This is a genomic window from Lysobacter sp. Root667 (assembly GCF_001427715.1).
GTDB lineage: Bacteria > Pseudomonadota > Gammaproteobacteria > Xanthomonadales > Xanthomonadaceae > Lysobacter.
The window spans coordinates 1-115,343 of record NZ_LMHF01000011.1; the positions used below are offsets into that span (position 1 = coordinate 1).

The window sequence follows — 115,343 nt, forward strand, 5'->3', positions numbered from 1 at the left end:
AGCCGCGCATCTTACAGCAGATTTCGCGACCGTCAACACCCTGCGAAACCTTTTTTCTTACCGCTTCCCGACTTCCGTTCAGGCCGTTCGGCCGTCCCGTCTAGTGGGCCGCGCATCTTACAGCAGGCTTCGAATTCGTCAACCGATTTCGTCACCGCTTTCGCTGCGCCCCGCGTCGATCAGTAAAGCGTCTCAGCGGGGCGCGCATTGTGCACATGCACAACGGATTTGGGAAGAGCGTTTTCGCGATTTCCTTAAAGTTTTTCGCGAAATCTTTTGCGCAAGCGTCAGCCGGCGAGCAAACGCACGCGCACGACGCGCTTGCCCACCGCGAGCAGGCCGTCGAAACCGGCGATGAAGGAGCGCTGCGGGTCTTCGATCAACTCGTTGTCGACGCGCACGGCGCGCTCCTTGAGCTTGCGGTTCGCCTCGGAGTTGCTGGGCGTGAGTCCGGCCGCGGTAAGCAGGGCGGCGATGCGCAGCCCTTCGACGGAAACAGCTATTTCCCGCGCTTCCAGCAGGTCCCGATCGACGCCGGCGCCGCGCGAGGCATTGATGTTCTGCCACGCCAGTACGGCGCGCCGGGCCGCGTCGCTGCCGTCGAAACGCGCGGCGAGCTCTTCGGCCAGGCGCAGCTTGATGCCGGTCGCGAACGCGCCCTGGCGGTCGTCGCCCTCCATCGCGTCGTACTCCGCCCGCAGCGCGCGCGCGTCGGCCGGACCGATGTCGAAGCTGAGCAGTTCGATCCAGCGCCACATCAGGGCGTTGTCGATGCGCATGGTCTTCTGGACGATATCGATCGCCGGTTCGTTGATGCCGATGTAGTTGCCCAGCGATTTGGACATCTTGGCCACGCCGTCAAGGCCTTCCAGCAGGGGCATGGTCAACACGACCTGGGCCGGCTGGCCGTGGTGCTCCTGCAGGCCGCGGCCCATCAGCAGATTGAACTTCTGATCGGTGCCGCCGAGCTCGACGTCGCACTCCAGCGCGACCGAGTCGTAGCCCTGCACCAGGGGATACAGGAATTCGTGGATCGCGATCGACTGCTGGGCGGCGTAGCGCTTGGCGAAATCGTCGCGTTCGAGCATGCGCGCGACCGTGTGCTGGCCGGCCAGCTTGATCATGTCGGCCGCGCTCATCCTGCCGAACCACTCGGAGTTGAAGCGGACCTCGGTCTTGTCGCGGTCCAGGACCTTGAACACCTGGTCGGAGTAGGTCTGGGCGTTGGCCAGCACGTCCTCGCGGGTCAGCGGCTTGCGGGTGACGTTCTTGCCGGTCGGGTCGCCGATCATTCCGGTGAAGTCGCCGATCAGGAAGATCACCTGATGCCCCAGGTCCTGGAACTGCCGCATCTTGTTGAGCAGGACGGTATGGCCCAGGTGCAGGTCGGGGGCGGTCGGGTCGAAGCCGGCCTTGATCCGCAGGGGGCGGCCGAGCTTGAGACGGGCCTCGAGCTCGTCGAGCTTGAGGATCTCGTCGGTGCCGCGGCGGATCAGGTCTAGGGCGTCTTGGACGGAGGCGGGGCTGGAAGCGGACAAAGGGAGGGCTCGCGTGGCGGACGCGGACGCCGAATTGCGACCGCGGTCTATGAATGGAGTTAACAGGGAGTTAAAACTTACCGCAATGACCTGCGGACAAAAACCCTATTCAGGTCAAGGGTTTGACGCACGTTGCTCGCATGTCTATGGTAACGCCGCTACGCAGCCTTCACACCTTTTGCAGGGGATTCCATCGATGACCGCACCCGATTCCGGTTCGGACCGGCGCGAACGCCTGAAGGCACTGCGTGAGGCCGCTCTGCACCGACCGGTGCTGGCACGTCATCTTTCCGATGGATTCACCGGCCGCTGGTCGCGCCGCCAATGGGTGCAGGCCAGCCTGTTCGCGACCATGGGCATGCTGGTGCTGGCGATCGTGCCGGGCTTCAGCCCGGGCAACGCCAAGCCGCTGCACGCCGCGCGCCAGTCGCTGGCCTTGGCGCTGCCGCCGCTTCCGCTGGCGCGCGCCAAGGGCCAGACCGGCGACAGCTGGCAGCTGGTGCGGGTCGACCGCGGCCAGACCCTGGGCTCGGTGTTCAAGCAATTGGACATCCCGACCGCGACCATGCAGCAGATCCTCGAGCAGCCGGGCGCCAAGCAGGCGCTGACCCGGATGAAGCCGGGCACCGAACTGGCCTTCGACATGCCGGTCAACGGCACGCTGCGCAGCTTCCGCTACGACCGCGACGACAGCCATCAGATCGAACTGAGCCTGGACGGCGGCAAGATCTACCAGAAGGTGATCGCGCGCCCGAGCGAAACCCGCACCGTGGTGCTCAGCGGCAAGGTCGGTTCTTCGTTGTTCCGCTCGGCGCGCAAGGTCGGCCTGAGCCCCAACAACATCCGCACGCTGACCGACGACATCTTCAAGTACGACATCGACTTCAACGAAGACGTCGGCGCCAACGACCGCTTCAGCGTGGTGGTCGAGCAGACCTGGCGCGAAGGCGAGCTGGTCAGCACCGGCCCGGTGCTGGCGGCGACCTTCACCAGCGACGGCAAGCTGCACACCGGCTTCCGTTTCGAGCGCAACGGCAAATCCGAGTACTTCACCGGCGACGGCCGTCCGCTGAAGAAGAGCTTCATCCGCATGCCGATCCCGTACGCGCGCCTGAGCTCGGGCTTCGGCGCACGCCGCCACCCGGTGCTGGGCCGCATGCGCATGCACAAGGGCGTGGACTACGCGGCCGGCAGCGGCACCCCGATCATGGCCGCCGGCGACGCGCGGGTGCAGACGGCCGGCTGGATGGGCGGCTACGGCAACGCGGTGGTCCTGGACCACGGCCGCGGCTACACCACGCTGTACGGGCACATGTCGCGGATCGGCAAGATCCGTCCGGGCCAGCGCATCGCCCAGGGCACGGTGATCGGCTACGTCGGCAGCACCGGCATGTCGACCGGCCCGCACCTGCATTACGAATTCCGGGTCAACGGCGTGCACCGCAATCCGCTGTCGATCACCATGCCGCCGCCGGAGCCGCTGAGCGGTGCGGCGCTGGCGCAGTTCCGCTCGCAGACCGGTGTCGCGCTGGCGCGCATCCGTCAGGTCGAGAACATCATCTACGCCGACGCCACGCCGACCCCGAACCCGATGTCGCGCGCGCTGGCCACCAAGAAGAAGACCAAGGCCTGAGGCCTGACCTGAGGCCTGAAGTGCCCGCAAACACGCAGGCCCCCGCCGCGGGGCTGTTCGTCGGCCTGATTTCCGGCACCAGCGCAGACGGCATCGACGCCGCGCTGGTGCGTTTCGACTCCGCGCAGCATTGCGAACTGGTCCTGGGCCGCACCTACCCGTGGCAGGACGCGCTGCGCGCGCGCCTGGTCGCGCTGGGCCAGGGCGGCGACGCGCAGTCGCTGGAAGAACTGGGCACGCTCGACGTGCAGATCGCCGACGCCTTCGCCGAGGCCGCGCTGGCCTTGCTGGACGAAGCCGGGGCCGGCGCCGCCGACGTCAATGCGATCGGCTCCCACGGCCAGACCGTGCGCCACCGCCCCGAGGGCGCGTTCTACGACGGCCGCCATCCCTTCACCTGGCAGCTTGGCGACGGTCACCGCATCGCCGAGCGCTGCGGCATCGCCACGGTCGCCGACTTCCGCCGCCGCGACGTCGCCGCCGGCGGTCACGGCGCGCCGCTGGTGCCTGCCTTCCACGCCGCCCAGCTGCACGCGGCCGACGAGGACCGCGCGGTGCTGAACCTGGGCGGGATCGCCAACTACACCCTGCTGCCGACCAGCGGCGCGGTGCGCGGCTTCGACACCGGCCCGGCCAACTGCCTGATGGACGCCTGGCACCTGCTGCACCGCGGCGGCGCCTACGATGCCGACGGCGAGTTCGCTGCACAGGGCGAGTCCGATCCGGAGCTGCTGGCGCGCCTGCTCGACGAGCCCTGGTTCGCGCTGCCGCCGCCCAAGAGCACCGGCCGCGAGCACTTCCACCTCGACTGGGTGCGCTCGCGCCTGAGCGGCGACGAGCGCGTCGAGGACGTGCAGGCGACCCTGCTGGAGCTGAGCGCGATCACCATCGCCGACGCCCTGCGCGCGCAGCAGCCCGGCACGCGCCGGGTGCTGGCCTGCGGCGGCGGCGTGCGCAATGCGCAGCTGCTGGGGGCGATCGCCGCGCAATTGCCGGACGTCGTATTGGAGTCCACCGCGGCCTACGGCCTGGATCCGGATTTCGTCGAAGCCATGGCCTTCGCCTGGCTGGCGCGGCAGACCCTGGCCGGCTTGCCCGGCAACCTGCCCAGCGTGACCGGCGCGCGCGGTCCGCGCGTGCTCGGCGTGGTTTATCCGGCCTGATTCTTACCGGAAGGCACTTCGTCGATCAGTTTTTGCAGGTCGGCGTCGATCTGGCTCACGCCCGCATGGCCCCACTCGCCCTCGTCGACCGGACGCGGCGCGCGCCCGATCAGGGAATAGCCCGGATCGCTGGGCACGCTTTCCAGGGCCATGATCGCGGCCTTCAGGGCACTGGCATCGGTATCGCTGAAGCGTGCGGCCATTTCGGTCTCGCAGGCGAACAGGCCGTGCTCCAGCAGGTGCATCAGCGCTTCGTCCGGGGACCAGTTGCGGGCCTCGGCGACCCGGCGGATGCGTTCGGCCAGCACCGGGTCGATGTCGTGCAGGACAATATCGGTCATCGCCGCACTTTACCTCAGCAAACCGTGGGTTTTGTGCATGAACGTCGGTGAATCGTGAGCGCGGTCGCGGGCGTTCAGGCGACGGTGGCCGGCGCCGCCACCGGACGCCGCATCACCAGCAGCAGGCATAGCAACAGCGCCGGAATGCCGATCAAGGCGGTGCCGATGAAGAACAGCGAATACGCCTCCAGCAAGGTGCGGCCGGTTTCCAGGTGCTCCACCGCGACCCCCGACAAGCCCTTGAGGAACTTGCCGGGCATGGCATAGAACGAACTCAGCAGGGCGTACTGGGTGGCGGTATAGCCCACGCTGGTCAGGCTGGACATGTAGCCGACCAGGGCCACGCCGGCGTAGCCGTTGCTGAAGTTGTCGATCGCCATGACGATCGCGAACACGGTCGGGTCGCCGCCGTGCAGGGCCAGGTAAGCGAAGGCCAGGTTGGAGCCCGGGCCCAGCACCGCGCCCACCAGCAGGGTCGGGACGAAGCCGAAGCGGATCGCGCTCAGGCCGGCCGCGGCGATGCCGACGATGGTCGCGATGGTACCGATCGAGCCGCGCACCGCGCCCACGGTCTCCTTGCCCACCCCCAGGTCGGCGTAGAACGGGTTGGCCATCGGCCCGAGCACGAAGTCGGGCAGCCGGTACAGGCTGATCGCCAGCAGCATCAGCAGCGCCCATTGGCCGTGGGTGCGCAGGAACATCAGCAGCGGGCCGAGCACCGCGTCGAAGAAGCGCAGCAGCGGCCGCACCAGCGGCCGCGACCAGGTCGCCTCGGGCACCGGCTGGCCGCTCTGGGGTCGGCGCATCAGCAGCCACAGCACCAGCGCCACGCCCCCGGCGAACACGGCGTCGAGGTAGCTCCAGTCGGCGTCCCAGAAATTGTGCTTGGCGACCTGGTAGGCCACCGCGAGCACGCCGATCGCCAGGGCCGCGAGCCAGCGCACCACCATCGCGTCGGACACGCCGAGCTTTTCGTCGGCCGCATCGACGATCTCGATCACCGGTTCGGCCGCCGCCACGCGCGCCTCGCGCGCCAGAAACACCGCCGCCATGCCCACGCCCAGCAGCAGCGCCATGACCTCGTAGGACACCGCCCAGCCCACGCGCGCGGCCATGATCAGGATCAGCGAATCGGTGACCAGCAGCGCGCTGCGGTAGCCCAGCGCGCCGCTCGCGGTCAGCAGGCCCTGCTGCTCGTTGCTGTCGGCGCTTTCGATGCGCCAGGCGTCGATCACGATGTCCTGGGTCGCCGAGGCGAACGCGACCACCAACGCCAGCGCGCCGAATACCAGCAGGTGGTTCAGCGCCACCCCGCCCAGCACCAGCTCGCCCTTGTGCGGTTCGACCAGGGCCATGCCCAGCAGCGCGGCGCTGGCGACGATCTGCGACAGCAGCATCCAGCCGCGGCGGCGCCCGAGCCAGCGCCCGAACAGCGGCGCATAGGCCTTGTCGACCAGCGGCGCCCACAGGAATTTCAGCGAGTACGCCAGCCCGACCCAGGACAGGAAGCCGATCGTCGACAGCTCGATCGCGTTCTCGCGCATCCAGAAGCCGAGCGTGTTGCCGACCAGGTAGATCGGGATGCCCGAGCTGAAGCCCAGCAGCAGCATCGCCAGCACCTTGGGCTCGCGCAGGCTCTTGAGCACCTGCCGCCAGCCCGGGCGCGGCTTCGCCGCGGCGGCGTCAGAGCTCATAGTCGACGATGAACGGGGCGTGGTCGGAGAAACGCGGTTCCTTCTGGATCGCCCAGCCGCGCAGGCGATCGCGCAGGCCCGGGGTCACCAGCTGGTAGTCGATGCGCCAACCCACGTCGTTGCCGCGCGAGCCGCCGCGGTTGCTCCACCAGGTGTAGTCCTGGCCTTCGGTATTGAGCGCGCGGTAGGCATCGACCCAGCACTCGTCGCCGTCGCACAGGCCGTTCAACCACTCGCGCTCGGGCGGCAGGCAGCCGGAATTCTTCTGGTTGCTGGTCCAGTTCTTGATGTCCAGGCGGCTACGCACGATGTTCCAGTCGCCGCACAGCACGTACTCGCGGCCGCTGCGCAGCCACTCGTCCAGCTTGGGCTTGAGCCAGTCCATGACCTCGAACTTGAAACCCTGGCGCAGCTCGCCCGAGGAACCGGACGGGATGTAGAACGAAACGACGCTGAGATTGCCGAAACGTGCCTCGATGTAGCGGCCTTCGTCGTCGAACGGCGCCCAACCCATCGCGGTGCGGACCTCGTCCGGTTCGCGCTTGCTGTAGATCGCGACGCCGCTGTAGCCCTTCTTGGTGATCGCGTCGCGGAAGTAGGCGCGGTAGCCCTCGGGCAGAAACGCCGGGCCGGTGAGCTGGTGTTCCTGGGCCTTGGTTTCCTGGATGCACAGCACGTCGGCGTTCTGGGTGCGGAACCAGTCGAAGAAGCCCTTGGTGGCCGCCGAACGCAGGCCGTTGGCATTGAAGCTGATGATGCGCATGCGCACTCCGGAGCGTAATGCGGCCGATCATAGCAATGGCCCGGGCGCCGGTGGCCTATCATGCCGGGCATGTCAGTAGTCCCCGCCGCGACCGCGACCGTCCGCGTCGTCCCCGTCGACGACGCGCTCGCCGACGCGGTGCGCGCGCTGCGGGTCGCGCCCGAGCAGCTGCAGTTCGTCGGCGAGACCGCGTTCAACCTCGACGACACCCGCCGCGATCCGTCCAGCGAGGCGATGGCGGTGTTGGCCGGCGACCAGGTGATCGGTTTCTACCGGCTCGACTTCCATCCCGAGGCGGTCGGCGGCCGCGCCTTCGATGAGCTCAGCGTGGGCCTGCGCGCGGTGGTGATCGACCGCGAGCGCCAGGGCCGCGGCTACGGCGCCCAGGCCATGGACGCCTGTTGCGACGACCTGCGCCGGCGCCACCCGCAGCTTCGGCTGCTGGCATTGACGGTCAACTGCCGCAATCTCGCCGCGATCGCCGCCTATCGGCGCTCCGGTTTCGTCGACACCGGCGAACTGTTCCTGGGCGGCGCCGCCGGCCCGCAGCACCTGATGCTGCGCCGACTGCAGCCGCCCGCCACCGATCGATCAACCGCCCCCAGCACGCCCCCATGACCGACCACCGCACCCGCTTCCTCCAGCTCGCCCTGCGCGCCGACGCCTTGCGCTTCGGCGAGTTCACCCTCAAGTCCGGCCGCAGCAGCCCGTATTTCTTCAACGCCGGCCGCTTCGACACCGGCGCCGCGCTGGCCGAACTGGCCGGCTGCTACGCCGACGCCATCGACGCCCACGGCCTGGGCTTCGATCTGCTGTTCGGGCCGGCCTACAAGGGCATTCCGTTGGCGACCGCGCTGGCCTGCGAGTACGCGCGCCGCGGCCGCGACCTGCCGCTGGCGTTCAACCGCAAGGAAGCCAAGACCCACGGCGAGGGCGGCAGCCTGATCGGCGCGCCGCTGGCCGGCCGCCGCGTGCTGATCGTCGACGACGTGATCACCGCCGGCACCGCGATCCGCGAAGCGCTGGCGATCATCGCCGATGCCGGCGGTAGCGCGGCCGGCATCGTGATCGCGCTGGACCGTCAGGAAGCCGTCGACCCGGCCACATCGCGACGCTCGGCGGCAGAAACTGTCGCAATCGAACAAGGCCTGCCGGTGATCGCCGTCGCCAGCCTCGCCGACCTGCTCGCCTTCACCGGCGAAAGCGCCGAGTTCGGCGCCCAGCGCGAGCGCCTGCTCGACTACCGGGAGCGCTACGGCAGCCGCGCCGAGGCTTGAATCCTGCCGCCGCGCGTCCGGCAGATCGGCTCAGCCGGGCGCGTGGATGGAATCGTGACGGCGGTTGCACGCGCGAGGTGCTTGTATGGCCCGACTCTTGCGTCAGTTCTGTCCCATGACCCATGCATCGCGATGGCAGGGAGCCGACATGAACCCGAAGCCCCAGACGTTTAAGACCCGGACCCTGCTGACGGGCGCCGTGCTGCTGGCCCTGGCCGCGACCGCCGCGGTCGCGCAGGACGCCCCGAAGAAGAAGCTCTACTGCTGGAACGAGAACGGCCGCAAGGTCTGCGGCGACGCCCTGCCGGCCAGCGCGGTCGACAGCGCGCGCACCGAGTTCAGCGCCAAGAGCGGCCTGGCCACCGCCCAGGTCGCCCGCGCGCTGACCGCCGAGGAGCGCGCCGCCGCCGCCGCCCAGGCCGAAGTCGTGCGCATCGCCGCCATGGCCGAAGAAGCCAAAGTCCGTCGCGACATCGCCATGGCCCAGTCCTACGCCACCGAGGCCGATCTGCGGCGCGCGTTCCAGGAACGCATCGCGGTGATGGACGAAACCGTGAAGGCCTCGCAGCTGGGCGTCCAGGGCCGCCGCCAGAGCCTGCTCAGCCTGCTGCGCAAGGCCGGCGAAGAAGAACTCAACGGCAAGCCGGTGCGCGGCAGCCTGTCCGACAACATCCGCAACCAGCACGCCGAACTGTTGCGCCAGCAGAGCATCCTGGCCCAGCAGAAAGCCGAACGCGCCACCATCGACGAAGACCTGACCGCGGCGCTGCAGCGCTACACCACGATGAAGGCCGCCGAGGCGGCGCGCGCGGGCGGTTGATGCGGCCCGCATCGCGTGAGCGGATGCGGATGCGGCTTGAGTAAGTCGACCGACCGAAGGCGCCCGCGGATTCCTCGGCGCCGAAAGCAAAACGCCCGGCCTAGGCCGGGCGTTTGCGTTTTTAGCGGTGCCGGCGCGGCCGGCCCCACGATCAGAAGGGCAGGTTGAGCGTCGGGTCCACCGCCAGCAGCTGGCTGCGGAACGCGGCCTGGATGCGGCCCAGCGATTCGCGCGAGTCGGCGTCGAAGCGCAGCACCAGGATCGGCGTGGTGTTGGACGCGCGCACCAGGCCCCAGCCGTCGGCGTAATCCACGCGCAGGCCGTCGATGGTCGACAGGCGCGCGCCCTCGAACTGGGCCTGCTTGAGGAAGCGCTCGACGAAGGCATGCGGGTCGCCGTCCGGCGCTTCGACCTTGATCTCGGCCGTGGACACGCCGTCGGGCAGCGCGTTCAGGGTTTCGCTGGCGTTCTGCGGGCGGGCGGCGAGGATTTCGAGCAGGCGCGCGGCGGCATAGATGCCGTCGTCGAAGCCGTACCAGCGCTCCTTGAAGAAGAAGTGGCCGCTCATCTCGCCGGCCAGTTCGGCGTCGGTCTCGCGCATCTTGGCCTTGATCAGCGAGTGGCCGGTCTTCCACATCAGCGGGCTGCCGCCATGGCGCAGGATGTGGCCGGGCAGACGGCCGGCGCACTTCACGTCGTAGATGATCATCGCGCCGGGGTTGCGTTCGAGCACGTCGGCGGCGAACAGCATCAGCAGGCGGTCGGGGAAGATGTTCTGGCCGTCGCGGGTCACCACGCCCAGGCGGTCGCCGTCGCCGTCGAAGGCCACGCCCAGGTCGGCGTCCAGTCGCTGCACCATCTTGATCAGGTCGGCGAGGTTGTGCGGCTCGCTCGGGTCCGGATGGTGATTGGGGAAGTGGCCGTCGATGTCGCAGTACAGCGGCGTGACTTCGGCGCCGATCGCGCTCAGCACGCGCGGGCCGATGTCGCCGGCGACGCCGTTGCCGGCGTCGACCACGACCTTGAGCGGGCGGTCGATCTGGACGTCGGACGCGATGCGCTGGACGTAGTCCTCGCCGATCTCGCGCTCCGACAGCGAGCCCAGGTCGCCCAGGTGCAGGCGGTCGTCGGCGATGCGGGCGTAGAGGTCGGTGATGGCGTCGCCGGACAGGGTCTCGCCGCCGATCACGATCTTGAAGCCGTTGTAGTCGGGCGGATTGTGGCTGCCGGTGACCGAGACGCAGGACCCGGCACGCAGGTGGTAGGCGCCGAAGTAGATCACCGGCGTCGGCGCCATGCCGATGTCGATGACGTTGCGCCCGGCCTTGCGCAGGCCGGCGATCAGGCCTTCGACCATGGCCGGACCGGACAGGCGGCCGTCGCGGCCGACGACGATGTCGCTCAGGCCCTGGTCGTGCATCAGCGAACCGATGGCATGGCCGATCAGCTCGGCGACGCCGGTGTCGAGGGTCTTACCGACCACGCCGCGGATGTCGTAAGCGCGGAAGATGCTGCGGTCGATCGCGACCGCCTTGACCGGCAGCGGCGCCTTGACGTCGATCGGCAGCTCGATCGGCGGCGGTACCGGCTGCTGCTCCATCGCCTCGGTCAGGGTCTGGTCGGGGCCTTCCTCTTCCACCACGACCGCCGCGCCGCGCCGCATCTTGGGCGCGCGCCAGGCCAGCAGGCCCAGCAGCGCCAGGATGCCGGCGGCGCCGAAGCAGCCGACCGCGCCCAGGCCCAGCGGGCCGCCGGCGACGTCGGGGATGGCGGCGGCGATGCGCAGATCGCTGTCGGGAATCTTGGCCGCGAGCGCTTCGGCGCCGTCGGCGAGCGCGGCGTCGCCGCGTTCGACCACGCTGTAGCCGCCCTGGCGCAGCGCCAGATAGGTATCGCCGGACACCGAGGCGCCCTCGATGCCCTGGCTCACGCGCTGCAGCGGCAGGCGCAGGAAGGCCACGCCCACCGTCTGCTGGCCGGCGCGCGCCGGCGCGGCCAAGGCCAGCGAGGGCTGGGCGCCGTCGCGGGCGATCCAGGCCACCGGCTTGTCGTTGGCGATCGCCGCTTCCATCGCGGCGAGGCGGCCGTAACCGCCCTTGGGCAGGGCGGCGTATTCGGCGGCCAGGTCGCTGCTCAGGACCGCCGCGTCGCTGGCGCCGGGCCAGTCCTTACCGAGTTCGCGTGCCGCCGCGGCCAGATCGCCCGCGCCCAGCGCGGTCTGCACCGGCGCCGAAGCCAGGCGTTCGTCGAGGCGCTTGAGTTCGCCGGCCAGGCCGGTCTTGGCGGCCTCGACAGCGGCGTCGCGCGCGCGCTCGATGCTGGTGCGGCGCGCATTGTCGCGATGCTGTTGCCAGCCGCTCCAGGCGAACCATGCCGCCAACAGCACGCACAAGGCGATCGCAACCGGTCGTAGCGGTTTGAGTTGCTCGGCCGACAGCTGCGGCCGCTCGATCTTCAGATCCACCATCGTTCCGTTCCTTTGATCAGCGCACGCCGGTGTGGCCGAAGCCGCCGGCCCCGCGCGCGCTGGATTCGAATTCTTCGACCACCTGCAGCGTAGCCCGTACGATCGGCAGTACGACCAGCTGCGCGATGCGATCCCCCGGCTGCATCGTAAAAGCCTCGCGTCCGCGATTCCACACGCTGATCAGCAAGGGGCCCTGATAGTCAGCGTCGATCAGGCCGGTGCCGTTGCCGAGCACGATGCCGTTTTTGTGACCCAGGCCCGATCGCGGCAGGATCACCGCGCACAGCGTGGGGTCGCCGAGGTGGATCGCCAGCCCCGACGGCACCAGCGCGGTGTCGCCCGGGTGCAGGACCAGCGACTGGTCGAGCGCTGCGCGCAGGTCGAGGCCGGCGCTGGCGGCGGTCGCGTACTGCGGCAGCGGCCATTCGTCGCCGAAGCGCGGGTCGAGGATTTTCAGTTCGAGAGTGTGGTTCATGCGTTGCGCAGGCGTTCGGCGATCAGGTCGAGCAGCTCGTCGGCGAGCCGGGTCTTGGGCGCGGGCCCGAGCGCGCGCTCACCGCCGGCCCAGTACACGGTCAGGGCGTTGTCGTCGCTCTCGAAGCCGCTGCCGGGCACGCCGACGCGGTTGGCGGCGATCAGGTCGAGCTTCTTCTTCTCCAGCTTGTCGCGCGCGTAGCGTTCGACGTCGTTGGTTTCCGCGGCGAAGCCGACCACCAGGCGCGGGCGCGCGGCATGCACGGCGACCTCGGCCAGGATGTCGGGCGTGCGCACCAGTTCCAGGGCGAAGCGCGCTTCGTTCTTCTTGATCTTGCCCGGCGCAACCTGGACCGGAGTGTAATCGGCGACCGCGGCGGCGCCGATGTAGGCGTCGGCCGGCAGCCCCGCCAGCACCGCCTCGCGCATCTGCGCGGCCGAGCGCACATCCGTGCGAACGACTCCGGCCGGGGTCGGCAGCGACACCGGGCCGGCGACCAGCCGCACTTGCGCACCGCGCCGGGCGGCGGCTTCGGCGATCGCGAACCCCATCTTGCCGCTGCTGCGGTTGCCGATGAAACGCACCGGATCGATGTCCTCGTAGGTCGGCCCGGCGCTGATCAGCAGGCGCAGGCCCTGCAGGCTGGCCACGCTCATGGCGCGACCTGGGCCAGCGCGGCGACGATGTCGTTGGGTTCCATCAGCCGCCCGGGGCCGGATTCGGGTTCGGCCATCGGCCCGTCCATCGGCCCCAGCAAGCGCACCCCGCGCGCGCGCAGCGTGGCGACGTTGGCCTGGGTGGCCGGATGCGCCCACATGCGGTGGTTCATCGCCGGCGCGATGGTCAGCGGAGCCTCGGTGGCCAGGCACAGGGTCGTGATCAGGTCGTCGGCGAAACCGTGCGCGAGCTTGGCGATCATGTCGGCGGTGGCCGGCGCGATCAGCACCCGTTGTGCCCAGCGCGCCAGTTCGATGTGGCCCATCGAGGCTTCGGCCTCGGCATCCCAGAGCGAAGTCCGCACCGGCTGGCCGGACAGGGCCTGGAAGGTCGCGGTGCCGACGAAGCGGGTCGCGTTCTCGGTCATGGCCACGCGCACGTCGGCGCCGGCATCGCGCAGGCGGCGCACCAGCTCGGCGGCCTTGTAGGCGGCGATGCCGCCGCAGACGCAAAGCAGCAGGTGCTGGCCTTGCAGGGAGGGTGGCGCGTCTAGTGCCATGTTCGGCTTCGGGTCCAGGTGCGGCGGTGCGGCTCCGGCGTTCGCAGGCTGCCCGTAAGGGAATTCCTACGCCGGAACGAGGCCCTAGCTTACCCGATGCACCCGCAACGCCCGATCGCCGCGCCCCGTACGCGGCGTCAAGCTGCGGCCATGCGTATCCAAGAATGGCCCAGCGCGGAACGGCCCCGCGAAAAACTCCTGGCGCGCGGCGCCGGCGCCCTCTCAGACGCCGAGTTGCTGGCGATCTTCCTGGGCTCCGGCCTGCGCGGGCACGATGCGGTCGCCACCGCGCGCAACTTGCTGAACGCGCACGGCCCGCTGCGCGCCCTGCTCGAATGCAGCCCGGCCCAGTTGCTGCGCCTGCCCAGCCTGGGCCCGGCCCGCGCCTGCATCCTGGCCGCCGCTTTGGAACTGGCCAGCCGGCACCTGTCGGCCCAGCTCGAGCGCGGCGAGGTCCTGACCGATCCCGGCGCCGCCGGGCGCTATTTCGCCCAGCGCCTGCGCGGGCGGCCGCACGAGGTGTTCGCGGCCCTGTTCCTGGACACCAGCCACCGCGCGATCGCGTTCGAGGAGCTGTTCCGCGGCACCATCGATGGTGCCGAAGTGCACCCGCGCGAAGTAGTCCGGCGTGCGCTGATGCACAACGCCGCCGCGGTGATCGTCGGCCACAACCACCCCAGCGGCAATCCCGAGCCCAGCGCCGCCGACCGCGCCGTGACCCTGCGCCTGCGGAATGCCCTGAACCTGGTCGATACCCGTCTGCTGGACCACTTCGTGATCGCCGACGGCCCGCCGGTATCGATGGCGGCGCGCGGCATGGTCTGAGGTCGGCAGGTCCGGGGTCGGCGGCGCATGCCCGCGGCTTCGAGGCGTCGCGCCGCTCCGACCCGGGGCGGACCTCGTCGCGACGCTACGGGCGAGGCGTCGCGGCGGCGTCCGCCGCCCGCCTGCGGGGCCGCCCTCGCGTACAATGGCCGATCCGCAGCACCCCGCAGAATCCCCGTGAAAACCCATCTCCGCGCGCTGGTCGCGCAGGCCATCGATGCGTTGCGCGCCGCCGGCACTCTGCCGGCCGAGCTGGCGACGCCCGATTTCGTGATCGAACGCCCCAAGACCCATGCCCAGGGCGACTTCTCGACCAACGCCGCGATGCTGCTGGCGAAACCGGCGCGCGCCAATCCGCGCGAGATCGCGCAGAAGCTGGTCGAGGCCCTGCCGGCCAACGACGACATCGCGCGCGTCGAGATCGCCGGCCCCGGCTTCATCAACTTCCATGTCGACGAGTCGGCCTGGCGCCGCCTGCTGCGCGACGCGCTCGCCGCCGGCGCCGGCTACGGCCGCAACGACAGCGGCAAGGGCCACCGCGCCGGCGTCGAATACGTCTCGGCCAACCCGACCGGTCCGCTCCATGTCGGCCACGGCCGCGCCGCGGTGATCGGCGACTGCATCGCGCGCGTGCTCGCCGCCAACGGCTGGAACGTGGCGCGCGAGTTCTACTACAACGACGCCGGCGTGCAGATCAACAACCTGGCGATCTCGACCCAGGCGCGCGCGCGCGGCATCGCCCCCGGCGATGAAGGCTGGCCGGAAGACGGCTACCGTGGCGACTACATCGCCGACGTCGCCCGCGCCTACCTCGAAGGCGCCTCGGTCGAGGTCGACGGCCATATCGTGGTCGGCGCCGGCGACATCGAAGACCTCGATGCGATCCGCCGCTTCGCCGTGGCCTACCTGCGCCGCGAGCAGAACGGCGACCTCGCCGCCTACGGCGTCGACTTCGACGTGTACTTCCTGGAAAGCTCGCTGTACGCCGACGACAAGGTCGAGGAGACCGTGCGCGAACTGATCGCGCACGGCCATACCTACGAGGAAGGTGGCGCGCTGTGGCTGCGCAGCACCGACTTCGGCGACGACAAGGACCGCGTGATGCGCAAGTCCGACGGCACCTACACCTACTTCGTGCCGGACGTCGCCTATCACTTGAGCAAATGGCAGCGCGGCTACGAGCGCGCGATCACTGAACTGGGCGCCGATCACCACGGCTCGCTCGCGCGCGTGCGCGCGGGCCTGCAGGCGCTCGACGCCGGCATTCCGCAGGGCTGGCCGGAGTACGTGCTGCACCAGATGGTCACGGTGATGCGCGGCGGCGAGGAAGTGAAGCTGTCCAAGCGCGCCGGCAGTTACCTGACCCTGCGCGATCTGATCGAAGAAGCGGGAAGCGACGCCGTGCGCTGGTTCCTGATCGCGCGCAAGCCCGACTCGCAACTGACCTTCGACATCGATCTGGCGCGTTCGCAGTCGATGGACAACCCGGTCTACTACGTGCAGGTTTCGCACGCGCGCATGTGCGGCCTGATGCGCCAGCTCAAGGAGCGCGGCCTGTCGTTCGACCTCGAACAGGGCCTGGCGCAACCGCTGGACCTCGACGACGAGGCCGCGCGCGAACTCGTGGTCACCTTGCTGCGCTATCCGGACGTGGTCGCCGCCGCCGGCCGCGACCTCGAACCGCACCAGATCGCGGTCTATCTGCTGGAGTTGGCGCAGACCTTCCAGACGTATTACAACGACCACCAGTTCCTGGTCGACGACGCGGCCGTGCGCAACGCGCGTCTGACCCTGGCGACGGCGACGCGCCAGGTGCTGGCGAACGGTCTGGACCTGCTGGGCGTCAGCGCCCCCGAGGTGATGTAAGTGGCAGCACGACGTGGCAAATCGCAAGCGAAGCGCAACCAGGGCAACGGCGGCGGCCTGCCGGGCTGGGCCTGGGGCGTCATGGGCGTCCTGCTGGGCGTGGTGCTGATCCTGTCGGCGCCGAAGCTGCTCAAGTCCGACGGCGACGGCTTCTTCCGTCCCAAGCCCAACCCCGACGCCCAGCCGGCGCCGGTCGCGGTGGCCGAGGACGAGACCGTCGCTCCCGACAACGACGACGGCCCCAGCAAGCCCAAGCCCGCCGCCGACCCGGACAAGCAGGCCACCGCCTACGCGTTCTACGACCTGCTGCCGGGCAAGGAAGTGCCGCTGACGGACGCCGAACTGGCCGCGACCGAGCGCGCCGAAGCCCAGCGTCTGGCGCAGCAGCAGAAACAGCAGGCGGCGCAGGCCGCCGCCGCCCAGAACGGCGCCGTCCAGACGACGACCGCGCCCGCCGACGCGACCGCCGCCAACAACGCAGGCACCGCGCTGCCCAAGCCGGTCGACGCCGGCCCCAGCACGCCCGTCGCCACGACGCCGGCGACGGTCACGGCCAACAACGCCGGCACGACTACGCCGGCCACGGCCAACGTCGCCGCCAACACCGCGCCGAAGCCGGTCGCGATCGACGACGGCACCCGTTACCTGCTTCAAGCTGGCGCGTTCCAGGCTTCCGGCCAGGCCGAGGAAATGAAGGCCAAGATCGCCCTGCTGGGCCTGGGCGCCCGGGTCGAGCCGGCGCAGATCAGCGGCAAGACCGTCTACCGCGTGCGCATGGGCCCCTACGGCACCGCCAGCGACCTCGCCGAAGCCAAGCGCAAGCTCGCCAGCGGCGGCCTGCCGGGGCTGGCGATCAAGGTCAAGTAAGCGCACCTTCTGAACCCCTCTCCCGCCTGCGGGAGAGGGGTTGGGATGAGGGCAGCCGCCGGGCTTGAGGTGCTACCACCTCGCCCCGCCCCTCATCCGGCCCTGCCGGGCCACCTTCTCCCGCGAGCGGGAGAAGGGAAAGCATCCGCGCCTGGGCGGGCACCGAAGACCAAAGCACGCACGTCTTGAGCCCCTCTCCCGCCTGCGGGAGAGGGGTTGGGGTGAGGGCAGCCGCTGAGCTTGCGGTGCTACCACCTCGCCTCGCCCCTCATCCGGCCCTGCGGGCCACCTTCTCCCGCGAGCGGGAGAAGGGAATAGCGTCCGCGCCTGGGCAGGCACCGAAGACCAAAGCACGCACGTCTTGAGCCCCTCTCCCGCTTGCGGGAGAGGGGTTGGGGTGAGTGCCGTCGCAGCGATTGCGGTGCTATCACCTCGCCACGCCCTCATCCGGCCCTCCGCGCCCCCTTCTCCCGCGAGAGGGAGAAGGGAAAGCGCCACGGGCACTCAAGTCCATTCCGAGCGCGGGCTCAGCCTCCTCCCTGCTCCCACACACCGCCGCGGCGCAAGCGCGAGCGCGGTCACAGCCCGCGCCGCCGGCGCTTGGCGATACGCGTCGCCGCGGTAGACTCGCCCGGTTCGCAGCAGGGTGAAGCATGGACAAACGCGTACTACTGGGCTGCATCGCCGCACTGTCCGTACTGTTGCTGGGCGGCATGGCCGCGCAGCTGGCCGGCAGCGACGGCGGCGGCAGTCAGATCCTTTCTTCGCCGCTGGGCCGGGTGCCGATCGGCGATGTACTGATGGTGCTGCTGGCGATGGCGGTCGGCGGCGCGATAGCGCGACGCAAGTTCCGCGCGATCGCGGTGCTGATGGTGTTGATCGTGTGGTTGGCGATCCTGACCGTGCTGGTGGCGATGATCGCCCCCGACAGTCCGCCGCCGATGGCCTCGCTGCCGGCAATGCTCAAGTACAACGGCGCGGCGATCGTGTTGACCTTGTTCGCGGCCTGGTTGGGCGCGACCCTCGGCGAAACCCTGGCCAACCGCCGCAACAAGACGGCCGCCTCCTGAGGGGAGGCGCCGTGTCGGCGCCTTCCTTTCGCTTTCTGTGGGAGCGGCGTGAGCCGCGATCGCGCCGCTCGACATTCGACGCAAGCCGCGGCTCTTCCTCATCCCGCCTAAAAGCATCGCGGCTCACGCCGCTCCCATAGAAAGCAGGGCAGCGTTCGCGCGATTCCAGCGCGAACGCCCGTCACGGCCCGCTGCGTTCCTGCAAGAACATCGCGGCTTACGCCGCTCCCACAGACTGCCAGGCGCGGCGCGCGCGCAGCCGAATCAGCCGCGCTTGAGCGCAATCAGCGCCGAGGTGTCGGATTCGCCCATGCCGCGCTCGATCAGCTCGGCGTAGTCGGCGATGGCCTGGTCGATGGTCGCGGTGCGGATGCCGGCATCGCGTGCGATCGCCTGGACGATGCGCAGGTCCTTGAGCATGTGCGCGCACTTGAAGCCCGGCGCGAACTCGTCGCGCAGCATGGTCGCGCCGCGCTTGTCGAGGAACCAGTTGTTGGCCGCGCCGGCCATCAGCGTCGGCAGCAGGCGCTGCGGGTCCAGGCCGAGCTTCTCGCCCAGCGCCAAACCTTCGCAGACCGCTTCGTTGATGCCCGCGACCAGCACCTGGTTGACCGCCTTGGTCGCCTGGCCGGCGCCGGTGTCGCCCATGTGGCTGATGCGCGCGGCGTAGGCTTCGATCGCCGGGCGCGCACGCTCCAGCACCGCGGCATCGCCGCCGACCATCACCGACAGCTTGCCGTTGCGTGCGCCTTCGACGCCGCCGGACACCGGCGCATCGAGGAAACCGATGTTGTGCGTGGCCAGCATCGCCGCGCAGCGGCGCGCGGTCTCGACCGCGACCGTGGAATGGTCGACCACCACCGCACCGGCCTTGAGCACTTCCGCCAACGCGGCGACGTTCTCCAGCACGTCCGCGTCCAGCGACACGCACAGCGTCACCACGTCGCAGTCGGCGAAGTTGGCCGCCGAGCGCGCCGCACGCACGTCCAGCTCCGCCGCCATCGCGTCGGCCTTGGCCTGAGTGCGGTTGCCGACCGCGGTCAGCAGCCCCTTGCTGTGCACGTAGCGCGCCATCGGCGCGCCCATCGCGCCCAGGCCTATGAATCCGACTTTCATTTCAACCTTCCGTCCCGTAGGGGTGTTCAGACCAGCCATTCGTAAATCGTGAGCCGCGACGCGCCGGCCAGGTGCAGAGGATCGGTGTGGGCGAGCGCCGTCGCCGCGGCCAGGTCAGGCGCCAGCAGCACGTAGGCGCCGCCGCTCTTGTCGGAAAACGCGCCCGAGCGTTCCAGGCGGCCCTGCGCGCGCAGCGCGGCAACGAACTCCCTATGCGGCTCGATCACAGCCGCATCGAACGCCGGCTCGCGCATCGCCAGCACCAGGTACTGCTTCATGCCCGAACTCCCGCTCACGCCAGCGGCGCGTCGCTGAGATAGGTGTAACCGGTCAGGCCGGCTTCCAGGTCCGCGTTCAGGCGATCGGATTCCTCGTCCGGCAAGCGCGCGGCGGCGACCTTGTCGCGGTAGGCCTGGCGCAGGTCGGCCAATCGGTAGCCGACGTAGTCCAGCATCACATCGGTGGTGTCGCCGCGGCGCTGCTGCACGATCCGGTAGCCGTCGCCGTCGACGCGCACTTCGATCGCATCGGTGTCGCCGAACAGGTTGTGGATGTCGCCCAGGATCTCCTGGTACGCGCCGACCAGGAAGAACGCCAGCCGATAGCTTTCGCCGTGCTTCAGGCGGTGCAGCGGCATCGAGCTGTCCAGCCCCTCGTTCTCGACGTAGGTCTTGACCGTGCCGTCGGAGTCGCAGGTCATGTCGGCGAGGATGCCGCGACGCTGCGGCGCCTCGTCCAGGCGCTCGATCGGCACGATCGGGAACACCTGGTCGATCGCCCACACGTCCGGGATCGACTCGAACACGCTGAAATTGACGAAGTACTTGTCGACCAGACGGTCGTTGAGCTCGTCCAGCAGTTCGCGATGGCTCTTCTCGTCGTAGTTCAGACGCTGACGCACCGCATGGGCGATGGCGTAGAACAGGTCGTCGATGCGCGCGCGATGGGTCAGGTCGATCTGGCCCAGCGCGTACGAGGACAGGCCCTCGCTGTGGTGGTGCTGGGCCTCGTGGAACAGCTCCACCGCCGGGCGCTGGTCGAGTTCGCCGTGGATCTCGCGCAGGTGGCGCACCACCGCCGGCTCGTCGTCGTGCTCATCGGGGATGCGGCCTTCCGGCGCTTCCTCGACTTCCGACACGTTGGCGACCAGCACCGCGTGGTGCGCGGTCATCGCGCGGCCGCATTCGGTGACCACGCGCGGCGGGGTCAGGCCGTGCTCGGCGCAGGCTTCGGCCAGCGGCTGGACGATGCTGTTGGCGTACTGGCCGAGGCCGTAGTTGATCGAGCAGTAGCCGCGCGAACGCGTGCCTTCATAATCGATACCCAGGCCGCCGCCGACGTCCATGTAGCGCACCTTGGCGCCGAGCTTGGACAGTTCGACGAAGTAACGCGTGGCCTCGCGCATGCCGTTGGCGATGTCGCGCACGTTGGAGATCTGCGAACCCATGTGGAAGTGCAGCAGCTGCAGGCAGTCGGTCATGCCGGCGTCGCGCAGCTTCTTCCACAGGTCCAGGACCTGGCGCGGCGACAGCCCGAACTTGGCTTTGTCGCCGCCGCTGTTCTGCCACTTGCCGGCGCCCAGCGAGGCCAGGCGCATGCGCACGCCCAGGCCGGGCTGTACGCCCAGGGCCTGCGCCTCTTCGATCACCAGCGCCAGCTCGGACGGCTTTTCGACCACGATGTAGGTCTCCAGCCCGAGCTTGCGGCCGATCAGGGCCAGGCGGATGTACTCGCGGTCCTTGTAGCCGTTGCAGACGATCAGGCCGCCGGGCCGGCTCAGGGCCAGCACCGCCATCAGTTCGGGCTTGCTGCCCGCTTCCAGGCCGAAGCCCTCGCCGTGGTGCGAGGCCAGGGTGCCGGCCACGCCCTGATGCTGGTTGACCTTGATCGGGTAGACCGCGGTGTAGCCGCCGGCGTAGTCCCACTCGGCCTGGGCCTGGGCGAACGCGGCCTGGAGCTTGCCCAGGCGGTCGCCGAGGATGTCCGGGAAGCGCACCAGCACCGGCAGCTTGGCGCCGTTGGCGCGCGCGGCGTCGACCACTTCGGGCAGCGGAATCGCCGGCCCGCGCTCGCCGTGCGGCCGCACCGCGATCCGCCCGGCCGTATCGACGTCGAAGTAGCCTTCGGACCAATGCGGAATCGAGTAGGTCTTGCGGGCCTGATCGAGCGACCAGTCGGACATCGGCGTGACACCACGGATACGGAGGGGACGCGCATTCTACCGTCCCCGTTCGCTCAAGCCGTCGACATCGCCTGAACGGCGTCAGGCCGGCCCGTAGACCGGCGCCCCGGCCACCGCCTTGATCCGCTTGGCCAGCTTGCGCTGGCTGGAGGCGTGCACGGCGACGAAGCTGCCGGGCAGCTCGAGCGCGTCGACCACCTTCTGCAGCATGCCGTCCTCGGTCCAGGCCATCCCGCGCAGGGTCACCACCACCACGTAATGCGGCACCCCGGTGTCGTCGCCGTCGATGTGCTTGCGCGCGATCCAGGCCTGCTTGACGTGGCCGGCGCGCTGCAAGCCGTCCGCCGCGACGCGCAGCGCCTCGGCGTCGAGGCCGTGTTCGAGGTAGCGGTCCTTCTTGGCGTCGACTCGCTCGCGCGCCTGCATGGCGACGTCGCGGCGCTGGTGCAGGGCGCGCAGGCGCGAGATCGTCGCGCCGAAGCCGGCCTCGTCGTCGGCCTGGCGGTAGAACTGCGCGAGCAGCTGCAGTGCCTGTTCCAGCAGGTTTTCGTCGAGCTCGATCGCGCGCTCCAGGTAGGCCACGCCTTCGGCGTCCTGGCGATCCAGCAGCAGCGCGCCCAGGCGGGCCTGGGCAAGGGCGTCGTCGGGCCGCGCGGCCACGGCCGCACGGTACAGCGGGGCCGCGTCGGCGTCCGGGCGCAGCACCTCGACCAGACGCGCGTACTCGCCCAGTTCGGTGTCGGCGAGCGCGTCGGCGCGCGTCTCCAGCTCGGCCAGGCGCTCGACATCCTGAGTGTGGCGATCATGGCGCTCGCGCCAGTTCTCGGCGACGTGCTCGCGCCATTCCTGGCTGAAACGCTCCTGCAAGCTGTCCAGCAGCGGGCCGAGCAGATCCTCGGCGGCCGAACGCACCGGCGCGGGCACCGCCACCGGCGCCTGCCCCAGGGCCTGCAGGCGCTGGGCCAGGGTGGGATGGGTGTCGTCCAGGCCGGGCGCCTCGTCCAGCAGTTCCTGCAGGCGCACCGGCTCGTCGTGGCTGGCGGCGGCGAAGCTGCCGGCCATATCGCGGAACAGCTGCTGCGGCGGCTGCGGCCGGGTCTGCACGCTGCGCTCGACGTCGGGCCAGAAATCCCGCTGCAAGCGCGCGCTGCCCAGGCCGACCCGCTGCAGCGCCTGCGCCATGGCCGGCGCACCGGTCACGCGCGCGGCGGTGGCGTCGGCGTCGTACTCCTGCGCGCGCGCCAGCACGAAGCTGTAGGCGTCGAAGTACGGCGCGTACCAATCGAAGAAGCGCCGGAACAGCGCGGTCGTCCACGAACGCCGCATCGCCAGCTCCTCCAGGAACCGGTACCAGCTCACCCGGACCCGGTAGATCCAGCCGGAAAAACGCCCGTGGCCGCCGCCGAAATGACCGAACTCGTGCGCGATCACCGCCGCGAACTGCTCGCGGCTGAGCAACTGCATCAGCGGCAGGCCGATCACCAGGTAATGGGTGTGCCCGAGCAGGCCCAGCGCGCGCGGCACGCTGGCCGCGCCGGCGTTGAGCTGTGGATCGATGATGATGTCGTGCAACGGCGGCGCCTGGGTCTGGGCGCGCAGACGCTCGATCTCGGCGCGCAGCTCCGGGGCCTCGTCCGGCGCCAGCACGTGGCCGGTCGGCGGTTCGAACTTCACCCAGATCGCCTTGATCACGAACCAGCCGAACGCGACGGGTATCCAGACGACCTTGATCAGCTTCACCAGCAGGATCGGACTGATCGCCAGCAGCGCCAGCACCAGCCCCGCCGACATTCCCAGCGCCAGCAGCACCGTGCCGCCCAGCACCGCGAAGCCCAGGCCCGCCAACAAAGCCAGTTTGAACTTGTAACGCCCCGGCGCGCGCTGCGCCTCCTGCTCCAGGCGCTCGACGAGCCCCCGGTACCGTGCGACCGATGCCATCCCTGCCACCTCCCCCTGACTGGGGCCATTTTAGGACAGGCCGGGCACCTAACGTGCGGTCCGTTACAATGCCGCCCCCCGCCTTATCGCAGCGCCCGCACGTCACGGCGCATCGCAGCCGTCATCCGCGGCCGCTACCCTGGAAGGCGCGACCAACTTCCCTCTGGAACCACCCGCATGAGCAGCACCGACAGCACCTGGAAGTACGAGAATTTCGAGCCCGCCGGTTCGGCCATCGGCTACCGCATCACCCGCAAGCTCGACGAGGTCCAGTCGCCGTTCCAGAAGATCGAGATCTTCGAGAGCACCGACTGGGGCAACGTCATGCTGATCGACGGCGCGATGATGCTGACCACGCGCGACAACTTCCTCTACCACGAGATGATGTCGCACCCGGCGCTGTTCACCCATGCCGCGCCCAAGAACGTCGTCATCATCGGCGGCGGCGACTGCGGCACCCTGCGCGAAGTGCTCAAGCACCCCGGCGTCGAAGAAGCCGTGCAGTGCGACATCGACGAGCAGGTCACGCGCATGGCCGAGAAGTGGTTCCCGGAACTGTGCGAACGCAACAGCGACCCGCGCGCCCAGCTGCTGTTCGACGACGGCATCGCCTACATGGCCAACCGCGCGCCGGGCAGCGTCGACATCATCATCGTCGACTCCACCGACCCGGTCGGCCCGGCCGAAGGCCTGTTCAACAAGGCCTTCTACGAAAGCTGCTTCCGTGCGCTCAAGGACGACGGCATCCTGGTCCAGCAGTCGGAATCGCCGCTGGTCCTGCTCGAACTGATCAAGGAAATGCGCGGCGAGATGGGCAAAGCCGGCTTCGCCGGCTTCCAGACCCTGCCGTTCCCGCAGCCGTGCTACCCGACCGGTTGGTGGAGCTGCACCCTGGCTCGCAAGTCCAAGTCCGATGGCTTCGGCTTCCGCGACACCGACGCGCGCGGCAAGGGCTTCGACACCTTGTATTACAGCGCCGACATCCACCGCGGCGCGCAGACCCTGCCGCCGTTCGTGGCCGCGGCCCTGGGCGAGGGCTGATCCAGTATCGGGCGCAGGTTAGGCGAACGCCTGGCCCCGCGCCCGATACGCGACCTCGCGGCGGCCGTTGCGGCCGCCGCCGCTTCGGGTCCGCCTGCCCTCAGCGGAATGCCGCCATCGTCGGCGCACGCGCTCGATAGCGCGAGCGCGAGCCACTTTGCCGCGGTCCGCGTACAGGCACTTCGTGGCTTCGACATCGCACTATCCCTCGAACTGCGCCAGATCTTGCGGCGAACGCGCGGCCCGCTCGGCACCACGGCACTACGAGCGGCCTTATCCGCCGCCAGCGACCCAGCGCATCGCCAGGCAATTGAGTACGTAGCCGCCCACCGTCAACAGCGCGAACAGCAGCGCGGCGAGCAATAAAGGTCTGGCGCCGGCCTGGCGGATCGCACTGAGCTGGGTGCGCAGGCCGAGCGCGGCCATCGCCATCGCCAGCAGTGCGGTGTCCAACTGGACGATGGCCGCGGTCCAGGCCGGCGGCAGCGGCAGCAGCGAGTGCAGGCCGCTGATCGCGATGAAGGCGAGCGCGAACCACGGCATCGCCAGTTTGGGGCGCGTGCCGTCGGCGCCGCGGGTGCCGCGCGCCGACAACAGCAGCAGGAAAGGCGCCAGCAGCATCACCCGCAGCATCTTCTCGATCACCGCCGTCGAGGCGGCGGTTGCGCCGATTGCCTGACCCGCCACGACCACCTGCGCGACCTCGTGCACGGTCGAGCCGACGTACAGCCCGTAGGCGTGCTCGCTCATGCCCAGGTGCGGATACAGCCAGGGGTAGACGAACATGCCGATGGTGCCGAACACGACCACCGTCGCGACGGCGACCGACACCTGATGCGCGCGGGCGCGCAGCACCGGCTCGGTCGCCATCACCGCGGCCGCGCCGCAGATCGCGCTGCCGGCGCCGATCAGCATCGCGGTCTCGCGGTCCAGCTTCAGCCAGCGCGTGCCCAGCCAGACCGCCAGACCGAACACCGAGGCCACGACCACGACATCCACCACCAGCCCGGCGATGCCGACCGCAGCTAGGTCCTGGAACCCGACCCGGAATCCGTACAGCACGATCCCCAAGCGCAGCAATCGGCTGCGGCACAGGTCCACGCCGGGGCCGGCCGCGGCGGCGATGCGGGCGAAAGCGGTATTGCCGACGGCGATGCCGAGCACGATCGCCAGGGTCAGCGCGCTCAGTCCCAGACCGCGCAGCGGCGCCCACTCGCCCAAGGTCCAGGCCAGCGCGGCGATCGCCGCCGCCAAAGCCAGGCCGGGCGTCCACACCGCCAGACGTCGCAACGCGGTGCGGGGCGTGGTGGACAGCTGGGTGGTTTCGTAGGCGACGGACACGGGGCGCTCCATGGCGAAGGGCGCCACGGTAGGCCGCCGCGGTACCGGCGTCCAATGCATATAATTCCATGATCCATGAATCTGGCTCATGCCGATGAACCTGCATCTGCTGCGCACCTTCCTGACCGTGGTCGAGGCCCAGAACTTCTCGCGCGCGGCGGAGTTGCTGTTCGTGAGCCAGTCGGCGGTGTCCAAGGCGGTGCGCGAACTCGAGCACCAGCTCGACCTGCCGCTGCTGGAGCGCGGCGGTGCCGAAGGCAAGGCCCTGCGCGGCGTGGCCCTGACCGAGCACGGCCGCGCGGTGTTCGAACATGCGCGTGCGATCTTCGCCCTGGAACGCGCCGCCAGCGAAGACGTGCGCGACCGGGCCGAGCTGCGCCAGGGCAGGCTGCGCATCGGCGCCAGCACCACCGTCGCCGCGTACTGGCTGCCGCAGGCGATCGCCGCGTTCGCGCGTCGCCACCCCACGCTGGAACTGGAGCTGGTGGTCGGCAACACCGACGAGATCAGCCGCGCGCTGATCGATTGCCGGGTCGATGTCGGCTACGTCGAAGGCGAAGTCGCCGATGCGCGGATCGCGGCCTCGCTGTGGCGCACCGAAGCGCTACGCCTGATCTCCGCCGGCGATGGCGTCGCGGCCCGCAGCAAACGCATGGCCGCCAGCGCCTTGGCCGAGCAGACCTGGTTGTTGCGCGAACCCGGCTCCGGCACGCGCCAGGCCGCGCAGGCCTGGTTCGACGCCCAGGGCATCGTGCCCGCACGCGCCATCGAGATCGGCAGCAACGAGGCCATCGCGCGCGCGGCAGCCGCGGGCGCGGGTATCGCCCTGTTGCCGGAAACCGTGGTCGCCGATCTGGTGGCGATCGGACGGTTGCGCACGATCGCGCTCTTGGGCGACGCCAATGCCGCCACGCGGCCCTTGTATCGATTGGAGTTGGTCAATCGCCCGCAGGCGCCGGCATTGCGCGCGTTCCTGGCGCTGGACGCGGATTCGACCGCGCCGCGCGCGCGTCAGTCCAAGCCGGGTACGTGACGCGCACGATTGCGCCGCCGCAACGCCCTTACAACGCGTCGCCGTCCATTTCGCCGGTGCGGATGCGCACCGCGCGCTCCAGATCCCAGACGAAGATCTTGCCGTCGCCGATCTTGCCGGTGCCGGCCGCCTTCATGATCGCCTCGACCACGGCCTCGACCTGCTCGTCGACCACGGCCACTTCGAGTTTGATCTTGGGCAGGAAATCGACCACGTACTCGGCTCCGCGGTAAAGCTCGGTATGGCCCTTCTGGCGACCGAAGCCCTTGACCTCGGTGGCGGTGATGCCGGCCACGCCCGCTTCGGCCAGCGCCTCGCGCACGTCGTCCAGCTTGAACGGCTTGATCACCGCCATGACCATCTTCATCGTCGCTCTCCGGTTCCCTACCCGCGCGCAGCGCGCCTCGTCTTGGCGGCAGCATAGCCGAGCGACGCGCTCCAGCCGCGTTCCGGACGGCATTCACGCGGTCTTCGCCCGGCCGCGTTCGAGCATGGCTTGCCTCGCGTCCGCGACCGCGCCCGTGGTGTAATGGCTTACCGCAGTGTCAGATTTTTCTGACAGTGCGATGCGGCCCACACCTACGGCGCCGTCCCGGCCACGAGGCCAAGCTGGCCACGTCCCCCGGATAGAGTCCCGACCCGATGATCGACCTGAACCATATCGACGACCTCGCCCGCCGCCTGGGCTCGCTGTTGCCGCCCGGCGTGCGCGAAGGCCGCGAGGAAATGCAGCAGAACTTCAAGGCCGTGCTGCAGAGCGGGCTGGCCAAGCTGGACCTGGTCACGCGCGAGGAATTCGAAGTGCAGCGCGCGGTCCTGCTGCGCACGCGCGAGAAGCTGGACGAACTGCAACGCACCGTGGCCGAGCTGGAAGCGCAGCTAGGCCAGTCCGCACCGCCCCAACACTGAGCCTGCCGCCATGAATCTGGCGATCGTGCACAGCCGTGCACGTACGGGCGTCCATGCGCCCGCGGTCCGGGTCGAGGTCCACCTCGCCGGCGGCCTGCCCTCGATGTCCATCGTCGGCCTGCCCGAAGCCGCGGTGCGCGAGGCCAAGGACCGGGTGCGCGCAGCGATCCAGTGCGCCCAGTTCGAGTTCCCGGCCCGCCGCATCACCGTCAACCTGGCGCCGGCCGACCTGCCCAAGGACGGCGGGCGCTACGACCTGGCGATCGCGCTGGGCATCCTCGCCGCCAGCGGCCAGGTGCCGCTGGACGCGCTGGGCGACTACGAATTCCTGGGCGAACTGGCCCTGACCGGCGAACTGCGCGCGATCGACGGCGTGCTGCCGGCCGCGCTGGCCACGGCCGAGGCCGGACGCAAGCTGGTGGTGCCGGCCGGCAACGGCGCCGAAGCCGCGCTGGCCAGCCGGGTCGAGGCCATGACCGCGCGCACCCTGCTCGAAGTCTGCGCCCTGCTGTCGGCGCGCAAACCGCTGCCGGCCGCGATCGCCGTGCCGACCCGCCGCGTTCCAGGACCGGACCTGGAAGATGTGCGCGGCCAGAGCCAGGCGCGGCGCGCGCTGGAGATCGCCGCCGCCGGCGGCCACCATCTGCTGCTGATCGGCCCGCCCGGCTGCGGCAAGACCCTGCTGGCCGCGCGCCTGCCCGGCCTGCTGCCGGACGCCGACGAGGACGAAGCCCTGGAAGCGGCCGCCATCGCCTCAATCAGCGGCCGCGGCCTGGACCCGGCGCGCTGGCGCGAGCGCCCGTTCCGTTCGCCCCATCACACCGCCAGCGCGGTCGCCCTGGTCGGTGGCGGCGCCGAACCGCGCCCGGGAGAGATTTCGCTCGCGCACCACGGCGTGCTGTTTCTCGACGAACTGCCCGAGTGGGACCGGCGCGCGTTGGAAGTGCTGCGCGAACCTTTGGAGTCGGGCGTGGTGACGGTGTCGCGCGCCGCGCGCAGCTCCGAATTCCCGGCCCGCTTCCAACTGGTCGCGGCCATGAACCCCTGCCCCTGCGGCTGGGCCGGCGACCGCAGCGGCCGCTGCCACTGCGGCATCGACGCGATCCGCCGCTACCGCGCCCGCGTGTCCGGGCCGATGCTGGACCGGATTGATCTGCACGTGGAAGTGCCGCGGCTGGCGCCGACCGAACTGCGCGCGGACGCGCCGCCAGGCGAATCCAGCGCCGAGGTCCGCGTGCGCGTGGCCCAGGCACGCGAACTGCAGCGCAGCCGCGCCGGCAAGGTCAACGCGCAGATGACCCAGGCCGAAACCTCGGCGACCTGCCGCCTCGACGACCGCGACTACGGCCTGCTCGAACGCGCGGTGGAAACCCTGCAGCTGTCGGCGCGTTCGACCCACCGCATCCTGCGCGTCGCGCGCACCATCGCCGACCTGGCCGGAAGCCCGCGCATCCACAGCGCGCACCTGACCGAGGCGATCGGCTATCGGCGCGCGGATCGCGGCCAGTTCAACCAGGCGGCTTGAGCCTGCCGCCCGCCCGGCTTACAAGCCCGAGCAATTCTCGCCGCAGACCTTGGGTCTCTCGAGGAAACCGCGCGCGCCTTCGCGAGCCTCGCGCATCTCGGCCTGGGTGCCGCAGCGGGTTTTCTTCATGCCGGTGCCGCTCACGCGTTCGCGCCAGCACACGTCCTGATCGTCGCGCGCGCTGCGGGTGTCGACGATTTCGGCGTTGATGCGCTCCAGGGCGTTCTCCAGCCGGATCTTCTCGTCCATCGACAGCTGGTCCAGGGACTGCTTGCCCTCGGCGACCGCGAACACTTCCTTCTGCGCCTTTCGGACCGCATTGGCCTGGCGCGGGCTGAGGCCTTCGAAGCGGTTGCCGTCGAGATCGGCCTTAATCTCGCGCTGTTGCTCCAGCACGATCTGCAAGCGGTCGCGGCCGTCGGCCGACGCGTTCTCGGCTGCTGCTGGCCCTGCGGCCAGGGCCAGCAGCAGACACAGCACTAGACGTTTCATGGCGATGACTCCGTGTGTGGAGCGTGGGCGCTGCCGCGATCGCTGAAGAAGCAGGCGGTGTCGCGGGCCTGGCTCGTTTGGTCTTTCCCCGAGCCGGACATTACCCCGCCCCGCCACCGGCTTCAACGGCCGCAGGCACCGCACGTCGGAAACGCGGAACGGCGCCTGGCGTGCCGATCGGAGCCGGCCGCCTTCGTCGCGCCGCGGCGGTGCGGATTCGCATTCGCGGCTGGCCGGCCAAGGCCATGAACTTGCCGGCGATAGCTACGCGCAGATAGGTGCGCGCCGAAACGAAACAGGCGGCCCGAAGGCCGCCTGTCCGGGCATCGCGTCGCGACACCACCGCTTGCGCGCGTGGAGCGCGGCGATCAGTTGCTCTTGCAGTCGGCGCAGCCGCCGCGGCTGTCCATTTGGTTGCGCGCGGCGTCGCGCTCTTCGCGCATCTGCGCGACGGTCTTGCACACGCGCTCGCGGCGCGTGCTGCCCAGGATCTGACGACGCTCGCAAACCAGGCGCTCGTCTTCGGTCTTGTTGATCGCAGCTTCGATCCACTCCAGCGCATTGAAGACTTCGGTCTTCTGCTCTTCGTTGAGATCGTCGGTCGATTGCTTGCCTTCGAGCGTACGCAGCACTTCGCCCTGCTTGGCCAGCAGCTGCGAACGGGTGTCGGCGTTGAGGTTCTTGTAACGGCCGGTGCGCGACTCGACGCCGGCGCGGATCTCCGCCTGCTGGCTGCGGATCGACTCGACCTGCAACGCGTTGCGGTCCACCGAAGCGAACGCGGCCGGCGCCGCCAGCAGGCCGCCGAGCACGAGGGCCATCACTACCTTCTTCATCGACATTGGAACGATCCGTGGTTTTTGGAGCACCCGAACATACTTTGCCGAATCGGCCGTGTCGACTGCCTCCCACCCTCTTTTTCGCAGCTTTGCGCCAAGCCGAATGCAGCGGGCGGGGGCGCCGTCCAAGCACGGCGATCGCCCAACCTGGCAGGCGTAGTCAAGGCCCACCCAGGGGCCGGCCGTATTCAGGTCAGCGATGTTCATGGAACACGCCGCGATCCAGGCGCTTGCCGGCCGCTTTGCGGGCCCCGCGCTCCGCGGCGACGGTATCGCCGTAAATCGCTGGTGAATGCAGATTGCGCGGGTGTCGCCAGCGGTGCGTCAGAGCTCGGAAGTACCGAGCTGGCGCGGGCGATGATCGAGCTTCTGACGCGCGCGTTCGCGCTCGGCGCGCTGCTCGGCGACGGTATGGCAGACCCGGGTCACGCGCTGGCTGCCCAGGATCCGTTCGCGATGGCAGATCGTGCGCTCGTCCTCGGTGCCGTTGATCTTGGCCTCGATCCATTCCAGGCGGTTGAAGACCTCAACCTGCTCGTGCGCGTTCAGGTCCTCGGAGGTCGCCTTGTCCTCGATCAGGCTCAGCAGTTCCAGCTGCTTGGTCAGCAGTTCGACGCGCTCGCCGGTCGGCAACTCGCGGTAACGGCCGCGCTGGGCCTGGTCGTCGGCGCGGATCTGCTTCTGCTGCTCGATGATCGCCACCATCGGCACCGGCGGTGCCGGCGGCACCTCCGGCTTCGGGCCGGCCGCTGCCAGGGCGGGCGCCAGCAGCAGTACGGACAGGACGAGGATGCGCATCGCCGGAACTCCCTGGCTGGGCGACGGAAACACCGTCGCGATCGGCAGCCAGAGATACACGCGGCGACGGCGCAAGGCAACGCCTCGCGTCGAAATACGCGCTTGGGACTAAGCCGTCCGGGTGAATTCAGGAGGGCCGGGCCGGCGGCGGCGATGCCGCCGGACAGGTTTCAGGGTCGCTGCACGCCGCCGGAAAGGGGGCCCGACTGCGGCACGCAGAGGGCCGAGTCGCCCTTCCATTCGTGCGCGTACCGGATCAGGTTTTCGCGCTCGGCGATGGTCGCAAAGCGGGTTTCGCGCAGGTCGGTGCTTTCGCCTTACTGGCGCACTTCGCCGTTCTGCAGCCGCTCACGGGCGGATTCGCGCTCGGCGCGGATCTGGGCGGCGGTGCGGCACACGCGCTCTTTGCGGTTGCTGCCCAGGACCTGGCGACGCTCGCACACCATGCGCTCGTCGTCGGCCGAGTTGATCGCCGCTTCGATCCACTCCAAAGCGTTGAACACTTCGGTTTTCTGGTCCTCGTTGAGGTCCTGGGTCGACTGCTTGCCTTCCATCAGATGGAACAGTTGCTGCTGCTTGGCCAGCAGTTCGCCGCGCGTGTGGGTGGGCATGTCCTTGTAGCGGCCGTTGGCGGCCTGGACCGCGGCGCGGATTTCGCTCTGCTGGGAACGGATCGATTCGAACTGCAGCACGCCACGGTCGACCGAGGCGAACGAGAGGGGGGCCACCAGCAACAACGACAGGGCCCAGGCTCGGAACTTCATGGGGCGAACTCCTGGATGGCGAACGACGATTGCGAGCGATCGACGTTACGCCGGCAAAATGCGGCCTTCAACCGCCGGGCGTCGCCCGCCGCAGGCGCGCCTCGCCGGACTTGGCCCTAGCAAGGTCAATGACTTAGGCTCGACTGGGCCGGCCCCGGCCCCCGCGCCGGCGATGCCGGAACAGCGCCGCTCTGCGGCCAACCGTGCCTGCGCTGCGCCGGACCGTGGCCGGGCGGATCTCTCCGGCCGAATGAATGGGTGCCGCTGTGGGACGGCGCTGACGGCGGGGTCGGGGCGACGCGGCGACGTCTATCAAAAGGAGCGTTCGTACTAGAAACAACGAGCGCAGCCGGCCTGTCATCGTCCACGGCGGGCGGCCGGCTCGGGCCCTTGGCCCCGGACCGAACGGCCCGGCCCATTCGAGGTCCCTCAGCCCTCTGGCCGGTCCGGCGCCCGCTCGAAGCCAGCCTCGGGCGCCCATACCGCACCACCGGGATCGAACTCTGCCGTGCTGCGCTCCGCCGAGCGCCAGCCGAAGCCGCACACCGCCAAGGGACCTTCGATCAGAGGATCCAGGCCGAACGCACGTTCGATATCGACCTCGTTGACCGCGCAGGTCACGAACGCGCCCAGCCCCAACTCGGTCGCGCTCAGGTACAGGGTTTGCGACAGGTGGCCGCTGTCCAGCACCAGGGCGCGGTAGGCCTTGGCGTGGTGGCGGTACTTCCAGAAACAGCGCGCGTAACGCGGCGCCAGCACCGCCAGCACCGGCGCGCCGGCGAACCAGTGCTGGCCGGCCAGCGCGCGCAGCGCGAACGCGGCCAGGGCTTCGTTCGGCGGCGGCAGCGGTTCCAGCGCGTGCGCGACCGGGTGGTAGTGGTACAGCCCGGGCGCCACGCCTTCGACGTTTTGCACCACCAGGTAGGCTTCGGTCGGATGCAGGCCGCCGGCCGAGGGCGTGTGCTTTTTCAGGAACACCGCGTCGTCGTGGGTCCGCAACTGGGCCTGGGCGGCGAACGTGCGCTGCAGCATGTGCGCGAACAAGTGCTGCGGCAGCGGCCGTTCGCGGTCGAAGTTGCGGCAGGTGGCGCGGCGCGCGAGCAGCGCATCGAATTCGCCCGGCGCGATCTCCGGCAAGGCGATGCGCTGCGCGGCCGGGACCCGCTCGTGCACCGGCGGCGGCGGCGCACCGAGTTTGTCGAGCAGACCGGACACGGTGGTCATGTCCTTGGCCTCCATGTCGGCCACGCCATCCACGCCCTCCCAACGCGCCAGCCGGTGCAGCATCGCCGACGCCGGCCACCAATGGCCGTCGCGCAGCCGTTGGTCGCGTTCGCGGTGGCCGGCGTGGGCCGGGTCTTCGCCGATCAGCAGGCCGAGCGCGAGCAGGCGCTTGAGTGCGGCGGGCGGCGCATCGGCCAGCGTCTCGGTGGAACTCCATTCGCCGGGGCTGAGCCGGCCGAGCAGTTCGCGCTCGTCGGCGTCGATCTCGATTTCGCCGTCCAGATGCGCGGCCAGGGCCAGCCAGCGCCGTTGGCGCCGCAGTCCGGCGCCGCCGCTGAGCAGGGACGACAGATCGAAGCCGATCTCCTCGCGCGGTTCCAGAAACACCACCGCGCATCGCCGCACCCGCATATTCCGCTCCCGCGCTGCATTTTTACGGAGTTTGAGGTTGTCCCGTACGTGGGACAAGGATAGATTCCTCGGCTATCGGGGCCGCAACAGGCTCTGCTAGGGGGAGTACCGATGGGCAACGACAACAGCAGGGGGCATCCGCCCCTGGATCCGAAGATCGCCGACAAGCTGCTCGACAAGCTCGGCAACGACGATCATTTCCGCGAGCTATTCGTTCAGGACCCGGCCGCCGCGCTGGGAAGGGTCGGCCTGGCGCCGGCGCAGACCAAGGCCGCACTGTCCGATACGAGCTGCATGATGGTGGCGAACATCGCCCCGAAAGAAGAAATCCAGGCCTCGCGCGATGAGCTGCGCAGCTACCTGACCTCGGAAGACACCCACACGGTGGTTCACTGCTTCGAAGCGGGCAGCGTCGCGTCCAGCCTGCGCATCAAGTAAGGCGGCAGGGTCTCGCTCGCCCAGGCGCGGCGGAAGGCTTCGGCTTCCCGCCGCGCTTCGTCCGGGCGACCGAGACCCGCCAGACGTTCGGCCGCATCCAGCGGCGCCAGGCTGGCGTCGGCCACGCTCATCGATTGCAGGGCCTGGCCGCCGAGCGGCTCGATGTAGGCCAGGCCGCGGTGCGCGGCCAGCCAGCGGTCCTGCTTCAGCGCCTCTTCGGCCTTGCCGGCATCGCGCAGCGCGTCGCGCAAGGCGACGTGCAGCTGGAACGGCTCGCTGCCGTCGATCTCGCGCGCCAGCAGCACCGCCGCTTCGGCCGGCTTGCCGCTCAGGCGCAGCTGTTCGGCCCTGGCCACGGTCAGCAGCTTGATCGCGCCGATGTGGCCCGAGTCCTCGGTCATCGCGCCCAGCTTCGGCAGCAGGCGCTCGCCGATGCCGCGGTCGCCGGTGCGCTGGCCCAGCCGCACCGCGGCCAGGGCCATCACCAGCAGGTCGTCGCGATCGGCTTCGCCGGCCGGCTTGTCGGCGTCGGCGACGATGGCCTCGGCCAGCGCGGCGATCCTGGCCGGCGCCACCGAGTCCGGGTCGCGCAGCAGGTCGGTCCAGTAGTCGGCGATGGCGAACGGGTAACGCAATAGCGGATTGGCGTTGCCCGCGGCGGCGGCGGCGCGGTCGGCGCGGTGCTGGGCCTCGCTCAGCCGGCCCTGGTCGAGCGGAATCGAGATGCGTTCGAACTCATTGACCAGCACGCCCAGGCTGCGGTCGTTGGCGGGCAGCCCGGCCAGCACTTTTTCCGCCTCGGGGTAGCGGCGCAGCGTCGCCAGCGCGGCTGCATGACGGCGCGTGGGCGGGTACTGACCGGCGGTTTCGGCCTGCTTGAAGCTTTCCAGCGCCTGCGCCGGACGCTCCTGGGCCAAGTAGACGCGGCCCTTGAGCTCCATCGCGATGTCGCGCAGCGCGTTCTGCGGGGCGGCGAACGCCTGCGCGCCGCGCAGCGCGGCGTCGTAGCGGCCGGAGGTGAAGTCGAACCAGGCCAGGCGGCTCTGGCCGGCGTAGTAGTCCGGATACAGGCCGGCCAGCAGCTTCCACTTCGGCGCCGCGCGCCGCGAAGGCTGCGGGCCGAACTCGGCGGCCCAGGCGTCCAGGTACAGGGCGTCGCGCGCCGGCAGGTGCTCGCGCAACGCGATCGCGCGGGTCAGCGAGGGCCGTGCGGCGGCGTTGTCGGCGTTGCTCACGTACACGCGCATCACGCCCATGTGGGCGAGCGCGAAGTTCGGGTCCAGTTCCAGCGCGCGCTGGAAATACTGCAGCGCTTCCGGGAACTGGCGCTTGGCGTAGGCCTTGGTGCCCAGGGCGTAGGCGCGCAGCGCGTCGAGGTTCTTGGTGGTGACCTGCGGCAGCGGCGCGGAATCGTTGTCGATCGACTTCAGCGCCTCGCCCAGCTTGTTGCGCAGGCTGGCAGTGACCTGGTCGATCGAGGCCAGCGCCGAACCGGCGCCGACGCCGTCGACCGACTCGGCGTAGACGGTGGTCTGGGTGTGCGGGTCGATCACCTCGGCGCTGACGCGCACGCGCCCGCCGACTTCGGCCACGGTCGGCAGGATCACCGCGCGCGCGCCGTCGCGCAGGGCGATCTCGGACGCGACCGAACGGTCGAGGAAGGTATCGGACTTGCGCTGCATCCGCGCCAGCGTGTCGCGCGCCTTGAGGTCGGACAGCACGTTGACGTAGCGCGACTGCTCCAGGCTGATCCGGAACGCCTGCTCCAGCGAATCGTCGAGCACGCTCTGACCGGTGAGGTTGCGCAGGTCGCCGACCACTACCCAGTCGCGCTCGTTGAAGGCGATCGCCGGCTGCGGCTTGGTCACGAACCACACGCCCACGCCGACCACCGCCAGCAGCGCGACTTCCGCCGCGAGCGCGGCCGGGCGCCGCCACAGCGGCACGTCGCGCCAGGCCTTGGGCGAATTCGGCGGCGCGCGCAGCGGTGCGATGCCGGGCTCGCCGACCTCGTAGATTTCCTGGGGATCGGGCACGCCCTTGAAGCGCCAGCGGCCGTAGGACTTCCACAGCAGTTGCTGGCCGCGCTCGCCGAGTTCGCGCGCGGCGCGATGGGCGAGCGGCTCGGCCACCGCCGACAGCAGGATCTGGCCGGGACGCGCCATCGCCATCAGGCGTCCGGCCATGGGTTTGGCCAGGCCTTCGACTTCCAGCGGCTTGGCGCCGACCTTGACCGCCTCGTCGCTGTTGCGCCAGGTCAGCACTTCGCCGACGTGCAGGCCTGCACGCGCGAGCAGGGGCTGTTTGCGTTCGCGCCCGATCTCGCGCAGGCCGCGCTCGTAGTCCAGGGCGAAGCCGAGGCCGTCGATCGGGCGTTCGAACAACAGCAGCAGGCCGTCGGAACGGTCGATCAGGCGGCCGCGCCATTGTTGCTGCAGCTGCAGGACCAGGCGGTCGTGTTCGCGGAACAACTCCGCCGCCGGGCCGTCACCCAGGCGTTCGACCAGGGTGGTCGAATCGCACAGGTCGGTCAGCAGCAGCGTCCGCAGTTGCGGCGCTTCCGGATGGGGGCGGTGGGCATCGTTCATCGCGACGGCATCCTTGTTCGTTCGCGGGTGCCGGTCAGACCGGTTCCAGTGTCGCGTCTTGCCAGTGCACGCGGTTGCCGCCCTTGCGTTTGGCCTGGTACAGCGCTTCGTCGGCGCGCGCGTACCAGTCGTTCCAGTCCGCGCGCGGGTCGACCATGCAGGCGCCAACGCTGACCGGACAGATGGTCGGCGGCGCTTGCGGCATCAGCAGCAGGTTCTGCGCCGTGGCGACGATGAACTCGGCGAAGCGCATCACCTCATGGGCATGCCCGGCCGAAACCAGCAGGCAGAATTCGTCGCCGCCCAGGCGGCAGGCGATGTCGTCGGGGCCGGCCACCGAGCGCAGGATGCTGGCCACGCTCTGCAGCACGCGATCGCCGGCGAGGTGGCCGTGGTCGTCGTTGACCTGCTTGAAGCGGTCGCAGTCCACCAGCACCAGGCCCAGGGTCTGCGGCATGCCCAGGGCGCGGGACTCCTGCAGATGCAGGGTCAGGCCGCGGCGGTTGTACAGGCCGGTGAGTTCGTCGGTGCGGATCAGCTCTTCGGTCTGGTTGAGCTGATGCGTGGTCGCGTACAGGCTGTCGAGCGCGGCTTCGAGGTCCTGGTTGCGACGGCGCAGGCGCCGGATCAGGCCCTGCTCGTTGAGCACCACGCGCATGATCGCGCGGCGCAGGAAATGGCAGACCAGGCCGGCGTTGCGATCGACCAGGCGCTGGAATTCCTCGTGGCGCAGTTCGATCAGCAGACCGGAACCGGCGACGATGGCGTCGGCGCTGCGCGCGTGGTCGCCGATCAGCAGGCCGAGTTCGCCGAAGAATTCGCGTGGGCCCAGGCGCTTGGTGACCAGGTCGTCGCCGAAGTCGAGATCGATCGCGCCGCGCGCGACCACGAACATGGTCGTGCCCAGTTCGCCGCGACGGAACAGCACCTGGCCGGCTTCGACGTGGCGGGGACGGCCGAGTTCGGCGAACAGTTCGAATTCCGCTTGGCTAAGCGCCGCCGTCGCCGCTTCATTAGGCGCCGCGACTGGATCCGAATTGAACTGACCGCCCGTCATGGTCGGCGCAGCACCATCGCGATTCATCCCCACGACCCCCGGATCCCCGGTTCCTTCAGAGGCTGGAGAGGCAGGATAGCACCTCACTTGCAGGGCAAACGGCCTATCCGGGGGAAGTCGGTCAGGCCACTACCGCCCCACCGGGAGGGCGGGGGCGGCTGCGATCGAGCCGTTTCGATCTGGACCCACGATCCAGGCCCATCGATCCCACCGGCTTCGATCGAGGCGCGCCGGTCCGCTCCCTGCACCGCGGCTGGCCGCGGTCCGAGCGATCGCCGCAGCCCACCCGGTCCCCCAACCGGGTGCGCCGCGCGATCGGCCACGCATCCGTTCATCGCATTCAGGCAGCGACCTTGGCCTGCTGGAACTGCTCTTCCTCGGTCGAGCCCTTGAGCGCGACGGTCGAGGACTGCCCGCCCTGAATGGTCTGGGTGACCGCATCGAAGTAGCCGGTGCCGACCTCGCGCTGGTGCTTGACCGCGGTGAAGCCCTTCTCGGCGGCCGCGAACTCGGCTTCCTGCAGCTCCACGAACGCGCTCATCTGGCGGCGCGCATAACCATGGGCGAGGTTGAACATGCCGTAGTTCAGGCTGTGGAAGCCGGCCAGGGTGATGAACTGGAACTTGTAGCCGTAGCCGGCGATTTCCTTCTGGAACTTGGCGATGGTCGCGTCGTCCAGGTTCTTCTTCCAGTTGAAGCTGGGCGAGCAGTTGTAGGCCAGCAGCTTGCCCGGGAACTTGGCATGGATCGCTTCGGCGAACTTGCGCGCGAACTCCAGGTCCGGCTTGCCGGTCTCGCACCACACCAGGTCGGCGTAGGGCGCGTAGGCCAGGCCGCGGCTGATCGCCTGGTCCAGGCCGTTGCGGGTCTTGTAGAAACCCTCGTTGGTGCGCTCGCCGGTGGTGAAAGGCTGATCGTTCGGGTCGATGTCGGCGGTCAGCAGGTCGGCGGCTTCGGCGTCGGTGCGCGCGACGATCAGGGTCGGCACGCCCATCACGTCCGCGGCCAGGCGCGCGGCGACCAGCTTCTCGACCGCTTCGCGGGTCGGCACCAGGACCTTGCCGCCCATGTGGCCGCACTTCTTGACCGAGGCCAGCTGGTCTTCGAAATGCACGCCCGAGGCGCCGGCCTCGATCATGCCCTTCATCAGTTCGAAGGCGTTGAGCACGCCGCCGAAGCCGGCTTCGGCGTCGGCCACGATCGGCTGCAGGAAGTCGATGTCGCCCGTGCCTTCAACACACTGGATCTGATCGGCGCGCAGCAGCGTGTTGTTGATGCGACGCACGACCTGCGGCACCGAGTTGGCCGGGTACAGTGACTGGTCGGGGTACATCTCGCCGGCGATGTTGGCGTCGGCGGCGACCTGCCAGCCCGACAGGTAGATCGCCTTGAGGCCAGCCTTGACCTGCTGCATGGCCTGGTTGCCGGTCAGCGCGCCCAGCGCGTTGACGAAGTCCTCGGTGTTGAGCGAGTTCCACAGCTTGGCCGCGCCCAGCTTGGCGATGCTGTGCTCGACCGGCACCGTGCCGCGCAGCCGCACCACGTCTTCGGCCGAATACGGGCGCGTGATGCCGGCCCAGCGCGGATTGCTGGCCCAGTCGTTGCGGAGTTGCTCGGCGGTCGGCAGGTGGCTCATGACTTCGGTTCCTTGCGTGTGGGTCGTAGCGACGTGGGGTGGCGAATGTGCTTTGGGGTAGGAGCGGCGTAAGCCGCGACCGCGATATCGGATTGCGTCGGATGCCTGGAGATCGGGTCGCGGCTTACGCCGCTCCTACCCCAAGGCGGTCGCGCGGATCAGTCGATGCGCTCGTACGCCGGCAGGGTCAAAAACTCTTCCAGGGTGGCGGCGTGGGTGAGCTGGTCGAGCATCGCGATGGCCTCGCCCAGGCGCGCTGCGCCGGGCAGCTGCATGCGCTCGGCGAGCTTGCTCGGCAGGCCGATCAGGGCGCGTTCGAGCAGGGCGAAATCGACAGGCGTGCCGTCGTCCAGATGCAGGCCGGAGGCGTGCAGCCACTGCCACAGCTGGGTGCGCGCGATCTCGGCGGTGGCCGCGTCCTCCATCAGCCAATGGATCGGCACGCAGCCGTTGCCGTCCAGCCAGGCCGCGAGGTAGCGCACGCAGACCTCGACGTTGCCCTCGAAACCGGCGCGGGTGATGGTGCCCAGCGAGGGCTTGATCAGGTCGTCGCGGATCACCAGCACGTCGTCGCGCAGCACGTGCTGCTGGTGCGGGCCGGGCATGCGCTCGTCGAAGATGCGCATCGCCAGCGGGATCAGCGCCGGGTGCGCGACCCAGGTGCCGTCATGGCCGGCGGTGACTTCGCGCAACTTGTCGGCGCGGACCTTGGCCAGCGCGGCTTCGTTGGCGGCCTCGTCGCCGCTGATCGGGATCTGCGCGGCCATGCCGCCCATCGCGTGGGCGCCGCGCTTGTGGCAGGTCTGGATCAGCAGTTCCGAGTACGCGCGCAGGAACGGCTGCAGCATCGTCACCTGGCCGCGCTCGGGCAGGACCTTGTCGCGGTGCGCGCGGAAGGTCTTGAGGTAGGAGAACACGTAGTCCCAGCGGCCGCAGTTGAGGCCGGCGATGCGCGTGCGCAGCGCATGCAGGATCTCGTCCATCTCGAACACCGCCGGCAGGGTCTCGATCAGCACCGTGACCTTGATCTGACCCGGGCTCAGGCCCAGCGCCTGTTCGACCCGGTCGAGCACGTCGTTCCACAGCTGCGCCTCTTCCATCGACTGCAGCTTGGGCAGGTAGAAATAGGGTCCGCGATCCTTCGCGGCGAGCACGTCCGAGTTGTGGAAGGCGAACAGGCCCAGGTCGAACAGGCTGGCGGAGATCGGCGCGCCGTCGATCAGCAGGTGCTTCTCGTCCAGGTGCCAGCCGCGCGGCCGCACCATCAGCACCGCCTGCTGCTCGAAGGGCTTGAGGGTGTAGTGCTTGCTGCCGTCCGGGGCCATCCAGTCCAGGGTCCCGGCCACGGCCTTCTTCAGCGCGCGCTGGCCGGTGATCAGGTTGTTCCAGGTCGGCGCGGTGCTGTCCTCGAAGTCGGCCATGAAGACCTTGGCGCCCGAGTTCAGGGCGTTGATGACCATCTTCGGGTCGACCGGGCCGGTGATCTCGACCCGGCGGTCCAGCAGCGCGGCCGGCAGCGCGGCGACGCGCCAGTGGCCGTTGCGGATCGCGGCGGTGTCGGCGCGGAAGTCCGGCAGACCGCCGGCGTCGAAATAGGCCTGGCGCTCGCGGCGCGCGGCCAGGCGGGCCTGGCGAACCGGTTCGTAGCGGCGGTGCAGGTCGGCCAGGAACGCCAACGCGGCCGGCGTCAGCAACTGCTCCTGCCCGGCCAGACTGGCCGTCAATTCGATCCCGTTCGACTCCTGCCGTTGCGCCATCACTGCCGACATGCCGGTACTCCCTACGCATCACGCGTTTTTCGTTAGGGCTCGACCATGCGCCGGCGTCTTGTATTTGACAATCAAGTTTTTTCAATGCATATCATTTGGAAAACTTATATATGTCTTTCATGTGACCACCAAGCACACCGGCAGCCCCCGCTTCGCCTACAAGGGCGATCGCCTGAAGCCGCTGCGGGCGTTCTGCCAGACCGCCCGCCTGGGCTCCGTCTCACGTGCCGCTGAGGCGCTGTACCTGAGCCAGCCGGCCGTGACCCTGCAGTTGCAGGCGCTGGAGCGCGATCTGGGGGTGCGCCTGCTCGAGCGCAGCGGCCGCCGCCTGAGCCTGACCCGCGAGGGCCAGGAGCTGTACGAACTGGCCCGACCCCTGGTCGAGGGCCTGGACGGACTGGACGGCGCCTTCCGCGAGCGCGTGCGCGGCCTGGACGGGGGCGAGCTCAACGTCGCCGCCGGCAGTTCGACCATCCTCTACCTGCTGCCCAAGATCGTCGAAGCCTTCCGCGCCGCGCACCCGGACGTGCGCCTGAGCCTGCACAACGTCACCGGCGCCGGCGGCCTGGACCTGCTGCGCTCCGACGGCGTCGACCTGGCGGTGGGCTCGATGCTGGATGTGCCCGGCGACCTCAGCTACGCCCCGGTCTACCGCTTCGAACCGATGCTGATCACGCCGCGCGATCATCCGCTGGCGCTGAAGCCCGACCTCAGCCTGCAGGACCTCTCGCCCTACGGCCTGATCCTGCCGCCGCAACGCCTGACCACCTACCGCATGGTCGACCTGGTGTTCCAGCAGAACCGGGTGCCGTACACGGTCGCGCTGGAGGTCGGGGGCTGGGAGGTGATCAAGCAGTACGTGGCGATGGGTCTGGGCATCAGCATCGTCACCGCGATCTGCCTGACCGACGCCGACCGCTCGCGCTTGTCGGCCCGCTCGCTGGCGGCGTACTTCCCCTCGCGCAGCTATGGGGTGGTGGTGCGCAAGGGCAAATACCTGTCGCCGCAAGCGCGGGCGTTTACCGAGTTGATCCAGCCGGATTTGTTTTTCCGCGGGGACTATTACGCGACGGGGCAGTCGGATCGCTGAAGGCGAGCGAAGCCTGCGGTTGCTGTTGCTGTTGCTGTTGCTGTTGCCGTTGCCGTTGCCGTTGCTGTTGCCGTTGCCGTTGCCGTTGCTGTTGCTGTTGCTGTTGCTGTTGCTGTTGCTGTTGCTGTTGCCCCGGCATTGAAATCCAATGCCCCGCACTCACCCAACCCCACTCAGACCCGAAGGGCGGCGCGCAGGACGCGCGCCGTTTTTCGAGGAACAGGATGTTCCCACGCTCCGAACTCGCAAGGGAGGTTTGGTCACGCTAGCCCTTCTCTTTGGTTACTTTCTCTTGGGCTAGCAAGAGAAAGTGACCCGCATGCGCAGCAGGCGGAAGCCGTTGACTTAAGAATCGAAACCTCCGCCGAACTTCGGAGTTCGCAATCGCGGCTTACGCCGCTCCCACAGAAAGCAGAAGCCAGAAAGCGGAGCCGTAGCGAAACCTCCGTCGGCAGCCGGAGGTCGTGGTCGCGGCTCACGCCGCTCCTACCCCAAGGCGAGCGGCAAGAGAAAACGAATCCATCGCCGACCCTCGGAGTTCGCGATCGCGGCTCACGCCGCTCCCACAGAAAGCAGAAAGCGAAGCCGATCCGCATCGAAACTCACACAGCAGCCGGAGGTCGCGGTCGCGGCTCACGCCGCTCCTACCCCAAGGCGAGTGGCAAGAGAAAACGAATCCATCGCCCACCCTCGGAGTTCGCGATCGCGGCTCACGCCGCTCCCACAGAAAGCAGAAAGCGAAGCCGATTCGCATCGAAACTCACGCAGCAGTCGGAGGTCGCGGTCGCGGCTCACGCCGCTCCTACCCCAAGGCCAGAGCGGCCGGAAAGACGCTAGCGGCCCCTACGCAGCCGCGGGCGCTGCGCCCGATCCGCCACGAACGCCACCGCCGCCACCAAATCCACGAACACCATCGCAAAGCGCAAAGGCGCGACCAGCAGCGCCTTGCCCACGATCGTCGCGCGCGCACCGCCCGAGATCGCCGCGCGCGCCTCACCCGAAATCGCCGCCAGCACCGCCGCGGTCGCGACGATCTCCGCCAGCACGATGGCGCCCAGCCACAACCAGGCGCCGCTGATGAGCAACCACAGCAGCAGCAAGGGATAGCCCAGGCGCTCGAACGCCATCAGGAACAGCGCCCAACCGATCGGCCGGCCGTGCTCGTGGGTCAGGCGTTCGCCGAACGGCTGCCGATAGGCCTCGCGCACCCGGCGTTGCTCGGCGCCGATCCGCGGCCGCGGCCGCAGCCAGCGCCGCCAGGCCTTGAACGGAGTCATCAGCAGCGGATTGAACTCGCGGCAACCGCGCAGGAACGCGCGCGCCTGGCGGTAGCTCTGGCGCGGCAGGCGATCCAGCGGCGGTTGTTCGGCATGCGCCAGCGCCGTGGACAGTTGCACGTTGCGATAGCCCTCCTGAGCCAGCGCCAGGGCGATGAACACGTCCTCGCCTTCGTCGAGCTGGTCGCCGTGGATCGGCTCGTAACGGTCGAACAGGTCCTTGACGTAACGCCGGCGATACGCGATCGCGTTGCCGCGCGGCACCACCACGCCGCCGAATAGGGCCATCTGGCCGCGGTTGATGAAGCGCTGCTGCAGCAGGTAGCTGGTCTCGCGGTAGACGTCGCCCAGCCACTGCAGCGCGCGCCGGCCGAAGCCGCGGCGCGTGCGCGGGTCGCGGTAGGCCTCGCCGTGCAGCCAGCGCTGGAACGCGGACGAACGTTCCAGCGCGCGCCGGTGCTCGCCGCGCATCGGCTGGACCATGCCGCAGACGCTGGCGATGCCGACGCCCTCGTACAGCTCGCGCACGCAGCGCTCGATGTAGTCGGCCGAATGCAGCAGGGTGTCGCCGTCGAGCACGAACTCGACATCGGCGTCGGACTCGCGCGCCTGGCGCTTGATCGTCGGGCCCCGCCCGATCGACCACATGCGCTCGACCACCCGCAGGGACAGGCCGTTGGCGGCGGCGAACTCGCGCGCGATCGCGGCGGTGCCGTCGCGCTCGGTACCGCCGTCGTCGACCAGGATCACGCCGCGCGGCTGCAGGGTCTGCGCCAGCAGGGCCGCCAGGCAATGGGCGATGTCGTGCTGCTGCAGGCGTGCCGGGATGACCACGTCGACCACCGCCTGGCGCCAGTCCTCGACCGGCGTGGGCACGGTTTCCTGCGCGCCGCGCCACAGCCCGACGGCGCTGAGCAGGCCGTTGGGGCTAAGCGCGAACCAGGGTAACGCGGGCACCACGCACCTCCCGCAAAGCTGGGCGGATCGTATCCGCGACTGCCGCACACACGACGACCGTGGCCTCCGCCACTCCCCCCGACGAGATCCTGCCCGGCACGATCGACCTCCTGGTCCGAACCGGGAACCTGCGTCACCCCCCGCGACGCATCGCCCCCGTGATGAAGCGATACGCAAAGCGCGGCCGGAAGCGGTCGTCGGAGCGAACCTCCCGGACGCCGGCAAAGCCGGGCGGCCGAAGCGCTTGCCGGCGATGGGATTTTCGACGGCAGGCGCGGCCGCCGCGAACGCTATCGGGCCATTGCGGCCCGAGACGGCAACTCACGAACCCGCATGCGGCGCGCCGCGATCCGGCTCAGGTCGTGCCGTGATGCTTGCCCTGCCAGGGCCGATACCAGGCGCGGATCCGGGCCAGATCGGCGTTCATGTCGTCGCCGAGCTGGAACGGCTCGCCGATGCCGATGATCTTGTCCGGGTAATGGAAATAGGCCGGCAGTACCGGCACCTCGGCCGCCTTGGCGATCTTCCAAAAGCCGGTCTTCCAGCGCTCCACCGGCTTGCGCGTGCCCTCCGGCGCCAGCCCGAACCAGAACCGGTCGGCGCTGCGGATCATCGCCGCGGCCTGTTCGACCACGCCGTGGGCCGCGCTGCGGTTGACCGGGATCACGCCCAGGTAGCGCAGCACCGCGCCCAGCACCGGCACCTTGAACAGCGAATCCTTGCCCAGGACCTTGATGTCCAGGCCCATCGCCGCCTTGGCCGCGAAGCCCCAGACGCCGTCCCAGTTGGACGAATGCGGCGCGCCGATCAGGACCAGCTTGGGGATGTCCGGGAAGCGCCCGACCATGCGCCAGCCGCCCATGCGCAGGATGCTGCGGCCGATCCAGCGCGTCAGGCGGTTGCGCCGCACCTGCGGCGCGTTCGGCGGCAGCGCCAGTACCACGTTGTCGTCTGTCGTCGACATGCGCGCTCCGTCAATCCCAGTCGGGCTGGCCACGGCCACGCTTGACCGTGCTGCGTTCGCGCTTGGCGCCCAGCCGGCGCTCCTTGGAGGCACGGCTGGGGCGGGTGGCGATGCGCGGCTTGGGCGCGTGCAGGCCGCTTTCGATGAACGCCGCCAGGCGCACGCGGGCGTCGTCGCGGTTGCGTTCCTGGGTACGGAAACGCTGGGCGCTGATCACCAGCACGCCGTCGCCGGTCACGCGCCGGTCGCGCTTGGCCAGCAGCCGCTCGCGCACGGGCTCGGGCAACGACGGCGACTGCGCCACGTCGAAGCGCAGCTCGACCGCGGTCGCGACCTTGTTGACGTTCTGCCCGCCAGGACCGGTCGAACGCACGAAGCGCTCGATCAGTTCCTGCTCGGGTATGGTGATTTCAGGATCGGCCATCGCTTTCCCTCCGGCCACGATTGTAGTCCGGGCCGGCGTCCCGGCGTTGACGGCAAGGGGGATGCCGACGACCATGCCCGCCAATCAAGGAGGATCCGCCCATGAAACGCTATGCCCTCGCCGTCGCGCTGATGCTGGCCGCACCGTTGGCCGCCCTCGCCGGCCCACCCAGCGACGCCCAGGTCGACCGCCTGCTCGAAGTCATGCGCGCGCGCCAGACCGTGGAGGCCGTGCTGCCGCAGATCGAAACCTCGCAGAAGCAGATGGTCGACCAGATGATGGACGGCCGCGACCTCGATCCCGAGGAGCGCAAGCGCCTGGACAGCATTCTGGCCCGCTCCAGCGCGCAGATGCGCAAGACCCTGACCTGGGACAAGCTGGAGCCGGTCTACCGCGATATCTACCGCGAGACCTTCAGCGCCGAAGACACCGAAAGCCTGATCGCCTTCTACGCCAGCCCGACCGGGCAGCGCCTGCTCGACAAAATGCCGGCGCTGATGCAGAACACCATGACCGCGATGCAGAAGCTGGTCGTGCCGATGATGCAGGGCCTGCAGCGCGACATCGAAGCCGACGCGCGCGAAGCCGAAACCCGCGAAAACAAGGTCAAGGCCAAGAGCGCCGGCGCCGAAACCAAGTAAGCGCGCGGGGACGCGGGGATCGGCCCCGCGTTCGCCCAACCCGCAGGCTCAGCGCGCGGAGTCCTCCGCCTCGAACAAGGCCAGGGCCTTGGCCAACTCCCGATCCGCCGGCGCGGTCGCCGTCACCCGCTCGCCGGTGACCGGATGCAGGAACGCCAGGCGCTGCGCATGCAGCAGCATGCGATGGATGCCCAGCATGCGGAACGCGCGATTGTGGCGACCGTCGCCATGGCTGGTATCGCCGATCAGATGGTGCGAGACGTGCTTGAGGTGACGCCGGATCTGGCGGAAACGCCCAGTCTCCGGCTGCGCCAGCAACAAGGCATAGCGCGAGGTCTCGAAGCCGCCGGACGGGTGTGCCAATTCGCAGCGCCCCAGGCGCCGGAAGCGTGTGATCGCAGGCTTCTTCAAGGGTTTGCCCGGGCCGCCGTCGAGCGGGTAGTCGATGGTGAACGCATCCTCGGGCCAGCCGCGGCACACCGCCAGATAGTCCTTCTCGAACTCGCGCGACATCAGCACCTTGCCCAGCGCCGAGGCTACCTCGCGCTCGAACGCCAGCAGCAGGCAGCCGCTGGTGGCGCGATCCAGGCGGTGGACCAGGAACACCGGCCGGCCGAACTGGGCGCGCAGGCGGTCGGCGACGAAGTCGGTCTCGCCGCGCGCCAGCGCGCTATCGTGAACCATCAGCCCCGCCGGCTTGTCGATAACCGCAAGCCAGGCGTCGGCGTACAGCACCGGCAGTTCGGCGGGCTCGTCGGCAAGGCTGAATGTCTCGTTCATGCTCAATGGCGCAGGCGGTAGGTAGGCCAACGGGTATTTTCGTCTATTGCCCCGGTAGTCACACGCACCTTTTTTCTGGACCCTACATGCGATCGTCGTCCCTGCTGTCGTTCCGTCCGTCGTCGTCCCGTCCGCTGCTGTCCACCCTCGCCCTGGCCTTGTTTCTAGCCCTGCCCGTGCAGGCCGCCGAACCCGCAATCGCGCTGACCAAGGGCGTCGCCGCCGGGCCCTGCGTCGAAGGCATCTGCGAGTACAGCTTGCGCAACGGCCTGCGCGTGCTGCTGTTCCCGGACGCCAGCAAACCCACGGTGACGGTCAATCTGACCTACCAGGTCGGCTCGATGCACGAGAACTACGGCGAGACCGGCATGGCGCACCTGCTCGAACACCTGCTGTTCAAGGGCACGCCGACCCACTCCGACATCACCGCCGAGATGAAGAAGCGCGGCGTCGGCTTCAACGGCACCACCTCGTCCGACCGCACCAACTACTACGCCGCCTTCCCGGCTGACGACGACACCCTGCGCTGGCTGATCGGCCTGGAAGCCGACCGCATGGTCAACTCCAACATCGCCAGGAAAGACCTCGACAGCGAGATGACGGTCGTCCGCAACGAGATGGAGGAGAACGAGAACAGCCCCATCGCCGTGCTCTCGCAACGCGTACGCTCCACCGCCTATCTCTGGCACAACTACGGCCACAACACGATCGGCGCGCGCAGCGACGTCGAAGGCGTGCCGATCGATCGCCTGCAGGCCTTCTACAAGTCCTGGTACCGTCCCGACAACGCGACTCTGATCGTCGCCGGCCGCATCGATCCGGCCAAGACCCTGGCGGCGATCGACGCCGCGTTCTCACCCATCGCGCGGCCCAAGACCGCGATGCGCCCGCTCTACACCGTCGACCCGACCCAGGACGGCGAACGCAGCGTGATCGTGCGCCGCAGCGGCGACATCCAACTGCTGCTGGCGGCCTATCACGTGCCGGCCGAAACCCATCCCGACAGCGCCGCGCTCGGCCTGCTCGCCGACATCCTCGGTTACGTGCCCAGCGGCCGCCTGCACAAGGCCCTGGTCGAAACCAAACTCGCCGCCGGCATCGACAGCGGCGCCGACAGCCTGCGCGACCCCGGCCTGATGACCGCAGTGGCCGGCCTGCCGCGCGACGGCGACGCCGCCAAGGCCGAAGCCGTCCTGCTGGCGCAGTTGGAGAACATCGCCGCCACACCCATTACCCAGACCGAACTCGACGCCGCCAAGCAGCGCATCCGCAACGGCTACGAAATGGGCTACACCAACGTCAACGCGGTCGCACTGGGCCTGTCGGAAGCGATCGCGGCCGGCGACTGGCGCCTGTACTTCCTGCGTCGCGATGCGTTCGAGCGGGTCGGCTTGGACGACGTCAACCGCGTCGCCCGCGCCTACCTCAAACCCAGCAACCGCACCCTCGGCCGCTTCGTCCCCACCGACGCCGCCGACCGCACCGAGATCGGCACCGCGCCGACCGCCGCCAGCCTGGTCCAGGGCTACACCGGCAAGGCCGCGATCGCCGCCGGCGAACAGTTCGACGCCAGCCCGGCCAACATCCAGGCGCGCACCGAGACGTTCACCCTCGGCGACGGCCTCAAGGTCTCGCTGCTGCCGAAGAAGACCCGCGGCGGCACCGTCGTGGTCAATGCGCGCTTCCACTTCGGCGACCTGGCCTCGCTGCAAGGACGCACCGCCGCCGGCAGCGTCGCCGGCGCGCTGCTGATGCGCGGCGCCGCCGGACTCAGCCGCGAGCAGATCGACCAGCGCTTCGAAGCGCTGAAGACCGAGGTCGGCGTCGGCGGCGGACTGCAGGCGGCGGGCATCGGCATGACCACGCGCCGCGAACAGCTCGCCGAGGCGCTCACCCTGGCCGCGCAGGTGCTGCGCAAGCCCGACTATCCGCAAAGCGAGTTCGAGCAGCTGCGCCTGCAATCGATCACCGGCCTGGAAGCCGCACGCAAGGAGCCCGACACCGTCGCCGACATGGCCCTGGCGCAGTACTTCGATCCCTGGCCCGAAGGCCATCCGCTGCGCTGGCGCAGCATCGACCAGTCGATCGCCGACCTCAAGGCGCTCAAGGTCGAGGACCTGCGCGCGTTCCACCGCGATTTCTACGGCAGCGCCGACGGCGAGATCAGCGTGGTCGGCGATTTCGACCCGGTCGCGCTGAAAGCCCAGCTCAAGACCCTGTTCGCCGAGTGGCGCACCCCGCACCCGTTCGTCGCGATCGACACCCACTACCGGCCGGTCGCCGCGCGCCGCGAGCGCTTCGAGACGCCGGACAAGGCCAATGGCGTGCTGCTGGCGCGCACCAATCTCTCGCTCAACGACCGCGACCCCGACTACCCGGCGCTGCTGGTCGCGAACTACATCCTCGGCGGCGGCGGTCAGTCGCGCTTGACCGACCGCATCCGCCAGAAGGACGGCCTGAGCTACGGCGTCTCCAGCAGCCTCGACAGCGATTCCAGCCGCGAAGGCCGCGACGACGCCGGCAGCCTGCTGATCCAGGCCATCGCCGCACCGCAGAACCTGGACAAGACCGAAGCCGCGATGCGGGAGGAATACGCGCGTTGGATCAGCGACGGCGTCGGCGCCGACGAACTGCGCGATGCGGTCTCCGGCCTGCTGACCCAACGCGAACAGAGCCGCGCCTCGGACGGCGCGGTGGCGGGCCTGCTGTCGAGCAACCTGTTCCTGGGCCGCACCATGCAGTATTCGGCCGATGTCGACGCGAAGATCAAGGCGCTGACGGTCGAGGAGGTCAACGCCGCGATCCGCAAGCATTTCAAGCCCGAGGATCTGAGCGTGTACCTGGCCGGCGATTTCGCCAAGACCGTGCCCGCAGCAGCCAAGCCGAGCGCGGCACCCGCGGGAGGCGCGGCAGGCAAACCCTGAAGCCGGCCGCGTCTCGGTCGCAGTCTCTCGCGATCGTGGGGCTGCGATCGCGGCTTACGCCGCTCCCACAGAAGGCAAGGGGCCATGCGTGCGGTGGAGCGCGATCGTTGCCGTTGCCGTTGCCGTTGCATTGAAATCCAATACCCCGCACTCGCCCAATCCCACTCAGACCCGAAGGGCGGCGCGCAGGACGCGCGCCGTTTTTCGAGGAACAGGATGTTCCTTCGAAAAATCCCCGCGCACGCTCCGCACTCGCACGGGAGGTTTGGTCACGCTAGCCCTTCTCTTTGGTTACTTTCTCTTGGGCTAGCAAGAGAAAGTGACCCGCACGCGCAGCGGGCGGAAGCTGTTGCTTAAGAACGAAACCAGCAAAGCAGCCGGAATTCACAATCGCGGCTCACGCCGCTCCCACAGAAAGCAGAAAGCGAAGCCGGTCCGCATCGAAACTCACGCAGCAGCCGGAGGTCTCGGTCGCGGCTTACGCCGCTCCTACCCCAGAGCGAGTGGCAAGAGAAAGTGACCCGCATGCGCAGCAGGCGGAAGCTGTTGCTTAAGAACGAAACCAGCAAAGCAGCCGGAATTCGCGATCGCGGCTTACGCCGCTCCCACAGAAAGCGAAGCCAATCCGAATCGAAGCCAGCGCGGTAGCCGAAAGTCGCGGTCGCGGCTCACGCCGCTCCTACCCCAAGGCGAGTGGCAGGAGAAAGTGACCTGCACGCGCAGCAGGCGGAAGCCTTTGATCTAAGGAACCGAAACCTTCGCCGAACCCCGGAATTCGCGATCGCGGCTCACGCCGCTCCCACAGAAAGCAGAAAGCGAAGCCGGTCCGCACCGAAACTCACGCAGCAGCCGAGGTCTCGGTCGCGGCTTACGCCGCTCCTACCCCAAAGCGAAAGCGGAGCGGGCACGGCAGTAGGAAGTCCGCGATGAGGGGCTTAACAGCCCACCCCACGTCGGAAGCGAGCGGGCTCGATTACTTGTTGCGTCGCGGCCAAGCCGCGAGCAAGGCCCACAGCCCACCCAACCCGGCGATCCACGACGAAGCCGGCACCGACCAGAAGCGCGGCCCACCGGCCTCAAGGCCGTACAGCACCGCTGCCACGATCAACAACCCGGTCCCCAGAATCGCCGCGACCGTGCGCCGCTGGGCATCCTTGACCGTGCGCGTGAGCTCGGCCAGATCCTGCGAACGCATGCGCAGCTCGTGTTCCCCGCTCACCTGCTGCGTCAGCCAGGCGTGCAGCAGGCGCGGCATTTCGGGCGCGTGCGTGACCAGTTCGGGCAGACGCTTGCGGAATTCCGAGGCCAGGCGTTGCGGGCTGTAGCGCTCGACCAGGATGCGTTGCAGCACTGGACGCGCCACCGCCCAGATGTCGAGCTTGGGGTCGAGCAGGCGGCCGACGCCTTCGATGTTCAGCAGGGTCTTCTGCAGCAGGATCAGCTGCGGCTGCAGGGTGAGCTCGTAGCGCTGCGCGGTGCGGAACAGCTTGACCAGCACTTCGGCCAGCGAGATCTCGCTCAACGGGCGGGTGAAATACGGCTCGCAAACCGCGCGCGTGGCCGCTTCGAGTTCGTCGATGCGGATGTGCGCGGGCATCCAGCCGGCCTGCACGTGCAGCTCGGCGATGCGGCGGTAGTCGCGGTTGAAGATGGCCATGAAGTTCTCGGCGAGGTAGTACTGATCCTCGTCCGAGAGCTGGCCCATGATGCCGAAGTCCAGGGCGATGAAGCGCGGGTTGCTCTTGCGCTCCGGCGCGCTGTCGACCCAGATGTTGCCGGCGTGCGCATCGGCGTGGAAGAAGTTGTCGCGGAACACCTGGGTGTAGAACACGCGCACGCCCTTGGCCGACAGCGCGCTGCGGTCGATGCCGGCGGCGTCGAGCGCGGCGATGTCGTCGGACGGAATGCCGTACACGCGCTCCAGCGTCAGCGCGCGCTCGGCGGTGTGCGACCAGATCACTTCGGGCACGTAGAGATCGTCGCTGTCCTTCCAGAACCGGCGCAGCACGCTGGCGTTGGCGCCCTCGCGCTGCAGGTCCAGCTCGGCGGCCAGGGTGCTTTCGATCTCGGCCACGATCTCGCGCGGACGGATCTTGTCGGCGCTGGGATGGGCACGGTCGACCACGCTGGCGATGGTCTTGAGCAGGGCGATGTCGCCGGCGATCTGCTTCTCGATGTTCGGCCGCAGCACCTTGACCACGACCTCGCGTCCGCCCGGCAGGATCGCCGCATGCACCTGCGCGATCGAGGCCGAGGCCAAGGGGACGGTGTCGAAGGCTTCGAAGGCCTCGCCGATGCTGCGCTCCAGCGCGGTCTCTACGATCGCGCGCGCGGCTTCGCCGTCGAAGGGTTTAACCCGGTCCTGCAGCAACGCCAGTTCGATCGCCACGTCCGGCGGCACGAGGTCGCGGCGGGTCGACAGGATCTGGCCGAACTTGACGAAGATCGGACCCAGCTCCTGCAGCACCAGGCGCAGGCGCGCGCCGCGCGGCATCGCCGCGATCTCGGCCGAGGCGCGCGGCACGAACGGACGCGCGAGCTTGAGCCAGCGCTCGGCCGGCGTGCCGTCGAGCAGGTCGTCGAGCCGGTAACGCAGCAGAACCCGGCCGATGCGCCAGGCGCGCAGCGCCGACTTCATGCGCCGCCCCGCGCGGCGATGCGCTCGCGCAGGCGCGCGACGCGCGCTGCCGCACGCTCGACGTCGTCGCGCACCGCGTCGACGTCGTCGTGGAAGGCGTTGAGTTCGTCGCGCGCGACCACGTCGCGCGATTCCTCGGTGACGAACTCGGCCGCGTTCTGGGCGAAGGCGCCGGCCGCGTCGCGGGCATGGCGCAGGCCGCCGGCGATGCCGTTGGCGATCTGCACGCCCAACACGGGACCGAACAGGCCGGAGATCGAGTTCTGCCAGTCCGGATCGAAACGCTCCGCCAGCCGCTGCAGGCGACGCGCGAGGTCGGCGTCGCCCTCGATGCGCAACTTGCCGACCGGCGGCGCGTCGTCGTTGCGCAGGAACGGCAGCTGCGAGACCAATCCGGCGAGGGTGCTGCGCACCGACAGATCGGGTTCCGCTGCGGCGTCGACCGGCCCGACCCGCAGGCAGTCGCCGTCGACGCGTATCTGCAGCGCCAGCGGCGGCGCCGCCAGATGCAGGGCGAGGCGGCGGCCGTCCAGCGCGCGCAGGGCGTCGCGGGTGTCCGGATCGAGCGCGAGCGCGCGGTTGAGCGCGGCTTCGAGCGCGCCCCCGGCCATGAACTTGAGCGAGGACGGGAACAGGGCGTCGGCGGATGTGGTCATGCCGCTATTGTAGCCCTCCGTTCTGGCGGCCCCGGCGCCGCGCCGCCCCGGCCGGCGTAGCGGCCGCAACGGCGGTCGCGCCCGGCCTCAGCCGACTCAGACCTTGCGGCCGCGCAGCAGCGAGACGATCGCCAGGATCACGAAGACGACGAACAGGATCCAGGCGATGTTGGTGGCGGCGCCGGCGATGCCGCTGAAGCCCAGTACCGCGGCGATGATGGCGACTATGAAGAAGATGACGGCGTAACGGAGCATGCGAACCTCCTGATTTGGCCCGCGGCGGCGGATGCCGCGGAACGAACCCGATCCTCCACGGACGCGGGTGCTCAGGCGGTGACGGCGTGGGCTCAGGTGCAGGCGGCCTTCAGCCGGGTGAGCCCTTCGTGAAAGCTGACCCGCGGCACGTAGCCGAAATCGCGGGTCGCCGGCGCCATGTCGTACCAATGCGAAGTCGCCAGCTGCTCGGCGAGGAAGCGTGTCATCGGCGGCTCGCCCTTCAGCGGCAGCGCGTGCCACAGGCCTTCGCAGACCGCGCCGATCGCATAGGCCGCGCCGAACGGCAGGGTCTTGTCGACCTGGGGCGCGCCGACCGCGGCGAGCAGACTGTTGAGGGTCTCGCGCATGGTCTTGGGCTCGCCGTTGCTGATGAAGTAGGCACGGCCGGCACAGGCCGCAGCCGGAGCGAGGTGGTCGAAGGCGTCGAAGTGCGCCTGCGCGGCGTTGTCGATATAGGTGGTGTCGACCTTGTTGTAACCGTCGCCGACGAAACGCAGGCGCCCGGCCTTGGCGCGCGCGACCAGGCGCGGCAGCAACTGGTTGTCGCCCACGCCCCAGATCAGGCGCGGACGCAAGGCCACGGTCGCCAGCGAAGGGGCGTTGGCGGCCAGCACGGCCTTTTCGGCGATGGCCTTGGTGGTCGCGTACGGCGCCTTGAAGCCTTCGCCGTAAGGCACGGTGTCGGCGGTGCCGCCTTCGACCGGATGAGTGGCGCGGTGGGTGACGCTGGGCGTGGAGGTGTAGACCAGGCGCCCGATCCCATGGGCACGGCAGGCCGCGAGCACATTGTCGGTGCCGACCACATTGGCCTGGTGATAGCTGTCGTAGCTGCCCCAGGCACCGGCTTTGGCGGCGTTGTGAAACACCGCCTCGCAGCCGCGCGCAGCCGCGATCACCGCCTCGCGATCGGCCAGGTCGCCCTGGGCCTGGATCACGCCCAGTGCGTCCAGCGCCGGATACAGGCCGCGGTTGTAGCTGACTACCTCGTAGCCGCGCTCGACCAGGCCGCGGCACAGGGCCTGGCCCAGGAAACCGCCGCCGCCGGTGACCAGCACTTTCATCGCCAGGCTCCTTCCTTGGTCGCCCAGACCGCGAGCTTCTCGCGGCCGATCTTGGCGTTGTGGCGGATATCGACGGGGAAGCGCTTATGGCGCAGGAAATCGCCGATCGCCGCGGTATGCGCGTGGGCGGCGCCGATCGCGCGCAGTTCGCGCTCGATCGCGGGCCAGTCGTGCGGGTTCGCGCCCTCGGCCAGTTCCACGCACAGCACCGGTCGTTGCGCGCCGGCGGCGCCGACGCCGACCAGCGCGGTACGCCGCACCCGTGCATGCGTGTTGAACACCGGTTCGACCTGCTCGGTGTACAGCGGCCCCTGCGCGGTTTCGACGCGGTGGCTCTTGCGGCCGCAGAACCACAACCGGCCCTGCGCGTCGAAATAGCCCAGATCGCCCATGCGGTGGACCACGCGTTCGCTGCCGTCCGCCAGCGGTTCGCGGATCTTGGCGGCGAGGGTCGCGGCTTCGCGATTGAAATAGCTGTCGGTGGCGGTCGGGCCGGCGACGGTGATCTCGCCGACCTCGCCCACGGCCAGCACGCGCGCGTCCGCCCACTGCGCGATCGGCGCGTCGTCGATGGCGATGATGCGGATCTCGTTCGGCGCCACCGCGCGGCCGACGCAGGTGCCGGCGCCGGCCTCGGTGACCGCGCGCGTGGATTGCAGTTCGCGGCCCTCGATCACCGCCACCGGCAGGCATTCGGTGGCGCCGTACGGGGTCCAGAGCTGGGCGTCGTCGGGCAGCAAGGCGCGCAGCGCCGCGACCGTGTCCGGCGGCACCGGCGCGCCGGCCGAGGTCACGCGCTTGAGGCCGCTCAGCTTGGCGCCGTGCTTGACCAGCACCGCCATCAGCGCCGGCGAACCGAACAACTGGTCGACACCGAAGCGCGCGATCACGTCGTGCAGCTTGTTCGGATCGGCCTGGCCCGGGCGGGTCGGGTCCATGTCCGGGACGACCGAACTCAGGCCCAGGGCCGGATCGAACAGCGCGAACGGCGGGAAGGTCGGCAGATCGACGCCGCCGGGGACGATGCCGAAGGCCCGGCCCATCATTTCGATCTGGGCGACGAAATGGCGATGCCGGTAGACCACGCCCTTGGGCACCCCGGTCGAGCCGCTGGTGAACACGATTGCGGCGACTTCGTCGGGGCGGGTGTCGGCGAGCTGGCTGCCGGCGCCGCTGCCGTCGCGCTCGACTTCGGCCAGGGTCGCATCGGCGAGCCAGGCGCGGCCGCCGGTGGTGATGCGGATGCGCGCCGACTTCGCCCAGCCCAGCACCACCCGCGCGATGTGCGCCAGCGGGATGCCGATGAAGGCCTCGGGCAGCGCTTCGTCCAGGCATTGGCGCAGCGCGCGCTTGTCGATGCCCGGATCGACCAGCACCGGCACTGCGCCGGCCTTGAACAGGGCGAACATCAGCAGGAAGAACTCCGGCGACGGCCGCACCATCACCACGGTGCGGGTGCCGCGCACGATCCCGCGCTTGGCCAGTCCGGCCGCGATCGCATCGCTGCGCGCGTCGAGTTCGGCGTAGCTCAGGACCTGGTCGTAGCGCGCCAGGCCGTCGGCGCCGCGCGTGCCGGGGCAGCGCATCGCCACCCGCTCGGGCGCCTCGGCGGCGCGCCGCGGCAGGGAAGCGGCGATATTGCAGGGCGTGCTGGGCGCTCGCTCGGGCGCGACGGAAGATTCGTTGTTCATGCGTGGATTGTAGGGGGTCCGGGCGAATCGCAGCCTCGGCGCCGCGTCCACGGTGGCGGCGACACGAGTCGCGATGTTTGGACCGCGGCCGGATCGCGGCTTACGCCGCTCCCACAGAAGGCGGCGATCGCACGCACGCCGCCCAAGACTCAGGCCATCGGATGGCTGTCGAGGAAGGCGCGGATCTCCGGCACCAGCACCGCGGCCTTGTCTTCCAGCACGTAGTGACCGGCGTCCTCGAAAGCGTGCACCTGCGCCTGCGGCAGGGCGTCGGTGAAGCCCTTGAGGAAGTGGTGATCGAACACGAAGTCGCGCAGGCCCCAGCCGATGAAGGCCGGACGGTCGGCGTACTCGGGCAGCTTGCGGCCCATGGCCTGGACCAGCGGCCAGGCGGCGTCGCCCTCGCCCAGCGGAATGTCCTGGACGAAACGCGAGGTGGCGATGCGGTTGGCCCAGGAGTCGTATGGCGCCAGGTACGCGCGGCGCACCGCGCGCGGCATCGGCGTGACCACGCCGACGCGGGCCGCGCTGCCGGCGAAGGCGTTGAGGCCGCGGATCAGGCCGGTGCCGATCGCCGAGTCGCGGCCCAGGCGCAGGCGCTTGGGCAGAGGCTTGGCCGCCGGCAGCGGGAACGCGCCGGTGTTGGTGATCACCAGGCGCTTGATCTGGTCGGAATGCTTGAGGCCCCAGCCGAAGCCGATGCCGCCGCCCCAATCGTGCACCGCCAGGGTGATCGGGCCGTCGATGCGCAGGTACTGCAGCAGGCGTTCGACGTCGTCGATGCGCGACTGCAGGGTGTAGGTGTAGCGGTCCTCGCCGGGCTTGTCCGACAGGCCCATGCCGACGTGGTCGGGGACGATGCAGCGGTAACGGTCGCGCAGGCCCAGCGTCAGCTTGCGCCAGTAATAGCTCCACGACGGATTGCCGTGCAGCATCACCACCACCTCGCCGTCCTTCGGCCCCTGGTCGAGGTAACTCATCGCGATGCCCGGACGGACTTCGAAACGCTGCGGCTGGAACGGGTAGTCGGGGAGATCGCGGATCGACGTCATCGGTGGCTCGTGCGGCGCCCGCGCAGGAGCGCGGGCCGGGCGGACAGGGGCGCCATTATCGGCCGCAACGCGGCGACGCGGGGGGTTTTGGCGGCGAAATCGGCTCGCCATGGGCCTTGGGGTAGGAGCGGCGTAAGCCGCGACCATCTTACCCATGCGGCGCCCGGGTCGCGGCTTACGCCGCCCCTCCCCCAAAGCGGGTACTGCGGGCGCGGTCAGTAGGCGGCCCCGAACTTGCCCCACATCGCCTCGAACTGGCCGGCGAAGCAGCGCGCGAGGTTCGGATCGTCGGTGACGACCAGGTTCTCCTCGTTGCTGGTGCTGGCGCTGCGGGTCCAGTTGAAGCTGCCGTTGGCCAGAACGCGGCCGTCGAACAGGGCGAACTTGTGGTGCATGTGGAAGGGGCTGTCGTCGATCCGCACCGGCACACCGTGCTCGCGCAGGCGCGCGATGTCGCTGCCGTCGTCGTGGCGTTTGTCGTTGTCGGTCAGCAGGCGCACCGCGACACCGCGGCGGTGGCTGTCGAGGATGGCCTCGCTGAGGCGGTCGTCGGACACGGTGTAGACGCAGATGTCGAGGCTGCGCTTGGCGCCTGCGCAGAGTTCGCGCAGCTTGCGCAGGCAGCTGTCGCCGGGGGTGAAATGGGCGCTGGAGTCGATCGCCGGCGCGGCGCCGACCACGTCCAGGGTCTTCACCACCTGCTCCAGCCAGCGCAAGGCGTCCAAGGCCTGCGCCGGTTGCGCCAGGATCAGCTCGCGCGCCATGTCGAAGGCACGGTTGCGCAGGTAGCGCACCCGGTCGGGGTCCAGGCGCGAGCCGAGTTCGCGCAGCTCGAACTTCTCGTCGTTGTCCAGGCGCCGGTCGGCCGCGCTTTCGCGCAGGTGGCGGTCGAGTTCGGCGTAGTCGACGGTCGTCATCAGCGCGGCGTGCGTTCGTTGAGGCGGTCGGCGAAATCGGCCAAGGCGCGCTGCAGCTGCAACTGCTGCTCGGTCGCGGTCTGGACGTGGGCGGTGGCGACGGCGCCGCGTTCGCCCATGTGCTGGATCGCCTCGACCAGGCGCGCCTGCCACTGCGCCTGTTGTTCGGCGCCGTCCTGCAGGCGGCCGACCAAGGGCTCCAGCGCGGCTTGCAGCGCCGCGCGCAGTCCGGCCAGCATCGCTTCGGGATCGCGTTCCGGCGTCGGCGCCGGCGATTTGCTGCGCGGCTGGCTGGCGACGCGTTCGAGCAGCGCCAGGACCTGCGGCCACGGCGCTTCCGCTGGCGGCGGCGCGACCGCGACCGGCGCGGCGTCCGCCGCATCCAGCGCGCGCACGCCCTCGACCAGATCGGCCAGCTGCGCGACCACGCGCCCGCCGACATCGCTGTCGGAGGCGCCCATCGCCTTGTGGCGCAGGAAGTCGCGCTTGATCTGCGCCCAGCGTTCGGCCTGCGCCGCGTCCAGGGTGCCGCGCAGCTCGCCGAGCTTGAGCAGGTTTTCCTCGGCGCCCGCGGTCAGCAGCTGCGCCTCGCCCAGGTAGTGATCGGCGATCAGCTGTTGCAGCTCGGCCTCGTTCATCACCGGCGAGACCTTCTCGGCCAGCTTGTTCATGTTGCGGTAGCTGCCCTGCAGCTTGAACGGCGGCTCGACCCGGTACTGCGCGGCCTGCGCCGCGCTGGCGATGTACTGCTGGTTGACCCGGTAGACCACGTCGCGCACCCGCATCAGGCGCTCCAGGGTGGCGGCGATCTCGTTGATCTCGGCGCCGCCGTAGGCATGGCTGAGTTCGTTGGCCGAGAACGCGCGCCCGGCCGCCTTGTCGACGAAGCGGTACAGGTCGGCCAGCTCGCGCGTGGCCAGCGGCGCCAGCACCGGGTTCGAGGTCAGGCTGTTTTCGAGGTAGCTGAGCTTGAACGCGTCCTCCATGCCGCCGAGCACGTCGCCGAGGTTGTAGATGTCGGCGCGGTTGGCGAGCATGTCCGGAATCTTGAAGACCTCGCCGGACTCGGTATACGGGTTGCCGGCCATGACCACGCAGAACTTCTTGCCGCGCAAGTCGTAGGTGCGGGTGCGGCCTTTCCACACGCCCTCGATCCGGCGCGTGCCGTCGCACAGCGAGATGAACTTCTGCAGGAACTCGGGATGGGTGTGCTGTATGTCGTCGACATACAGCATCACGTTGTTGCCCATCTCCAGGGCCAGGTTGAGCTTTTCCAGCTCCTGGCGCGAGGTCGCATCCGGCGCGCGCGCTGGGTCCAGCGAACGCACCTCGTGGCCCAGCGCGGGGCCGTTGATCTTCATGAAGATCAGGCCCAACCGGTGCGCCACGTATTCCATCAGCGTGGTTTTGCCGTAGCCGGGCGGCGAGATCATCATCAGCAGGCCCATCAGGTCGCTGCGCTTGCCCTCGCCGACCGTGCCCATCTGCTTGGCCAGATTGTCGCCGATCACCGCCAGGTAGACGTCGTTGATGAGCTTGTTGCGCACGAACGAGCTCAGCGGACGCGCCTTGAACTCGGACAGGCGCAGCGCCTCGCGTTCGCGCGCGACGGTGTCCTGGCGCAGCGCCTGGTATTTGCGCACGCCGGGCAGGAAGCGCTCGCGGTGCGCGCGCAAGCGGGCGTGGAAGTCGTCCACGCCCAGGTCCATGCGCTGCGCCGCGACGCGCGGATGCTCACCGAGCAGGCCTTCGACCGCGGCGCGCAGTTCGACTTCGCTGACCCGGCGCGGCACGCGCTCGTCCAGCAGCAGCAAGGCCACCGCTTCGCGCGCGTAACCCGACAGGGCCGCATGCGCGGGCTCGCGGCACAAGGCATCGAACCAGTTCGCCGCCAGCGTCCAGCGCGCGGGCAGGCGGTCGCCGAGACGACGCAGGGTCTGTACGAAACCGTCCCACATGCGCGCGGCGGTCAGGCGCTCCTGCAAGGTCTTGAGCAGTTGCTGTGCGTACTTGCTGAAGACGAACTGCGGGTGCTCGACCGACAGCTCGGTCATCAGATAATCGGCCGCGTGCGCGCACAGCGCCGGGTCGACCTCCAGCGGCTGCGCCTGCAGGAAGGCGCGCATCGCCGCCTCGACTTCGCAGCGCAGGGACAGCAGACCGGCGTCGCTGCCGAACAGGCGCTGGATGTCGCGTGCGGTGCGCGCGCGTTCCGGCCACTGCGCGGCATCCTCGCCGGTCAAGACCTGGGCCCAGAACACGCTCGCGAACGCACGCGCGTCGGCCGAGTAGGCGAGGTTTCCGGCGCTGTCGGCGAGCGGGATCAGCGCCTGCAGGATCGCCGTCGCGTCGTGATCGTGGATGCCTTTCTCGTAGCCCTCGCGGTAGCGCGGTGCGGCGAAGTCGCGCACGGTCCGCGCCAACGTCTCCGGTTGCGCCAGCTGCTGGCGCAGCGCGTCCATGCTCAGACCCTCGCGTTCCGCAGCGGCGGCCTCCAGCACCAGACCGGCCAGATATTCGGCGCGGTAGAGCGCGGGCGATTCGGAATCCAGCGCGACCTGCCAGAACTCGCGCAGCGCATCGAAGGCCTCGTCGCGCAGCGGTTCGAGGAAATCGGTGCCGGTCAGGTGCAGGCTGAGCCCGTCCTCTCTCGGCAGCAGGGTCAGGTCGAGTTCCTGGGTGTTGACGCTGAAGCGGTGGCGTGGGCCGAGCTTGATGACCTCGCCGCCGGCCTCGAACAGATCGCTGCGGTCGCGCAGCGCGCGCACCGCCTGGTCGCGCGCGCCCTTTAGGCGGGCCTCGACGTCGTCGGCCTTGACGCTGTCCTTGAGGCTGCGCAGGCGCTCGGCCAGTTCGCGCAGCTTGAGGATCAGCGGATCGCCGGCGAAGAAAGCGTTGAGCTCGTCCGGGTTTTCGAAGCGCGCGGTGCGCCGGCCCAGACCTTCCAGGATGCGCGCCGCAGCGTCCATGACCGACTGCGCCTTGCGCTGGCGGTCGTCGAGCAGCGCCTGCTTGTGGGTCTCGAAGGTTTCGAGCAGTTCCTCGCGCTTGCTGAGGATGTCGTTGAGGAAGTTCTCGTGCTCGCCGAACTGGCTCTCCAGTTCCTCCAGCTGCACCATCAGGCGCGAGAGCTGTTCGTCGCAGCGCTCCGGGTCGCGCGCAAGCGCCAAGGCGCTGGCCACGCTCTGCCCGAACAAGGTGAACTGGGCGCCGAACTGGGCCACGGTCTCGGCCGAACCCAAGCCCTTGCGGCGCTGTTCCGCGCGCGCCTTGGCCTGGTTGAGGCGGGCGTAGATGCCGGAGATGGCTTCGACGATACGGGTGCGCTGCGTCGCGTCGTCCACGCGCAGGGTCGCCATCAGCTGCGAAAGCATGTCCAGGTCGCCGGACATGGCTTGCATCTGCTTCAGCGGTTCTTCCAGCTGGGCCACGCTGACGGCCTGCTGCGCCTGCGCGTCCAGGGCCTGCAGACGCTCGGCGTAGGGCTGCAGGGCCTTGTCGCCGGACAGGAAGGCGCCGGTGGCGGTGGCGATGCGCTCGTGCGCCGCCAACAGCTCGGCGCCCATCGCGTCGATCGCGTCGACGTCGATGTAGCGGTACTCGCGTATGGTCAGCAGCTGGCCGCGCTGGGCGGCGATGCCGTTGAGCGCGTCGACGTGCTCCTGCACGGTCTGCCAGCCGTCGGGCAACAGCGAATCCAGCAGCGCCTTGTGGCGGGTCTGGGCCTCGCGCATCGCCCGCTCGGACTGGCTGCGGATGCCCTCGACCTTTTCGTACTCGTCGATCACCGACTCGCTGGTCGCGGCGATCTCGCGCAGCACCGAGGCGGCGTCGCCGCCCTTGGCGTCGCCCAGCCAATGGTGGATGTCGAACAGGCGGTGGGTGGCCTGGCTCAGCTGCGCGTAGCGCTGCGCCGAGACTTCGCTGGCGTCGATCTCGCGGCACAGGCTGAGCAGGTCGGAAATGCCGCGCACCAGCTCGGCGTTGCCGATCCGGCCCATGAAGCTGTTGCCCGCGGGCTGGCGCGCGGCGTGCTCGTCGCTGGAGAACGGGGTCTGCCAGACCTGCATCGGATGGACGCGGGTCGGCTCCTCGCTCTCGGCGGTGAACACCACCATGCGCCCGTCTTCGTAGCGGGCATGGCCGTGCGCGTACACCGGCGTCTGCAGCCGGCGCTCGATCATGTTGTAGGTGAACAGCGCCGAGCGGCCCGACTGCGGTTCGTAGAAGACGTAGAGCACGTCCTCGCCGTTGGGCGAACGGACCGCGCGCTGGAAGCGCATCCCGTCCATGGCCGAGTCGAAGGTCTTGTACTCGCCGTTCTGCAGATAGTAACCGCCCGGGAACACGATGCCGTGGTCTTCGGGCAGCTGCACGCAGGCCAGGCCGATCGCGTCGATGCGCTGGACCTTGCGGGTCAGGGTGTTGAACACCAGATGCCGCCACTGCTCCTCGCGGTACGGCAGCACGCGCAGCAGGATCAGGCTGCCGACGCGCGCGAACTCGACCTGGGCGTCGTCCAGGGACTGGGTGCGGTCGGCGACCGGCTCGCGGTAGATGCCCAGGCCGTCCTGGGTGTTGTTCTCGACCTTGATCGTGAGGTCGCCGCCGACCGTCTCCACGAACACGCTGTCGAGGATGTTCAGGTGCGGATGACGGCCTTCGACCGCCATCTCGCGGGTCGCGCGGGTCCACTCGAAATCGAACGGCGCCGGCAGCGCGATGTCGCGCTCGCCGCGGTTGTCGATGTAGCGGACCTGGCCGTCGCCCTCGACCGACCAACGGAACACGCGCACGTCGTCCAGGCGCTCGCCGATCTGGAACGCGGCCAGCAGCTTGCCGTCGCGCGCCTCCAGCTGCAGCAGGCGGGTGTTCTTGTAGTAGGCGTAGAGCTCGCGGAAATCCTGCGGAAAGCTGCCCGCGGCCAGGAAGCTGCCGGCCAGGTCGACCGACTCGACATCGTAGCCCTCGGCGCCCTCGACCAGCCGGTGCAGCGAGAACACGTCCTCGACCCGGGTTTCCTTCTTCAGGCCGATGAAGACGTTGTAGCCGAACAACAGACAGTCGCCGACCTGGACGATGTCGCGGGCGACGCAGTTGTTTTCGGTGCGAATGCGCAGACGCCCGGCCACGTCCATGCGACTGCTGCCGAACTCGGCCAGCCGCTGGGTGTTGAGCGTGTCGGCGATCGCGCGCAGGCGCGCGCCCTGTTCGCTCAGACGCTTGCGCAGCACCTCGTAGGCGCCGCCCTGGGCGACGGCCTGGTCGAGGATGGCATCGGCGGCCGTTGCGTCCGGCGCCTGCGGCTTGGTTTCCGACATCTTCGCTTCACCTTGATTGCCGCGGACGGGGTCCGGAACCGCGGTTCCGGGCTGCACCCGCCTGCGTGCCTGTGCTTGTGGCGATAGCGGCCGCTGCGGCCGCTGTCGCACCTGCTATTGCACCTGCTGTCGCGCGCGCCGGTTCAGGACGCGAGCGAGGCGCCGTCGCCGGACTTGGCGGGCTTGTCGCCCTGCAGCGACAACAGCTTCTGCAGCACGTCCTGCACGATCGGGCTCTTGCCGGCCACGCCTTCGATGGCTTTGCCCACCGACAGCGCCTTGGCGAAGGAATTGAAGAACTCGCCTTCGCCGCCGACGATGTCGATGTTGGCCTTGCTGAGCGCGGCGGCCAGCACGTCGGCCTGCTCCTTGGCGACTTCCTTGTTGGCCTCGATCGACGCGATCGCCTGCTCGAAGCTCTTTTCCAGCTGCATGCGGAACTCTTCGTGGGCGCGCGCGTTGTCGCTGAGCGCATCCAGGGCGTTGAACTTCTGCGCCAGGCCCTCGGCCTCGGACTTGAACTTCTGCAACAGCACTTCGGCTTCCGACAGGCCCAGGTCCTTGGTCGCCTTAGCCTTGGACACGCCCAATTGCTCCTCGCCGCGGGCCTGCGCGAACAGGTTCTCTTCCAGGATCTTGGCGTCGGCCAGGCCCTGCTTCTGCTTGGCGTCGGCCTGCGCTTCGGTCACGCGCGCCTGGGCCAGGCCTTCCTTCTCGAATGCGCCGGCGGTGACTTCACGCACGCGCGCGTCGGCCAGGCCGGGCGCCGCGCGCTCGGCCTCGATGCCTTCGGCCAGGCGCTTCTTGGCTTCGGCCTGCTTGCCGGCGGCGTCCAGCTCGGCCTGGGCCAGCGTGGTCATCTCCACCGCCTTGTGCTTGGACGCGGCCTCGTCGGCCTCGGCCTGCTTGACCAGACGCACCAGCTCTTCCTCGGCCTGCGCCTGCGCGGCCAGCACCACCACCTGCTTGGCGCGGTCGGCTTCGGACACGGCGCGCACTTCCTTGATGCGCTCCTCTTCCTGGGCCACGGTCTTCTCGACCGCGATGCGGTCGCGGATCACGTTGGCGATGTCCTTGCGCTGCTCTTCCAGGGCCTTTTCCTTGTCGATCTTCTGCAGCTCGACTTCGCGCTCGCGCGAGACGATCTCCAGGTCCTTGGCGCGGGTGACCTTCTCGACCTCGATCACCACCGCACGCTGGCGGTTCTGCTGCGCGACTTCGACTTCGCGCATGCGGTTCTCTTCGCGGATGTCGAGCTGTTCCTGCACGGCGATGCGGGCCTGCTCGGCCTTGAGGCGCTCTTCCTCGCGCACCTTGGCGGTCTCGGCTTCCTCGCGCGCCTTGATGGTCTCGATCTCGCGCTTCTGGCGCGCCTCGGCGTCGGCCTGCTGGCGTTCCAGCGCCAGCATCGCCTCGCGGGTCTCGACGTTCTTCTTGGTCATCGCCAGCTGCTCGTTGCGCTCGAGCTCGTTGGTGATCACGTTCTGGGCCGCGGTCAGTTCGGTGATCTTGCGGATGCCTTCGGCGTCGAGGATGTTGTTGGGATCCAGCGAGGCCTTCGGGGTCTGCTCCAGATAGTCGATCGCCACGTCCTCCAGCAGGTAGCCGTTGAGGTCGTTGCCGATCGTCTCCAGCACGCGGTCGCGGAAGTCCTGGCGGTTCTCGAACAGATCGGTGAACTCGAACTTCTTGCCCACCGTTTTCAGCGACTCGGAGAACTTGGCGTTGAACAGCTCGTTGACCGCCCCGCGGTCGGAGGCGCGCTCGGTGCCGACGGCCTTGGCCACCTTGAGCACGTCCTGCTGGGTCTCGTTGACACGCAGGTAGAAGGCGACGGTAATGTCCGCGCGCATGTTGTCCTTGCAGATCAGGCCGTCCTTGCCGCGGCGATCGACCTCCAGGGTGATCAAGGAGATCTGCATCAGCTCCTTCTTGTAGATCACCGGATACACCAGCGCGCCGGTGAAATGCACCTTCGGGGTCGCCGACAGGTCGTTCACGATCAAGGCCGTGCCCTGCGGCACCTTGATGTAGAAGGCCTTGAACAGGCCGAAGAAGCCGAAGATCGCGACCATGACCGCACCCGCGATCACCAGCCCCGGCAGGATGATTTCAAGATTCATTGCAGACTCTCCCCTTTGACCCAATTCGAAAATAGACGGCGGCCGAACGCGCGACGGATCGCGGACGCGGCGGCTACGGCCCGTTGAACTCGTCCTCGCCGATCACGCGGTAGGCGTTGCGTTCGGCGAAGTATTCGATCAGCACGACGCGGTCGCCGCGCTTGAAGCGCTCGGGCGCGTCATCGCGCACCTGCAGGATCAGTCCGGCGCCGCCGTCTTCGACGCTGGCGCTGCCCATGGTCGCAGTGACCGTGGGGCTGCGCACGATGGCCAGCTGACCCAGCAGCGGACGCGCCGTCGGCGGCTTGAGCTGGGCGAACAAGCGCCGCACGGGGCGCAGGGCCACGCTGCTCAGGAAGATCGAGGCGATCAGCGCGCCGGCCATGGTCGCCACGCCGAGCACGGTGTGCATCCAGTTGCCGGGCAGGTGGCGCAGCACCAGGTACTCGGCGAAATAGGTCAGGAACCAGCTGAAGAAGATCAGCGCGGTGAACACCACGGTCAGCGGAATGCCGCCCAGGCCCACGCGCATCAGGGGACCGGTGACGCCGCTGAGCCCGCCGCCGTCGGCTCCGGCGGCATCGGCCCCGTCGGCGCCGATGCCGAACGCGCCGTCGAGCAGGTCCAGGTCGATCAGGCCGGTAGCGGCGATCAGCCAGTACAGCACCACCATGATCATCAGCAGGCTGAAGATTACGGTCGGGAACGACCATACGATCTGCAGGAACACGAACACGCCCTTCTCCCCGACTATTCCGTCATCCCCGTGCGCTCCATCGCGGCCCGCACCGTGTTTGCCTTGTCCCGCTCGCGGAGTCGCTCAGCCCGCGCTTTTCTGCTTCAAACGTTCGAGCACCGAATCCGCGCTGGCCGCATCGGAGATGATGCCGGCCTGGCGCAGTTTCACATCGAGCGCGTCCTGGCCTTCGTCTTTGGCCAGTTCGGCCGCCGCGTCCATGCGCGCGCCGCGTTCGGCCTGCTTGAGCTTGATCCGCTCCAGCGATTCCACCGCGGTCTGCATGCGGCTTTGCGAGCCGCTGTAGCGGTGGGCGACGGCGGCCTGCGCGCGCTGCACGCTCTCGGTCGCCTTGACCGTATCGAGCTGCTGCTTGAGCCGGCGGATGTTGCCTTCGGCCTGGGTGATCGCCTTGCGCAGGTCGACGATGCTGGCGGCGAACTGGCGCGCTTGGTGCTCGTCGCCGTCGCGGCTGCTTTCGAGCAGGGCGATCTTGGCCGCGACTTCGCGCGCCAGCGGCTCGTCGCCGCCTTCCAGGGCCTTCATCGCATAGGCTTCGTATTCGGCGACCTTGTCGCGCGAGCCGGCCAGGCGGTCTTCGGCCAGCTTGTGCTTGGCCATGATCTCGGCGAGCGCTTCCTTGGAGCGGCGCAGCTCCAGGTCGGCGTCGCGGATTTCCTGGTCGAGGATGCGCAGCGCCTGCCCGTCGACCAGCGATTCGCCGACTTCGTTGGCGCCGCCGCGCAGGGCGGTCAACAGCTTGCTCCAGATGTTCATGCGTGCGTCTCCTGGGTCGGCCGCATCACGCGGCCTCGCGCAGCTGGGGTTCGTAGGCTTCGGTGGCCTTGATCACGTTGTCGGCCAGGGTCTCGATCTCGAACAGCACGTTCGACAGCGAGGACCCAGCGCTGAGCGCGCCGAACATGATGTAGACCCGCTCGCCGTCGGCGAGGGTCTCGATGCCGACCGTGGACAGAGGAAACATCTTGTGGGTGCGCAGCACTTCGTCGTTGAACGATGCAGGATCGCGCACCTGGGTCACCGGCCACAGCAGCGCCTCGACCACGATCTGTTCGCCGACCACGGCCATGAACAGCGGCAGGTCGCCGTACTCGGACATCACCACGTGCAGGCCCGGCTCGGCGCCGTCGATCAGTTCGATCCGGGACTCGCCGCTGCGGAATTCCTCGGTCGCCGACAGCGCCTCGTACAGGGCCGTCGCCGTCCAGTTCTTCGACTCGCTCACTCCACTCTCCTTATCGGGTCGCGCCGTCGGGACGCCGATCGCCCCCCGCGGCTGACGCATGCGCTTTTCGACCGCCATCAGTTCGTCGCCGAACTCGGGCAGGATCCACACCTCCTTCTTGACCAGCCCCTTCTGCCGCAGGCGTTCGCGGTGCAGGCGCTGGTAGTGGGCGGAGGTTTTGCGTTCCATGGAGCGCACGTTATCGCATCACATGTAACGACTACAAGTGCTTACATGTGATATCCCGACGAACGGCGATTGGGGCCGAGTCCGCGCCACAGTTCAATAAAAACAACAAGTTGCCTGGCCCGACGCCGAGACCGTCCTAGCCGGTCTCGGCATGCTCGTTACTGAGTCGATGCGATGTGCCGGCACGCCAGGCGTGCCGGCCGCCTCTCAAGCCAGGCGCCGCGGCCCTAGCGCCTGCTGTTCCTGGGCCTGGGCGCGCTGCGCGTCCTGGGCGAGCTGCTGCTGGCCGACCTGGTCGAGCTGGCGCTGCGAATCGGCCACCGGAGTGCGTGCGGCCTCCTGCACCGGCGTGGCGCTGACCCGGTGCGCGGGGTCGTCGAGCCGCCCCTGCACCGCGATCAGGTTGCCGTTGAGGTCGGGGCCGCCAGTGTGCGCATCGCGACTGAAGACCAGATGGTCGATGCCGGTCATGCGCGCGCGGCTCGCATCCACGGCCACGCCCATCGCGGTGCGCTGCAGTTCCTCGTTGCTGGCCTGCTTGCCGTGGCGCTCGTACAGCGACTGCACCTGGCCGAGGGCGTCGCGGTACAGCGGGTTGTCGGACGCGGCATCGCTGCGCTGGCCGGTGGCGCGCTCGCGTTCGCCCGGCGCGGTCACCGGCGCGTCGTTGCCGGGCACGCCGTCGGCCGGCACCTCGACCGGACCGCGCGTACCGCCGCCGGGCGCGGCGTTGCCCAGGGTGATGCCGAGGTTGCCGCTTTCGAATTCCTTGACCGTGACCGTCGCGCCGGCCTGGTCGGTGATGCGCAGGTCGGCGCCCTGCACCAGGTAGGTGTAGCGGCCGTCTGCGCTGCGGTAGGTGTTCTCGGGATCGCCTTCGTTGCGCACGCCGCCGGTCAGCGCCTGCCCGCCCCAGCGCACTTCGCCGAGCTTGTCGCTGTCGAGCACGGTGTCGCCGTCGCCGACCACGTAAGTGTCGTTGCCCTGCCCGCCCTCGAGGCGGTCGCGGCCGGCGCCGCCGATCAGGATGTCGTCGCCGCGCGCGCCGCGCAGCGTGTCGTCGCCGCCTTCGCCGATCAGCAGGTCGTTGCTGGACACTTCGACGTTGTTGCGCCGGCGAGTGGCGTCGAGGGTGGCAGCGTGTTCGGCGTCGACCGCGACCGTGGCCGCGTCGCGGCCCGGATCCAGGTAGATCGCACCGGCCTCGAAGGCTTCGTTGGTGAGGCGATCGGCCAGATCGGGGTGCTCGCGGCGCAAGTCGGTGAGCAGTGCGTTGCGCGCCGGCGCCAGGGCCTCGCGGATGGTCTGCACTTCGCCGTAATCGGCGGTGATGTTGCTGTAGTCGCGGTTGGCCAGGTCGATCATGTTGCGGCCCTCGACGCGGCCGTCGATGGACTCGCCCCAGTTGCGTTCGTCGCGGACGATGCGGTCGCGGTGCATCTGGAAGCTGCGATAGACGTCGCGCGCTTCGTCGGCGCCGACGTTGGCCGGGTCGTCGTACAGACCGAACAACTGGCCTTCCATGTAGCGGCGCTTGCGCAGGCCGCCCTCGGAAGGCGCGTGCGAGCCCCAGGAGTTGTAGCGCAGCTCGAACCAGGCTTCGGCGCGGTCGCCCGCTTCGACCGCGTCGCGGAACGGTTCCATGTTGCGGTTATAGGAACCGACGCCGCGGTTATAGACCACCGACACCGCCGCGGCTTTTTCGCGCGACATCGGCATGTTCAGCGCATTGACCGGCGCTTCGTATTCGGGGATCGAGGCTTCCAGCAGCCGATCGGCCTGGGCGGCGTCGAGCGCGCGCGGGAAGGTCAGGCCGAGTCGGGTGCGGTCGGCGGCGGGGGCTTCGTCGATGCGCTGTAACAGCGCGCGCTCGTCGCGGGTCAGCTCGATCCCCGAGCGATCCCATATCTCGACGTTGTTGGAGCGGTTGAAGGTGTAGCCGTAGCCGATCGTGGCGCGGGCGTCGCCGACGTCCTGCGAACGCTCGTGCAGCGACTCGGTGATCTTGACCAGCCGTTTGATCAGCTCGTTGTACTGCTCTTGGGTGAGTTCGTTGTAGTCCATGACGCTTGTCGCTCCTGGTGATCCGCCCCTCCTGGGGCGCGGGTATTGCGGTTGTTCACATCAGATCGGCGTAGTCCCCGATCTGGTCGCACACGGGCTTGGGCGGATCGGCCAGTTCGACCACGCGTTTGGCATCGGGGTCCTTGCCTTTGCTGGCGCCGACGATGCCGTAGACCAGGTAGTAGCGGCCGTCGCGCTCGATCAGGCCGAAGCGCGACATCTCGCTGAAGTTGTAGCGGCCGCCATCGGCGCGCTCGACCGCGAACTCGCATTCGGAATAGCTGCCGGCGCCGCATTCGGCCGACAGGCTCTTGAGGCCGTGGCGGCCGCCGAGATCGAAACGGTAGCCGAGGCCGCCTTCGTCGGAGCCGCCGGGCGTGAGCTGGTAGCGCTCGTATTGGCCGGAGGCTTTCCATTCGCGCACCTGGGTGCACAGGTCCGGGGACGGGGACGTGCCGGTCGGCGCGGCGGTGGCGCAGGCCGAGGCCAGCAAGGGCAGGACCAGGGTGTAGGCGAGTTTGCCCATGCATCGCTCCGTGATGACGTGATCGCTTGCGTAGCGCAAAGCATGCCGCGCGCCCGTTGCGGCTACAAGCCGGGACGCGGGCGCGCTGCGCTGTTCAGTTTTTGCGATGCGGCGAACCGGGCCGGCGGCCCGGCCGGCTCAGGCGGAAATACCGTGCAGTCGACGCGCTTCGTCGATCCGCGACTTCACCATCGGATCGATCTCGCTCAGTTCGGCCTGCTTGAAGATGTTGCTCAGCACGCGACGCTCGTCCTCGTCGACGATCCGGTCGCGCAGGGCCAGCGCGAGCAGCTTTTCCAGCTCGGCGACATCAAGCTCGCCGTCGTTGGTGAAGGCCGGAATCGAGGCCAGGGCGATTTCGAGGTGGCTCTTGGGGGCGGCCATGGGCGGCTCCTTGCGTTGCGTGCGGGGCTTCGATCCTAACGCGGCGGGTGTGCGGATCGTGACGAACGCGATCGCTGCGCGGTGGTACGCGCCGCTGCGCATCCGAACCTGCGCGCAAACAAAAAGCCCGCGCTTGCGGCGCGGGCTTTCGGGTACGGCGGCCGGACGCGCCGGCGGCGTCGCTTACCAGACCACTTCGGCCATCGAGCAGTTCAGGCCCGAACCGATGCCGAGCAGGGCGACGCGGTCGCCCTTCTTCAGGCGGCCCATCTCGCGCAGCTTGCTCAGCACGATCGGCACCGAGGCCGGGCCGATGTTGCCGTGCTCGTTGAAGATGGTCAGGACCTTCTTCGGGTCGATGCCGAAGGCCTTGATGAAGGCCTGGGTGTGGACCTGGCTGACCTGGTGGATGACGAATTCGTCGAGTTCGTCGGCGACCCAGCCCAGCGCGCCCATCGCCGCCAGCCAGGTGCGCTGGGCGAGCTTGAGGCCCTCGGTCAGCAGCATCTTGGTGTCGGTGACCATGCGGTCGAGGTTGCCGCGGCACAGGCCGTTCCACTGCGTCGCGGCGCGGGTGACGCCGCCGCGGTAACGCGGCGCGCCCGGCGCGAGTTCGGAACGCGCCATCACCATGGCCGCGGCGCCGCAGCCCAGGGTCAGGGTCGCCAGTTCGTTGCGGAACTGTTCGGCGGTGGCGTCGGGCGCGGTCAGGCGCTCGAGGGTCTTCTCGTAGGCCAGGCCGGCGGTCTCGCCGTCCACGACCAGGGCGTAGTCGATCTCGCCGCGCTCGATCATGCGCGCGGCGATGTCCATGCCGTTGATGAAGGCCAGGCAGGCGTTGGCGACGTCGAAGTTCTGGCAGTGCTCGGACAGGCCGAGGTTGCCGCTGACGATGCTGGCGGTGGACGGCTCGAGGTAGTCGCGGCTGACCGAGGTGTTGACCAGCAGGCCGACGCGGTCGGGCTCGATGCCGGCATCGGCCAGCGCCTTGACGCCGGCCAGGGTGGCCGCGTCGGAAGCGAGCATGTCGCCGTCCCACAGGCGACGCGCGTGGATGCCGGCGATGTCCTTGAGCACGTCGGCCTTGATGCCGAGCCGGTCGAGGGTCGGCTTGAGGCGTTCGTTGATCTCGTCCGAGCTCAGGCGACGCGGGGCGTCGATGTGGGCGAGACCGGCGATGGCGACATGTTGGAACAGCATGGGCGGCAAACCGTGGGCGGAAACACGAAAGATTAACGGGTTCCACGCCGCCCTGCATTAAATGGTGTCACCCGGGCCACTGAAAGGGCGTCAGCGGCTGAAGCATTCAGCCGGTGCCGGCCGGCACCCGAACGGTGCCGGGACCCGCAAAAGCGGGCTGCGGGCCCTGGATCGGGCCCTAAGGCGGGTCGGACGGGCTTTCAGCCGCCGACCGGGTAGGTCTTGGCGCCTTCGGCCGGGGCGGCGGCGGGCCGACCGACGGTCGGAGCCTGAGCGCCGCAACGGTAGGCGGCATAGCGCTGTTCGCCGTTGGCCGGCGGCGCCAGCGGCTGGATGGTGTCGGCCTGCAGGCCCGGGGCCTCGTTGCGGGCCAGGGTTTCCAGCTCCTCGCTGACGCGCAGGGCGTTGCGTTCGTAGAAGGCGACGCTGTCCTTGACCGAGACCGCGACTTCACCGCGCTTCTCGCAGGCCGGCGCGGCGCCGCCGCTGAGCACGCGCACCGCGGACGCGCCGGGAGCCATCTGTACCCAGGTGCAACCGCCGAGGACCAGGGCGGCGAACAGGGAAGCGGCGAGCGGACGATTCATGCGGAGCTCCGGCGGGGGCGTCGTGGGTGACGCGCATTCTGGCTGGGTGTGCGTGAATTTGGGAGGACTGGGTGGGGGCGGCCCTCACCCCAACCCCTCTCCCGCTAGCGGGAGAGGGGCTTCAGAGCGTTGAGGACCTTGATGTCTGCGCTGCTGCCTGCGAAAGGAACCAGAGCGCGGACGCTCGCTGTCCCTTCTCCCGCCTGCGGGAGAAGGTGCCCGTAGGGCGGATGAGGGCGGCGGCGGAGGTTGGAGTTGCATGCGTGCGGCGGCCCTCACCCCAACCCCTCTCCCGCGAGCGGGAGAGGGGCTAAGAGCGTTGAGGACTTTGATGCCTGCGCGGCTGCGGTGAGGCTTTGATGTCTGCGCTGCCGCGAGCAAAAGGAACCAGAGCGCTGACACCCGCCATCCCTTCTCCCGCCTGCGGGAGAAGGTGCCCGCAGGGCGGATGAGGGCGCCCCGCTACGCCCTTACTTCTTGACCGGCTTGCCGTCGGCGTCGACCGACTGCACCTCGCCCAGCTTCAGATCGCGGATCGGCTGCTCGATCTTGGACAGATCGCCGACCACCACCCAGGTGACCGCGGCCGGATCGATGGTCTTGGCCGCGGCCTGCGCCAGCGCCGGGGTCATGGCGTCGTTGCGGGCCTTGTACTGGACGATGTAATCGTCCGGGCGGCCGTAGCGCAGATTGCCGGCGACCTGGCCCAGCACCGCGCTCGCGGTCTCGTAGGCGCCGGGCAGGCTGAGCGTGTTGCTGGCGCGGATCTTCACCACTTCGGCGTCGGTGATCGGCTCCTGGCCCGAGGTGAAGGCGTCGATCTCGCGCTTGAGCTCCTTGATCGACTCCACGGTCTTGTCGCTCTGCACCGCCGCCGAGGCGATCCACGGGCGCTGGCCCTTGGTGTTGCTGGCGCCGCTGTAGGAACCGTAGGCCCAGTGCTTGTCCTCGCGCAGGTTCATGTTGAGGCGCGAGCTGAACTCGCCGCCGAGCACGCCGTTGGCGAAGTCGAAGTCGATCGAGCCGGCGTCGGCGGTCGGCGGCACTACTTCGCCGACGTAGATGTTGGACTGGATCGCGCCGGGCTGATCGACCAGGAACACGCGCGGCGCCTGCGGGCGCGGCACCGTCGCGACCTCGGGCAGCGCCGGAGCGTTCGGCGCCGGCTTCCAGTCGCCGAAGCGCTTTTCCAACTCCGGCACGATGGCCTTGAGCGTGGTGTCGCCGACCACGACGATGCGGACCTTGTCGGGCTGCAGCCAATCGCGGTGGAAAGCGACCAGATCGTCGCGGGTCAGCGAAGCGATCGAGGCCTCGGTGCCACTGCCGGTGAACGGGATCGCGTAGGCGTGGCCGGCGCCGTACAGCAGCGGCGGCAGCACGCGCAGCGCGGCGGTCTGCGGACGCGCCTTCTCCTGCTTGATGCCGGCCAGCCAGGTCGCGCGCACGCGCTCGATCTCGGCGGCGTCGAAGCGCGGACGGCGGACCACGTCGGCGAACAGGTCCAGCGAGGGATCGAGCTTGTCCTTGAGCGCCGACAGGCTGATCGAGGCACTGTCCAGGCTGGCGCCGGCGCTGAGCTCGGCGCCCAGCGCCTCCTTGCGCGCGGCCAGCTGCAGCGCGCCGTAGTCGCCGGCGCCCTCGTCCAGCATCGACATCGCGAAGCTGGCGGTGCCCAGCTTGCGGCCCTGGTCGGCGGTGTAGCCGCCCGGGAATTCCATCAGCAGCTGCACCACCGGGATCTCGTGGCGCTCGACCAGCACCACCTCCATGCCGTTGGACAGCTTGCCGCGCTGCGGGGTCGGGAAGCTCAGCGCCGGGAAGGTCTTGGTGACCGGCACGCCCAGGCTGCGGTCGACGTCGGACTTGACCGTCTTGAACCTGGGATCCGGCGCCGGCACCGCGGCCGGTGCGCCGGCCGGTGCGGCCTGCGCGGTTTCCGGCAGCGACGAGGCCGGCTTGTCGCTGGGCTGCACGACCAGGGTGTGCGAGCCCACGCCCAGCCACTTCTGGCCGGCCGCGCGCACGCTTTCCGGCGTCGCCGCCATCAGGGTTTCCAGTTCCTCGCGGTAGCAGTCGGGCTTGCCGCTGTAGACCGCGCACTCGGCCAGCACGTCGGACTTGCCGCCGAAGCCGCCGATGCGCTCGATGCCGCGCACGAAGTCGGCGCGGATCGCGGTCTTGGCCTGATCGAGTTCCTCGGCGGTCGGGCCCTGGGTCAGCAGGCGCTGCAGTTCCTCGTCGACGATCTTCTCGACCTTGGCCGAATCCACGCCTTCCTTGACCGTGGTGGTGATGAAGAAGGTGCCGCTGATCTCGCTGTTCCAGACCGAGGTGCCGACGTTGTCGGCGAGCTTGTCCTGGTGGACCAGGCGCGTGTCCAGGCGCGAGGACGCGCTGCCGCCGAGCACCTGGCTGAGCAGGGTCAGCAGGGTCGAATCCTTGCTGCCGTTCTCGGCGACCGGCCAGGCGCGGTAGACGCGCACCTGCGGCACGCGGTCGGGCACGGTCTCGCGGGTGTCCTGGGCGCGCTTGGGGATGTTGGCCGGCATGTCCTTGAGCGTGGCGCTGGCGGGGATGTCGCCGAAGTAGCGCAGGGCTTTTTCCTTCGCCGTCTTCAGGTCGATGTCGCCGGCCAGCACCAGCACCGCGTTGTTGGGGCCGTACCAGCTGCGGAACCAAGTCTTGACGTCGTCCAGCGAGGCCGCGTCGAGGTCGGCCATCGAGCCGATGGTCTGCCAGCGGTAGGGATGGCCGGCCGGATACAGCGCCTCGAACATCTTGGCGTTGATGCGGCGGCCGTAGGGCTGGTTCTCGCCCTGGCGCTTCTCGTTCTGGACCACGCCGCGCTGCTCGTCCAGGGTCTTCTGGTCGATCGCGCCGAGCAGGTGGCCCATGCGGTCGGATTCCATCCACAGCGCGGTGTCGAGCGCGGTGGTGGGCACGTTCTGGAAGTAGTTGGTGCGGTCCTGATTGGTGGTGCCGTTCTGGTCGGTCACGCCGACCAGTTCGAACGGCGCGAAGAACTCGCCCTTGTGGTTCTCCGAGCCCTGGAACATCAGGTGTTCGAACAGATGGGCGAAGCCGGTGCGGCCGGGCTGCTCGTTCTTGCTGCCGACGTGGTACCACAGGTTGACCGCGACGATCGGCGCCTTGCGGTCGGTGTGCACGATCACGCGCAGACCGTTGGGCAGGGTGAACTCTTCGTACGGGATCGCGACCGAGGCCTTGGGCGCGGCGGCGAACGCGGGCGCCGGCGCGGCGGCCCCAGCGCCGATTGCGGCGGCCAGGGCGAGAGCGAGGGCGGCGGCGCGCGGGCGGGCGCGGGACGTCGGCGAGATCGGGGACATGGTGGCTCCTGAGACGGTCGGATTGGTGCGAAACGAATGGGAGCGCACGGGGACGGATCCCGCGCGCGACCCTGCATCCTAGTCGCGGCGGCCGCTCCGGGGCACTAGGCCACAAGTTAGGTAGGGGGGTACGGCCGGTCTGCGTTGCGCACTTTACGTGCCTAGGGCGCCGGGGCCGGGCCCCGCATAATGACCGCATGTTCGACGTCATCCTCTACCAGCCCGAGATCCCGCCCAACACCGGCAACGTGATCCGGCTGTGCGCCAACACCGGCGCGCGCCTGCACCTGATCGCGCCGCTGGGCTTCGAGCTGGAAGACAAACAGCTCAAGCGCGCCGGCCTGGACTATCACGAGTACGCCCGCCTGCGCGTCCACGACGGCCTGGACGCGGCGCTGGCCGCGATCGCCCAGGACCAGGGCGCGCCGCCACGGCTGTACGCCTTGAGCACGCGCGGGCGCACCCGCCACGACCGCCCGGCCTACCGCGCCGGCGACGCCTTCCTGTTCGGCCCGGAAACCCGCGGCCTGCCGGGCGAGGTGCTGGATGCGGTGCCCGAGGCGCAGCGCCTGCGCCTGCCGATGCGCCCCGACAACCGCAGCCTCAACCTGTCCAATGCGGTCGCGGTGGTGGTGTTCGAGGCCTGGCGTCAGCTGGGGTTCGACGGCGGCGAGTGAGAGGCGGCCGCCATGCCGCCGCCCCTGCCGTGACCCGCGCTCAACCGACCAAGGCCACCCAGGCGCCGAGCGCGACCACCGCCAGCGCGCCGGCGGCGGCGCCCACCAGGATCCGCTCCTGCCGTTGCGAACGCGCCAGCGCGTCGCCGTAAGGCATCGTGGTGTGCGCGATCATCGTGTACAGCGGCAGCCAGGTGCGCGGCAGCAGGCGGTTCAAGGCCACGTCCAGGCGCTTGCGCGCGAGGAACCACGGCGACTGCACCTTCTGCCGCAGCTCGACGAAGTTGGCCTTCGACAATTCCGCCAGCGTATCGGTGTGCGGGCGGCGCGAGCGCTCGTAGTCGGCGAACGCGGCCGCACGGTCGCCGTGCTGGCGCGCCAGGGCCGCCATCAGCGCCGAGCAATCCTCGAACGCCGAATTCATGCCCTGGCCGTAGAACGGATACACCGCGTGGCAGGCATCGCCGACCAGCACCATCCAGTCCTCGCGGCTCCACGGCGCGGTGCGCGTGGTCACCAGACTGCCGACCGGATGCGCCATCCATTCCTCGACCAGCTGCGGCAGCAGCGGCACCAGATCGGGGAAATAGGTCGCGAACAGCGCGCGCACCTCGTCCTCGTTGCGGGTGGTGGCGAAACTGTCCGGGCCTTCGAACGGCAGGAACAGAGTCAGCGTGTGCGAGCCGTCGCGGTTGGGATGGGAGACGAACAGGCCGTGCGTGCGCGGCCATACGTGCAGCGCTTCGAGCTCGATCGCCGAGCTGCCGTCGGCGCGCGGCTTCAGGGTCAGTTCCTTGTAGCCCCACTCCAGGTATTCCTGGTGGTAGTCGGCGCGTTCGCCGCGCTGCATTTCCTGCCGCGCTCGCGAGAACGCGCCGTCGGCCCCGACCACCCAGTCCGGGCGTACCTTCAACGAGGCGCCGCCGGCTTCGAACTCCAGCTCGCGCGCCGCCTTGTCGATCGCGACCAGGCGATGGCCGAAATGCAGACGCAGCTGCGGATAGCGCTCGGCGCGATCCAGCAACAGGCGGTTGAGTTCGTTGCGGTCGATCGAGTGCAGCACTTCGCCGCGATCCTTGCCGTAGGGCTGGAAGCGGGTACTGCCGTCGGGCGCGTGGATCACTCGGCCGCGCATGGTCACCGACATCGGCATCACCGCGTCGATCAGGCCGGCCTCGGTCAGGGCCTGGATGCCACGCTTGGACAGGCCCAGGTTGATCGAACGGCCGCCCTCGGCGCCGCCCAGGCGAGGATCGGGCCGGCGCTCGTAGACGTCGACGCCGTGACCGAGTTCGGCCAGGCGCAGGGCCAGCAGCGAGCCGGCCAGGCCGCCGCCGACGATGGCCACGCGCGAGCCCGCAGGCGGTGCGGTTTGCGGTGCGGCTCGCGTCGCGGGTTGCGTATTCGCGGCCATGTCAGCTGGCGTCATCGGCGACGGTTCCGGCGGTGCGGGCACGGCGCGCGCCCGCGGACGCGCGCGCGGCGGTGCGCGGCATCGCGCTCAGGCGCGGCGATTCGATCAGGCTGGCATCCAGGCGCTGCTCCAGTTCGGCCTCGACCAGGGCCTCGATCGCCTGTTCGAAGTTGTTGCGGCGCAGGTTGGGGCCGAGCCGGCGCAGGTAGGAACGCAGGTAAGCCGCACGCACTTCCGGCGGATCGATATCGCGGCGCAGGAACGGCAGGTCGGATTCGACCATGTGCCGGATCGCCAGCATCGGGATCGGACTGCGCAGCGGGAAGAACTCGGGATTGCGCAGGCCCGGGCTGCTGTTGTGGGCATGGAACTCGCCCAGCATCAGGCCCAGCTCGACGAAGCCGCCCTTGTTCGCGGCCTGGATGCGGTCGATCATCGCCGCGCCGTCGCCGCCCAGGTTCGGAAACACGATCAGGATCGACTTGTTGACCGCGGCCGCGCCGCTGCGCGGTTCGATCTCCAGGAACAGATCGCGGTAATGGCCGATCAGTTCGCCCAGGCGTTCCGGGTCGGGGTCGCGGTCGTCGATCTGGGTCAGCCAGATCGTGTCCAGGCCCAGCGCCAGCGGCGTGAACGGACACACCGGTCCGGTGCGCCCCAGGTCGGGATGCGGACGCGCGAGGAACTCGCGCACCCAGCTCACCGTGGTCGCCAGCGGCGAGTCCGGATGCTGGTTGCGCTCGACATCGGACGCGCGCAGCAGTTGCCCGCGCGCCGCCGCTCCTGCGCTTTCGACGTGGGTGCGCGCCGCCATCAGCGCCGCATCCGGGTCGGGCATTTGGAAGGAATCGTTATCTGGGCTCATCGCCTCGCTCCTTGTCCCCAGCCTATCCGCCACGGATCGCATTGCGCACGCTGAGCGGGCGCATGTCGGTCCACAGCTCGCGGATGCGGGCCAGGCAATCGTCCTTCGGTCCCTCGAAGCCGGCATCGCGCCAACCCTCGGGGACCGCATACGCCGCCGGCAGGATCGAGTACTGGTCTTCGTGATTGACCAACACGCGATACATGCCGAGATCCATCTCTTCTCCTTGCATAACTCCTCCTTCGCAACTCAAGCCGCGGCACTGATCTCCGCCGGCACGCCCGCGGCCAGGATCGGCGCGTCGGGTATTTCGTCCTCGATCCGCCGGATCGCGCGCACCGCATAGGCGCTCGCCGCGACCAGCGTCATCAGGACGCCAAGAACAATGAACATCAGGCCCAGGCCGCGGCCGGGGCCGACCCCGATCCACGCTCCGACCGAACCGGCCAGGGCGCCGCCGGGCGCCATCAGCGGTTCGAACACGCGCTCGGCCAGCGGACCGGCCAGGCAATAGCCCAGCGGCATCGCCGCTTCCGACAGCACGCGCTGGATCGCGAAGCAGCGGCCCTGCAGATCGGCCGGCACCTTGCTCTGCCACAGCGCGGCATTCGAGGCGTTGAGCACGGGTAACGTCAAAAAGAAACCGAAACCGGCCACCAGCACCAGCGCGAACGACGGCGCCAGGCCGTGCACGGCCAGCAGCACGCCCGCGGCCAGCGAGAAACCGAGCACGCCATGGATACGCCGGCGCGGCCCGCCCCAGGTGCTCATCGCCAGCCCGCCCAGCAACAGGCCGCAGCCGCCGACCGCCATCTGCACGCCGAGCAGGGTCGCGTCGGCGAACGACAGCACCAGCGGCGTGATCGCGATGCTGGCGATGCCGAACAGGAAATTGGTTGCGCCGAACACCAGCAGCAGGCCGAGCAGGCCGCCGCGGTCGCGCACGTAGCGGAAACCGGTGGCCGCTTCCTGCCACAGGCCCTGCTCGGCGTCCTCGCTGCGCGCCGGGCGCGGCACCCGCGCGAACAGCAGCGCGACCACGCCGATCGCGAAGGTCAGCGCATCCACGATCAGCACGCCCTGCATCGAGATCGTGCTGACCAGGACACCGGCCAGCAGCGGCCCGCCGACCTGGGCGACCGCGAAACCGGTCTGGACCAGGCCGTTGACGCGGGTCAGCTGCTCCTGGCTGGCGAGCAGCGGAATGCTGGCCGCGTAGGCCGGCTGCAGGAAGGCGTTGGCCATCGCCGAAATGCCGACGCCGGCGTAGACGTGCCACAGCGCCAGCGTGTCGGTCGCGTACAGCAGCGCCAGCGCGAGCATGGTCAGCGCCGATACCGCATCGCAGACGATCATGGTCCGGCGCCGGTCCCAGCGATCGACCAGGGCGCCGGCGATCGGCGAGATCAGCAGCGCCGGCACCGCCATCGCGACGAAGATCAAGGCGAAGCGCGTGGTCGAACCGGTGGTCTGGTAGACCCAGATGCCGAGCGCGAACGAGGTCAGGCGCGAACCCACGCCCGACACCAACTGGCCGACCCAGATCAGCAGGAAGTCGCGCAGGCCGGCGTAGCGGTTCACGCCTCCTCCTCGACCGCGGCCGGCAGCGCACCGCGGCTGCGCAGGAAATCCAGGTAGGTCGCGAACAGCACGCGGTCGGCCGGCGGACAGACGATGCCCAGCGTCGCCACCGCGGCCGCGGTCGCGCTACAGTCGAAACGCGGCTCGCGCGGATCCGGCTGCTCGGGGAACAGGCCGGCGAACGGCGCCAGCGCGTTCTCGCGCGACACCGCCGCTTCGGCCAGCAGGGCGCGGCGCCAGGACGGGTAGTCGATCTCCTCCACCGCCAGCCCCGCGTCGCGCAAGGTCGCGACCGCTTCGGTGATCGGCAGCCGGCGCGGATTGAAGAAGTGGAACTGGCCGTTGGCATCGCCCGCGCCCAAGGCCAGGCGCACGATCGCGCGTCCGACGTAGTCCACCGGCGCCATGTCGAAGGACTCGTCGGGCAGGTGCGGCGCATAGCCCAGTTGCACGCAGCCCTTGATCCAGGCGTTGAAGTAGTCGCCCAGGTTGCTGGTGCCCAGGCGGCTGTCGCCGGTGATCCGGGCCGGGCGGTAGATCGCCACCGGCAGGCCGCGCGCGCGCGCCGCCAGCGCCAGTTGCTCGCCGACCCACTTGCTCTGGTTGTAGCCGCCGTACTGGCCTTCGGCGTCCGGCGGCGGATCGGATTCGCGCACCACGCGGTCGAGATGGCGCTCGGTGAGGTAAACGCCCAGCGTCGAGACCAGATGCACCGGCTTGATCCGCACCCGCGTCGCCAGACGCAGCACTTCCACAGTGCCGCCGACGTTGGCCGCTTCCAGGTGTTCGTAGGGCGCGAGGAAGTTGACCTGCCCGCCGTTATGGAAGATCGCCTCGGCGCGGCGCGCGAGCGCGTCGAACGCGTCCTCGCCCAGGCCCAGGCGCGGCGCGGCCAGATCGCCGAGTACCGGATGCAGCCGATGCTCGTCCTCGCCTCGCCACAGACCGTAGGTTTCCAGGTTGCTACGCACGCGGCGCAGGCCGTCGGCGTCGCTGTCGGCGCGGACCAGGCACAACAGTTCGGCATCGGTGCTGTCGAGCAGCTCGCGGACCAGGTAGGCGCCGAGGAAACCGGTCGCGCCGGTCACCAGTACCGAGTTCGGATGGGTACGCGCGACCGCCGGCAAGGCGCCGCGCGGATCGATGTCGTCCGGCAGCACGGCGCGCGCGTGCAGGTCGGGGCCGACCTGGCTCTCGCCGGCGCGTTGCGCGTCGATCGCGCGCGCCAGACCGGCCACGGTCGGCGTCGCGAACACCGCCGCCAGCGCCAGCTCGACCCCGAACGCGGCCTGCAGCTTGAACACCAGCGGCAGGGTCGACAAGGAATCGCCGCCGAGGGCGAAGAAATCCTCGTCGGCGCCGATGTCCTCGCGTCCCAGCACTTCGCGCCAGACCGCGAGCACGCCGTGTTCGGTCGCGCCCTCGGGCGCACGCATGCGGCGCGTGGCGGCGACCGAGGCGGGCGGCAGCGGCAGCGCATGCCGGTCGACCTTGCCGTTGCGGTTGAGCGGCAGCGCCGGCAACGGCACGTACAGCGAAGGCAGCATCGCGTCGGGCAGGCGCTGGGCCAGGAATTCGCGCAGCGACTGCGGCTCCAAGCCGGCATCGGCGACCACGTAGGCGACCAGGCGCTTGTCGCCGGGCCGGTCCTCGCGCAGCGCGGCCGCGGCGGCCTGCACCTGCGGGTGCGCGGCCAGCGCGGTCTCGATCTCGCCCAGCTCGATGCGCACGCCGCGCAGCTTGACCTGCTGGTCGCGGCGGCCGAGGAACTGCAGGCTGCCGTCGGTATTCCAGCGCGCGAGGTCGCCGGTGCGGTACAGCCGCGCGCCCGCCACGTCGCTGTGCGGATCGGGCAGGAATGCGGCCTCGGTCAGGCCGGGCTGGCCCAAGTATTCGCGTGCGATGCCCGCGCCGCCGATGCACAGCTCGCCGACCACGCCGCGCGGCGCCAGCCCGAGGTCGGCGTCGAGCACGTACACGCGCACGCCCGGCAGCGGCGTACCGATCGGCAGCTCGGCACCGGCGTACTCGCCGCCGTCGCGCGTGGACAGCATGGTCGCGCAGACCGACGCCTCGGTCGGGCCGTAGTGATTGCACAGCGCGACCCGGCCGGCGGTGATGCCGGCGAAGCGCCGCACCTGCTCCAGCGGCACGCTCTCGCCGCCGATCATCATCAGGCGCAGCGCCGGCAGCAGCGGACGCGTGCGCTGGGCCGCGAACCAGCCCTCGCTCCAGCGCCGCCACAACGCGGCCGGCGCGTCGATCGCGGTCACGCCGTAGTCGCGGCAGAAGGTTTCCAGTTCGTACGGGCCGAGCTCGGCCGGCGCCGGATGCAGCACCAGCGCCGAACCGCTGGCCAGGGCCGGGAAGATGTCGCCGACCGAGGCGTCGAACACCAGCGGCGGAATCATCAGCAGCCGTTGCGCGGTGAAATCATGGCGCGCCATGAAGCCCAGGGTCAGGTTGACCGCGCCGCGGTGCTCGACCAGCACGCCCTTGGGCGCGCCGGTGGATCCGGAGGTGTAGATCACGTAGGCCGCGCTGTCGGCGCAGGCCGCATCGGCGGGCGCCTGCTCGGACGGCGGCACGCCGTCGGTGATCACGCAGGGCACGCTGCCGGCGACCGCGTCGGCGCGCGCGACCAGCGCCGCGGGCGCGACCAAGGCCAGCGCGCCGGCGTCGGCGAGCAGGAAGGCGATGCGTTCGTCCGGATGCGCGGGATCGATCGGCACGTAGGCGCCGCCCGCGGCGAGCACGCCGAGCACGCCGATCAGGGCCTCGGCGGAGCGATCCGCGAGCACCGCGACCCGCGTTTCCGCGGTCGTGCCCAGCGCGCGCAGGCGCTGGGCGATGCCGTTGGCGCGGCGCCGCACTTCGCGATAGCTCAGTTCGCGGCCCGGCTCGACGATCGCGATCGCCTCCGGCGTGCGCTGCGCCTGTTGCTCGAACAACGCGTACAGGGTCGGGGCCGGCGGCGACGGCGCGGCGCCGCCGTCGCCCAGCGCCAGCACTTCATGGCGCGCATCCAGATCCAGTACGGACAGCCGCGACAGCGGCAGGTCGGGATCGGCGAGCACGCGGTGCAGCAGCACCCCGTACTGGTCGGCCAGACGCGCGATGGTGGACGCGTCGAACAGGTCGCTGTCGTAGTCGAGCACGCCGTCCAGGCCGGCTTCGGACGCGCCCAGCGACAACGTGAGCTCGAAACGCGAGGTGTGCACGTCGGGCTCGCGCCATTCCAGGGCGACGCCGCGCAGCGCCAGCGGCGCCACGGTGGCGTTCTGCAGCACGAACATGCTCTGGAACAGCGGCGTGCGCCCGGGCACACGCTCCAGCAGCAATTGGTCGATCACCCGCTCCAGCGGCGCCTGCGCGTGTTCGAACGCGTCCAGGCAATGGGCGCGGGTGCGCGCCAGCAGCACGCGGAAGCTGGGATCGCCGGACAGGTCGCCGCGCAGGGCCAGGGTGTTCACGAACAGGCCGATCATCGGCGCGGCGCCGTCGTCGCCGCGATTGGCGACCGGCGTACCGATCACGATGTCGTCCTGGCCGGAGTGCCGCGCCAGCAGGGTCTGGAACACCGCCAGCAGGGCCATGAACAGGGTCGCGTGCTCGCGCCGGGCCAGATCGGCCAGGCCGGCGGCGACGCTGAGCGGAATGCGCAGGTGATGACGCGCGCCGCGTCCGGTCGGCGACGGCGAGCGCGGACGGTCGGTGGGCAGATCGAGCAGGCCGCCGACGCCGTCCAGGGCGCGCTTCCAGTAATCCAGTTGCGCGAGCGCGCGCTGCTCCTGCGCCGGTTCGCGCTGCCACAGCACCGCATCGCCGAACTGCAGGCGCAGTTCCGGCAGGTTCGGCTCGGCGCCGTCCAGGCGCGCCTCGTAGCAGCGCGCGACCTCGTCGAACAGGATCCCGCAGGACCAGGCGTCGGAGACGATGTGGTGCATCACCACCAGCAGCAGGTGTTCCTCGTCGTCCAGCCGCAGCAGGGTCGCGCGCAGCAGCGGCGCGCGCGCCAGGTCGAAGGCGCGCTCGGTTTCCTCGTCGGCGTAGCGGCGCGCTTCGGCCTCGCGCGCGACCAGGTCCAGGCCGCGCAGATCGATCACCGGCAGGGCGAACTCGACCCGCTCGGCGACGGTCTGGCGCGGCTGGCCCTCGATCTCGCCGAACGAAGTGCGCAGCGCGTCGTGACGCTGAACCACGTCGGCGAACGCGCGCTCCAGCGCGGCGGCGTCGAGTGCGCCCCTGACGCTGTAATGGCCGTAGACGTGATAAGCGCCGGTGCCGGGTTGCAGGCGTTCGAAGAACCAGATCCGCTGCTGCGCCGGCGACAGCGGCAAGGCCTCGCCGGGCCGGCTGCAGCGCACGATGCCGGCCTCGGCCGGCGCCTGCGCGTCGCGCGTGGCGAGCCGGCGCCGCAGCAGTTCGCGCTGCTGCGGGGTCAGCCGGGCCAGGCGCTCGGCCATCGCGCCGGGCGCGTTGTCGTCGGTCGCGCTCATCGCTCGGCGCCCTCGCCGGCCAACAACAGTTGGATGTCCTCGTCGGACAGGCCTTCGAGCTGGTCGAGCATGCCCGCCAAGGCGTCGGCGTCGACGCTGTCCATGCGCTGGCGCAGCAGCAGCTCAGCGAAGCCGGCCACGGTCGGCGCCTCGAACAGGCTGCGCAAGGCGATCTCGCCGCCGAAGGCCTTCTGCACGCGCGAGACCAGTTGCGTGGCGAGCAGCGAATGCCCGCCGAGGTCGAAGAAATCGTCGTGGATGCCGACCCGCTCGAGTCCGAGCACGTCCGCCCACAGCCGCGCCAGGGTTTCCTCCTCGCCGTTGCGCGGACTCACGTAGGTCGCCGCGGTCTCGACCGCGCCCGCGTCCGGCGCCGGCAGCGCCTTGCGATCGACCTTGCCGTTGGGCGTCAGCGGATACTCGGACAGACGCACGAACGCCGAGGGCAGCATGTATTCGGGCAGGCGCTGGCGCGCGAATGCGCGCAGTTCGGCGGCATCGCTGTCGCCGATCAGATACGCGACCAGACGCTTGTCGCCGGGCCGGTCCTCACGGCAGATCACCACCGCCTGGCGTACGTCGGGATGCTCGGCGAGCACGGCCTCGATCTCGCCCAGCTCGATGCGGAAACCGCGCAGCTTGACCTGGTGGTCGATGCGGCCCAGCACTTCGATGCGCCCGTCGCGACGCCGGCGAGCGAGGTCGCCGGTGCGATACAGGCGAGCGCCGGCACGCGGGCCGTAGCGGTCGGGCACGAACTTCTCGGCGGTGAGTTCGGGCCGCGCCAGATAGCCGCGCGCCACGCCCAGGCCGCCGATCAGCAGTTCGCCGGGCACGCCGGCGGGCAGGACCTGGCCGCGTGCGTCGACGATGTGGATGTCGGTATTGGCCAGCGGCCGGCCGATGCTGATGGCCTCGTCGCCGGCGGACACGCACTCGACCGCCGACCACACCGTGGTTTCGGTCGGGCCGTACAGGTTCCATAGCTGCGCGCCACAGTCGAGCAGACGGTCGGCGAGTTCGCGCGGCAGCGCTTCGCCGCCGCAGAGGATGCGCAGCTGCGCGCGACCGCGCCAACCCGCGTCCAGCAGCATGCGCCAGGTCGCCGGCGTGGCCTGCATCACGCTGGCGCCGGCGCTGTCGATCAGGCGCGCCAGGGCCGCGCCGTCGGCGACGGTGGCGCGATCGGCCAGGGCGATGCGCGCGCCGACCGTCAGCGGCAGCAGCAGCTCCAGCACGGCGATGTCGAACGACAGCGTGGTCACCGCGCAGACCGTGTCGGTCTCGCTCAGGCCCGGCTCGCGCGCGACCGCGGCCAGGAAGTTGACCGCGGCGCGATGCGGAATCTGCACGCCTTTGGGCCGGCCGGTGGAGCCGGAGGTGAAGATCACGTAGGCCAGGTCTTCCGGGCCGACATCGCGGTCGACGCGCGCGCCGGGCGCCGTGTCGATCTCGTCGAGCAGCACCACCTCGCAGTCCGACGCCGGCAGCTGCGCCAGCAAACCGCGCTCGCTGACGATCAACCGCGCTTGCGCGTCTTCGAGCATGTAGCCCAGGCGCTCGGCCGGATAGCTCGGGTCCATCGGCACATAGGCCGCGCCGGCCTTGAGCACGCCGAGCAGAGCGACCAGCATCCGCGGCGAACGCTCGACGAACAGGCCGACCAGCTGGCCCGGCCCGGCGCCGCGCGCGACCAGCGCGCGCGCCAGGGCATCGGAGCGCGCGTCGAGCTCGCCATAGCTGAGCCGCTGCGCGCCGCATTCGACCGCTACCGCGTCCGGCCGGCGTTCGGCCTGGCGTTGGAACAGCACGTGCAACGGCGTGTCCACCGGCGCGTCCAGCGCGGTGTCGTTGCAATCGCGCAGCAGCCAGCGCCGCTCTTCCGGCGGCAGGATCTCAAGCTCGCCCAGGCGCCGGTTCGGGTCTTCGGCGATCGAACGCAGCAGCTGCTGGAAGTGACGCGAGAAAGCTTCGATGGTGGGCGCGTCGAACAGGTCGGTCGCATATTCGAAGAACAGCGCCAGCGCGCCGTCGTCTTCGCTGGCGAACAGCGCCAGGTCCGAACGCGCGGTGCCGGGATTGATCGCGTCGAAATCCACCGGCGCCAGGGTCAGACCGGCCAGATGGCTTTCGCCGGACGGGAAGTTCTGGAAGAACAGCATCGCCTGGAACAGCGGCGAATGGCTCAGCGAGCGGGTCGGCGCGAGTTCCTCGATCAGGCGCTCCATCGGCAGGTCCTGGTGCGAGTACGCGCCCAGGGTGCTGTCTTTGACCTGCGCCAGCAGTTCGCAGAAGGTCGGATCGCCGGACAGGTCGTTGCGCAGCGCCAGGGTGTTGACGAAGAAGCCGGCCAGCGATTCGAGTTCCTCGCGGCGGCGATTGGCGACGCCGACGCCGACCACCAGATCTTCCTGACCGGAGTAACGCATCAGCAGGGTCTGGTACGCGGCCAACACGGTCATGAACGGGGTCGCGCCTTCCTGCCGGCTCAGACGCTTGATCGCGTCCCAGGTCTCGGCCGCGAGCGTGCTGCGCAGCACTTCGCCGCGGTAGCTCTGCACCGGCGGCCGCGGACGATCGCCGGGCAGTTCCAGCACCGGCAGCGGACCCGCCAACCGCTGCTGCCAGTAATCGAGCTGGGTGCGCAGGGTCGGGCCTTCGAGCAGTTCGCGCTGCCACAGCGCGTAGTCGACGTACTGCACCGGCAGTTCCGGCAGCGGCGACGGCGCTCCGTCCTGGTAAGCGCCGTAGAGCTGGCGCAGCTCGTCGTTGAGCAGACCCAGCGACCAGCCGTCCACCGCGATGTGGTGGGCGTTGAGGGTGAACAGGTAACGCTCGTCGTCCACGCGCACCAGCAGGGCGCGCAGCAGCGGGCCGCGGGCGAGTTCGAACGGGCGCGCGGCCTCGGCGCGGGCGAACGCGAACGCGGCGGCATCGCGCTGCCCGGCCGGAAGATGGCGCAGGTCCCGGCGTTCGACCGGCACCGCCGACGGCGGCTGCACGACCTGGTGCGGGCCCTGCTCGTCGGCTGCGATCGTCGTGCGCAGGCTTTCGTGGCGGCGCACGATTTCGTCCAGCGCGCGCGCGAATACGGCCTCGTCCAGCCGGCCCTGCATCCACATCGAGGTCGGCACGTTGTAGGCGGCCGAGCCGGGGTCGAGCTGGTCGAGGATCCACAGCCGCTGCTGCGCGAACGACAGCGGAATCCGCGCCGGGCGCGGGCGCCTGCCGATCTCGCTGCGCGGCGCGGCCGGCGATTGCTTGGCCAGTTGCTGCAGCAGCAGCGCACGTTTTTCCGGCGACAGCCCCGCCAGGCGCTCGTTGATTTCAGCCATGACCGTCTCCGGGCAGCGCCGCGGCCAGGCGCGCGCTGGCCTCCTCGTCGCTGAGGTGTTCCAGACTCGCCAGCAGCGCTTCGAGGTCGTCCGGCGGCTGTTGCGCGCAGGCGTCGGCGACGCGCGCGGCCAGTTGCTCCAGGGTCGCGGCCTCGAACAGCGTACGCAGCGGCAGTTCGACGCCGTACTGCTGCTCGATCCGCGCCAGCAAGCGCGTGGCCAGCAACGAATGCCCGCCGAGGTCGAAGAAATTGTCGTCGCGGCCGATCCGGCGCGCACCCAGCAACTGCTGCCAGATCGCGGCCAGGGCCTGTTCCTCGTCCGTGACCGGGGCGAGGTAGGCCTCGTCGCCGTCGTCGCCGTTGACCGCTTCCGGCGTCGGCAAGGCGCGTCGGTCGACCTTGCCGTTGGGCGTGAGCGGGAAGCGCTCCAGCACCACGAATGCGCTCGGCACCATGTAGTCGGGCAAGGCGGCCTTGAGGTGATCGCGCAGCGCCGCCGTGGCCGGCGCGTCGCCGGCCGCGGTCACGTAGGCGACCAGGCGCTTGTCGCCGGGCCGGTCTTCGCGGCAATGCACCACGGCCTGGGTCACCGCCGGGTGTTGGGCGAGCACGGATTCGATTTCGCCCAGTTCGATACGGAAACCGCGCAGCTTGATCTGGTGGTCGATGCGGCCGATCACCTCGATGGTGCCGTCGCGCCGCCACAGGGCGAGGTCGCCGCTGCGGTACAGACGGCCGCCGGGCGCCGCGCCGAACGGATCGGGGATGAATTTCTCCGCGGTCAGGTCGGCGCGGCCGCGGTAGCCGCTGGCCAGGCCGTCGCCGCCGATCAGCAGCTCGCCCGGCACGCCGGCCGGCAGCCGCTTCATGTGGCGGTCGACGATATGGATCTGGGTGTTGTCGACCGGCTTGCCGACCAGGATGGGACCGGCGCCGGCCTGCACCCGGCACAGCGCCGAGTACACCGTGGTTTCGGTCGGGCCGTACAGGTTCCACAGTTCGCGCCCGCAGGGCAGCAGACGGTCGGCGAGTTCGCGCGGCAAGGCTTCGCCGGTGGAAATGATCTTCATCCCGGCCTTGCCGGTCCAGCCCACCTCCAGCAGCATGCGCCAGGTCGCCGGCGTGGCCTGCATCACGTCGATGCGCGCTTCGTCGACCAGCCGGCGCAGGCGCAGGCCGTCGCGCGCGGTATCGCGGTCGACCAGCAGCACGGTCGCGCCCACGGTCAGCGGCAGCACCAGTTCGAGCAGGGCGATGTCGAACGAGAGCGTGCTGATCGCGCACAGGATTTCGCCGCCGGCCAGGCCGGGCGCGCGCGCGACCGAGCGCAGCAGGTTGACCGCCGAGCGCTGCTGGATCTCCACGCCCTTGGGCTTGCCGGTGGAACCGGAGGTGAAGATCACATAGGCCGGATCGCGCGGCGCCGCGCCGCCGGCCGGCGCGCGTTCGGCGCGCTCGTCCAGCACCGCATCGGCGTCGGCATGGATCACCGTGGCCACGGCGCCGGGCAGTTGATCGGCCAGGGCGCGCTGGCTCACCAGCACGCGCGCGGCCGAGGCTTCGAGCATGTAGGCCAGACGATCGGCGGGATAGGTCGGATCCAGCGGCACATAGGCGCCGCCGGCCTTGAGGATGCCGATCAGGCCGATCAGCATTTCCGGAGTGCGCTCGACGTACAGCCCGACCAGCTCGCCGGCGCCGACGCCGGCCGCGCGCAGTTCGTGCGCGAGCGCGTTGGCGCGGCGGTCGAGCTCGCGGTAGCTCAGTTCGCGCGCGCCGAAGCGCAGCGCGATCGTATCGGGCGTGCGTTCGACCTGGGCCTGCAGCTGCGCGGCCAGGGTCGCGTCGGCGGGCAGTTCGCGCGTGGTGTCGTTCCAATGCGCGAGTTCCGCGTATTCGTCGGCGGTCAGCAGTTCCAGCGCGCTCACCGGCGCGTCCGGCGCATCGGCGGCGGATTCGAGCAGGCGCAACAGGTGTCCGCACAGGCGTTCGATGCGGGCGCGGTCGAACAGGTCGGTGCTGTATTCCAGCATCAGCTCGCGTTCGCCGTGCTGGTTCACGAACAGGCTCAGGTCGCCCTGGGCGCTGCCCGGGGCCAGATCGATCAGATGCGCCTGGCGCAGCTGCAGGCCGCTCATCGCCAGGCTGTGTTCGGGGTAGTTCTGGAAGAAGAACAGTGCCTGCGCGAACGGCGTGTGGCTGGCCGAACGCGGCAAACGCAGGGTTTCCAGGACACGGTCCAGCGGCGCGTCGGCGTGCTCCATAGCGCCCAGCACGCCGTCGCGCACGCGCTCCAGCAATTGCGCGAAGCTCGGTTCGCCGTCGATGCGGGTGCGCAGCGGCAAAGTGTTGACGAAGAAGCCGACCACCGGCTCCAGCTCCACGCGTGCGCGGCCGGCCACACCGATGCCGACGGTGATGTCGTCCTGGCCGGTATAGCGCGACAGCAGCGCCTGATACGCGGCCAGAAACAGCATCGACAGCGTGACCTGGCGCGCGCGCGCGAGACGCTCGAGTTTTTCGTACAGGGCGACCGGGACTTCGCTGCGGTACAGCGCGCCCTGGAAGCTCTGCGTGGCCGGGCGCGGACGGTCGGCGGGCAGGTCCAGGGTGGTGATCGCGCCGTCCAGGCGTTCGCGCCAGTAGTCCAGCTGCGGTTGCAGACCTTCGCCGCCGAGGGTTTCCTGCTGCCACAGCGCGATGTCGGCGATCTGCAGCGGCGGCGCTGCGGTCGCCGGCGCGCCGCCGGCGCGCAAGGCGTCGTAGGCGCGCTGCAACTCTTCCAGCAGCGCGGTGGTGGACCAGCCGTCGATCGCGATGTGGTGGAACACCAGCAGCAGCAGGTGCTGCTGCGGCGCGGTTTCGATGAGCGTCGCGCGCAGCATCGCGTCGCGGCTCAGGTCGAACGCGCGCGCGGTTTCCTCGCGCGCGATGCGCAGGGCATCGGCGCCGCATTCTTCCGCGTCGTCGCCCGCGGCGGCGATTTCGCGCCACGGCGCCTCGACGCGTTCGAGGATGTGCTGGAAAGGTTCGCCGTCGTGCGCGCGGAACACCGTGCGCAGGGTTTCGTGGCGGTCGGCCAGCGATTGCACCGCGGCGCGCAGCGCGGCGCGGTCCAGCTCGCCGTCCAGCCACAGCCCGACCGGCAGGTTATAGGCGGTCATGCCGGGCATGAAACGGTCCAGCCACCACAGGCGCCGCTGGCCGAAGGTCAGCGGTATGCGCTCGGGGCGCGGGCGGGCCTGAATACGGTTCTGTCCGCCGCGTTGACGCGCGGCCAACTGACGCAGCAATTCACGTTTCGCAGGCGAAAGCTCGGCCATGCGCTGATCGATGTCACTCATCCATGACTTCCTTGACTTACAAGCATCCCCTGCCGACCTGATCCTGTCGGCACCTCATTGGCATCCTGCACGCGTCGCTTCGGAGATGCTCTTGCACGCGAACCGTGTTCGCGATCATCCTTGGCGTTCCATCCGTGGTGCCCCCTGTACGTATCCTATCCACATAACGGGTTCGGGGTGCGAAAGCGGACCACATCGGTGGCCGGGCCGTCCAGTGCCTAGCCGGGGAAGCCGGGGTGGGGGGGTGCGTTATCCGGCCGTGGGACGGCCGGTTGGAAGCCCAAAACGAGTATTAGGGGTTTCAGGAGCAGCAGTCAGCAGGGAGGGGACACATGGATCGACCGTTCTCGCAGCATCGCAAAACCCCCATGGGCGCAGCGCCGGTGGGGCCGTGACGAGCCGCGCAACCGCCGCTCTCGACGCGCTGAATGCGCTGTCGGCGCGCATCGGCGCCGACCCGCTATTGGTGCAGGGCGGGGGCGGTAACACGTCCGTCAAATTCGACGGAACCCTATGGGTCAAGGCCTCCGGCACCTGGCTCGCGCAGGCGCGCGAGCGCGACATCTTCGTGCCGCTGCCCTTGGACGAAGTGCGCGCCGCGCTGCGTCACGCCGACGGCGAAACGCGATTGGCGCGGCTGGGCGACCCGCAAGCGCTGCGGCCCTCGATCGAAACCTCGCTGCATGCGCTGCTGCCGCACCCGGTGGTCGCGCACGTGCATTCGGTGAACACCATCGCCTGGGCGGTGCGCGCGGACGCACGCGAGCGCCTGTCGGCCCTGTTGAAAGACCTGAACTGGGCCTGGGTGCCGTACCGGCGCCCCGGCTATCCGCTCACGCAAGCGGTGCGGGACGTGCTGGCCGAACGCGAAGCCGACGTTCTGGTGCTGGCCAACCACGGTCTGGTCGTCGGCGCCGACGATTGCGCCGCCGCCGATGCCTTGTTGGGCGAAGTCGAGCGTCGCCTGGGCCTGCCCGCGCGCGCGCCGACGGCCGGCGATCCGGCGCGGCTGCACGCAGTCAACGACCTGAATTGGGAGCTGCCCAGCGACGCCGGCGTACACGCCCTGGCCACCGATGCGATCGCGATGGCGATCGCGCGCGACGGCGCGCTGTATCCGGATCACGCGGTGTTCCTGGGCGCGCGGGCGGCGGTACTGCAGGACAACGACGCCTTGTCCGACGCGGTCGCGCGCGCCACCGCGGCCGGCGGCGTCGCGCCCGCGTTCGCGCTGCTGCCGGGCGCCGGCGTGCTGGTCGCGCCAGGCCTGTCGCCCGGCGCGCAGGCGATGCTGCTGTGCCTGGCTCTGGTCGCGCTGCGCCTGAGCGGCGACGAAACCCTGGTCTACCTCGGCGATGAGGATGTCGCCGCCTTGGTGGATTGGGAAGCCGAAGCCTATCGCCGCGCCTTGTCGCGGCCTGGGCACTGAACCCCTCACGACCCGCACGACGCCACGGAAGGAAGCCATGCAGATCGTCGTACCCATGTCAGGTTTCGGAGAGCGCTTCCGCCGCGCGGGTTACCGCGTGCCCAAGCCGCTGATCGAAGTCGACGGCAAGCCGATCATCGCCCACGTGGTCGACCTGTTCCCGGGCGAGACCGACTTCGTGTTCGTATGCAATCGCGATCACCTCGATCGCGCCGAATACCGAATGGCCGAGCAGTTGGCGCAGATCTGCCCGACCGGGCGCGTGCTCGGGATCGCGCCGCACAAGCTCGGACCGGTGCATGCGGTGCTGCAGGCGATGGAACTGCTGGATCCGGACGCGCCGACCATCGTCAACTACTGCGACTTCGCCTGCGGCTGGGACTACCGCGACTTCCGCGCGTTCGCGCTGGACAGCGGCTGCGACGGCGCGATCCCCTGCTACACCGGTTTCCATCCGCACATGATGGGCTCGACCAACTACGCCTACGTCCGCAGCGACGGCGCGCGCGTGCTCGACATCCAGGAAAAGCAGCCCTACACCGACCAGCCCACGCGCGAATACGCGTCCAGCGGCACCTACTACTTCAAGTCCGGCGCGCTGCTGCGCGATGCGTTCGAACGCACCATGGCGCGCCCGGACCTCAGCCTCGGCGGCGAGCACTACGTCAGCCTGGCCTACAAGCCGCTGCTGGAAGACGGCCGCTGCGTCGCGGTGTACGAGCTCAACCACTTCATGCAATGGGGCACGCCGCAGGATCTGGCCGAGTATCGCTACTGGTCCGATGCGTTCCGGCGCCTGGCCGAACCCGCGCGCACCCAGCCGCCACCGCGCCAGCGCGGTGCGGTGATGGTGCCGATGGCCGGCCTGGGCTCGCGTTTCGCCAACGAGGGCTACAGCGAGCCGAAACCGCTGATTCCGGTGTCGGGCGAACCGATGGTGGTGCAGGCCGCGCGCGACCTGCCCGAGCCTTCGCGCCGCGTGTTCGTGCAACGCCGCGACCTGCCCGGCGGCGCGCACATCGCCGAGGCGCTGCGCCAGCGCTTCCCCGGCTGCGCCCTGGTCGATCTGGAACAGGTCACCGACGGCCAGGCGCGCACCTGCCTGCTCGGGCTGGACGGCCTCGACCCGACCCAGCCGCTGACCATCGGCGCCTGCGACAACGGCGCGGTGTTCGATGCGCAGGCGTTGTCGGCCCTGCTCGACGACGAAGAGGTCGACGTGATCGTCTGGGTCGCGCGCGGCTATCCCGGTGCGGCGCGCCGGCCCACCCACTACGGCTGGGTCGACGAGGTCGACGGGCGGGTGCTCTCGGTCTCGGTCAAGCAGCCCCTGTCCGACCCGGCCCACGATCCGATCGTGCTGGGCAGCTTCACCTTCCGCCGCGCCGCCGACTTCGCCGCCGCTGCGGACGCGATGATCGCGCGCGACGGCCGCGTCAACGGCGAGTTCTACGTCGACAGCTGCATCAACGACGCCGTCGCCGCCGGCCTGAACTGCCGCATCTTCGAGGTCGCGCACTACCTGTGCTGGGGCACGCCCGACGACCTGCGCACCTTCGAGTACTGGCAGTCGTGCTTCCACAAGTGGGACGCGCACCCGTACCGGATCGAACACGACCCGCGCGTGCCCGCACCCGCGCGCCCGGCCCTGGTCGAGCGCTACCGCATGCGCGAGCCGGAGCGTTTCCGATGCTGAGCCACACCCGCCGTCCGCAACCGTCAGAGAGCCGTCCCATGGTCCTGCCTAGCACCTACTTCCCCACGCACGAGGAAAACCGTTTCACACGCGAGGGTGAAGTCGGGATGGCGCGCGAGTTCTTCCTCCAGCACCGCCCGCGCAACCTCGAATTTCTGCTGCACAAGCGCTACGACTGGATGAACGCTTACCTCAAGCCGGGCCAGCGCGTGGTCGAGTTCGGCGCCGGCTCCGGCTTCAGCAAGGAATTCATCCGCCACGACAACTTCCGCATCACCGACGTCGAAGCGCGGCCCTGGATCGACGACGTCGCCGACGCGATGGACCCGCCTTACCCGGACGGCTCGATCGACGTGGCGGTGTTCAGCCACATGATCCACCACCTGCCCAACCCGGTGCGCTTCTTCGAGGTCATGCAGCGCAAGCTCGCGCCTGGCGGCCTGATCCTGATCCAGGACCTCAACACCTGCTTCCTGCTGCGCCTGGCGCTGCGCGCGATGCGCCACGAGGGCTGGTCCTACGACATCGACGTGTTCGACGACACCGTGGTCGCCAATGATCCGCGCGACCCCTGGTCGGCCAACTGCGCGATTCCGCTGTTGCTGTTCCGCGACGAGGCGGCCTTCCAGCGCCGCCTGCCGGGCCTGGCGATCGAGCGCAACGAACTCAACGAATGCTTCGTGTTCCTGGTGTCCGGCGGCGTGGTGGTGCAGGCCAAGACGGTCGAACTGCCGCGCTTCCTGCTCAAGCTGATCGACGCCACCGACCGCGCCCTGGTCAAGCTGCTGCCCTCGGTGTTCGCGATGGGACGCTCGGTGGTGCTGAGGAAGATCGAAACGCCGTGAGCACGTCCCTGCGCCTGTCCCTGGTGATCCCCTGCTACAACGAAGCCCGCAACCTGCCGTTGCTGGTGGCGCGCCTGCGCGAGACCTTCGTGCGCGAGGACGTGGAAGCGATCCTGGTCGACAACGGCTCGACCGACGACAGCCCGGCCGTGCTGGCTGGCTTGCTGGACGGCGTGGCCGGCATCCGCAGCCTGCGCGTGGAGCGCAATCAGGGCTACGGCCACGGCATCCTCGCCGGCCTGCGCGCGGCGCGCGGCCTGATCGTAGGCTGGACCCACGCCGACATGCAGACCGATCCGGCCGATGCCCTGACCGGGCTGGAACTGTTCGACGGCGTCGATCCGCAGACCGTATTCGTCAAAGGCCGCCGCCACGGCCGGCCGGCGGCCGATGTCGCCTTCACCGTCGGCATGTCGCTGTTCGAAACCGTGCTGCTGCGGCGCGCGCTGTGGGACATCAATGCCCAACCGACGCTGTTCCCACGCGCCTTCTTCGAGCGATGGCAGGCGCCGCCGCAGGATTTTTCGCTGGACCTGTACGCCTACTACCAGGCGCGCCGCAGCGGACTGCGGGTGCTGCGCTTCCCGGTGCGCTTCGGCGAACGCGCCCACGGCAGCTCGCACTGGAACGTGAACTGGCGGGCCAAGGCCCGCTTCATCCGCCGCACCGTGGGTTTCAGCCTGCGCCTGCGCAAGGACCTCTCGCACCCCGCATGATCATCGTCCGCCACCGCCGCAACACCCGCGAACAGCTGCGCGAGACCTCGCCCGAGTACGGGATCGAGCTCGATCTGCGCAGCCGCGGCGACGTCATCATCGTCCACCACGACGCCTTCGCCGACGGCGAGGACTTCGAGGACTGGCTGCGCGACTACCGCCATCGTCTGCTGATCCTCAACGTCAAGGAGGAAGGCCTGGAGGATCGGCTGATCGCGCTGATGCGGGCGCGCGGCATCGAGGACTGGTTCTTCCTCGACCAGTCGTTCCCCTTCCTGGTGCGCACCGCCGCGCGCGGCGAATCGCGCTGCGCGGTGCGGGTATCCGAGTACGAATCGATCGATACCGCATTGGCCCTGGCCGGCAAGGTCGACTGGGTCTGGGTCGACTGCTTCACCCGCTTCCCGCTCGACCGCGCCCAGGCCCAGCGCCTGCGCGAGGCCGGTTTCCGCCTGTGCCTGGTTTCGCCCGAACTGCAGGGCCGCGATGCCGCCGAGGGCATCGCCGCGATGCGCGCCCTGCTCGACCGCGAAGGCATCGCGGTCGATGCGGTCTGCACCAAGGAGACCGCGCTTTGGCGATGAGGATCGCGCGACTGTGGCAGGACCCGATGCTGCGGACTTTCGAATTCCGCGCCGGATTGCTGCTGCGCCTGCTGCTGATCGCGCTGCTGGTGCCGACGATCCAGCAGCGCTGGTTCGTGCCCTTCCTCGATCACGCCATCGCCCATCCCAGCCTGGACCCGTGGTCGAGTTTCCTCGCCGCCGGCGGCAGTCCGCTGGCGTATCCCTACGGGCCGGTGATGCTGCTCGCGCACCTGCCCGGCACCGTGCTGGGCTGGCTCGCCGACGCCGCCAGCGGCAGCGCCTATTTCACCGGGGTGGGTTTCCGGCTGGGCCTGCTCGGCGCCGATCTGGCCAGCCTGCTGCTGTTGCGGCGCCTGCTGCCCAGCGACCGTCCGCGCCTGCTGCTGTGGCTGTACTGGTGGTCGCCGATCGTGTTGTTCGTGACCTATTGGAACGGGCAGACCGACATCGTCCCGATCGCCTTGCTGCTGCTGTCGCTGCTGCTGATCCGGCGCTACCGCCCGGCCGCCAGCGGCGCCGCGCTGGGGCTGGCCCTGGCGGCCAAGCTCAGCATGGCGCTGGCCGTGCCCTTCATCGGCATCTACCTGTGGCGCAACAAGCGGCTGCGCGCGATGCTGCCGCCGTTCGCGCTGGCCTGCGCGGCGCTGGCGACGCTGCTGACCCTGCCCTGGCTGGCTTCGTCGGGTTTCGTCGCGATGGTGTTCGGCTCGCGCGAATTCGGCCGCGTGTTCGACCTTGCCCTGCCGGTGGGCGAGGAGCTCAAGCTCTATCTCACTCCGACGCTGTATCTGCTCGCCGCCTACGCCGCCTGGCGCTTCCGCCGGATCAGCTTCGAACTGCTGATCGCCTGCACCGGGCTTTCGTTCTTCCTGGTCGTGCTGGGCACGCCGGCGCCGCCGGGCTGGTATCTGTGGCTGGTGCCGTTCCTGGTCGCGCACCAGTTGCAGGGCGACCGCAGCGCGCACGTGCTCGCCGGCGGTTTCTCGCTGCTGCTGATCGCGATGCACGTGTTCATTTCCGCCGGCCCGACCGCGCCGCTGCTGGACTGGAACCCGGGGCCTGCGATCGGCGCCGTCGCGACGCGCATCACGCCGCACGTGCACTCGCTGTGGATGACCCTGGTGGTCGCGTCCGGCCTGGTGCTGATCGTGCAGATGCTGCGCGAACGCGTCGGCCGCAACGACTACTACCGCATCGCCCAGAAGCCGTTGGCCGTGGGCATCGCCGGCGATTCCGGCTCCGGCAAGGACACCCTCAGCCGTGCCCTGGCCGGCGTGTTCGGCGATCACTCGGTGGTGCACGTGTCCGGCGACGATTACCACATCTGGGACCGCTACGCGCCGATGTGGCAGGGCCTGACCCACCTCAACCCGCGCGCCAACGACCTGCAGCGCTTCAACAACGACGTGCTCGCCCTGATCGACGGCAAGGCCATCGTCTGCCGTCGCTACGACCACGCCGCCGGCCGCTTCGAAAGCCCGACCCTGCTGGCCAAGAACGACGTCGTCATCGCCTCCGGCCTGCACGCGCTGCACTTTCCGCGCCTGCGCCGGCGCTACGACGTCAGCGTGTTCCTGGACGTCGACGAGAACCTGCGCCGGGCCTGGAAGATCCACCGCGATGTGCACCAGCGCGGCCACGACCTCAAGGCCGTGAACGGTTCGCTGGAGCGGCGCGCGCCGGACTCGCAGCGCTACATCCATCCGCAGAAGGCGGTCGCGAGCCTGGTGCTGCGCCTGCAGCCGGTGAACCCGCAGCAACTCGACAACGGCGTGGCGCCCGACCAGGTGCGGCTGAAGCTGGTCGCGCTGATCCGCAACGGCACCTACCACGAGCGCGTGGCGCGGATCCTGATCGGCATCTGCGGCCTGCACCTGGACGTGCAGCTGTCGGAGGATTCCGGCGAAGTGGAAATGAGCATCGAAGGCGACGTCGCCGCCGAAGACATCGCCCTGGCCGCGCGCACCCTGGTGCCGGGCCTGCAGGAAATGCTGGACGTCCGTCCTCAGTGGGAGGACGGCATGAGCGGGATCATGCAGTTGCTGATCCTGGTGCAAACCGAAGAAGCCTTGAAGAACCGCATCCAATGAGCCTGAACTTCCACAGCACGGACACGGCCCTGCGCGCGCCGCAGGCGATCATCTTCGACACCGACAACACGCTCTACGCCTACGGTCATCCGCATGCCTGCGCGACCGCGGCGGCGGAGGAGAAGGCGGTGCGACTGCTCGGCTGCGAGGTCGGCGACGTACGCCAGGCCTTTTCGCAGGCGCGCCAGGAGGTCAAGCGACGCCTGGGCCGCACCGCCAGTTCGCACAGCCGCTTGCTGTATTTCCAGCGCGGGATCGAGCTGCTGGGACGCAAGACCCAGCTGGTCATTACCCTGGACCTGGAACAGACCTACTGGCGCACCTTCCTCGCGCACTGCGAACTGTTCCCCGGCGTACGCGAGTTCTTGATGGCGCTGCGCAGCCGCGGCATCGGCACGGCGATCATCACCGACCTCACCTCGCAGATCCAGTTCCGCAAGATCATCTACTTCGGCCTGGACGACTGCTTCGACTACGTCGTCACCTCCGAAGAGGCCGGTGCCGACAAGCCGCAGGAAGCGCCGTTCCAGTTGGCGATCGACAAGCTCGGGATCGAACCAGAGCGGATCTGGATGATCGGCGACGACCCGGCCAGCGACATCGCCGGCGCGCGCCGCTTCGGCATCACCACCTTGTTGCGGGTCGATCGCGCGCACAACGGCAACGGCCGCGAAGCGGCGCCGGACCTGGTGTTCGACGACTTCCAGGAACTCAGCCGCTATCTGTTCTCGGGCAAGGTCGAAGGCTGGGGGCCGCAATGAGCACGCTGCCCCGCCGTTCGATCCGCGCCCTCACACGGAGTTGCATGCCATGACCCTAGACGCGGATCGGATCTCGGTCGAACGCTGGACCATCGCCGCCCTGTTGTCCCTGCTGCTGGCGATGCTGCCGGCGGTGGCCGCGGCCGCGTTCGTACCGGTGGCCTATGCGCCGCCGGTCGCGCTGGCGATCGCGCTGGTGCTGGCCGCGATCGCGGCGCCCGGCTTCGCCCGGCGCCTGCCGCGCGAATGGGACGGCCTGCGTTATACCCATCCATGGCTGAGCGCGTTGTGGCTGCTGGTCGCGCTGCTTGCGATCGCGCGCACCGCGGGCGTGGCCTTGTTCATGGTCGACCCCGCTCAGGCCCAGGCGTCGGCGTACTGGTTCGACGAGTTCTATGTGCGCCACAACTGCTTCTCCGGCGTGTGGAAGGCGGCCGGGCTCGCCGGCCAGGGCGTGGCGAATCTCTACGACCCCGAGCACTACACCGGCATGGAAGGCCGCTTCAAGCTCGACGACTTCCTGTACCTGCCGCAGTTCCTGATTCTGCCGCGCGCGGGCATCGCGCTCGGCGGCGGCTTCCTGGAATTGCGCGCGCTGTGGTTCGCGGCCGAAGGCGCGCTGCTGGCGGCGACGGTGTTCGCGCTGGGGCGCTGGATCGGCGGCGACGCCGGCCGTCGCATCGCGCTGCTGATGCCGGCGCTGTGGCTGAGCACGCCGGTGCTGCTGACCCTGCAGCTGGGCAACTTCCAGATCGCCGCGATCGCGATGTCGCTGCTGGCGATGATGCTGTTCTGGCGCGAGCGCCCGGTGCTGGGCGGCGCGCTGCTCGGCTTCGCGGTGTTCAAGCTGTTCCCAGGCCTGCTCGGGCTGTATCTGCTGGCGGCGCGGCGCTGGCGCGAGGCCGCATGGACGATCGGCTTCGCCGCGCTGTACAGCGTGATCGCGTTGCTGTGGATGGGCACCCAGCCCTACGAAGCCTTCTTCCAGTTCCAGGCCCCGCGCATCCTCAGCGGCGAGGCCTGGTCGTTCCTGTGGCTGGATGGGCTGGAGCCGGTGGTCGCGATCAACGACTCGGTGCCGGGGCTGGCGCTGAAGCTGGACGTGCTCGGCGTGGCCGGCATGACCCCGATGGTGGAGAAGGCGATCTCCTGGGTGTGGACGCTGGCGGTGTTCGCGCTGGCGATCCTGGCCGCACGCCGCGCCCAGGCCATGTCGCGGCTGGAACTGGTCTCGACCTGGCTGGCCCTGCTCGCCCTGGCCGCCTACCGCAGCCCCTTCGTGCCCGACCACAACGGCCTGTTCGCGCCGATCTGGCTGTGGCTGCTGATCGCCGCGGGCACCCGCCTCACTCCGCCGCGCATCGCCTTGCTCGCCCTCGCCTATCTGGCGCTGAGCGCGGTGCTGCCCTTCGGCGGCATCGACCTGCCCGGACTCGGCGGCCGCCTGGCCCTGTCCACCGCCAGCCAGTTCGTCGCCATCGGCCTGTGCCTGTGGGTGGTGCTGCGGCGGCCGCAAGCGATGACGGTGCCGCGCGCGGCGCCGATGCCGACGGCGACGATGTCGATGGGGTGAGGCGACGCCTCGGCGCTGTCGACTTTGGATGACCAGGCCCGGCGGCTCGAATGCCGTCGGGCCGAGGCAGGCGCGCACCTCGTCGACGAGGCGGCGCGCCGAACACCCGCATGCTTTCAGCGCATTCCGGGCACATGAACGCGTGTACTGAAAACGTTGCCAGTGCACATTCATCCGCCGTTTTGGTCGGCCTACGGGACGCAAATCCTTTGTTTACAAGCATTTAACGAGCATGACTTTCGGCGCGACCGTGCTCGAACCCCAGAGTTCCTAAACTTCCAAGTTCAAAATTCAGCTTCGATTGAATCGGCGCTTGGATACTGCGCCCCATCCGGATCACAGAGCCGCCCCACCCCGAGGCGCCACGGTCCGGACTGACAAAACCAATAAGAGGCTGAGACCTTATGAAGCGCACTTTGCTTGCCCTGACCCTGCTGGCCGCCCTGCCGTTCGCCGCCTCCGCGGCCGAGGGCGTGTCCTACACCTACGTCGAAGGCGGTTACGCCAAGACCAATACCGATGGCGGCGACGCCGACGGCTGGGCCCTGAACGGCTCGGGCGCGATCGCCGACAACTTCCACATCTTCGGCGGCTACAGCAAGCAGGAGATCGACAACACCAACGTCGACTTCGACCAGTGGCGCGTCGGCCTGGGCTACAACCACGAGCTGAACTCGCGCGTCGACCTGCTCACCCGCGTCGCCTACGAGAAGTTCGACGCCGGCCAGGGCCTGGACTTCAACGGCTACAGCGTCGAAGCCGGCGTCAACGGCGTGCTGACCCCGAACATCCAGGGCTATGCGCTGGCCGGCTACGAGGACTACGAGAAGTCCGACGGCGAGTTCTACGGCCGCGTCGGCGCTCTGGTGAAGTTCAACGATACCTGGGGCGTGAACGGCGACGTCAAGTTCGTCGATGGCGACACCCAGTTCTTCGTCGGCCCGCGCGTCAGCTTCTAAGCCGAGCAACCCCGCACCAATCGCGAACTTTCTCTCTCTCCCCCGAACGTCGCGATCGAGCCCGGCCCCGGCCGGGCTCTTTTTTTGCGCCGAACCGGTGGATTCGGCTCCTGGGCGGGGTTTTCGAAAACTGTGTTGCCTTTGGCAGTTGTGGCCATGTGAATTTTTCGTTACCTTGCGCGCCGCCGCATCGCGGCATGGACGCAAACCAAACATCAGGATCGAGAATTCATGAAGAAGCAATTCGTGCTGGCCGCTCTGCTGGCCGCCGCCCCGTTCGCCGCCTCGGCCGAAGGCCTGAGCTACTCCTACATCGAAGGCGGCTACACCCGCGTCAACGTCGACACCGGCGTGTCGGGTTTCGACCCGGAGCTCGACGGCGCCTACATCCGCGGTTCGGCTGAGCTGGGCGAGAACTTCACCGTGTTCGGCGGCTACAGCAAGACCCAGGACGACGTCCGCGTCAGCGGTTTCGTCAACAGCTTCGACACCGACTTCGAAACCGCCGAAATCGGTTTCGGCTACCACGCCGACATCAGCGACCGCGCCGACTTCACCGCCGAGCTGTCGTACCTGCGTCAGGAAATCAGCATCGATAACGCCAGCGGCGAAGGCAAGGGCGGCAAGCTGAACCTGGGTATCCGCGGCGAAATGACCGACAACCTGGAAGGCTGGGTCAAGGCCGGCTACATCGACGGCGGCGACTTCGAAGGCGACTTCGTCGGCACCCTCGGCGGCCAGTACAAGTTCAACCAGACCTGGGGCATCGTGGGCGAAGTCGAGTTCATCGACGAGACCACCCAGTTCATGCTCGGCGCTCGCGCCAGCTTCTGATTCTCGGAAGCGGTCGAACGACAGGAGAAAGCCCGGCTTGCCGGGCTTTTTCTTGTCTGGGGTTTGGGGGGGCGTTGGCGATCGGGCCGCGGGCCGGGGCGAAGGGGCGTATCTGCATGCGTGGCGGGCGGGAGGCGTTGACCTGAGAATCGAAACCTTCGCAGGACGACGGAGTTCGCGATCGCGGCTTACGTCGCTCCCACAGGGGCCAGGAAGCAGGAAGCAAAAGGCGGAGGGTGGAGCCGGAGCGGAATTACGCCGGCAGGCGTTGTTCGCGGTCGCGGCTTATGCCGCCCCTACCCCAAAGCAACCACAACAACCGAGGCAGGGGCGGCTGGTGGTTCGCGACCGCGTGCGACCTACTCTTCGGAGGGCGCCTCGCCTGCTTCTTCGGTCGGCAGGCGTTCCAGCAGTTCGCGCAGGGATTGCTCGACTTCGCGCTCCAGCTGCTTCTGGTTGACCGCGGCGGCGTTGGCCAGTTCGAGTTCCTCGCAGGCGACCGAGCGCGGTTCGTCGTGGCAGACCTTGCGGATGCCGGCCAGCAGTTTTTCGTCGCCGGTGTTGTGGTACGCAGCGACGACGTTGCCGCAGCCTTCGCGCACGTGCATCGCGCAGACCCGGTCGTAGTAGCCGGCCGCGCCCGCCCAGTCGTTTTTCATGGCGGCGATGTGGCCGGCGCCCATGCAGGCCGAAGCCGAGCCGCGCCGGCAGCAGGCGTCGGCGCCGCCCGGATCGGTCAGCGCGCAATGGTCGACGCGGTAGGGCGTCTCGATCATGCGGTCGCTCGCGATCGGCATCTTCACCGGCGCGCATTGCGCGGCGACGCCGCGGCGAAAGACGGTGTAGCGGGTCCAGTCGTCCATGCCGAGCAGGGTGTCGTCGTCCAGCCAGCGCAGCACGAAGTCGTCGCCCTTGTCGTGGCGCACCAGCACCTGGTCGTCGCGCAGCCGGTAGCGCAGGCCGAGTTCGCCCTCGTTGCCGATCGCGGCGCCGTGCTCGTCGCCGAAACGGAACACATCGAACAGGCCGCCCTTGGCGCTGGCGTAGGTGCCGCAGGGTTGCCGCGGCGCGCGCCGCGCGGCGGTGTCGGTCAGGGCGACGTCGTTGAGCTCGGCCAGCGGCTTGCACATCTCGGACGAGAGCTTCCACTGGCAGGCGTAGCGCAGGGTCTCGCGCGCGGCGGCGAAGCGGCCGGCGATCCAATCCTGTTCGGCCAGGCCTTCGCAGGCGTTGGGCGCGCGCGCATCGCGACAAGCCACGCGCAAGGCGTCCAGCACCGCCGGCGCGGCCGGTTGGGTGCGGAACAGGTACAGCGGCGCGCCGGGATCCTCGGGCTTCAGCGCCTTGGCCCATTCGTCGCAGGCGTAGGGGCTGGCATCGCGGCGGCAATAGGTTTCCAACTGCGCCGCACGTTGCGCCTGCGGGGTGTCGCGATCCATCGCAAGCTCGGACACGCAGGACTGCACGTCGCCGGCCTTGCAGGCGAGCTTGCTCTGCTGGTTGTCGGGCGTGCCCGCGGGCGCGAGAGCGACGCCCGCGCCACCGGTCGGCACGCATACCGCGGGCTCGCGCAGGCGATAGGTCACCGGCTCGCTGCGCATGCGGTCGGCCTGCAGCACCAGGCGGCCGTCGGCTTCGATGCGATAGGTTTCGAGCAGGTCGCTGTCGGCGCGGCGCATCGACAGGGTGTCGCCATCGATGCGGTAGCGCCAGGCGGCGGGGTCGCGATAGCCCTCGCGGTCGTGCGCGATCACCGTATTGCCGGCGAAGCTCAGCAAGGGCGCGTATTCGTCCTCGGGCACGTATTCGCCGCAGGGAGCGGGCGCAGCAGCGGCGGCCGGGAGCGGAGACCACAGGGAACACAGCAACAGCGGCCAGGCCGCGAGGAACGCGCGCATCGGAAGTCCGTTTCGACGGGAAGACGCGCTAGTGTCGCCGCGTCGCGGCGCGCCGCCAAGGCGCGCGTGGCTTCAGCCGAACAGTTCGTGCGGATATTCGGGCTTCTGCTCGCGTGCGAGCAGCTGGCGCAGGCCGTCGGCGGGGGTGATCGTGCCGTGCAGCACGGCCTGGACCGCGCTGGAGATCGGCAGCTCGATGCCATGGCGCTGGGCCTGACGCATGACTTCGTCGGCGGTCTGCACCGACTCGACCACCTGGCCGATCTCGCGCACCGCCGCTTCGATGCTCTGGCCGCGGCCCAGGGCCAGGCCCAGGCGGCGATTGCGCGACAGGTCGCCGGTGCAGGTCAGCACCAGGTCGCCGAGGCCGGCCAGGCCCATCAGGGTTTCGGGTTGGCCGCCGATGGCGTGGTTGAGGCGCAGCATCTCGTTGAGGCCGCGGGTGATCAGGCCGGCGCGCGCATTCAGGCCGAGCTGCATGCCGTCGGCGACGCCGGTGGCGACCGCGAGCACGTTCTTCATCGCGCCACCGAGTTCGGCACCGAGCATGTCGTCGCCGGTGTAGGCGCGGAAGGTCGGGCCGTGCAGCACACCGGCGACGGTGCGCGCGAAAGCGGCATCGTCGGAATGCACGGTTAGCGCGGTCGGCAGGCCCTGCGCGACTTCCTTGGCGAACGAGGGGCCGGTGACCACCGCCAACGGCACCGCGTCGCCGAGCACTTCGGCGGCGACTTCGTGCAGGAAACGGCCGCTGCCGGGCTCGAAGCCCTTGGTGGCCCAGGCCACGCCCGCTTGCGCGGGACGGTGCGGCGCCAGCGCGCGCAGGGTTTCGGCGAAAGCGTGCGAAGGCACGACGACCAGCACCAGATCGGCGCCGGCCAGCGCGGCCGCCATGTCGGCGGTCGCGTGCAGCGATTCCGGCAGGGCGATGCCCGGCAGGTAACGCGGGTTTTCGTGTTGCGACTGGATCGCCGCGACGCCGTCGGCGTCGCGGCCCCACAGCACGGTCGGATGACCGTGCCGCGCGATCAGGGCAGCGAGCGCGGTGCCCCAGGAGCCCGCGCCCAACACCGCAACGCGCAGCGCGGCCTCACCGGAATTCGCGTCCGTGCCCATGCCGTGGTCCGATCGCGGGCGGCCCTCAGGCGTTGCCCGCGGTCTCCGCGTCGGCCAGGCCGCCCTGCTGCGAGGCGCGCTGACGCAGGCCTTCGGCGTACAGGGCGTCGAAATTGATCGGCTGCAGGAAGAACGGCGGGAAGCCGCCGGACTGGATCAGGTCGCTGACCAGCTGGCGCGCGTACGGGTACAGCACGTTCGGGCAATGGGTGCCGAGCATGCCGTCCAGGGTGGCCTCGTCGAAACCGGCCAGGCCGAACACGCCGGCCTGCTTCACTTCGACCAGGTACATCGGCTTKTCGCCGGCGTTGCAGGTCAGGGTGATGCCCAGCACGACTTCGAACGCGGCGTCGTTGAGGCGCTGCACGCTCTGGTTGAGGTTCATCTGCAGCTGCGGCTGCGCGGTCTCGTTGAACACCGCCGGCGCGCCGGGGACTTCGAAGGAGACGTCCTTCACGTAGATCTTTTCGACCGTGAACGCCGGACCGGCGGCTTCGACCGGCGCGACGGCGCCGTTGACGTTTTCTTCGGACATCGGATGACTCCAGCGGTGTAAGTGTTTGGTGGTGCGGTCGAAACCGCGGAAAGAGGCCGATTATGGCATGCGGGTATTGCGCGTCCCGCGTTCAGGCGTGGGGGCGTTTCCGGCCCGGCGCAAGGGCCGCCGCTTACGGCGGCGGCGCTCGGCCGTGGTCAGCCGAAGCAATCGGCTGGCGGATCAGGCGCGGCCCTTGATCAGCGGCAGATCGGCCGCCTGCCAGGCCTGGACGCCGCCGTCGAGCCAATAGACCTGTTCGAAACCGGCCTTCTTCAGGCGCTTGGCGGCATCGGCCGAAGCCTGTCCGTTGCGGCAGACCATGACCACCGGCAGCGACTTGGCGCTGGCCAGCAGCTTGTTTTCGGGATCGAACTGGCTGGGCGCGACCGAACGGCTGCCGGCGATGTGGCCCTTCTCGAAATCGTTGGTCGCCGACAAGTCGACCACCAGCGCGTTCTCGCGGTTGATCAGCCCGGTCAGCTCGGCCGGGCGCAGGGCCTTGTAGCCGCGGAACAGGCGCGCGCTTTCGGTGTAGACCAGCGCAACGGTGAGGCCGACCAGACCCATCGACAGGAACATGTGGCGGCTGCCGAAGGCAAGCAGTTCTTCTAGGGTCACAGGATCACGGGGACGACGGATGGGGGCGCGATTGTCGCCCAGGGCGGCGGGCGGCGCAAAAAAGCTCGGTCGGGCCGGTCGCGGCGGGCGCCGGACTGGGTCGGAGCTGGGCCGGGTTCACCCGCCGTGGCGGGCCCTGGGCGATTTACATGCCGTCCCAGAGGTCCGGCAGGCCCGAGGTCAGCCACCAGGTCTTGGCGATGTCGTCCCAGCGCCATTCCTCGCGGTAGCGGATGGTGCGCTCGGCCTGGGTGTGGCGGTTGATCACGCCGATCTCGATATCGCGCACCGCCAGGCCGCGCTCCTTGTCCAGGCTGGAGCCGACGTCGCGGTAGGAGGAGATCTGGACCTGCTTGTAGCGTTCCAGTTGCAGCGCGCTGACCGGCTGGTCCTTGCGGACCCGGGGGTCGATCAGGTTCTGGGCCTGCTCGAACTCGCCCCAGCGGATCGCGCCGGACCAGGCGTACTGGTTCTTGTCGAGCTCGTTGGTCTTCTTGCTGGCGAGGGCGCCGCCGGCGACCGCGCACAGGCACAGCAGCAGCAGGACTTTGAACAGGCGCATCGGGTGTCTCCGGCAAGGGACCGCGTCGGCCGACATGCTAGCCGGTTCCGCGGCCCGAGTTGGTGTCGGCCGCCTCAGCCGCGGGCGATGGCCACATACCGGGCGGTGAAGTCGGTCGCGACCCCGCCTTCGGGCAGGCGCACCCGCGCCACCAGACCGGTGCGGGCCCGTCCGCGCTCGCGCAGCGTGCTCAGGAAGGTGTTCCAGTCGGCGTCGGTGGCCAGCTCGGCGTCGACGTCGATGTCGGCGAACAGGGGGGCGAGGTAGCGGATCTGGCTGTCGGCCACATAAACGTCGGCGTCGATGCCGGCCTGCTCCAGGCCCAGCGACACCAGTCCCCAGGAGGCCAGGGTCATCATCGAGGCCAGGCTGCCGCCGAACGCGCAACCCTTGTCGTTGACGTGCTGGCTCAGCGGCGCGTGCAGGCGCAGACGCCGGCCGTCGTAGTCGGCGACGCTGATTTGCATCGCCGCCACCGGCGGCATCGATTGGTAGTGATGACGCAGGCGTTGCAGGGCTTCTTCGAGGCTCATGGGGGATCGCGCAGGGGGAGGGAAGACGGCTGCCGCGCGTTGCGCGGCTGTGCCAAGCTGCCGGCATGCGTCCGCACACACCGCCACAACCGCCGCGATGGTACGTGATCTCGTTGCGTCCCAGCGGTGCGCATTCGGCCTTACGCCAAGCTGCGAAAAGATACGGTGGCGCATTGATTGCGCTGTCGCCGTGGCGTTTGCGCAAGCTCGACGATGAAGCGTCGCGCGCCGCATTGGAGGCCGCGCTGGCCGCGCCGTACGCAGTGTTCACCAGTCCGGCCGCGGTGCGCGCGGCGCACGCCCTGCGGCCGCTGCGCGACAACGGCCGGCGCATCTGGTTCGCGGTCGGCGCCGGCAGCGCGGCGGCGTTGCGCCGGGCCGGCATCGCGCAAGTGCGCTCGCCGCAACGGATGGACAGCGAAGGCCTGCTCGCACTGCTGTACGAGTGCGAACTCGACGGCCGCAGCGTCGGCCTGATCACCGCGCCCGGCGGCCGCGGCGCGCTGACCCCGGCGCTGCAGGCGCGCGGCGCGCGCGTGCTGCGCGCCGACGTGTACGAACGCGAACCGATCGCGCCCGCGCCGCGCGCGATCGCGCGACTGCGCGCATTGGATGCGCCCGCGCTGCTGGCGCTGTCCAGCGGCGAGGCGCTGCAACGCACGCTCGAAGTGCTGCCCGACGACGCCGCGCGTGCCCTGCGCGGCGCCACCGCGCTCGCCGCCAGCGAGCGCCTGGCCGCGTTGGCGCGCGAACTCGGCTTCGCCCAGGTCCGGGTCGCGGCCGGACCGCGCCCGCACCAGCTGCTGGCGGCCGCACCGGAGCGGCTGCTCCGACCGGGAAACTGACTTGCGGCGACGGGCCTTCCGGTAGCATGGCGGTGTCATGAGCGCCTCCCCCGAACCTTCCGCCCCGGCCTCGCCCACTACCCGGCCCGACCCCGACGTGTCCTCGCCCGCCCCCGCCCCCCGCCGTTCCTCCTCCGCCTGGCTCTGGTTGTTGTTGCTGGCGCTGCTCGCCGGCGGCGGCTGGTACGCCTGGAAACAATGGCAGTTGGTCGAAGCGCGCGACCGTGCCGCGGTCGCCGACGCCGACCTGCGCCTGGACGCGCTGGACGAGCGCATCAACGCCTTGCGCAACGACCAGCGCTCGCAGAACCGCCGCCTGCAGCAGGCCGATACGACCAACCGCGTGCTGCGCGACGAACTGCACGGCATCGGCACCCGCGCGAGCCTGATCGAAGACAGCGTCTCCAAGCTCGCCGATCCCGACCGCCACGGCGCCCAGGCCCTGCGCCTGGACGAAACCGAACTGCTGCTGACCCTGGGCCAGCAACGCCTGCAGATCGGCGGCGACCTGGCCGGCGCGCGCCGCGCCTACGCGCTGGCCGGCGGCGTGCTCGACGGCATCGACGACCCGGCCTATCTCAGCCTGCGCCAGACCCTGATGCAGGAACGCGCCGCGCTCGACGCGCTCGGCATCGACCCGCGGGTGCGGGCGATGGCGCAGCTGGACGCGTTCGCGCGCGGCCTGAGCCTGGCGCCGGTGCGCGATCCGCTGGAAACCGCGCCGCGCGCGCCGTGGTGGCAACGCGCGTTCGGCAACATCGTCGACGTGCAGCCCAGCGACGGCGCGGTCGCGCTGCGTCCGGCCGATCGCGCTGCGGCGCTGGCCGGGCTGCAGCTGGAAATCTCGCTCGCGCGCGCCGCCGCCGAGCGTCGAGACGACGCCGGCTACCGCTCTGCGCTGACCCGCGCCGACGGCTGGCTGCAGCGCCTGGCGCCGGCCTCGGCCGCGCAGGCGCGTCAGCGCGAGGCCTTGAAATCGCTGGCCGCGCAGCCGCTTTCACTGTCGGTTCCGACCCTGGGCAGCACACTGCAGCAACTGCGCCAGTTGCGCACCACGCGCTGAGGAGGCCGGATGAATCTGTTCCGCAACCTGCTGTTCTGGATCGTCCTGGCCCTGGCCGGCGCGCTGGTCGCGCAACTGCTGGTGCAGGACCCGGGCTATGTCCTGGTGCGCTACGGCGGCAACGACTACACCACCAATGTCCCTAAAGCGATCCTGATGACGGTCGCGCTGCTGGCCGGTCTGTGGCTGGCGTGGAAGGTGCTGTCGCTGCCGTTCGCGGCGGTGCGCCGGCACCGCAAGAAGCAGGCGCGCGCACGTCTGATCGACGGTCTGGATGCGCTGCATCAGGGCCACTGGTCGCGTGCCGAGAAATCCCTGGCGCTGGCCGCCCGCAGCGACGATGTCGCCGCGATCGCGCACGTCGGCGCCGCCCAGGCCGCGGCCGCGCGCGGCGATGGCGGCGCGAGCGCGCAGCACCTGGATGCGCTCGGCAACACGTACCCGACCACGCGCGCACTGGCGGCGGCCGAACTGGCGCTGGCCGAAGACCGCGCCGACGACGCATTGAGCGCGCTCGACGCGCCCGCCGCGCAGCCGCTGCCGCCGCGTGGGCTGATCCTGCGCGCACGCGCGCTGGCCGCGCTGGGCCGCGCCGGCGAGGCCTACGGCCTGCTCGGCGCGCTGCGTCAGCAACAGGCTTATCCGGCCGAGCGCCTGGGCCGGTTCGAAGCGCAGTGGGCCGAAGCCGCGCTGCGCGAAGCCGCCGATGCCAACGTCCTGGCCGACCGCTGGGAAGCGCTGCCCAAGCCGCTCAAGAGCGAGCCCGCCGCGGTCGCCGCCTATGCCGAACGCGCCGCCGCGCTGCGTTGGGAAGAAGCCGCGGCCAAGAGCCTGGAGCAGGCCCTGGACACGCGTTGGGACGAATCCCTGGCCGCGCTCTACGGGCGTCTGCCGATCGGCCGCCTCGACGTGCGCCGCGGCAATGCCGAGCGCTGGCTGTCCGCGCATCCGGCCAGCCCGGCGCTGCTGGTCACCCTGGCGCAGCTGGCCCGCGCCCAGGGCCAATGGCCGCAGGCCGAAGCCTATCTGCACCGCGCCCTGGCCCAGGGCGCCAACAGCGACGCCTGGGAGGAACTCGGCCACGGCTTCGCCGAGGCCGGCGACGACGCGCGCGCGCGCCTGAGCTACGCCAACGCCCTGCGCGCCGCGCGCGGCGAAGCCGCCAGCGAACTGCCGGGCCGCGATCTGCGGCAGAAGATTTTCGACGAGGCCGTGGTCGAGGAACGCGACGAACACGGCATGCCGCGCCTACGCGGCTGACGACGATCGCGCCGCGCGGACGCGGCGCGATCGCCCGACCTCAGTCGCGCCAGTACTCGGCGACCGCGGTGAAGGTACGGCTGATGCCGGTGCTGCTGTTGGTCACCACCACGCTGACGGTCTTGTCGCGGTTCGCGCGAACCTGGGCGATGCAGAACTTGTTGCTGGCCGAGCAGCCGGTCACCGACCACTGATAGGTGTAGCTCACCCCTGCATCCTGGCCGAACACTTCGAACACCGCGCTGGTCGTGGCCGGCCCGTTGAACCAGTACGAGGCGCAAGCGTCCTCGGTGTACTGATCGAACGCGGGCGTGTCGACGTAGCAGGCGATCTTGAGGTCCTCCGCCTGCGCCCGCGCCGCCCATCCGGACATCGCCAGGAAGCCGAGCAGCGCGAGCGCTTTGGTTGCGTTTGCCATCGAAAACTCCTTTTCAGTGACGTTGCGGGTATGCCCATCCGGGCAAGCGCAGCCTAAGGCCGCGCGCGCGACGCAAACGCTGGCGGCAGTCGCAGTTCGTCGCAGGGCTTGGTCCGCCGCGCGGGCGCGGCGTAGGTTTCGATGCGGACCGGATCGCGGCGCAGCGGCCGCGTCGGGCTTCAGCGGCCGCCGATGTATGTCGGCAGGGTCGCCAGGAACTCGCTGCCGCAACCCTTGAAGCGGGTGTAGACCGGGCCGATGTGGCTGGGCACCAGGATCCGCGCCATCGCCACGCCACCAATCAAGGCACCCAAGAGTGCGATCACGCCCACGCCGATCAGCCAGCCTTGCTCGCTGCCGGCACCGTAGAACATCAGGCCCAGGCCCGCGAACACGCCGCCCCAGGCCACGCCCAGACCGAGCCGGCGGCGCTGGATATGGCGCTCGCACAAGCCGGCGCTGACGCGCGTGTTCTTGCGCACCGCCACCGCCACCAGCAGATAGATCAGCAGGTTCAACAGGATCAGCAGGTACCACGCCGGGTTGTGCCAGTAATAGCGGCGGTGCTTGATCGGCGTCGCCGCCGGCGCATTGCACTTGATGCAGCGCTCCGGCAGCCTGCACTCCGCACGCACCACCAGCATCGCGCCGTCGCGCCAGCAATCGCCCTCCAGCTCGACCCGGGTCGGCGCGACATACAGCGGCGCCTTGGGCGCCTGATACGGATTGAACGCGGTCATCGGATCCCCTGTGCCTGTCGATGCGCGGCGGCGCCCCTGCAGGCCCTCGCCGGCGGACGCTGCTTCCGCGCCCGCCGTCCCCACGGCGGCGCGCGGCGCCCATGGGCAGGATACGGGCCCGCGCCTCGCGTTGACTAGCGCGATGCGAGGGTTCGGCGATACACCGCCAGGTCGGCGGCGGAATAGCAGCAGAAGATCACCCGCGGCGCCTGCGCCATCGTCGCCAGCGTCTCGCGCACGGTCGCCATCGCGAGCTCGCTCGCAGCCTCGATCGGATAACCGTAGATGCCGGTGCTGATCGCCGGGAACGCGATCGACGCCAGCGCATGCTGCCCGGCCAGTGCCAGGGCGTTGCGGTAGCAGGCCGCCAGGATGTCGGCCTCGCCGTGGCCGCCGCCGCGCCAGACCGGGCCGACGGTGTGGATCACGTAGCGCGCCGGCAGTCGGTAGCCGCGGGTGAGCTTGGCCTCGCCCGGGCGGCAACCGCCGAGTAGGCGGCATTCGGCAACCAGCTCGGGGCCGGCGGCGCGGTGGATCGCACCGTCGACACCGCCGCCGCCGAGCAGCGAGCTGTTGGCGGCGTTGACGATGGCGTCGACCTCGAGGGTGACGATGTTGGCCTGGACGGCGTCGAGGTTCATGCCGATGCGGACATGTTGGGTCTGCGCGTCAGCTTGCCGGATAGCACTGTGGGAGCGGCGTGAGTCGCGATGGCGGCGGGCGCCGATCGCGGCTTACGCCGCTCCCACAGGAGGTTGGATACGTGGTCGGGAAGCTCAGCGCTACCAGTCAGCGTTCCAGGATCGCCACCACGCCCATGCCGCCGGCGGTGCAGATCGAGATCAGGCAGCGGCCGCCGCCGCGTTGCTTCAGTTCCTTGGCGGCGGTGGCGACGATGCGCGCACCGGTCGCGGCGAACGGGTGACCGGCCGCCAGGGAAGAACCGTTGGGATTGATCTTGGCCGGATCGATCCGGCCCAGCGGCGCGTCCAGGCCGAGACGGTTCTTGCAGTATTCCTCGCTCTCCCAGGCCCGCAGCGTGCACAGCACCTGCGCGGCGAAGGCTTCGTGGATCTCGTAGAAATCGAAATCCTGCAGCGTCAGACCGTTGCGCTTGAGCATCTCCGGCACCGCCACGGTCGGCGCCATCAGCAGGCCCTCGCCGTGGACGAAATCGACCGCCGCCACCTGCGCGTCGCGCAGGTAGCACAGCACCTCGTGGTTATGCGCTTGCGCCCATTCTTCCGAGGCCAGCAGGCAGGCCGCGGCGCCGTCGGTGAGCGGCGTGGAGTTGGCCGCGGTCAGGGTGCCGCGGCCGGAGGTCTTGTCGAACGCCGGCTTCAGCGTCGCCAGCTTTTCCAGGGTGCTGTCGGCGCGCAGGACGTTGTCGCGCGAGACGCCGCGGAAGCTGACCACCAGGTCCTCGAAGAAACCGCGCTCGTAGGCCGCGGCCAGCTTCTGGTGCGAGGACAGCGCCCACTCGTCCTGCGAGTCGCGCGAGATGTTCCACTCCTTGGCCATGTCTTCGCAGTGGTCGCCCATGCTCTTGCCGGTGCGCGGCTCGGCCACGCCGGGGAACTCGGGCTTGAGTTCGCGGAAATGGAAGCCCTTGAACGCGGCCAGCTTGTCCTTGGTGGTCTTGGCGCGCGCGGCCTCCAGCAGACGGCGGCGCAGGCGCTTGCCATACACGATCGGCACGTCGGAGGTGGTGTCCGAGCCGCCGCCGATGCCGACCTCGATCTGGCCGGCGGCGATCTTGTTGCCGATCGCGACGATCGAATCCAGCGAGGTGCCGCAGGCGCGCTGCAGGGTGATGCCCGGAGTCAGCGGCGACAGACCCGAGGACAGCGCGGCTTCGCGGCCCAGGTTCCAGTCGCTGCTGTGCTTGATCACCGCACCCATCGCGACCTCGCCCAGCTGCTGTCCGTGCAGGCCGAACTTCTCGACCAGGGCGCCGAGGGTCCGTACCGACATGCCGAGGTTGCCGACGTCCGCGTAGGCGGTGTTCTGGCGGCAGAACGGAATGCGAACGCCACCGAGCACGGCGACGGGACGGGCAGGACGCATCGGATTACCTCGGCTGGACGGGACGGCAGGGAAGGGCGGACGGAGCGGGTGAAACGGCCCGCAACATCATCGCGGGCATAATGGCGCAGTGTAGCGCCGCCTCCGCGCGCAACCAAACGCCAGCGTATCCAAGCCCGACCATGACCTCAGACGCCAGCCACCGCCAAGCGCCTCCCGCCCCGCTGCACGTGCTCGGCGCCCTGGCGCTGGAGCTGCGGGGCGACGCCGCCGTGGCCCGCAACGCCCTGCCCCAGGCCCAGATCGGGCCGCTGGCCGACCTGATCGCGC

92 protein-coding genes and 2 pseudogenes (1 of these 94 running past the window's edge) are annotated in these 115,343 nt (G+C 69.6%); 33 read left to right on the plus strand and 61 right to left on the minus strand.

The features are described 5' to 3' along the window. Window positions 1–287: 287 nt before the first annotated feature. Window positions 288–1,538 (minus strand): tyrosine--tRNA ligase, encoded by a 1,251-nt coding sequence (gene tyrS / locus ASD78_RS10200; protein WP_056100986.1) that lies wholly within the window; start codon window positions 1,536–1,538, stop codon window positions 288–290. A gap of 196 nt (window positions 1,539–1,734) precedes the next feature. Between tyrS and ASD78_RS10205 the strand changes: the two genes are divergently transcribed. Both ASD78_RS10205 and ASD78_RS10210 read left to right on the plus strand, forming a co-directional pair. Continuing rightward, the gene (locus tag ASD78_RS10205; protein WP_056100991.1) at window positions 1,735–3,171 is read left to right on the plus strand and encodes a peptidoglycan DD-metalloendopeptidase family protein; all 1,437 of its coding nucleotides are present in this window, start codon (window positions 1,735–1,737) and stop codon (window positions 3,169–3,171) included. A gap of 20 nt (window positions 3,172–3,191) precedes the next feature. Beyond that, window positions 3,192–4,334 (plus strand): anhydro-N-acetylmuramic acid kinase, encoded by a 1,143-nt coding sequence (locus tag ASD78_RS10210; RefSeq protein WP_056100994.1) that lies wholly within the window; start codon window positions 3,192–3,194, stop codon window positions 4,332–4,334. Window positions 4,335–4,456: 122 nt separating this feature from the next. On the opposite strand, the pseudogene ASD78_RS21795 reads toward ASD78_RS10210, so the two are convergent. The 3 genes and pseudogenes from ASD78_RS21795 to ASD78_RS10225 all read right to left on the minus strand — a co-directional run. Then, window positions 4,457–4,675: pseudogene (locus ASD78_RS21795) on the minus strand (hypothetical protein); the annotation flags it as partial. A 74-nt stretch (window positions 4,676–4,749) separates the two neighbouring features. After that, entirely contained in the window at window positions 4,750–6,369 is a 1,620-nt protein-coding gene (locus ASD78_RS10220) for an MFS transporter (protein WP_200944160.1), read from the minus strand. Continuing rightward, complete coding sequence (locus tag ASD78_RS10225; protein WP_056100998.1) at window positions 6,359–7,132, minus strand: exodeoxyribonuclease III; 774 nt, start codon at window positions 7,130–7,132, stop codon at window positions 6,359–6,361. The genes ASD78_RS10220 and ASD78_RS10225 overlap by 11 nt, the downstream gene beginning before the upstream one ends. A gap of 69 nt (window positions 7,133–7,201) precedes the next feature. On the opposite strand from ASD78_RS10225, the gene ASD78_RS10230 reads away from it, so the two are divergent. The 3 genes from ASD78_RS10230 (at window position 7,202) to ASD78_RS10240 (ending at window position 9,229) form a co-directional block, all read left to right on the plus strand. Further along, window positions 7,202–7,750, plus strand: coding sequence for a GNAT family N-acetyltransferase (locus tag ASD78_RS10230; RefSeq protein ID WP_055904940.1), 549 nt, complete (start codon window positions 7,202–7,204; stop codon window positions 7,748–7,750). Further along, window positions 7,747–8,409 carry an orotate phosphoribosyltransferase gene (pyrE, locus tag ASD78_RS10235; protein WP_056101003.1) on the plus strand — a complete coding sequence of 221 codons (663 nt, stop codon included), beginning with the start codon at window positions 7,747–7,749 and terminating at the stop codon, window positions 8,407–8,409. The genes ASD78_RS10230 and pyrE overlap by 4 nt, the downstream gene beginning before the upstream one ends. A gap of 148 nt (window positions 8,410–8,557) precedes the next feature. Next, the gene (locus ASD78_RS10240; protein WP_082575545.1) at window positions 8,558–9,229 is read left to right on the plus strand and encodes a hypothetical protein; all 672 of its coding nucleotides are present in this window, start codon (window positions 8,558–8,560) and stop codon (window positions 9,227–9,229) included. Between the two features lie 151 nt (window positions 9,230–9,380). Here the strand turns inward: ASD78_RS10240 and ASD78_RS10245 are convergent, their stop codons facing one another. From ASD78_RS10245 to coaBC, 3 genes and pseudogenes are all read right to left on the minus strand, one after another. Then, window positions 9,381–11,696, minus strand: a complete 2,316-nt coding sequence (locus tag ASD78_RS10245; protein ID WP_056101005.1) for a phosphomannomutase/phosphoglucomutase — start codon at window positions 11,694–11,696, stop codon at window positions 9,381–9,383. A 16-nt stretch (window positions 11,697–11,712) separates the two neighbouring features. Then, window positions 11,713–12,171 carry a dUTP diphosphatase gene (dut, locus tag ASD78_RS10250; protein ID WP_055904948.1) on the minus strand — a complete coding sequence of 153 codons (459 nt, stop codon included), beginning with the start codon at window positions 12,169–12,171 and terminating at the stop codon, window positions 11,713–11,715. Continuing rightward, a pseudogene (coaBC, locus tag ASD78_RS10255) lies at window positions 12,168–13,387 on the minus strand (bifunctional phosphopantothenoylcysteine decarboxylase/phosphopantothenate--cysteine ligase CoaBC). The gene dut and the pseudogene coaBC overlap by 4 nt, the downstream one beginning before the upstream one ends. 150 nt (window positions 13,388–13,537) lie before the next feature. Between coaBC and radC the strand changes: the two are divergent. From radC to ASD78_RS10275, 4 genes are all read left to right on the plus strand, one after another. Further along, complete coding sequence (radC, locus tag ASD78_RS10260) at window positions 13,538–14,212, plus strand: DNA repair protein RadC (RefSeq protein ID WP_056101007.1); 675 nt, start codon at window positions 13,538–13,540, stop codon at window positions 14,210–14,212. A gap of 177 nt (window positions 14,213–14,389) precedes the next feature. Then, the gene (gene argS / locus ASD78_RS10265) at window positions 14,390–16,078 is read left to right on the plus strand and encodes an arginine--tRNA ligase (protein WP_056101010.1); all 1,689 of its coding nucleotides are present in this window, start codon (window positions 14,390–14,392) and stop codon (window positions 16,076–16,078) included. Further along, entirely contained in the window at window positions 16,079–16,945 is an 867-nt protein-coding gene (locus ASD78_RS10270) for an SPOR domain-containing protein (protein WP_056101014.1), read from the plus strand. Between the two features lie 653 nt (window positions 16,946–17,598). Continuing rightward, complete coding sequence (locus ASD78_RS10275; RefSeq protein WP_055904962.1) at window positions 17,599–18,015, plus strand: hypothetical protein; 417 nt, start codon at window positions 17,599–17,601, stop codon at window positions 18,013–18,015. 264 nt (window positions 18,016–18,279) lie between these two features. Here ASD78_RS10275 and ASD78_RS10280 read toward each other — a convergent pair whose 3' ends face one another. From ASD78_RS10280 to ASD78_RS10295, 4 genes are all read right to left on the minus strand, one after another. Then, window positions 18,280–19,131 carry an NAD(P)-dependent oxidoreductase gene (locus tag ASD78_RS10280; protein WP_055904965.1) on the minus strand — a complete coding sequence of 284 codons (852 nt, stop codon included), beginning with the start codon at window positions 19,129–19,131 and terminating at the stop codon, window positions 18,280–18,282. A gap of 26 nt (window positions 19,132–19,157) precedes the next feature. Then, entirely contained in the window at window positions 19,158–19,409 is a 252-nt protein-coding gene (locus tag ASD78_RS10285) for a YciI family protein (RefSeq protein ID WP_056101017.1), read from the minus strand. 14 nt (window positions 19,410–19,423) lie between these two features. Then, entirely contained in the window at window positions 19,424–21,313 is a 1,890-nt protein-coding gene (gene speA / locus ASD78_RS10290; RefSeq protein WP_056101019.1) for an arginine decarboxylase, read from the minus strand. A gap of 81 nt (window positions 21,314–21,394) precedes the next feature. After that, window positions 21,395–23,251, minus strand: a complete 1,857-nt coding sequence (locus ASD78_RS10295) for a M48 family metallopeptidase (protein WP_056101023.1) — start codon at window positions 23,249–23,251, stop codon at window positions 21,395–21,397. A gap of 177 nt (window positions 23,252–23,428) precedes the next feature. On the opposite strand from ASD78_RS10295, the gene speE reads away from it, so the two are divergent. Then, the gene (speE, locus tag ASD78_RS10300; RefSeq protein WP_055904978.1) at window positions 23,429–24,292 is read left to right on the plus strand and encodes a polyamine aminopropyltransferase; all 864 of its coding nucleotides are present in this window, start codon (window positions 23,429–23,431) and stop codon (window positions 24,290–24,292) included. 273 nt (window positions 24,293–24,565) lie between these two features. Here the strand turns inward: speE and ASD78_RS10305 are convergent, their stop codons facing one another. After that, entirely contained in the window at window positions 24,566–25,552 is a 987-nt protein-coding gene (locus ASD78_RS10305; protein ID WP_235566485.1) for a YeiH family protein, read from the minus strand. 169 nt (window positions 25,553–25,721) lie between these two features. Between ASD78_RS10305 and ASD78_RS10310 the strand changes: the two genes are divergently transcribed. Continuing rightward, the gene (locus ASD78_RS10310; RefSeq protein WP_056101030.1) at window positions 25,722–26,666 is read left to right on the plus strand and encodes a LysR substrate-binding domain-containing protein; all 945 of its coding nucleotides are present in this window, start codon (window positions 25,722–25,724) and stop codon (window positions 26,664–26,666) included. Window positions 26,667–26,694: 28 nt separating this feature from the next. Here the strand turns inward: ASD78_RS10310 and ASD78_RS10315 are convergent, their stop codons facing one another. Beyond that, the gene (locus ASD78_RS10315; protein WP_055904987.1) at window positions 26,695–27,033 is read right to left on the minus strand and encodes a P-II family nitrogen regulator; all 339 of its coding nucleotides are present in this window, start codon (window positions 27,031–27,033) and stop codon (window positions 26,695–26,697) included. 275 nt (window positions 27,034–27,308) lie between these two features. Between ASD78_RS10315 and ASD78_RS10320 the strand changes: the two genes are divergently transcribed. Together ASD78_RS10320 and ASD78_RS10325 are read left to right on the plus strand one after the other, a co-directional pair. Continuing rightward, window positions 27,309–27,575 carry an accessory factor UbiK family protein gene (locus ASD78_RS10320; RefSeq protein ID WP_055904990.1) on the plus strand — a complete coding sequence of 89 codons (267 nt, stop codon included), beginning with the start codon at window positions 27,309–27,311 and terminating at the stop codon, window positions 27,573–27,575. 10 nt (window positions 27,576–27,585) lie between these two features. Beyond that, a complete protein-coding gene (locus tag ASD78_RS10325; protein ID WP_056101036.1) occupies window positions 27,586–29,100 on the plus strand; it encodes a YifB family Mg chelatase-like AAA ATPase in 1,515 nt (504 codons plus the stop codon). A gap of 18 nt (window positions 29,101–29,118) precedes the next feature. On the opposite strand, the gene ASD78_RS10330 is transcribed toward ASD78_RS10325, so the two are convergent. The 5 genes from ASD78_RS10330 to ASD78_RS10350 form a co-directional block, all read right to left on the minus strand. Beyond that, window positions 29,119–29,592, minus strand: a complete 474-nt coding sequence (locus ASD78_RS10330) for a hypothetical protein (RefSeq protein WP_156087701.1) — start codon at window positions 29,590–29,592, stop codon at window positions 29,119–29,121. 368 nt (window positions 29,593–29,960) lie between these two features. Beyond that, a complete protein-coding gene (locus ASD78_RS10335) occupies window positions 29,961–30,428 on the minus strand; it encodes a hypothetical protein (RefSeq protein WP_162250161.1) in 468 nt (155 codons plus the stop codon). 327 nt (window positions 30,429–30,755) lie between these two features. Then, entirely contained in the window at window positions 30,756–31,229 is a 474-nt protein-coding gene (locus ASD78_RS10340; protein ID WP_156087702.1) for a hypothetical protein, read from the minus strand. 317 nt (window positions 31,230–31,546) lie between these two features. Then, a complete protein-coding gene (locus ASD78_RS10345) occupies window positions 31,547–31,993 on the minus strand; it encodes a hypothetical protein (protein ID WP_055905062.1) in 447 nt (148 codons plus the stop codon). Window positions 31,994–32,422: 429 nt separating this feature from the next. Then, the gene (locus ASD78_RS10350) at window positions 32,423–33,628 is read right to left on the minus strand and encodes a putative peptide maturation dehydrogenase (protein WP_056101048.1); all 1,206 of its coding nucleotides are present in this window, start codon (window positions 33,626–33,628) and stop codon (window positions 32,423–32,425) included. A 111-nt stretch (window positions 33,629–33,739) separates the two neighbouring features. Between ASD78_RS10350 and ASD78_RS10355 the strand changes: the two genes are divergently transcribed. After that, window positions 33,740–34,066: an NHLP-related RiPP peptide gene (locus tag ASD78_RS10355; RefSeq protein ID WP_055905068.1), complete on the plus strand. Its 327-nt coding sequence runs from the start codon at window positions 33,740–33,742 to the stop codon at window positions 34,064–34,066. Here ASD78_RS10355 and ASD78_RS10360 read toward each other — a convergent pair. The 4 genes from ASD78_RS10360 to aceB all read right to left on the minus strand — a co-directional run bounded on the left by ASD78_RS10360 (window position 34,018) and on the right by aceB (window position 41,116). After that, window positions 34,018–36,654, minus strand: a complete 2,637-nt coding sequence (locus ASD78_RS10360) for a putative peptide modification system cyclase (protein WP_056101051.1) — start codon at window positions 36,652–36,654, stop codon at window positions 34,018–34,020. The two genes, ASD78_RS10355 and ASD78_RS10360, sit on opposite strands and share 49 nt — an antisense overlap. Window positions 36,655–36,688: 34 nt before the next feature. Continuing rightward, the gene (locus ASD78_RS10365; RefSeq protein WP_156087715.1) at window positions 36,689–37,711 is read right to left on the minus strand and encodes a GGDEF domain-containing protein; all 1,023 of its coding nucleotides are present in this window, start codon (window positions 37,709–37,711) and stop codon (window positions 36,689–36,691) included. A 340-nt stretch (window positions 37,712–38,051) separates the two neighbouring features. Beyond that, complete coding sequence (aceA, locus tag ASD78_RS10370; RefSeq protein ID WP_056101053.1) at window positions 38,052–39,347, minus strand: isocitrate lyase; 1,296 nt, start codon at window positions 39,345–39,347, stop codon at window positions 38,052–38,054. A gap of 158 nt (window positions 39,348–39,505) precedes the next feature. After that, on the minus strand, window positions 39,506–41,116 hold the full coding sequence (gene aceB / locus ASD78_RS10375; protein WP_056101056.1) for a malate synthase A: 1,611 nt from the start codon (window positions 41,114–41,116) through the stop codon (window positions 39,506–39,508). Between the two features lie 121 nt (window positions 41,117–41,237). Between aceB and ASD78_RS10380 the strand changes: the two genes are divergently transcribed. Beyond that, entirely contained in the window at window positions 41,238–42,206 is a 969-nt protein-coding gene (locus tag ASD78_RS10380) for a LysR family transcriptional regulator (protein WP_055905085.1), read from the plus strand. Between the two features lie 19 nt (window positions 42,207–42,225). Continuing rightward, window positions 42,226–42,348 carry a hypothetical protein gene (locus ASD78_RS21690; protein ID WP_255355390.1) on the plus strand — a complete coding sequence of 41 codons (123 nt, stop codon included), beginning with the start codon at window positions 42,226–42,228 and terminating at the stop codon, window positions 42,346–42,348. A gap of 691 nt (window positions 42,349–43,039) precedes the next feature. Here the strand turns inward: ASD78_RS21690 and ASD78_RS10385 are convergent. The 3 genes from ASD78_RS10385 to arfB form a co-directional block, all read right to left on the minus strand. Continuing rightward, complete coding sequence (locus ASD78_RS10385; protein ID WP_156087704.1) at window positions 43,040–44,440, minus strand: glycosyltransferase; 1,401 nt, start codon at window positions 44,438–44,440, stop codon at window positions 43,040–43,042. A 355-nt stretch (window positions 44,441–44,795) separates the two neighbouring features. Next, window positions 44,796–45,302 carry a 1-acyl-sn-glycerol-3-phosphate acyltransferase gene (locus ASD78_RS10390; RefSeq protein WP_304438352.1) on the minus strand — a complete coding sequence of 169 codons (507 nt, stop codon included), beginning with the start codon at window positions 45,300–45,302 and terminating at the stop codon, window positions 44,796–44,798. Between the two features lie 112 nt (window positions 45,303–45,414). Next, complete coding sequence (gene arfB / locus ASD78_RS10395; RefSeq protein WP_055905094.1) at window positions 45,415–45,828, minus strand: alternative ribosome rescue aminoacyl-tRNA hydrolase ArfB; 414 nt, start codon at window positions 45,826–45,828, stop codon at window positions 45,415–45,417. Window positions 45,829–45,929: 101 nt separating this feature from the next. Here arfB and ASD78_RS10400 point away from each other — a divergent pair, with 101 nt between their 5' ends. Beyond that, window positions 45,930–46,469, plus strand: coding sequence for a DUF2059 domain-containing protein (locus ASD78_RS10400; protein WP_056101062.1), 540 nt, complete (start codon window positions 45,930–45,932; stop codon window positions 46,467–46,469). Window positions 46,470–46,517: 48 nt separating this feature from the next. Here the strand turns inward: ASD78_RS10400 and ASD78_RS10405 are convergent, their stop codons facing one another. After that, complete coding sequence (locus ASD78_RS10405) at window positions 46,518–47,249, minus strand: pseudouridine synthase (RefSeq protein ID WP_056101065.1); 732 nt, start codon at window positions 47,247–47,249, stop codon at window positions 46,518–46,520. A gap of 86 nt (window positions 47,250–47,335) precedes the next feature. Here ASD78_RS10405 and ASD78_RS10410 point away from each other — a divergent pair, with 86 nt between their 5' ends. Continuing rightward, entirely contained in the window at window positions 47,336–50,173 is a 2,838-nt protein-coding gene (locus tag ASD78_RS10410) for a pitrilysin family protein (protein ID WP_056101067.1), read from the plus strand. Between the two features lie 973 nt (window positions 50,174–51,146). Here the strand turns inward: ASD78_RS10410 and ubiB are convergent. The 18 genes from ubiB to ASD78_RS10495 all read right to left on the minus strand — a co-directional run bounded on the left by ubiB (window position 51,147) and on the right by ASD78_RS10495 (window position 76,190). Continuing rightward, complete coding sequence (gene ubiB / locus ASD78_RS10415) at window positions 51,147–52,811, minus strand: ubiquinone biosynthesis regulatory protein kinase UbiB (protein ID WP_055905106.1); 1,665 nt, start codon at window positions 52,809–52,811, stop codon at window positions 51,147–51,149. Next, window positions 52,808–53,467, minus strand: coding sequence for an SCP2 sterol-binding domain-containing protein (locus tag ASD78_RS10420; protein ID WP_056101070.1), 660 nt, complete (start codon window positions 53,465–53,467; stop codon window positions 52,808–52,810). Before ASD78_RS10420 ends, ubiB begins: the two co-directional genes overlap by 4 nt. 96 nt (window positions 53,468–53,563) lie before the next feature. Then, window positions 53,564–53,722 carry a DUF1328 domain-containing protein gene (locus ASD78_RS20030; RefSeq protein ID WP_082559763.1) on the minus strand — a complete coding sequence of 53 codons (159 nt, stop codon included), beginning with the start codon at window positions 53,720–53,722 and terminating at the stop codon, window positions 53,564–53,566. A gap of 92 nt (window positions 53,723–53,814) precedes the next feature. Further along, entirely contained in the window at window positions 53,815–54,804 is a 990-nt protein-coding gene (gene oleD / locus ASD78_RS10425) for a 2-alkyl-3-oxoalkanoate reductase (protein WP_056101073.1), read from the minus strand. Further along, on the minus strand, window positions 54,801–56,495 hold the full coding sequence (oleC, locus tag ASD78_RS10430) for an olefin beta-lactone synthetase (protein WP_056101078.1): 1,695 nt from the start codon (window positions 56,493–56,495) through the stop codon (window positions 54,801–54,803). The genes oleD and oleC overlap by 4 nt, the downstream gene beginning before the upstream one ends. 149 nt (window positions 56,496–56,644) lie before the next feature. Further along, on the minus strand, window positions 56,645–57,538 hold the full coding sequence (locus ASD78_RS10435) for an alpha/beta fold hydrolase (protein ID WP_156087716.1): 894 nt from the start codon (window positions 57,536–57,538) through the stop codon (window positions 56,645–56,647). A gap of 224 nt (window positions 57,539–57,762) precedes the next feature. Beyond that, window positions 57,763–58,464 carry a phospholipase D-like domain-containing protein gene (locus tag ASD78_RS10440; protein ID WP_056101083.1) on the minus strand — a complete coding sequence of 234 codons (702 nt, stop codon included), beginning with the start codon at window positions 58,462–58,464 and terminating at the stop codon, window positions 57,763–57,765. Further along, entirely contained in the window at window positions 58,464–63,785 is a 5,322-nt protein-coding gene (locus ASD78_RS10445) for a DNA repair ATPase (protein ID WP_082575548.1), read from the minus strand. The genes ASD78_RS10440 and ASD78_RS10445 overlap by 1 nt, the downstream gene beginning before the upstream one ends. Window positions 63,786–63,928: 143 nt before the next feature. Further along, on the minus strand, window positions 63,929–65,908 hold the full coding sequence (locus ASD78_RS10450) for a flotillin family protein (RefSeq protein WP_056101086.1): 1,980 nt from the start codon (window positions 65,906–65,908) through the stop codon (window positions 63,929–63,931). Between the two features lie 73 nt (window positions 65,909–65,981). Next, window positions 65,982–66,644 (minus strand): hypothetical protein, encoded by a 663-nt coding sequence (locus ASD78_RS10455; RefSeq protein ID WP_056101089.1) that lies wholly within the window; start codon window positions 66,642–66,644, stop codon window positions 65,982–65,984. 84 nt (window positions 66,645–66,728) lie between these two features. Then, window positions 66,729–67,421 (minus strand): PspA/IM30 family protein, encoded by a 693-nt coding sequence (locus ASD78_RS10460; RefSeq protein ID WP_056101091.1) that lies wholly within the window; start codon window positions 67,419–67,421, stop codon window positions 66,729–66,731. A gap of 25 nt (window positions 67,422–67,446) precedes the next feature. Beyond that, a complete protein-coding gene (locus ASD78_RS10465) occupies window positions 67,447–68,079 on the minus strand; it encodes a YjfI family protein (protein WP_056101094.1) in 633 nt (210 codons plus the stop codon). Between the two features lie 207 nt (window positions 68,080–68,286). Further along, window positions 68,287–70,143: an XVIPCD domain-containing protein gene (locus tag ASD78_RS21745; protein ID WP_056101097.1), complete on the minus strand. Its 1,857-nt coding sequence runs from the start codon at window positions 70,141–70,143 to the stop codon at window positions 68,287–68,289. 55 nt (window positions 70,144–70,198) lie between these two features. Beyond that, window positions 70,199–70,669: a hypothetical protein gene (locus ASD78_RS21530; protein WP_235566484.1), complete on the minus strand. Its 471-nt coding sequence runs from the start codon at window positions 70,667–70,669 to the stop codon at window positions 70,199–70,201. 138 nt (window positions 70,670–70,807) lie between these two features. Continuing rightward, window positions 70,808–71,053, minus strand: coding sequence for a hypothetical protein (locus ASD78_RS10480; protein ID WP_156087705.1), 246 nt, complete (start codon window positions 71,051–71,053; stop codon window positions 70,808–70,810). Between the two features lie 183 nt (window positions 71,054–71,236). Next, entirely contained in the window at window positions 71,237–72,253 is a 1,017-nt protein-coding gene (locus tag ASD78_RS10485; protein WP_055905128.1) for a 3-oxoacyl-ACP synthase III, read from the minus strand. Window positions 72,254–72,453: 200 nt separating this feature from the next. Then, entirely contained in the window at window positions 72,454–72,840 is a 387-nt protein-coding gene (locus ASD78_RS10490) for a DUF4156 domain-containing protein (RefSeq protein WP_082559764.1), read from the minus strand. Window positions 72,841–73,310: 470 nt separating this feature from the next. Then, entirely contained in the window at window positions 73,311–76,190 is a 2,880-nt protein-coding gene (locus ASD78_RS10495; RefSeq protein ID WP_056101103.1) for a pitrilysin family protein, read from the minus strand. Window positions 76,191–76,387: 197 nt separating this feature from the next. On the opposite strand from ASD78_RS10495, the gene ASD78_RS10500 reads away from it, so the two are divergent. Next, complete coding sequence (locus ASD78_RS10500) at window positions 76,388–76,867, plus strand: tRNA (cytidine(34)-2'-O)-methyltransferase (protein WP_055905135.1); 480 nt, start codon at window positions 76,388–76,390, stop codon at window positions 76,865–76,867. A gap of 40 nt (window positions 76,868–76,907) precedes the next feature. On the opposite strand, the gene ASD78_RS10505 is transcribed toward ASD78_RS10500, so the two are convergent. From ASD78_RS10505 to ASD78_RS10535, 7 genes are all read right to left on the minus strand, one after another. Next, entirely contained in the window at window positions 76,908–78,215 is a 1,308-nt protein-coding gene (locus tag ASD78_RS10505) for an NAD(P)/FAD-dependent oxidoreductase (RefSeq protein ID WP_056101106.1), read from the minus strand. Between the two features lie 67 nt (window positions 78,216–78,282). Next, on the minus strand, window positions 78,283–79,146 hold the full coding sequence (locus ASD78_RS21205) for a DUF6875 domain-containing protein (RefSeq protein ID WP_200944162.1): 864 nt from the start codon (window positions 79,144–79,146) through the stop codon (window positions 78,283–78,285). Between the two features lie 22 nt (window positions 79,147–79,168). Continuing rightward, on the minus strand, window positions 79,169–79,378 hold the full coding sequence (locus ASD78_RS10515; RefSeq protein ID WP_055905140.1) for an MbtH family protein: 210 nt from the start codon (window positions 79,376–79,378) through the stop codon (window positions 79,169–79,171). Between the two features lie 17 nt (window positions 79,379–79,395). Then, window positions 79,396–80,727: an MFS transporter gene (locus tag ASD78_RS10520; RefSeq protein WP_056101109.1), complete on the minus strand. Its 1,332-nt coding sequence runs from the start codon at window positions 80,725–80,727 to the stop codon at window positions 79,396–79,398. After that, window positions 80,724–85,226, minus strand: a complete 4,503-nt coding sequence (locus tag ASD78_RS10525; protein WP_056101114.1) for a non-ribosomal peptide synthetase — start codon at window positions 85,224–85,226, stop codon at window positions 80,724–80,726. Before ASD78_RS10525 ends, ASD78_RS10520 begins: the two co-directional genes overlap by 4 nt. Beyond that, on the minus strand, window positions 85,223–88,561 hold the full coding sequence (locus tag ASD78_RS10530) for a non-ribosomal peptide synthetase (protein WP_056101117.1): 3,339 nt from the start codon (window positions 88,559–88,561) through the stop codon (window positions 85,223–85,225). Before ASD78_RS10530 ends, ASD78_RS10525 begins: the two co-directional genes overlap by 4 nt. Further along, window positions 88,554–91,907: a non-ribosomal peptide synthetase gene (locus ASD78_RS10535; RefSeq protein ID WP_056101120.1), complete on the minus strand. Its 3,354-nt coding sequence runs from the start codon at window positions 91,905–91,907 to the stop codon at window positions 88,554–88,556. The genes ASD78_RS10530 and ASD78_RS10535 overlap by 8 nt, the downstream gene beginning before the upstream one ends. A 391-nt stretch (window positions 91,908–92,298) precedes the next feature. Between ASD78_RS10535 and ASD78_RS10540 the strand changes: the two genes are divergently transcribed. From ASD78_RS10540 to ASD78_RS10585, 10 genes are all read left to right on the plus strand, one after another. Continuing rightward, window positions 92,299–93,336, plus strand: a complete 1,038-nt coding sequence (locus tag ASD78_RS10540) for a class II aldolase/adducin family protein (protein WP_056101125.1) — start codon at window positions 92,299–92,301, stop codon at window positions 93,334–93,336. A gap of 37 nt (window positions 93,337–93,373) precedes the next feature. Continuing rightward, window positions 93,374–95,032 carry an NTP transferase domain-containing protein gene (locus tag ASD78_RS10545; protein WP_056101128.1) on the plus strand — a complete coding sequence of 553 codons (1,659 nt, stop codon included), beginning with the start codon at window positions 93,374–93,376 and terminating at the stop codon, window positions 95,030–95,032. A 38-nt stretch (window positions 95,033–95,070) separates the two neighbouring features. After that, window positions 95,071–95,877, plus strand: a complete 807-nt coding sequence (locus tag ASD78_RS10550) for a class I SAM-dependent methyltransferase (RefSeq protein WP_200944163.1) — start codon at window positions 95,071–95,073, stop codon at window positions 95,875–95,877. Then, window positions 95,874–96,593: a glycosyltransferase family 2 protein gene (locus ASD78_RS10555; protein ID WP_200944164.1), complete on the plus strand. Its 720-nt coding sequence runs from the start codon at window positions 95,874–95,876 to the stop codon at window positions 96,591–96,593. Before ASD78_RS10550 ends, ASD78_RS10555 begins: the two co-directional genes overlap by 4 nt. Next, a complete protein-coding gene (locus ASD78_RS10560) occupies window positions 96,590–97,177 on the plus strand; it encodes a phosphatidylinositol-specific phospholipase C/glycerophosphodiester phosphodiesterase family protein (protein ID WP_056101131.1) in 588 nt (195 codons plus the stop codon). Before ASD78_RS10555 ends, ASD78_RS10560 begins: the two co-directional genes overlap by 4 nt. After that, entirely contained in the window at window positions 97,174–99,270 is a 2,097-nt protein-coding gene (locus tag ASD78_RS10565; RefSeq protein ID WP_082575552.1) for a hypothetical protein, read from the plus strand. Before ASD78_RS10560 ends, ASD78_RS10565 begins: the two co-directional genes overlap by 4 nt. Further along, window positions 99,267–100,031: an HAD family hydrolase gene (locus ASD78_RS10570; protein ID WP_055905167.1), complete on the plus strand. Its 765-nt coding sequence runs from the start codon at window positions 99,267–99,269 to the stop codon at window positions 100,029–100,031. The genes ASD78_RS10565 and ASD78_RS10570 overlap by 4 nt, the downstream gene beginning before the upstream one ends. Before the next feature lie 49 nt (window positions 100,032–100,080). Continuing rightward, a complete protein-coding gene (locus ASD78_RS10575; protein WP_056101137.1) occupies window positions 100,081–101,604 on the plus strand; it encodes a glycosyltransferase family 87 protein in 1,524 nt (507 codons plus the stop codon). A gap of 404 nt (window positions 101,605–102,008) precedes the next feature. Further along, on the plus strand, window positions 102,009–102,563 hold the full coding sequence (locus ASD78_RS10580; RefSeq protein WP_055905174.1) for an Ax21 family protein: 555 nt from the start codon (window positions 102,009–102,011) through the stop codon (window positions 102,561–102,563). A 231-nt stretch (window positions 102,564–102,794) separates the two neighbouring features. After that, entirely contained in the window at window positions 102,795–103,397 is a 603-nt protein-coding gene (locus tag ASD78_RS10585; RefSeq protein ID WP_055905176.1) for an outer membrane beta-barrel protein, read from the plus strand. A 359-nt stretch (window positions 103,398–103,756) separates the two neighbouring features. Here ASD78_RS10585 and ASD78_RS10590 read toward each other — a convergent pair whose 3' ends face one another. The 6 genes from ASD78_RS10590 to ASD78_RS10615 form a co-directional block, all read right to left on the minus strand. Continuing rightward, a complete protein-coding gene (locus tag ASD78_RS10590) occupies window positions 103,757–105,295 on the minus strand; it encodes a hypothetical protein (protein ID WP_056101141.1) in 1,539 nt (512 codons plus the stop codon). Window positions 105,296–105,367: 72 nt separating this feature from the next. Beyond that, complete coding sequence (locus tag ASD78_RS10595) at window positions 105,368–106,411, minus strand: NAD(P)H-dependent glycerol-3-phosphate dehydrogenase (RefSeq protein WP_055905181.1); 1,044 nt, start codon at window positions 106,409–106,411, stop codon at window positions 105,368–105,370. Between the two features lie 25 nt (window positions 106,412–106,436). After that, window positions 106,437–106,946, minus strand: a complete 510-nt coding sequence (secB, locus tag ASD78_RS10600) for a protein-export chaperone SecB (RefSeq protein WP_056101144.1) — start codon at window positions 106,944–106,946, stop codon at window positions 106,437–106,439. A gap of 183 nt (window positions 106,947–107,129) precedes the next feature. Continuing rightward, window positions 107,130–107,567, minus strand: a complete 438-nt coding sequence (locus ASD78_RS10605) for a rhodanese-like domain-containing protein (RefSeq protein WP_156087706.1) — start codon at window positions 107,565–107,567, stop codon at window positions 107,130–107,132. 145 nt (window positions 107,568–107,712) lie between these two features. Beyond that, window positions 107,713–108,129, minus strand: coding sequence for a hypothetical protein (locus ASD78_RS10610; protein WP_082559768.1), 417 nt, complete (start codon window positions 108,127–108,129; stop codon window positions 107,713–107,715). Window positions 108,130–108,203: 74 nt separating this feature from the next. Then, entirely contained in the window at window positions 108,204–108,662 is a 459-nt protein-coding gene (locus tag ASD78_RS10615) for a YiiD C-terminal domain-containing protein (protein WP_055905187.1), read from the minus strand. Window positions 108,663–108,727: 65 nt separating this feature from the next. Between ASD78_RS10615 and ASD78_RS10620 the strand changes: the two genes are divergently transcribed. The 3 genes from ASD78_RS10620 to ASD78_RS10630 are packed head-to-tail and all read left to right on the plus strand — an operon-like array spanning window position 108,728 to window position 111,830. Next, window positions 108,728–109,507: a uroporphyrinogen-III synthase gene (locus ASD78_RS10620; RefSeq protein WP_056101147.1), complete on the plus strand. Its 780-nt coding sequence runs from the start codon at window positions 108,728–108,730 to the stop codon at window positions 109,505–109,507. Between the two features lie 37 nt (window positions 109,508–109,544). Further along, window positions 109,545–110,570: a uroporphyrinogen-III C-methyltransferase gene (locus ASD78_RS10625; RefSeq protein WP_082575553.1), complete on the plus strand. Its 1,026-nt coding sequence runs from the start codon at window positions 109,545–109,547 to the stop codon at window positions 110,568–110,570. Window positions 110,571–110,579: 9 nt separating this feature from the next. After that, window positions 110,580–111,830, plus strand: coding sequence for a heme biosynthesis HemY N-terminal domain-containing protein (locus ASD78_RS10630; protein ID WP_056101153.1), 1,251 nt, complete (start codon window positions 110,580–110,582; stop codon window positions 111,828–111,830). Window positions 111,831–111,870: 40 nt separating this feature from the next. Here the strand turns inward: ASD78_RS10630 and ASD78_RS10635 are convergent, their stop codons facing one another. From ASD78_RS10635 to ASD78_RS10650, 4 genes are all read right to left on the minus strand, one after another. Then, window positions 111,871–112,248 (minus strand): hypothetical protein, encoded by a 378-nt coding sequence (locus ASD78_RS10635; protein WP_056101157.1) that lies wholly within the window; start codon window positions 112,246–112,248, stop codon window positions 111,871–111,873. Window positions 112,249–112,427: 179 nt separating this feature from the next. Further along, entirely contained in the window at window positions 112,428–112,988 is a 561-nt protein-coding gene (locus ASD78_RS10640; RefSeq protein ID WP_056101160.1) for a hypothetical protein, read from the minus strand. Between the two features lie 134 nt (window positions 112,989–113,122). Then, window positions 113,123–113,629 carry an O-acetyl-ADP-ribose deacetylase gene (locus ASD78_RS10645; RefSeq protein WP_056101163.1) on the minus strand — a complete coding sequence of 169 codons (507 nt, stop codon included), beginning with the start codon at window positions 113,627–113,629 and terminating at the stop codon, window positions 113,123–113,125. Window positions 113,630–113,777: 148 nt separating this feature from the next. Continuing rightward, on the minus strand, window positions 113,778–115,055 hold the full coding sequence (locus ASD78_RS10650) for an acetyl-CoA C-acetyltransferase (RefSeq protein WP_055905204.1): 1,278 nt from the start codon (window positions 115,053–115,055) through the stop codon (window positions 113,778–113,780). Window positions 115,056–115,195: 140 nt separating this feature from the next. Between ASD78_RS10650 and ASD78_RS10655 the strand changes: the two genes are divergently transcribed. Beyond that, a protein-coding gene (locus ASD78_RS10655) for a hypothetical protein (protein WP_056101167.1) crosses the window boundary here: on the plus strand, window positions 115,196–115,343 show its 5' portion. It continues 767 nt past the right edge of the window; only the first 148 of its 915 coding nucleotides appear in the window; its start codon is at window positions 115,196–115,198; the stop codon falls past the right edge of the window.

What these genes read in the sequence shown, in the direction of transcription:
- ASD78_RS10205 (WP_056100991.1), top strand. Translation starts at nt 1,735, where the DNA reads ATGACCGCACCCGATTCCGGTTCGGACCGGCGCGAACGCCTGAAGGCA.
- ASD78_RS10220 (WP_200944160.1), bottom strand. Translation starts at nt 6,369, where the DNA reads ATGAGCTCTGACGCCGCCGCGGCGAAGCCGCGCCCGGGCTGGCGGCAG.
- ASD78_RS10225 (WP_056100998.1), bottom strand. Translation starts at nt 7,132, where the DNA reads ATGCGCATCATCAGCTTCAATGCCAACGGCCTGCGTTCGGCGGCCACC.
- ASD78_RS10230 (WP_055904940.1), top strand. Translation starts at nt 7,202, where the DNA reads ATGTCAGTAGTCCCCGCCGCGACCGCGACCGTCCGCGTCGTCCCCGTC.
- pyrE (WP_056101003.1), top strand. Translation starts at nt 7,747, where the DNA reads ATGACCGACCACCGCACCCGCTTCCTCCAGCTCGCCCTGCGCGCCGAC.
- ASD78_RS10240 (WP_082575545.1), top strand. Translation starts at nt 8,558, where the DNA reads ATGAACCCGAAGCCCCAGACGTTTAAGACCCGGACCCTGCTGACGGGC.
- ASD78_RS10245 (WP_056101005.1), bottom strand. Translation starts at nt 11,696, where the DNA reads ATGGTGGATCTGAAGATCGAGCGGCCGCAGCTGTCGGCCGAGCAACTC.
- dut (WP_055904948.1), bottom strand. Translation starts at nt 12,171, where the DNA reads ATGAACCACACTCTCGAACTGAAAATCCTCGACCCGCGCTTCGGCGAC.
- radC (WP_056101007.1), top strand. Translation starts at nt 13,538, where the DNA reads ATGCGTATCCAAGAATGGCCCAGCGCGGAACGGCCCCGCGAAAAACTC.
- ASD78_RS10275 (WP_055904962.1), top strand. Translation starts at nt 17,599, where the DNA reads ATGGACAAACGCGTACTACTGGGCTGCATCGCCGCACTGTCCGTACTG.
- ASD78_RS10280 (WP_055904965.1), bottom strand. Translation starts at nt 19,131, where the DNA reads ATGAAAGTCGGATTCATAGGCCTGGGCGCGATGGGCGCGCCGATGGCG.
- ASD78_RS10285 (WP_056101017.1), bottom strand. Translation starts at nt 19,409, where the DNA reads ATGAAGCAGTACCTGGTGCTGGCGATGCGCGAGCCGGCGTTCGATGCG.
- speA (WP_056101019.1), bottom strand. Translation starts at nt 21,313, where the DNA reads ATGTCCGACTGGTCGCTCGATCAGGCCCGCAAGACCTACTCGATTCCG.
- ASD78_RS10295 (WP_056101023.1), bottom strand. Translation starts at nt 23,251, where the DNA reads ATGGCATCGGTCGCACGGTACCGGGGGCTCGTCGAGCGCCTGGAGCAG.
- speE (WP_055904978.1), top strand. Translation starts at nt 23,429, where the DNA reads ATGAGCAGCACCGACAGCACCTGGAAGTACGAGAATTTCGAGCCCGCC.
- ASD78_RS10310 (WP_056101030.1), top strand. Translation starts at nt 25,722, where the DNA reads ATGCCGATGAACCTGCATCTGCTGCGCACCTTCCTGACCGTGGTCGAG.
- ASD78_RS10315 (WP_055904987.1), bottom strand. Translation starts at nt 27,033, where the DNA reads ATGAAGATGGTCATGGCGGTGATCAAGCCGTTCAAGCTGGACGACGTG.
- ASD78_RS10320 (WP_055904990.1), top strand. Translation starts at nt 27,309, where the DNA reads ATGATCGACCTGAACCATATCGACGACCTCGCCCGCCGCCTGGGCTCG.
- ASD78_RS10325 (WP_056101036.1), top strand. Translation starts at nt 27,586, where the DNA reads ATGAATCTGGCGATCGTGCACAGCCGTGCACGTACGGGCGTCCATGCG.
- ASD78_RS10330 (WP_156087701.1), bottom strand. Translation starts at nt 29,592, where the DNA reads ATGAAACGTCTAGTGCTGTGTCTGCTGCTGGCCCTGGCCGCAGGGCCA.
- ASD78_RS10335 (WP_162250161.1), bottom strand. Translation starts at nt 30,428, where the DNA reads ATGAAGAAGGTAGTGATGGCCCTCGTGCTCGGCGGCCTGCTGGCGGCG.
- ASD78_RS10340 (WP_156087702.1), bottom strand. Translation starts at nt 31,229, where the DNA reads ATGCGCATCCTCGTCCTGTCCGTACTGCTGCTGGCGCCCGCCCTGGCA.
- ASD78_RS10345 (WP_055905062.1), bottom strand. Translation starts at nt 31,993, where the DNA reads ATGAAGTTCCGAGCCTGGGCCCTGTCGTTGTTGCTGGTGGCCCCCCTC.
- ASD78_RS10350 (WP_056101048.1), bottom strand. Translation starts at nt 33,628, where the DNA reads ATGCGGGTGCGGCGATGCGCGGTGGTGTTTCTGGAACCGCGCGAGGAG.
- ASD78_RS10355 (WP_055905068.1), top strand. Translation starts at nt 33,740, where the DNA reads ATGGGCAACGACAACAGCAGGGGGCATCCGCCCCTGGATCCGAAGATC.
- ASD78_RS10360 (WP_056101051.1), bottom strand. Translation starts at nt 36,654, where the DNA reads ATGAACGATGCCCACCGCCCCCATCCGGAAGCGCCGCAACTGCGGACG.
- ASD78_RS10365 (WP_156087715.1), bottom strand. Translation starts at nt 37,711, where the DNA reads ATGACGGGCGGTCAGTTCAATTCGGATCCAGTCGCGGCGCCTAATGAA.
- aceA (WP_056101053.1), bottom strand. Translation starts at nt 39,347, where the DNA reads ATGAGCCACCTGCCGACCGCCGAGCAACTCCGCAACGACTGGGCCAGC.
- aceB (WP_056101056.1), bottom strand. Translation starts at nt 41,116, where the DNA reads ATGTCGGCAGTGATGGCGCAACGGCAGGAGTCGAACGGGATCGAATTG.
- ASD78_RS10390 (WP_304438352.1), bottom strand. Translation starts at nt 45,302, where the DNA reads ATGGGCGGCTGGCGCATGGTCGGGCGCTTCCCGGACATCCCCAAGCTG.
- arfB (WP_055905094.1), bottom strand. Translation starts at nt 45,828, where the DNA reads ATGGCCGATCCTGAAATCACCATACCCGAGCAGGAACTGATCGAGCGC.
- ASD78_RS10400 (WP_056101062.1), top strand. Translation starts at nt 45,930, where the DNA reads ATGAAACGCTATGCCCTCGCCGTCGCGCTGATGCTGGCCGCACCGTTG.
- ASD78_RS10405 (WP_056101065.1), bottom strand. Translation starts at nt 47,249, where the DNA reads ATGAACGAGACATTCAGCCTTGCCGACGAGCCCGCCGAACTGCCGGTG.
- ASD78_RS10410 (WP_056101067.1), top strand. Translation starts at nt 47,336, where the DNA reads ATGCGATCGTCGTCCCTGCTGTCGTTCCGTCCGTCGTCGTCCCGTCCG.
- ubiB (WP_055905106.1), bottom strand. Translation starts at nt 52,811, where the DNA reads ATGAAGTCGGCGCTGCGCGCCTGGCGCATCGGCCGGGTTCTGCTGCGT.
- ASD78_RS10420 (WP_056101070.1), bottom strand. Translation starts at nt 53,467, where the DNA reads ATGACCACATCCGCCGACGCCCTGTTCCCGTCCTCGCTCAAGTTCATG.
- ASD78_RS20030 (WP_082559763.1), bottom strand. Translation starts at nt 53,722, where the DNA reads ATGCTCCGTTACGCCGTCATCTTCTTCATAGTCGCCATCATCGCCGCG.
- oleD (WP_056101073.1), bottom strand. Translation starts at nt 54,804, where the DNA reads ATGAAAGTGCTGGTCACCGGCGGCGGCGGTTTCCTGGGCCAGGCCCTG.
- oleC (WP_056101078.1), bottom strand. Translation starts at nt 56,495, where the DNA reads ATGAACAACGAATCTTCCGTCGCGCCCGAGCGAGCGCCCAGCACGCCC.
- ASD78_RS10440 (WP_056101083.1), bottom strand. Translation starts at nt 58,464, where the DNA reads ATGACGACCGTCGACTACGCCGAACTCGACCGCCACCTGCGCGAAAGC.
- ASD78_RS10445 (WP_082575548.1), bottom strand. Translation starts at nt 63,785, where the DNA reads ATGTCGGAAACCAAGCCGCAGGCGCCGGACGCAACGGCCGCCGATGCC.
- ASD78_RS10450 (WP_056101086.1), bottom strand. Translation starts at nt 65,908, where the DNA reads ATGAATCTTGAAATCATCCTGCCGGGGCTGGTGATCGCGGGTGCGGTC.
- ASD78_RS10460 (WP_056101091.1), bottom strand. Translation starts at nt 67,421, where the DNA reads ATGAACATCTGGAGCAAGCTGTTGACCGCCCTGCGCGGCGGCGCCAAC.
- ASD78_RS10465 (WP_056101094.1), bottom strand. Translation starts at nt 68,079, where the DNA reads ATGGAACGCAAAACCTCCGCCCACTACCAGCGCCTGCACCGCGAACGC.
- ASD78_RS21745 (WP_056101097.1), bottom strand. Translation starts at nt 70,143, where the DNA reads ATGGACTACAACGAACTCACCCAAGAGCAGTACAACGAGCTGATCAAA.
- ASD78_RS21530 (WP_235566484.1), bottom strand. Translation starts at nt 70,669, where the DNA reads ATGGGCAAACTCGCCTACACCCTGGTCCTGCCCTTGCTGGCCTCGGCC.
- ASD78_RS10480 (WP_156087705.1), bottom strand. Translation starts at nt 71,053, where the DNA reads ATGGCCGCCCCCAAGAGCCACCTCGAAATCGCCCTGGCCTCGATTCCG.
- ASD78_RS10485 (WP_055905128.1), bottom strand. Translation starts at nt 72,253, where the DNA reads ATGCTGTTCCAACATGTCGCCATCGCCGGTCTCGCCCACATCGACGCC.
- ASD78_RS10490 (WP_082559764.1), bottom strand. Translation starts at nt 72,840, where the DNA reads ATGAATCGTCCGCTCGCCGCTTCCCTGTTCGCCGCCCTGGTCCTCGGC.
- ASD78_RS10495 (WP_056101103.1), bottom strand. Translation starts at nt 76,190, where the DNA reads ATGTCCCCGATCTCGCCGACGTCCCGCGCCCGCCCGCGCGCCGCCGCC.
- ASD78_RS10500 (WP_055905135.1), top strand. Translation starts at nt 76,388, where the DNA reads ATGTTCGACGTCATCCTCTACCAGCCCGAGATCCCGCCCAACACCGGC.
- ASD78_RS21205 (WP_200944162.1), bottom strand. Translation starts at nt 79,146, where the DNA reads ATGAGCCCAGATAACGATTCCTTCCAAATGCCCGACCCGGATGCGGCG.
- ASD78_RS10515 (WP_055905140.1), bottom strand. Translation starts at nt 79,378, where the DNA reads ATGCAAGGAGAAGAGATGGATCTCGGCATGTATCGCGTGTTGGTCAAT.
- ASD78_RS10525 (WP_056101114.1), bottom strand. Translation starts at nt 85,226, where the DNA reads ATGAGCGCGACCGACGACAACGCGCCCGGCGCGATGGCCGAGCGCCTG.
- ASD78_RS10530 (WP_056101117.1), bottom strand. Translation starts at nt 88,561, where the DNA reads ATGGCTGAAATCAACGAGCGCCTGGCGGGGCTGTCGCCGGAAAAACGT.
- ASD78_RS10535 (WP_056101120.1), bottom strand. Translation starts at nt 91,907, where the DNA reads ATGAGTGACATCGATCAGCGCATGGCCGAGCTTTCGCCTGCGAAACGT.
- ASD78_RS10545 (WP_056101128.1), top strand. Translation starts at nt 93,374, where the DNA reads ATGCAGATCGTCGTACCCATGTCAGGTTTCGGAGAGCGCTTCCGCCGC.
- ASD78_RS10550 (WP_200944163.1), top strand. Translation starts at nt 95,071, where the DNA reads ATGGTCCTGCCTAGCACCTACTTCCCCACGCACGAGGAAAACCGTTTC.
- ASD78_RS10560 (WP_056101131.1), top strand. Translation starts at nt 96,590, where the DNA reads ATGATCATCGTCCGCCACCGCCGCAACACCCGCGAACAGCTGCGCGAG.
- ASD78_RS10565 (WP_082575552.1), top strand. Translation starts at nt 97,174, where the DNA reads ATGAGGATCGCGCGACTGTGGCAGGACCCGATGCTGCGGACTTTCGAA.
- ASD78_RS10570 (WP_055905167.1), top strand. Translation starts at nt 99,267, where the DNA reads ATGAGCCTGAACTTCCACAGCACGGACACGGCCCTGCGCGCGCCGCAG.
- ASD78_RS10575 (WP_056101137.1), top strand. Translation starts at nt 100,081, where the DNA reads ATGACCCTAGACGCGGATCGGATCTCGGTCGAACGCTGGACCATCGCC.
- ASD78_RS10580 (WP_055905174.1), top strand. Translation starts at nt 102,009, where the DNA reads ATGAAGCGCACTTTGCTTGCCCTGACCCTGCTGGCCGCCCTGCCGTTC.
- ASD78_RS10585 (WP_055905176.1), top strand. Translation starts at nt 102,795, where the DNA reads ATGAAGAAGCAATTCGTGCTGGCCGCTCTGCTGGCCGCCGCCCCGTTC.
- ASD78_RS10590 (WP_056101141.1), bottom strand. Translation starts at nt 105,295, where the DNA reads ATGCGCGCGTTCCTCGCGGCCTGGCCGCTGTTGCTGTGTTCCCTGTGG.
- ASD78_RS10595 (WP_055905181.1), bottom strand. Translation starts at nt 106,411, where the DNA reads ATGGGCACGGACGCGAATTCCGGTGAGGCCGCGCTGCGCGTTGCGGTG.
- ASD78_RS10610 (WP_082559768.1), bottom strand. Translation starts at nt 108,129, where the DNA reads ATGCGCCTGTTCAAAGTCCTGCTGCTGCTGTGCCTGTGCGCGGTCGCC.
- ASD78_RS10615 (WP_055905187.1), bottom strand. Translation starts at nt 108,662, where the DNA reads ATGAGCCTCGAAGAAGCCCTGCAACGCCTGCGTCATCACTACCAATCG.
- ASD78_RS10620 (WP_056101147.1), top strand. Translation starts at nt 108,728, where the DNA reads ATGCGTCCGCACACACCGCCACAACCGCCGCGATGGTACGTGATCTCG.
- ASD78_RS10625 (WP_082575553.1), top strand. Translation starts at nt 109,545, where the DNA reads ATGAGCGCCTCCCCCGAACCTTCCGCCCCGGCCTCGCCCACTACCCGG.
- ASD78_RS10630 (WP_056101153.1), top strand. Translation starts at nt 110,580, where the DNA reads ATGAATCTGTTCCGCAACCTGCTGTTCTGGATCGTCCTGGCCCTGGCC.
- ASD78_RS10635 (WP_056101157.1), bottom strand. Translation starts at nt 112,248, where the DNA reads ATGGCAAACGCAACCAAAGCGCTCGCGCTGCTCGGCTTCCTGGCGATG.
- ASD78_RS10640 (WP_056101160.1), bottom strand. Translation starts at nt 112,988, where the DNA reads ATGACCGCGTTCAATCCGTATCAGGCGCCCAAGGCGCCGCTGTATGTC.
- ASD78_RS10645 (WP_056101163.1), bottom strand. Translation starts at nt 113,629, where the DNA reads ATGAACCTCGACGCCGTCCAGGCCAACATCGTCACCCTCGAGGTCGAC.
- ASD78_RS10650 (WP_055905204.1), bottom strand. Translation starts at nt 115,055, where the DNA reads ATGCGTCCTGCCCGTCCCGTCGCCGTGCTCGGTGGCGTTCGCATTCCG.